The organism is Joostella sp., assembly GCF_048266025.1.
GTDB classification, from domain to species: domain Bacteria; phylum Bacteroidota; class Bacteroidia; order Flavobacteriales; family Flavobacteriaceae; genus Galbibacter; species Galbibacter atrarenae.
Genome location: NZ_JBLXAF010000009.1, coordinates 57,672 through 163,656 on the forward strand (window position 1 = coordinate 57,672; position 105,985 = coordinate 163,656).

The following is a 105,985-nucleotide window of genomic DNA, read 5'->3' on the forward strand; positions in this document are numbered from 1 at the left end:
ATTTTTTTATTAGTAATTAGCATTTCTGACTTAACATAACCACGCTCATGAAATAAATGCAATGCTTTTGTACTATATCTTAGCTGAATGGGTTTAACACCTAAATTCATTAACCTTTCTCCAAACTCTCTATCCTCCCCTCCATATTGCATTCGTTCATCGAAACCATTTATAGCTAATATATCATCTTTCCATGCCGAAGCATTATTTCCATCCCATGTGGCCTTTGTTGGGGACAGCTTATTTAACAATGTCTCTTTTATACCTTTAGCAGTTATTTTATATAATTTATCTGTTTTAGAAACTCCATTAGTCAATAACCAATCTTTTGTAAAACACTCTTGCTGGATAATATTTGCTTTAGTTAACTCGTTCGAAGTTTGCAAAGGGATTTTAAAACTTCCCCCCGAAAGAAAAAAACCTTTTTTTCGAGTATTTAAATGTAAAGCTAACATATCATTTCTCACAACACAATCACCATCTGTCATAAATATATAATCAGAATCACATTGTAAAATAGCCTTATTTAAAATTTTAGTTTTCTGAAATCCATCATCCTCATGCCATATATGTTTAATCTTAAGATGACTATTTTTTTTAAAGGAATTAATTAAATTGAGTGTTTCTTCTTCTGATCCATCATCTGCGATGATAATCTCAAAATTTTGCATCGTTTGAACCTCATAACTCCAAAGTACCTTTTCTAGCCATCTTGGCTGATTATAAGTACTAATTATCACAGAAACATTAGTCTCCATCCTATAAAAACTTTTCTCGGTACCATTCCACTTGCGCTTCTAATCCAGCTTCAAAACTAGTTTCTGGCTCATAAGCCAATAACTTTCTAGCCTTATCTATCAATGCAGTAGTACGTAATTGATCTCCTGGACGCGGTGGAGTAACTTCTATTCTTGCCTTAAGACCTATTATTTTTTCAATAAGTTCAATTCCTTGCTGGGTAGTATATTCAATATCAGATCCTATATTAATAATCTCTCCGTTTATTTTTTTCTCCTTCCCTATCACAGCAGCCATTCCCTTTACAATATCTCCAACATATGTAAAACTCCGAGAATGCTTTTCGCTTCCTTTAAAAAGAGGAAATTCTGTCTGATCGTAAATAGATTTGATCAACTTTGTATATAACTTCTCTGGACGTTCTCTCGGTCCATAAACTGAATATAACCTTAAAGAACAAGCATTTAATTTACCCGCACGCTGTTCTCCTAAAGCCAGTTGCTCTGCAGCCAATTTTGTAGTTCCATAATAGGAAACCGGCATCGGAACAGCTGTTTCCGGTAAAGTTGCTTCTTTCCCATAAATAGAAGACGTTGCAATGTTAACAAACAATTTAAGATTAGGAGATGTTTCTTTTACCCAATTTAATAAATTCTGAGTAGCAAAAATATTATTCTGAACATACTCATTTAAACTTGTAGTTGCAGAAATACCAGGCTGTGCAGCAAAATGAAATATATAATCGAAATCTGTTGGAAGCTTTTCTTTTAAGCCATCATTTAAATCTACCTCTATAAAAGTAACACCGGCTTTTTCAATATCTATTGAATTAAGTTTCTTTAAGGCAGGATCATAATACGAAGAAAAATTATCGACCCCATACACTTGGTGACCTTCATTTGCAAAATATTCTGCGGTATGAGAACCTATAAAACCAACTGCACCTGTTACTAATATTTTCATTATCTATCCGAAAAATTATTTACTTGATTTATATAAAATGGGGTTCAAATTTTCATCATTATACATCTTCATTTGCTTGTAAACTTTCATATACTTATCCCCATTTTCTATATCGGTAAGTAGTTGATCTATTGAACCTGATAAATCTTGTTTTTGCTCTAATAAAACAGTTAGTTTATCTCTGCATTCCTGTGTATGTTTAGGACTTACACCCAACCTATCCACTTCTTCTCGCATATGATAAATTTTAAGAGCCAAAATGGAAAACCTGTCTATTGCCCAAGCTGGACTTTCTGAGTTTATTTGAGCATTCTCTTTTGCTTTAACATTTTTATATTTATCTAAAAAATAGCTATCAATAAACTCAACCACATCTGTTCGCTTTTGATTAGAAGCATCTATTTTTCTTTTCAATGTTAACGCATCAACAGGGTCTATATTAGGATCTCTAATAATGTCCTCATAATGCCACTGCACAGTGTCAATCCAATTCTTTAAATACAAAAGATACTCTATAGAACCTTTAGAAAATGGATTTTCACAATGTTGATTTACATCATCTTTAATATGGTAATTAGAAATACTTTTTTCAAATATTTCATAAGCAAGGTCACTAAACATAATTTTCAAATTTGGTAACAAAGATAAAATTATTATAATTCATATAAGACATGAAAAATAAACATCTTTATACTTTTTGATTGTTGGTATAGTATTTTGTCGTTTTTTTGTATTAAATATGAAACTGATTTGAAGGTATTAATAATTCAACAAAAGATGATTGGAGATGTACTCACAAGTTCTATTCTTTGTGAGAACATAAAAAGAGAAAACCCTAATTCTACTATTCACTATATGGTACATTCTCATACAATTCCTGTTATTTTAAACAACAACAAAATTGATGCTATCATCAATTTCAAACCTATTTATAGAGAAAATAAAAAAGAACTCTTTAAGTTAATAAAAAAACTAAATAATGAACACTATGACGTTATAATTGATGTCTATGGAAAAATAGAAACTAACATAATTTCTTTTCTTTTGAATGCCGATAAAAAAATTGCATATTATAAATGGTATACTAAAAACATATACACACATCCTATAAAGCGAAATACAGAATTTAATAAAGAAATAAGCAATACCATTATTAATAGATTACAACTACTTGCACCAATTTATCCAGAAAATAATATTGAAGATTACATAACAACACCAAAAATATATTTAACAGATAGTGAGAAAGAAGAAGGTAAACTCTTCCTTCTCAAAAATAACATTAATTTAAAGGTACCTATCTACATGATTTCTATATTAGGTAGCAGTCCTAACAAAAGTTATCCTTTAGACTACATGGCAGAAGTTATTGACCAAATTGCTTCACAAAATAGGAATGCAGTTATTTTATTTAATTATATTCCTAAACAACTATCTGAAGTAAATAAAATATATGAACTGTGTAACAAAAGCACTCAACAGCAAATAAAAAAAGAAGTTTATGCTCCTTCATTAAGAAACTTTTTAAGCATCTTAAATTATTGCACTGCAATTATAGGGAATGAAGGCGGCGCGATTAATATGGCTAAAGCTTTAGATATCCCTTCATTTGCTATTTTTTCGCCCTGGATTGATAAAAAAGAATGGGCTACAGAAAACTCTCAAATACACCAAAGTGTGCATTTAGCAGACTACCTCCCTAAACTATTCTTAAATGATGATTTAAAAAAAGTAAAAAATGATCATTCATATTTTTATAAAGAGTTTAAGCCTACCTTTTTTTTAAATGAGTTAAAAAAATTTATAACTAATTAAAATGAGAATACTACATATAACTACTATTGTAGAATGGAGAGGTGGTGATGCTCAAATGCTAACCACTTACAACCTAATGAAAAATTATTCTGACGTAGAACAGTTTATTCTTTGTCCTGTAGGCTCTGTTTTATCAGATAAACTAAAAAAAGATGAAGTTAAATATTATACTGCTAGTCGAAAATCAAAACAATCATTCAAATTTGCACGTGAGATTTGGCGAATAGTAAAACAAGAAAAAATAGATATCATTCATGTCCATGATTCTAACGCATTTTCATTAACACTGCTAATCATTAGATTTTTACCAAACACTAAACTTGTATATTCAAGAAAAAGAAATAATCCCATAAGTAATAATTATTTTAAAAAAATCAAGTATAATCATAAAAGAATAAATCAAATTGTATGCGTTTCCAATGCAGTAAAAGATGTTTTTCGTCCTATACTAAAAAAGATGGATCATGTAGTTACCATATACGATGGAATAGATGTGAAAAAATTTGAATTAAATAAAAAAGAGGATGTTTTAATAAAGGAATACGGATTAGCTGAAGAAACCACTATCATTGCAAATATTGCAAGCTTAACAGAACAAAAAGATATTACAACTTTTATTGATGCAGTAGAGATTATAGTTAATTCTACTCAAAGAAAAATTCAATTTTTTGTAATTGGAGATGGGGAGTTAAATGAAGAATTGACAAAGTATAAACAAAAAAAAGGACTTAATGAGAAAATTATTTTCACAGGCTTTAGAAACGATATCCCAAAAATATTACCGGAAATAGACATTCTTATGATGTCCTCAATTGTTGAAGGATTACCTCTTAGTATTTTCGAAGCTTTTGCTGCAAAAGTTCCTGTAGTCTCTACAAGTGCAGGAGGTATAAAAGAAGCCATTAAGCAAAAAGAAACAGGAATGATCTCACCCATCAAAGATTCAAATGCTTTAGCTCAAAATGTATTGTGTCTATTGGAAGACCCTAAATTAATTGACTATATAGTTGAGTCGAGTAATATATTGGTTAATCAAAATTTCACTTTAGAAGTAATGAAGAAGAACTATTATAAAATGTATAAAAATGTGTATAATAAATAATGACGATAGCACTCATCATAGCAACTTATAATTGGTCTCAAGCGTTAACTCTTGTGCTTGAAAGTGTTGCTAAGCAGACCTTTGTACCTGATGAAATTTACATTGCAGACGATGGATCGAAACCATTAACAAAGGAAGTAATATTAAATTTTATAAAAAAAAACAAACATCTAAATATACATCACATATGGCATGAAGACTTAGGTCACCGAAAATGTATTTCATTAAACATGTGTCTCAAAAAAATTAAATCTGATTATGTAGTTCAAACTGATGGTGATTGCATATTGCATAAAAACTTCATAGAAGACCATTCTTATTTTGCGAAAAAAAGGCAATTTATTTGTGGAAATAGAGTTATGCTGTCAAAAGTCATCACTAATCAACTTATTCAGAAAAAAATTCCTCCTTCACTATTGGCTTTAAATTTTGGTGGTAAATTTAATTTTAAATATCAATATCGAAACTACAAACTAGCTAAGAAAAAATCAATTACTTCAAAAAAAAATAGAGAGAGTGTGCCTTTTGGATGCAATATGTCATACTGGAAAAGTGATGCAATAAAGATTAATGGCTACAATGAATTATTCTCTGGGTGGGGGCCTGAAGACTCCGAGTTCACTCAAAGGCTTTCAAACGCTAATATAAATATGTTACAAATTAAACATGCAGCTATTATATATCATTTATACCATGAAATTTTATCAAAAAATATGTTAGAGTATAATATTAGCATACTTGAAGATACAATATCAAAAAAGACAACAAAGTGTAACAAAGGAATTATTCATTTTTAGCTTAAAATATTAAAAATGCAAGAAGAAATAAAAAAAACTCTTGAAGTCCTTAATAATGGTGGACTAATACTCTACCCTACAGATACTGTTTGGGGAATAGGCTGCGATGCTACCAATGAAGAGGCTATTAAAAAGGTTTATAAACTCAAACAAAGAGACGATAGCAAAGCGCTTATCTGTTTAGTTTCCGACACTAGAATGCTACAAAAATACGTCTACGAAATCCCTGATGCGGCTTATGATATTGTAGAACTTGCTGATAGACCTACCACTATTATATATGACCAACCAATCAATGTAGCAAAAAATCTTGTTGCTGAAGATAATACTTTAGCTATTCGTGTTGCTTCTGATGAATTTTGCCAAAAATTAATCAGACAATTTAAGCGCCCTCTTATTTCTACATCTGCCAATATTAGTGGGAAACCAACACCAAAAAGCTTTTCAGAAATATCAAAGGAAATTTTAAAAGGTGTAGACTATGTGGTAAATTTGCATCGCGAAAAGTCAAATGGAGCTCCTTCTTCAATTATTAAAGTTGGAAATGATGCTATTGTTAAGATTATTCGTAAATAATCCGCCTGAATAAACGATAAAATTAGGTTTATTAATAACGGATAAAATAAGGAGAGGCTCTAGAAATCCAGTGTTCATTGCAACAGGAACATCCAGAAAAAAGAAACTATCCTAAACATTTTTACAGCAAGTTAACAGATTGTGATACTGAATACTCTTAAACCCAAGTATGGCTGTCTTTTACTTTTGAATGTAATTATATTAATAAAACGAACATTATATAAAATTAATTAGTGACAGTGAAGAAACAGGGAGATTATTAAATTATATACTTCTGAATCTTAACAAATTTAGAATTAAAAACTACTGAACACTAAACACTGAACATTAAGTGAAAAATAGTAATTACACCAAAGCGATACAAAATCCAATTTTCAAAATTATTGAAAAGGCTACTGCTTCCTTGCAAACAGAAAGCTATGTAATTGGTGGTTTTGTTCGTGATTTTTTATTAAAAAGAGGCACTCCCAAAGACATCGATATTGTTGCCTTAGGTAGTGGAATCGATTTAGCTAAAGAAGTAGCTTCTAATATTGAAAAGAAACCTAAAGTATCTATTTTTAAAAATTTCGGTACAGCTATGCTGCGATTCGATGATTTAGAAATAGAATTTGTAGGAGCTAGAAAAGAAAGTTATCATTTTGATAGTAGAAAACCTGTAGTTGAAAATGGAACCTTAGAAGATGACCAAAATCGTCGTGATTTTACAATTAATGCACTTGCTATTTCTTTAAATGAAAAGAATTATGGCGAACTTCTAGACCCCTTTGATGGTATTTCAGATCTTAATAATAAGATAATCAGAACTCCGTTAGATCCAGACATTACATATTCAGATGATCCGCTGAGAATGATGAGAGCCATACGTTTTGCTTCACAACTTAACTTCATTATAGAAGAAAAGTCTCTTGAGGCCATTAAAAAGAACAGAGAACGTTTAAAAATAATATCCAACGAGCGGATTGTAGACGAACTCAATAAAATATTACTCAGCAAAAAACCTTCAATAGGATTCACTTTACTTTATAAAACGGGACTACTTCCTATTATCATGCCTGAACTTACAAATCTTCAGGGGATAGAAGAAAAGGAAGGGCAACGCCATAAAGATAATTTTTGGCATACGTTAGAAGTTGTAGATAACATCTCTAAAAATACGGATGACCTCTGGCTACGCTGGGCTGCCTTATTACACGACATAGGAAAAGCTCCTACCAAACGCTTTGACGAAAAGATTGGATGGACTTTCCATGGCCATGAATTTGTGGGCTCCAAAATGGTTTATAAGCTCTTTAAGCGCTTGCATATGCCATTAAATGATAAAATGAAAATGGTACAGAAGCTTGTTTTAATGAGTTCCCGACCTATTGTTTTAGCACAAGATATTGTCACCGATTCTGCCGTAAGACGTCTTATTTTCGACGCAGGAGAACACATCGAAGACCTAATGACATTATGTGAAGCAGATATAACCACCAAAAACCCTAAACGCTTTAAAAAGTATAATAATAACTTTAAAGTAGTACGAGAAAAAATTGCTGAAGTTGAAGAGCGTGACCATGTTCGTAATTTTCAACCTCCTGTTGATGGTGCAGAAATTATGGAAACTTTCAATATAAAACCTTCAAGAGAAATCGGAATTATAAAGGAGGCTATTAAAGAAGCTATTTTAGAAGGTGAAATTCCTAATGAACATGATGCTGCCTTTGAATTTATGCTGAAGAAAGGAAAAAAATTGGGATTAACAGCTGGCGGAAAAGAATAAATACTAATAAAAATCTGAATAAGAAATGCTTCGATAAGATCAATATGACTAGAAAAAAGTCAAAATATAAAAGAAGTATATTTATATAGGAACATTTTTAATTCTGAACCTTTTAAAAAGTGAAAAAAAACTTTAGAAAAATAGCAAAAGTAACACTTGTTTTAGTGTATTTAGTAATCATTGCTGGTGCTGTGGTTAGGATGACAGGAAGCGGAATGGGATGTCCAGATTGGCCAAAATGTTTTGGGTACTATATCCCACCAACAGAAATTTCACAATTAGAATGGCAACCTGAAAGAGACTTTAAAAAAGGACAAGTAATTATTGTTGATGAGTCTTTAAAGATAGCCAAAGAAGATTTCACCACAGGAGATAAATATTCAGAATCTCATTGGGAAACATATACAAAACACGATTATGCTATTTTTAATCCATCACATACTTGGGTAGAATATATAAATAGATTATTTGGAGCTTTAGCAGGTTTCGGAACACTTATTTTGGCATTCGCTTCAATTAGCTACTGGAAAAAAAATAAATGGATCCCTATTTTAGCATGGCTCACTATTTTTGGAATGGGATTCCAAGCATGGCTGGGAGCTACCGTAGTTTACTCTTTACTCGCTCCCGTTAGAATAACGCTTCATATGGTAATGGCGCTCGTAATTGTTGCTTTTATTTTAATTATAATCTACCAAACAAAAGAAAGAAAAGAACGTCTTAAGTTCAATAAGTCATTCTCAGCAATGCTCTTAGCTGCACTTATTCTTACACTTGTTCAAATTGTGTTAGGAACACAAGTCCGCCAATTTATAGATGAACAATCTGATGTTTTTGGAGATATGTCAAAAAATTTATGGCTTTCAAATCCGGAAATCGACTTTTATATCCATAGAACTTTATCAATCCTTGTTTTACTGGTAAATCTATATTTATACATCAGAAACAAAAAATTAAATCTTGGTTACACAAAAGTAAACTGGGTTCTTATCTTTATTATTTTAGAAATTATTACAGGGATAGCCATGTATTATTTAGACTTCCCATTTGGTAGTCAGGCTTTACATTTGGTCATCGCTTCTATACTATTTGGAATACAATTTTATTTACTAATTGAAGCACGTGCAAACAAAAACCAACTTACTCAAGACAAGGTTGTAAGATAAATACATAAGAAATCGCAGTAAATTACGTTAGAAAATCAACTACGGAATTAACCGCTTCTTAGTGGAATTCAATTGAAATCTTTGTACCTTGCAGCACGCTGAAAAATTAGAATTAATGATCTATAAATTTAGAATTATACTCGATTTAGAAGAAGATGTATTTCGAGATATTGAAGTAGAAGGAAATAACACACTTGAAGATTTTCATAATGCCGTTTCTCAAGCTTTTGGCTTCGACGGAACTGAAATGGCTTCATTTTATGTAAGTGATGAAGAGTGGAATCAAGGGGAAGAAATAGCCCTTTTTGATATGAGTGAAAGCGGAAGCGAAGTAAAGCTGATGGCTGAAACTCATATTGAGGATCTATTGGATGAAAACAATAGAAACTTAATTTATGTATATGACTTTTTTAGCATGTGGACCTTCTTCGTTGAACTTGCTGATATCGCAGAAAAAGAAGACGGAAATACATATCCTAATTTACTTTATGTGCACGGACAGTTACCAGACGCTCCTCCTGTGAAAAAGTTTGAAGCAGAAGATCTATCTGATGGTGAAGATGATGATATGGACGATCTTGATATCGATGATTTCGATAATTATGATTTTGATCAGAACTGGAATTAATTCTGATAGTATTTAACCCCTATTTTGAAGTTTACCGTAAACTTCATATTTCTAATTTTAAATTTCAACTTAAAAAATGATCAATTTATATCCAACACAAATTGAAAGTCTTTCTATTCATAGAATTGGTAATAAAAGTAAGGAAGAAGGTACTTTTTTCTCTGAAGAACCATACCGTTTAAATGATGAAATTACGGGACTTTTAAAAGAATATTTTTTCAAACCTTTCCGTGAGAAAGAAGAAAATTATTACCGTTTTGATCATGAAGTAGACTTAGAATATAACGAATTGTATAGCATGGCTTCTGAGATATTTGAAGATCCAGCTAGCATTCATAAAATATCTAAAAGCATAGCTACACATTTATACGATCAATCAAATCATCCGCACATTAAAAGTGGAGAAATTTATACTGCTTATCTATCCGAAGTTGTTTTAGACAATGAAAAGGTAGATGCTATTGGAATCTTCAAGTCTGAATTAAAGCACGATTTCTTAGAGTTTGAAGAAAAAGGCATGAATTTAGAAATTTTAATCCGTCAAGGAATTAATATCAATAAACTAGATAAAGGTTGCCTTATTATCAACTCAAATAAAGAAGAAGGTTTTAAAATTCTTTCTATTGACAGCAACCGTTACGATACTAAGTATTGGTTAGAAAACTTTTTAAGTGTTGATGCTTTAACAGATGAAACTTTTTTCACTAAAAAGTATTTAAAATTCTGTCAAGATTTTGCTAAAGACGTAGTATTACCTGCTGAAGACAAAAAAGAAGAGGTTATGTTTATGAATCGTGCAGTAAATCATTTTGCTAAAAATGACGATTTTGAAGAGACAAGCTTTTTAAATGAAGTGATGGATAACCCTAATTTGATTCCTGAATTTAAAAATTACAAAACAGAAAAAGGTCCTAAATATAGCATCGAAGATGTTTCTTCTTTTCCTATTGCAAACAAAGCCGTTTCTGATGCTCGTAAGAAAATTAAAAACGTCATCAATCTAGATACTAATATTCAGATAAAAATGGATTTTATAAACCCTGAATCAGCAGAGAAATTTGTTGAAAAAGGTTGGGATGAAGAGAAACAAATGTACTACTACTTAGTATATTTCAACAAAGAACAAAAGAGCTAAAAGAAGAAGCTTTTCAAAATAAAAAAGGTTCCTAGATTTAAAATTTAGGAACCTTTTTTTATGACTTAAAAGTAAGAAATTAACTATTAGCAAACTCCTTTAAGCAAGCTACAACATAGTCCAACTCTTCTTTCGTATTATATTTTGAGAATGAAAACCTAACAGAAGGTCTTTTAGCATCGTCATCATTTAAAATCTCATTAAGAACATGAGATCCTGAAGCACTTCCACTTTGGCAAGCACTCCCTTTAGAACAAGCAATTCCCTTGATATCTAATTGAAACAACAACAATGCTCCCTTTTCTTCACTTAGTGGCAAGCAAGCATTTACTAAAGTATATGTACTCTTTTCTTTAAAAGCACAGTTTCCATTAAATTTAACTCCTGGCAATGCTTTTTCAAGCGACTCCATAAAGTATTCTTTAAGTCCTGTTACATACTTTTGCTCTTCTTCTAAATTATCATATGCCTGGATAAAAGCCTCTTCTAAACCTACAATATTATGAAAAGGTTCTGTCCCAGCTCTAAAACCACGCTCCTGCTCTCCTCCATGTATGAGCTGTTTTATAGGAATATTCTTTCTGATAAACGCGAATCCAATTCCTTTAGGCCCATGGAACTTATGTGCAGCTGCTGTTATAAAGTCTACATTGGTCTCTTTAAGATCCCAATCCCAATGTCCAACCGATTGCACAGTATCTGAATGAAAAAAGGCATCATACTCCTTGCATAAATCAGCAAAAGCATTAATATCGATCATGTTTCCAATTTCGTTATTAACATGCATAAGACTTACTAAAGTTTTTGAATCATCTTCTTTTAGTAAGGTCTCTAAACTTTCAATACTTGGTGTCCCGCACTCATTTAAAGCTACATAAGAAACTTTTATTCCGTACTCTTCTTCCAATTGCTCTACAGTATGTAATACAGCATGATGTTCAATCTTAGAAGTTATAATATGTTTAATCTCTAAATCCCTTACTGCACAACGCAAAATCATATTATCAGCCTCTGTACCTCCAGAAGTAAAAATAATTTCAGAAGGACTCGCATTTAGTCGCTTTGCAATTGTCTTACGAGCTTTCTCTATTTGTGTTTTTGCCGATCTTCCAAAACTGTGTGTTGAAGATGGGTTTCCATAATACATTGCCAAAGCTTCTTGCATCTTTGCAATAACTTGCTCTCTTACCTGCGTAGTCGCAGCACTATCTAAATACACTTTTTGCATGGTCGCAAAAGTACTTTTATTTAAAATTATGCGCAATAAATTTCGTTATAACTTAGTATGTTTTACATTTGTTTAAGTTTTAAAAATATAGAGATGAGAAGAATATTCTTTTTTATTTTATTGGTTGCAATGGTTTCATGTGATGATGGAGATTTTGTTATTGAAAGTCTTGAATTTGATGATACAGATGTTGAAGCTTCTTGTGATGACACCACTCTATATAAAATTTCTGATAATGCTACAGAAGCCCTTATCATGGAAATCACTTCAAGTAGCATCGATTTATTTTCATTAGATACTTTAACTTACACTATAAATAACTCTACGAATAAAGTCCTTTATAGAATTTTTGATGATGAAGTTACAGATTCCTATTTCTGTCAGAACGTACCTCCTACTTCTCCTCTAGTAACTGAAGAATGGTATGCTCCTAGCGGAACTATTATAATTGTTACTACTTTAGAAGATGATGATTTAGATGGAGTTCCTACTGCAAATGAAGGAGTTGTTTATAATGAAGATGGTACCGTAAACGATGCTGAATCTAGAGATACTGATGGTGATGGATTTCCTGATTATATAGATAGAGATGACGATGGTGATAATGTTTTTACCGAAGATGAAATTGAAATAGACTCTAGTACTAATGTGGTAACCTACACCGATACAGATGGTGACGGGGTTGTTAATTACCTAGATAATGATGATGATGACGATATGGTGTTAACTATTGATGAAGATCTTAATGGTGATGGAAACCCAGCAAATGATGAAACTACAATTGATGGAGTATCAGTTAAGAATTATTTAACTCCAGCGGCTTCAACTGCCACTACAGATGTATTTGGTAGAAAGAAGAATGAATACCAATCTATTTACACTAGTGAAATAAAAATTATAGATGGTTTTCAACTACAAAATGGAGATGAAGAAATAAAGTTTGATATCGACGAGTATCTTTTTGGAACTGTAGAAAATACCATAAAAAATACAGAAAAATAGAATCTTAACCGTTTTGGAAGATATAGATTTCTGTAGCTCCTAATCCATAGGTTCTATAATCGGCATCATAATATTTAATGTTATCATAACGGCCAAATAGATATTCTAATTCGGTTCTGAGCACTCCTTGCCCTACTCCGTGAATAAAAACTACTTTTTGAATTCTATTTTTAATAGCAAACTCTAACTTATGCTTTGCAGTATCTACCTGTAGATTTAGCATATCAAAATTTGTCATCCCTTTTGTGGATTCTGTAAGCTTATGGATATGTAAATCCACTTCCATAGGTGGTACTACTTTTTCCATTTTTACAGATTTTTTCTTACGCTTCTCACCTTTTTGCTTTTCAGAAACGGCATGAAAAACATCCATGTTAGTCACTTTCAACTCGTTCTCATTGCTTATCCTAACCAACTCCCTTTCCTCAAATTCCATAGGAAATCCATCTGTTGTTCGTATAAAAACAGACTTCCCTTCCAATTTAACAACTTCTCCCTTTATAGCATCATCAAGAACCTCAACAGCATCTCCTATTTTAAACTTTACTTTATTCATCTTTTAAATGATCTTCTAGACTTTTCGTATCATTCTTCTTTACATCATCTTTATCCTCTTTAGGATTGTCTTTAACCCATAATTGTGTAGAACGATAAAGACCAAACATCATTAATACAAAACCTAATATTTTAAAGTATTTATCGTAATCCGACTGATCATTAAACATAAAAACCAGCACCGCTCCAATGATAATACACAAAAAAGAAATTAACTTCATTATAAATATTTTATCTATTAAGATGACAAAAATAATACATTGAAACAAGTTAGGTTTAAGAACTTTTTAATAAGTTTACATTTGTTTCATAGCTACTAAAAAATTTATGCCGTTTTTATTACTTACAAACATTGAAGATTATATGCTCCCATGCCTTAATAAAAAATTATTAGGGATAGAATGTTTAGGCTGTGGCATGCAACGTTCTGTCCTATTAATCTTTAAAGGTGAATTTTTAGCAGCTTTTAAAATGTATCCAGCCATTTATCCATTAATTGCTTTTATTACTTTCCTTGCACTTTCAGCTTTTATAAACATAAAGTATATCGGAAAGATAAAAGCAGGCTTGGCTATACTCACTATTTCTACAATAATAATTAACTATCTTATAAAAATTATCAATTAACTTTAATTAAACATTATGGAAAGACAAAAACTGAATCCAACTATCACTTATGTATTATCTATACTAGGTTTCTTATGTTGCTGTTTTGTTGGAATTGGATTTATTCCTGCTGGAATTGCCTATTTTATAGCGAACAAAAAAATCAAAGAAGCTGAACTAAATCCTGAAGAATATGATAATGTAGCTGGAATGCGTACTGCTAAGACAGTAGCATTGGTCGTTTTAATAATAAACTTATTATACCTTGCTTATTCTATTTATCAAATTTCTACTGTTGGTTGGGAAGAAATACAACTACAGCAGCAAGAAATAATAGAACAATGGGGAATAGAGCAATAGACCTCTAATCACTATAAATTAAAAAGGCTACTCGCAAAAATGATAATTTTGTGAGTAGCCTTTTCTTTTGAAAAAGAATTTTTCTGTTACTTTTCGAAGTTCTTAAGCGTTTTAATTATGATAGAAATACAATCGTTTAATTGATCTTCTGTCATTACTAACGGTGGTGCAAAACGGATAATATTACCATGTGTTGGTTTTGCTAACAAACCATTTTCTTTTAAAGCCATACATATATCCCAAGCCGTAGAACTATCTTCTGTATCATTGATAACTATTGCATTAAGCAATCCTTTACCTCGAATTAATTTAACAATATTACTTGTATCAATATATTTCTGAAGTTCGCTACGAAATAACTGCCCGAGTTTATCGGCATTTTTTGCTAACTTTTCATCCTTAACAACCTCCAATGCTTCCATTGCCACAACAGCTGCTACAGGATTTCCTCCAAAAGTACTTCCGTGTTGTCCAGGCTTTATAACCTCCATTATTTCATCGTTTGCTAAAACGGCACTAACGGGATATACACCTCCACTGATAGCCTTTCCTAAGATTAGCATATCTGGCTTTACATTTTCATGATCTACGGCTAGTAACCTTCCAGTTCTTGCTATTCCTGTTTGTATTTCATCAGCAATAAATAAAACACCATATTCTTTACATAACTCTCTTGCTTTTGTAAGATACCCTTCTGAAGGAACATAAACTCCTGCTTCTCCTTGAATTGGTTCTACTAAAAACCCAGCTACGTTACTATTCTCTTTCAATGTTTTTTCAAGAGCTTCTGTATTATCGTAAGGTATTTTTAAGAATCCTGGTGTATAAGGTCCAAAATTATTTCTTGCTCCTTCATCATTAGAAAAAGAAATAATTGTTGTGGTACGACCATGAAAATTATTCTCACAAACAATAATCTGGGCTGCTTCTTCTGCTATACCTTTCTTTTCGTATGCCCATTTTCTACATATTTTGATTGCTGTCTCTACAGCTTCTGCTCCCGTATTCATTGGAAGGAGTTTATCAAAACCAAAATATGATGTTGCATATTTTTCAAATACACCCAACACATCATTATAAAAAGCACGTGATGTTAGCGTAAGCGTTTTTGCTTGCTCCATCATAGCATTTATAATTCTCGGGTGACAATGTCCTTGATTTACAGCTGAATATGCTGATAAAAAATCGTAGTATTTTTTTCCTTCGGCGTCCCACATATATATACCTTCTCCCTTGCTTAATACCACAGGAAGTGGATGATAATTGTGCGCACCATGCTTGTTTTCTAAAGCAATTGCTTCTTCTGAAGTTAATTTTTCCAAAACTGCCATTCTGAAATCGAAATTTAAAAATTGAAACTTTACAATTCCTTCTTACGGAGAGAAATCATCCATGCAGTGCTTGCAAATTACGAAATATTTTGACGATACTCAAAAAGAGAATTTCTATTTAGTTTCAACGAAAAAAATATTTGGAAATTAACTTCTATAGAAATCCTTAAAATCTATTGTCTCCATCTAGCATATCTCCTAAGCCACCAAGAATACTACCTTCTCCTCTATCTTTCCCTCCTTGTCTTGGAGCAGCAGCAAAAACGCGACTTGCTAATCTGCTAAATGGTAAAGATTGGATATACACTACCCCTGGACCGCGAAGACTGGCAAAAAAGAGACCTTCACCACCAAAAACGGTATTTTTTATCCCTCCAATAAATTCTATATCGTAATCTATATCTTTAGTGAAGCCAACAATACAGCCTGTATCCACTTTTAGAACCTCCCCAGCAGCCAACTCTCTTCTTGCTAATGTTCCTCCAGCATGAACGAAAGCCATTCCATCTCCTTCTAATTTTTGCATTATAAATCCTTCTCCCCCAAAGAATCCACGTCCTAGCTTTTTAGAAAACTCTACTCCTACAGAAACTCCTTTAGCAGCGCATAAGAAAGCATCTTTCTGACAAATAAATTTACCTTGATATTTAGTTAAATCTATTGGAATAATTTTCCCAGGATAAGGAGATGCAAAACTCACTTTCTTTTTTTGTGAATCAATATTTAGAAAAGCCGTCATAAATAAACTCTCCCCTGTAAGCAATCTTTTCCCTGCTGAAAAAAGCTTTCCTAAAACTCCTCGATCTTGATTAGAACCATCTCCAAAAATGGTATCCATTTTTAGTCCAGTATCCATCATCATAAAGCTTCCTGCTTCTGCAACTACTGCTTCTTGTGGATCTAACTCTATCTCCACATATTGCATTTCCTCTCCGTATATCTGATAATCAATTTCGTGTGCTGTCATAGTTTTTAGTTTTTTGGTTTATTTATATGTAGCTAAAAATATAAAATTGTTACATGTACAAAGTTTCTTAATCATTTTAATAACCAATTCTATAAACCCACCAAAATGCTTTCAAACATTACTTTTTTGGACTCTTCACTCTTACAGTCCATTCAAAATCAAAAGTAGATACTACATCTCCAGCTTCATCTTTCCCTACAGATTGCATCCAAAAAGTCTGTCCTTTTCCAGTGGCTATTGTATTCTTAATTGCTTCATCTATTAAATGACCATCATTACACTCAAAAGTAATTCTTCCTGTTGCTTTCTTCGAAAAATTAGCTTTATTATTTGCTACTAACATAGATATTTTAGCTTTCTCTTCTTTTATCTTACCGATAACAATTGCCCCTGTAGATAATTCTGCAGCCATACCCTGTATCGCCCAAAACATAGAATTAAATGGATTTTGATTAATCCAACGATGTTTTACTGTGGTTGTGCAACTTGTATCACTTATAGATAACACTCTTACCCCACATAACCATGCAGATGGTAACTTTAACATTGAAAACTTATTTAATTGTGACGCCGTCAACTTCATTTTAATCGAATTTAGAGGTGTAATTTATTCATTAATAATCAAATTACATACTATTTAACATTCTTAATTTTTTGTTAAATATTAGTACTATGTTTTGCATAATACCTTTTTTTAAACATATATTTGCATTAACAATTAGTAGGTTATATATTTTCTTACTAAAAACAATCATCAATCAAATCAAAAAAACGAACATGGACGCATCCATTAACAAACATCAAAAGAACGTATCTGCAGTAATACATCTGTCTACTTTCTCAAAGTATTTTATCCCATTCGGGAATTTTATCATTCCCCTACTCATCTGGACATCTAATAAAGACAAATGGGAATTTATAGATGAAAATGGAAAACAGGTAATTAATTTCCAGATTAGCATTTTACTTTACAGTATTATATTGGGTATTATAATGATTCCGATAGTGCTATTTACCGCATGGGAGTTTGTAGGATTTACAAACATCTTAGAACACAACAGTCATAATATTGATTTTAACTTTGACCATATTTCAGGGTTCGGAATAAACGCAGGGCTAATTGGAATAATAGCACTGTTAGGAATCGGACTATTAATCATGGATATTTTTTGCACTATTATCGCAACAATAAGAGCCAACGATGGCTTGCTGTATAAATATCCCTTAACTATTAAATTTATTAAATAAGTATCCAAACAAGGAGAAACACAAAACATCAAGCATAAAATCTCACTTAGTGAGTCATCAATCAAATCAATTAATTCCACTTTGGTGGACAATCAAAAAACGAACCGTTTAACAAAAAGTATCATGAAACCATGAATATAGAGAACACAAAAGCACAAATGCGAAAAGGGGTTTTAGAATACTGTATTTTATCCATCATTGAGAATGAAGATAAATATGCATCAGAAATTCTTGAAACTCTAAAAGACGCAAAAATGCTTGTAGTAGAAGGAACAATATATCCACTATTAACAAGGCTTAAAAACGCAGGGTTATTAAGTTACCGTTGGGAGGAGTCCACTTCTGGGCCTCCGCGTAAATATTACACCCTAACCGAGAATGGCAAACTATTTTTAAAAGAGCTTAACACCACTTGGGATGAGCTAAGAAACGCAGTTAACCTGGTAACAAAATAAAAACACTAACAATGAATAAGACAATCAACATAAATCTGGCAAATACCTTCTTTTATATAGATGAGGATGCCTATCTAAAATTACAGCGCTATTTAGATGCTATTAAACGCTCGTTCACTGATTCTCAAGGAAAATCTGAAATTATTGCTGATATAGAAGCTCGAATTTCGGAACTATTCACGGAAAGATTACAACACGAAAGACAAGTTATAACTACAAAAGAAGTAGATGAGATTATAACTATTATGGGGCAACCTGAAGACTATCTAGTAGATGAAGAAATCTTTGAAGATGAACCTAAGTCAAGTAAATCGTACACAAGAAAACCTCATAAGCAATTATTTAGAGACGTTGATAATAAATATATTGGCGGTGTATGTGCTGGTATGAGCTACTATTTAGGAATCGATGCCCTTTGGGTAAGATTGCTATTTATTCTAACTACAATATTATCTGGTTTTGGAATTTTAGTTTATATCCTATTTTGGATTCTAGTTCCGGAAGCTACAACAACAGCGCAGAAAATAGCAATGACTGGAGAACCTGTTAATATTAGTAACATCGAAAAAAAAATTAAAGAAGGCTTCGATGAAGTTACTGAAAAAGTAAAGAGTGTAGATTATGACAAAATGGGAGCGTCAGTAAAAAAAAATTCCAAAAATATTTTTGATTCGATTCTAAGTGTCATTATGTTCCTTTTTAGAGTAGTCGCTAAACTCATTGGAATTATTGTTCTTGTATTTGCAGCTACAGTATTAATAAGTTTACTAATTGGTCTTTTTACCGCTGGAACAATAGATTTATGGGGAGCGCAACCTTGGAGAGAATTTGTAGATATTACCATTGATGCGCCAGTTTGGCTCATTTCATTACTTTCTTTCTTTGCAGTTGGAATTCCTTTCTTTTTTCTATTCTATTTAGGATTAAAAATATTATTGAATAACTTAAACTCAATAGGAAACTTTGCAAAATTTACATTGCTTGGAGTTTGGTTATTATCAATTATTGGTCTTACTATTTTAGGAATAAGAACTGCATCTTCTTATAGCTTTGATGCAACAGCAACATATACCGAAGTATTAAATATTACAGAAAGTGATACACTTGAAATTAGAATTTTAGAAGCTGAAAATTTAAAGAATAGATATTATCGAGACTCTAATTTCGATATCATTATTGATGGAAATGAAAAAATGATCTATCGTGAAGATATGGCATTTTATATAAAGCAATCTCTAAATAATGAATCTCGAATTGAAATTGAAAAGAAATCACAGGGAAGCAATTATAAAGATGCTTTCAATAGAGCGGAAGCTATTGATTATTCTTTTAAAATAGAAAACAACACTCTGTTTTTAAACGATTACCTAACAACAGATTATGAAAATAAATTTAGAGATCAAGAAGTAGAAATCGTAATATATATTCCAGAAAACACAACGGTAAAATTCCATAACTCCACACGATATCATATCGATGGAAAGATTAAAAACAATCAAAACTACTATAGTAATGACCTTGCAAATCATAGCTGGAAAATGGATACCCTTGGTGTTTTAAACTGTCTAGATTGTCCTATTGAGGAAGAGGAAACTACAATTCCAACTGAAACAATTGATAGTATTATAAGTGAACAAGAGGATGTTATTATAAAAGATATAGTTAACGATAGCATTTAAAATCAATCATAACTAAACAACAATCAATCAAAAAACAACAATTATGAGCACATTAATCAAAGTATTTATAACATTACTTATTGCTATTTTCTTTACGTCATGTAACTTTAATTTTCAAAATGGAGTCACAGGAAATGGAAATGTAATAAACCAGCAAAGAGAAATAAATCAATCTTTTGATGCAATTAAAGCTACTGAAGGAATCAATGTATTTGTAGCACAAGGAGCAGAAATATCAATAAAAGTTGAAGCTGATGAAAATATAATCGATCTAATCCGTACAGAGGTTAATAATGGAGCGTTAGTTATAGATACTAAAGAGCAAATCGGAAGAGTTTCTGCTAAAAAAGTTTATGTTACACTACCAGAAATAAGTGAATTAAAAAGCACTAGCGGAGGGAGTATAACTAGTATTGGAACTATCAATTCAGCTACTATTTCTTTGGATGCAAGCAGCGGTAGCGATATATATGTAGAATTACAATCTAAAGAAGTTACTGTGAATACAAGTAGCGGTGCAGAGATTGAGCTTTATGGGGTAACTAATATTTTGAAGGCCCATGCTAGTAGCGGTAGCGATATTAAAACCGAAAAGTTAAAAGCACATTTAGTAGAAGCACATGCTAGTAGTGGCGCAGATATTGATGTAAATGCTTCTGATGAAATTGCAATTCATAAGAGTTCTGGTGGCGATGTAGATTACATAGGGAGTCCAAAACGTGTGGAAAAAGTGAGTATTGATTAAATAACTACAGCTATATATTACTAAAAGTCAGTTAATACACTTGTATTGACTGGCTTTTTTATTAATAATATGCCTTTTAAAAGACGTAGATTTCCAACGTTAACACATCATTTTTAACTTCATTTTTAGTTCAAAAAATGTAAGAATACTAAAGCGTTTTATATCTTAGTCGAAAATTAATATTATGGAAGTTTCGTTAAAAAAATATGTCTTAGAATTAGAGCATACATTCAGTATTTCTCGTGAATCTCACGATTTTCAAGACAGTTTAGTTGTAGGATTATCTCTTGATGGAAAAACTGGTTATGGGGAAGCAACAGCCAATCCATATTATAAGATTACGGTAGCTTCTATGATGGAGGAAATTAAAGCAATCGAATCTGATATTAACGACTATAAATTAGAGAAACCTGAAGAATTTCATGCGTTTTTAAAAGAGAAAGGTCTTAGCAACTTTGCTATTTGCGCCTTAGATCTTGCCTGCCACGATTTATATGGTAAAATTTTAGGAAAACCATTACACGAAATCTGGGGAACATCTACAGATAGTTATCCGATTACCAATTATACTATCGGGATTGATTCCGTAGAAAAAATGGTTGAAAAGATGTTGGAGAAGCCATGGCCTCTATACAAAGTGAAGCTAGGTACCAATAATGATATCGAAATCGTAAAGCAACTTAGAGAAAATACAGATGCTATTTTTAGAATTGATGCTAATAATGCATGGACACCAGAGCAAACATTAGAATTTGCTCCACAATTAAAAGAACTTGGAGTAGAGTTTTTAGAACAACCTCTTCCTGCTGATAATTTAGAAGGCTACAAACAAATCATTGATAAATGTGTGCTTCCTATTATTGCTGATGAAAGCTGTATTGTAGAAGAAGATGTAGATAAATGTGCTGGCCACTTTACTGGCATAAATATTAAGCTTACAAAATGTGGTGGACTTACTCCTGCGTTACGTATGATAAAAAGAGGGAAAGAACTTGGACTAAAAGTTATGGTTGGTTGTATGACAGAATCTAGTGTTGGTATTTCTGCTATTGCTCAACTTACTCCACAATTGGATTATGTTGATATGGATGGTGCAATGCTTCTAAAACACGATATCGCTAAGGGAGTAGAAATCCTAGAAAGTGGTAAACTGATTTTTCCAACAACTGGAGGAACGGGTGTAACTCTATTATAAAATGATACACTTTGTAGAGGAATTTCCTGGAAGAATTATAAATACTGAAGAAGGCTCGTTTCACTATTTTGGTGGAACAGCCTATTTAGGTCTACAAACACATCCAGAGTTCCAGCAACTTTTTATTAAGAATATCACTAAATATGGCACCAATTACGGAGCTTCGAGAAAATCGAACATTAGGTTTTCTGTTTATAGTGAAGTAGAAACTTATCTAGCTAATTTAATAGGAAGTGAAAGCTGTGTAACCCTATCTTCTGGATATATGGCTTCGCAATTGGTAAGTCGTTTTTTTACTACTGAAGATTATACCTGTTACCACGCCCCTCTTACGCACGCATCTTTATTACAAATTGGACAAGAACCATTTGAAAGCTATAAACTTTTACAAGAAAAATTTAAGCAGAATTCAAAAGACACTACTCCTGTAATATTTCTTGATGCTATTGATTTTTTGGGGAATAATTATCCAGACTTTAGCTTCTTAACTGAAATAGACCTATCGAATACCATATTGGTTATAGACGACTCCCATGGCTTGGGAGTTCTCGGTGAAAAAGGAGAAGGTGTATATAAAATAGCCTCAAAACTGAATTCAAAAGAACTGATTGTTTGCGGTTCTTTAGGGAAAGGTTTTGGAGTTCAGGCAGGAGCAATTTTTGGGACTAAAAACAGCATTGAATCCCTTATAAATACTTCATTTTTTGGGGGCGCCTCTCCTGCTAGCCCAGCACCTGTTTCTACTATTTTAGAAGCTGAGAAGATTTATACTTCACAAAGAAAAAAATTAATAGAAAACGATGAATATTTAAGTAACAAGCTTGAAGATTCAACTTTTTTTACAAAAGTAGCTAAACATCCTACTTATACTTTTTTTGACGAGAAGCTTACAAAGCATCTTTTAGTTAATAATATTATAGTAACTAGCTTTAATTATCCAGAAGAAAACTCTCCATTAATGAGTAGAATTGTTGTTAGTGCTTATCATACTAAAGAGGACTTAGATTTTTTAGCTAAGGTTATAAAACTGTATAAATAAAAGAGGCTGTCTAAAAACTAATTAGACAGCCTCCCTTTTTTAAAATCAATATAAATTAAGTTTTTATTCTGATGTATTCCACCAAACAGGAGTAGTTAATCTCAATGCTGGATTATTATTCGGCATGTTTTCATAATTTCTATCCTCCTCATTGTATTCATACATCATCGCTTGTATCCAATCATTTTCATTAGGAAAAATATCAATATTTACATTTTCTGGTCTTTGGAGTCCTGGATACACTGAATCACTATAATCCATTCTCCTCATATCTACCCATGTCTCTGGGTTCAACATATTGGCAATATATTTTTGAACCATTATATGCGACAGACTAATGTTAGTAGTTCCTACTTCGGTGTCCAATGCTGTTAAATATGAATTCATATCAAGTGCATTTACATTAAGCTTTTTTAAATCTGCTTCGACTCCAAGCTTTAAAGCAGTATAGGCTCCCGCTCTATCTCCTGCTCTAAATTTAGCTTCAGCTTCTATAAACTTAACTTCACTAAATGTAAACATATATGTTGGAGAATCAGGACTAGTATAAAAACCTCCATTACCAATAGAATAATTATCATATGAATCACTATCAGTATCTACTCCAGCTCCAGTTCTCACACCATAATAACCACCATTAACGGCTTCCGGTACAATTATCTTCAAACGAGGGTCTTCCATAGGTGTAGAAAGTTGAAGTGGATTTTTTAATAAGTCTACAAAAAATTCTGAAAAGAAATCAATTCTAGAAGATCCATAACCATCTGCACTAAATGGTTGATTGGTATTCTCTGCTTCTCCTCCTGTAAATTGAACCAAAGCATTCTCTGCATTTGAAGCGAATGCTTTTTGACATAGATCTACTATTTCCTGCGAATTGTATGCTAAATCACCAGATGATTTTTTACTTAAGTGATTCATATATCTTGCTTTCAAAGCATATGCAAATTTGATCCATAAATCGTTATCACCTTCATACAAAACATCTCCTCCTTCTTTATTTAGATCAATTTCGCTTGTTTGATTTAACTCGTCAATTGCTTCATCCAACAAAGTGAATATTGTTTGATATGCCTCCTTCTGTGTCACAAACTTTGGAGTAAGATTCATTGAAGATTCACCGTCATATGTTTTATCAGTTACAATATCTCCATATTGATCTGTTGTCATTCCAAATATATATGCTCTTAATATTTTACCTACTGCGCTGTAGTTTGGAGAGTTATATTCTCTACCTAAAACTATTAAATCAGCTGTATTTGGTAGCGCATAAACGTAAGAATTCTGCCATAAAAAATAACTTCCTGTTGTTAAAAATGAACTCCATGTTTCTGAGTAATAATTAGCGACATTTTGAGAACCGTATTGCACTATTCCAAGTACTTCTCGCATTCCTCTATATTGTGCAGTTCCTGTAGTGTTCTCTATTGCTCCTTGTATTCTATATTGTGGTTCTAAAGAAGTTGTAGTAGGAGCTGTTTCAGAACTGTTCACGTCAAAATAATCATCTGAACACGACACCGTAGCTAACAACAAACCTGTATATATATAATTTAATATTTTCATTTTTATTTGTATTTAAAATGTGAATTTTAACCCTAAATCAAAACCTTTAGTGTTTGGAGTACCCAAATTATCTATGTATGTAGAACCTGCACCAGATATTCCTGCACCAAAAGTATTTACCTCTGGATCTACACCACTATAATCAGTAATTGTCAATAAATTTCTTCCTGTTCCATATAGTTCCAATGCTGATAATGAAAGCTTATCAGTCAAAGATTTTGGAAATTTATATGAAAGGGTAACATATCTTAAACGTGCAAATGATCCATCTTCAATAAAGTTATTAGAATTTAAAGAATAGTAATTTGTATAATAATTTTGATCTTTTGTAGAGGTAACCTCCCTTGGATTACCATCAACATCCACTCCAGTAAATGTTACTTGCTGACCTCTATCAAGTGTTTGCGGACTCTGACCATAATAAATCATAGCTGATTCTGTAGCGTTATAAATCTCTTGCCCCTGAACTATATCAAATAAAAATGACAACGAAACCCCTTTATAGCTAAAAGTATTTGTAATTCCTAATGTCCAATCTGGCATTCTACTAACATTAGTATAAGTTTGATCTGTCAAAACAGGCAGTCCACTTGAATCTATAATTATATTTCCATTATCATCTGTTAAGGGCTGCTTACCTCTAAGTCCAAATAAAGATCCATCTAAGATTGCTGCTCCGGCAGCTGAATTTCTAAATGTCCAGGAATCTGATAAATAAACTTCATTTAAAAAACCTGGTAAATCTTCAACTGTGCTTTCATTCATTCCAAAATTAAAATCTGCATTCCATGCTAAACCTCCTGCATTAGGTTTTAAAATCTGGGCAGAAAGAAGCGCTTCTATCCCCTGATTCTTGATAGACCCTCCATTTAAAGTAGCATAAAAAGTACCTGCTGTAGGCGGAACCCTTATATCTTTTAAAATTTGATTATCTGATAAACTATAATAGTAAGAAAACTCTAATGACAATCTGTTATTAAGAAACCTCATGTCTGCTCCTACTTCGTAACTATCTGTAAACTCTGGCTCTAAATTAGGGTTACCAACATTAACTCCATTCCATGCATATGCAGAACTAGCCGCTCCATTTAAATTTTTCCCTAAAGAACTTTCTAACGCTCCAATTGGTGCGTCTTTTCCTACTTTAGCCCAAGTTCCTCTTAACTTTAAATAATTAAGACCTCCATCAGATGAAATATTAAATAAATCACTTAAAACTGCTGATGCTCCAACAGATGGATAAAAGAAAGAACGTTTATCTGCTGGAAGTGTAGAAGACCAGTCGTTTCTCCCTGTTGCGGTTAAAAACAAAGCGTCTTTCCATCCTAATTTAAGCTCTCCAAATAAACCTACTATTCTCTTTCTTTGAATTACCTCATTAACGAGTTGATCTTCTTGAGCTACATTAGCAATACTATATATTCCAGGCGCTTGAAAGCCGTTTCCATAAGAATAAGTTGTTCGAATATCTAATTCTTCTACAGAATTACCCGCCATTGCATCTAATGTAAAGTCTTCTGATATTTCTTTGTTATACCTCAACAAAAGTGTAGAAGTAAGTCTAGAATGGTCTTTTTCAAATTGAGATATATAACCTTCCTCTCTATTCTCTACTAAAGAACCATCTCCAGTAATTTTTTTATTATACTCATTATAATCATCTGTCCCTACTCTATAGGTAAGGTTAAAATCATTTAAGAAATTATAATTCAAATTAATTACCCCTATCAAACGTCTTACATCATCTGTATTTGGACTATTATTTATACTCCAATAAGGATTGTCAAATTGTTGATCTTGAAAAAAAGTTTTCTGAGAACCATTTGGATTTAAATAATCACGAGCATTAACAGTAACGGGATAGGCTAATAAACTATTAAAACTTCCACCACTAGCATTTCCTTGTCTCGTACTTGATATTTTTGTGTTTATATAATTTCCAGATACTCCAATACTAAAATTTTTATTGAATTTTGAATTCGCATTAATTTTAAAAGAAGTCTTATCATAACTAGTGCTAGGAATAATTCCATCTTGAGAAATATCTCCAATTGAAAAATAAATATTACTTTTCTCACTACCTGTTGAATAACTAACATTATGATTTTGTGTAATTGCAGTTTTATAAAAATCATCAATATTTTTATAAATAGGAGTACCTGCTGCTATCTGTTCTCCCCATGAAAAAGAAGACTCTGGATTAATATCTCCATCAGCCTCTTCCTCTCCTTGTCCATACATTGTTTGAACATCTGGTGTTCCTAATATTTCATCTACAGAAAGTGAACCCGAATAACTAATTTTACTAACACCAGCTTTTCCTTTCTTAGTCGTAATAATCACAGCTCCATTGGACGCTTGAATACCATATAAAGCAGCTGCTGCTGGTCCTTTTAAAATTGAAATATTCTCTATATCCTCGGGATTAATATCCGAAGCTCTGTTTACACTCGCCACTTCTAAACTAGAGTTAGTTGAATTATCAATAGGAATACCATCTACAACAAATAACGGTTGATTATTACCTGTTATTGAGTTCCCTCCTCTAATTAAGATCACAGAAGAAGACCCTGGGGCACCACCAGAGTTAGAAATAGTAACTCCAGAAACTTTTCCTTGCAATCCATTCACCATATTATTTTGATTCCCTTCTAATAATTGCTCAGAAGATACTGCTTGAACAGAGTTACTTAAAGATTTTTTCTTAGCTGTTTCTCCAAGGGCTACAGATACAACTACTTCATCTAAACTAGTAGCATCTTCTTTCATAGAAACATTTATAGTAGAATTAGTACCTACTTGCTCCTTTACAGACACCATACCTACGTATGTAAACACTAAGACATCATCTGGTGTCGCATTAATTGTATAATTTCCGTCAAAATCAGTTGATGTACCATTCCTTGTTCCATCAACTATTATTGACACCCCTGGTAAGGGCGTTCCTCCAGCATCAGTTACTGTTCCACTAATATTTTGCGAATAAGCAAAACTAGTAAGTAACAATGAAATTGTTAATAAAAGTTGTTTCATAATATTTTTTAAGTTTTAGTAAAGAGTTAAAGTATCGAATAAAACTTAAAAATTTAACTTTTTTAACACCTTTTGTTAATTATTGTTAATCAGTGATTTACAGCTATCGATTAATAAATACTTAATTTAGACCTGTCTATTATGCGAAAAAAAAACCTCTAAATGATCACATTTAGAGGTTTTTTAAATTATTATTAGATATTTTTTTACTTCTCAGCTTCAGTTTTTACAACTAATCTAAATCCTTCACCATGAATATTCAATATTTCTACTTCGTCATCTTTCTTAAGATATTTACGAAGTTTTGCTATGTAAACATCCATACTTCGAGAAGTGAAATAATTATCATCTCTCCATATTTTCGTTAAAGCCAATTCTCTTGGCATTAAATCATTTTCATGAAGCGCTAGTAAACGTAATAATTCGTTTTCTTTTGGAGATAATTTTATAGGCTCTTCTTCTTTGTAAGTTAGGAAACGTAATTTAGAGTTTAAATGGAAGTTCCCTATAACAAATTCAAATTGCTTACTATCTGCTAAAGACTCTGTAGATTTACGCTGGATAATAGCTTTTATTTTGAATAATAAAACTTCAGAATCAAATGGTTTGTTTAAATAATCATCTGCTCCGACCTTATATCCTTTCAATACATCTTCTTTCATTGTTTTGGCTGTCAAGAAGATAATTGGAATATTCTCATCCTTTTCTCTAATCTCTTTTGCCAAAGTAAATCCATCTTTATAAGGCATCATTACATCTAAAATACATAAATCGTAATGATCTTTTCTGAATTTCTCATAACCTTCCATCCCATTTTTAGCTAGTGTTACATCAAAATCATTCATTGATAAATAATCTTTCAGTACGATTCCAAAATTGGGATCATCTTCTACTAATAAAATCTTTTTATTTACTGTTTCCATGCTTTTTTATATTAAAGGTAACTTTACGAAAAAGGTACTTCCTTTATCTTTTTCACTTTCGGCATAAACTTCGCCTTGATGATCCTCTACAATACTTTTTACATAAGCCAATCCTAATCCATGACCTTTTATATTATGTATGTTTCCTGTAGATTCTCTATAAAATTTTTCAAATATTCTTTTTAATACTGCTTTACTCATTCCCGCACCATTGTCGGTGATCTTAATAATAATACTATTCTTTACTATTTCAGTGTAGACATTTATTTCTGGGGTTTCTGGAGAATACTTATTAGCATTATCCATAATATTCACTAATATATTAGTTAGGTGAAAGTCATTTCCTAATATCTCACTTCTACTGGCGTCTAAATGTGTTTTTATATATCCGCCTCTGTTTTCTACCATAAGCTCTACATGCGCTATAGCTTCTTCTATTATGTCGTGAATATCTACCTTATCCTTACTAATATCCAACTGATTCTTTTCTAACTTAGAGATTCTTAGTACATTCTCTACTTGAGCATGCATTCTCTTATTTTCATCACGAATCATTTGTAGATATCGTTTTACTAAGTCTGAATCCTGAAAAGCTTTGGGGTTCTTCAAAGAATCTAATGCTAAATTTATAGTGGCAATTGGAGTTTTAAACTCATGCGTCATATTATTAATAAAGTCAGTTTTTATCTCCGAAATTTGCTTTTGCTTTATTAATTGATACAATGCACTAGAATATGCTACTAAAATTATGAGCGTAAAAACCACAGATAAAATAGCCATTTCTATGATAGAAGATATTAAAAATTTCTTCTTTTCAGGAAAACTAACTAATAAATCGTAATTACTATTACCATCATTATCAGTAAAAAGCGGTGTTTTATAGCGTGATATATCTAACTCTTTAAAGTTACTAGAACGTACTCTTGTAGCTAACCCTTTACTATAGATACCATATTCAAAATTAAGGTTTATCCCTCTGTCATTTAATTCTTGTTGGATTAAAAGCTCTATTTCTTGAGAAGTAACTCTTTTATGAATTGGAACTCTTTGCGCTGCTTCTTTAAAAACATCTTCAAACTGAGCTTTCTCTAAAGCAGAAAAACCACCAATCTTCTCAATCCTTTCCACTGGAGAATATACCTTCCCATCAATACCATACTCTTCTTTAAAAATCTGAGTAGTTCTCTTACTCGTGTAATTTTTAATCGTTGTAGTGTCTGTATTATTATTATCAAAGAACGTAGAAGATATGCCATAATCTTCTTCTAAAATTCCGTGGGAATAGATAAATGTTTCATTGCTATTCCTATCTTTTTCAACAAAAAAGAACTCTCTTAAATTAGACTCTTTCAATTCTCCTACGCTATCTCGTAACATAAGAAACCTATTAAAATAGTCTCTAATTTCTCTTCCCTCCAATTTATCCGAAACGGAGTTTAATACTTGAGAAATACTAGTAGAAAACTGTTCTTCCTTATCTTCTACTGCTGTCTTTATCCAATAACCTTGGACGAATATAATCCCCATTAAGGATAAACTCATCAAAATTACTAGAAGTATAAATAAGCGTCTACTCATTTAGTCAAAATTAAGGCTTTGTAATAAGGTATGTTAAGCATTTAACCTAACGTTAACAAAAATGTTAAAATTTTTGGTTCAAATACTTTTTTTAAGTATCATTTCGTGTATCTTCTCAACAATTTGTGAGGTCTCTTCTAAATCAATATTTTCTATAACAAAGTCAGATTTCTTAACTTTATCTTCTTCCTTCCATTGATTATTCATTCTTGCTTCTACCTCTTCTCTAGTTGTGTTATCACGCTTTAAAACTCGCTGTAAACGCACTTCCTTTGGAGCGGTCACCGTAATAACAAGGTCACATTGCTTATCTCCTCCTGTTTCAAATAATATGGCAACCTCTTTTATTACATAAGCTGCTTCCTGATTTTCATACCAGTCTTTAAAATGGGCACCAACTGCAGGATGGATTATAGCATTAAGTTTTTTTAATTTTTCAGGATCTGCAAAAACAATATCTGCGATATATTTTCTATTAGGTAAGTTATTATCGTAGGCTTTTTCACCAAACAAATCGATAATACGCTTACGTACATTGTCATTAGTTTCCATTAGGCTTTTCGCCTCTACATCAGCAATAAAAACAGGAACATCAAGTTTTTTAAATAGAGAAGCTACTGTAGACTTACCACTTCCTATACCTCCTGTTAATCCTACTATCATAGTTATTGCTTTTTCACTAAATATTCCACTTTTTTGTCCAAAATCTTAACGGAAGACACAAATTTTGGCTCTTCCACTAATTTAGGAATCAGAAAAGTCGATTCCGAAGAAATTTCATTGTAATCGCAAATAACTTTAAAAGCCCCCTCATTTACCCGTTTCAATTCTGATATTGGAGCTTTACAAAGCAATTTTACTTTCTCGGGATAGACCTTTAAGCTCATATCATCAGGAAGATTAGCTATTTGTACAGGCACTAAAATTATTTTTTCTGAATAACGCTCAACAACTCCCGAAATAGATACTTCTTTGGTTTCAAACTCCAACTCTTCTAAAGAGTCTGGAATATTTAAAGGTGATTTATAATCAAAATTATTCCTTACATTCTTATAGTTTTGAACCTCTGTTTCTATATTGATAATTTTACCAACAATATCCTCTGGTCCACGCACCCAAATACTATCTGGTTCCACTTTTATAGAATCCCTAAGCTGATAATCATTTTCAAATTCCAAACGTGTTTTAGGAATTACCTTTATATATTTCTTCTGATTAACTCCAAGCTTTAAAACAACAGAATCGGTATTTATCCTCCTTACATTTAAAGATTTATATTGAGTTCTTATAGCATCCTCTAAATCATTAGGAAGCATATAATAGGCGTCGTTATTTTCATGAAAATCAACTAAATCAACAATTAGATCTCTTTTAAAAAGTCTATATCCCAATATTTTAAATCCAGATGTTTCCACATTTGTTTCAAAACTGGTTTTTGGGTTCCCTAACACTAACTTGTCCTCAGGAATACCATTGTATTTTAAATTAAAGCTTATATGAGAGGTATAAATATCGGAAAGCGATATTAGAAACCATATAAAGAAGGAAACAACAAGAAACATTAGAAATATTGTTGCCTTTGGCTTCTTCAGCGTACTTTTTATATATTCTAGAAACCTTCCTGCCATCAGTTAAAAAATAGTTTTGGAAAAATTTGTTCTGGTTTTTTATTAGAAAAGGTAATCAAAAAAGTCGATTTTACAAAGGCCAATCCATAACCAAAAAATTGTATCACTACTGCATAAACAGCTAGAAACGCAATTTTTAAACTTTTATTTTTCAATAATGCATCAAAAAATATAGCTAAAAAATATAAACCATATATTTTAAAAAATATAGAAATTCCTGCGAACCACATTAATAATGAAAATGCTAGCCCCAAAACAAATAATGTAGGAAACCAATATGTTATCTTCTTAGTTTCTGGATGCCATTTATTTAATATAGGCCGTGTAAGTCCAAACTTTTGAACTTGCTGATAAAACTTTTCCCAAGAAATTCTACGCTTATGGTACACAAAAGCCTGTGGAATTAAAACAGTTTCAAAACCTGCTTTCCATAACCGGATCGTTAAATCTGGGTCTTCTCCTGGATGAATTTTCCCGAAACCGCCAGTTGCTTCAAAAGCCTTTTTTGAGAGTCCCATATTAAAACTTCTGGGTTGAAACTTATTCACAGCTTTCTTCCCTCCTCGTATCCCTCCTGTGGTTAGCAGAGAAGTCATACTATAATTAATTGCTTTCTGAATATCTGAGAAAGACTCATGAGCGGCATCTGGACCACCGTAGCAATCAACATACTTGCTCTGTAAAGATTTATTAGCTTCTTCTAAATATTGTGGTGGCAAAATACAGTCGGAATCTAAAATAATAAAATAGTTTCCTTTAGCTTTTCGCATTCCATAATTACGAGAATCTCCAGGTCCAGAATTTGACTTGAAGTAATAAGAAATATTAAGATGATCTTTAAAATCTTCTACGACACTTTCCGAAGAAATAGAAGAACCATCTTCTACAATAACTACTTCAAAAGGAATATTACCTGTAAGCAAATTCATACTTTCAAGTAATTCTTTTACTTCTTCTGGCCTATTATAAACAGGAATGATAAATGAAAAGCTCAATGCCATTTATGATAATACTATTAGATACAAAAAAACTGTTTAAAAAGTGACATTTATTTTATAGCAATCACTCCTCAAACAGCATTTTATATTTTAGAAACTAATTAATCTTCTTTCATGAACTTTTCCATCACTTCGTTGCTTACTCCAGTGTTAGAGAAACCTCCGTCGTGGAAAAGGTTTTGCATAGTTACCTTTTTAGTAAGGTCAGAGAACAAACTAATTGTATAATCCGCACACTCTTGAGCAGTAGCATTTCCTAATGGAGACATCTTATCTGCATATGCAATAAATCCATCAAACCCTTTTACTCCTTGCCCTGCTGTTGTTGGTGTTGGAGACTGAGAAATAGTGTTTACACGTACATTTCTGTGTTTTCCGTAGAAATACCCAAAACTTCTTGCAATCGACTCTAAATAAGCTTTATTGTCGGCCATATCATTATAGTCTGGAAATACTCTCTGTGCAGCCATATATGTTAAAGCAACGATACTTCCCCACTCATTCATAGCGTCTTTTTGATATAAAGTCTGACAAACTTTATGAAAAGATAATGCCGAAACATCCCAACCTTTTTCAGTAAAGTCATACTTCTGATCTGTATAGTGCTTTCCTTTTCTTACATTAATAGACATTCCAATTGAATGTAAAACAAAATCTATTTTACCTCCCAGAATTTCCATTGACTTTTCAACAAGGTTTTCCAATTCTTCAACATTGGTAGCATCAGCTGGAATAATTTCAGAACCTGTTTTTCCTGCCAATTCTTTAATTTGTCCCATTCGCATTGCGATAGGTGCATTGGTTAAAACAAATGTAGCTCCTTCTTCGTGCGCTTTTATAGCAGTTTTCCATGCTATTGAATTCTCATCTAATGCTCCGAAGATTATCCCTCTCTTACCTTTTAATAAATTATATGACATATGATTTTGGTTAATTCTGTATTTAACTATTTACAGCGTCAAAAATATTCAAATTATTTGTAACAAGACCAATCATGCATCAAATAAATGCACCTTATGTTTACTTATTATTATATTATGACATAATTAAAGTGTTCTTACTACACTAGAAACACAAATTAAAACTCTCGCTTTCCAAATTCACTTTCTATAAACTTAGATTTATTTTTATTATTATTGAAAGTGTACGATAAATTTAATAGTACAACATCTACCTCATAAACATAATTTGTAGTGGTATAAAACGATCCCGGACTAGCGGTAGTAATACGTTGTTCGTTGGTATCTAATAATCCCATATCCATATTTAACCATTGTAGAGATGCTTTAAGCCTATTATCAAAAAAGGTTTTTTGAAATGTTAGATTTGGTGAATAAAATCTAGAATCTTCTCCTTGTGCTGTTTTTCTTTCTGATAAATAATTAAATGTAAATTGTAAAGAAGCTGTGTCAGAAAAATCAAATGAAGAATTCACATTTATAGAATACTGCCAACCATTTTCATCTACAGTTTCCCCATTAAAACTACCATCAATTCCGTAGTTATAAACATTAAAACCTATAAAATTCGACCAATTTTCAGTAGGATCTATTTGTGATCCTAACTCCAAACCTAAAGACCTTCCTTTACCTACATTGGTATATATTCGGTTTAAAATAGTATCGTTATATACTGTATTCACACGGTTTACCAAGTTATTTACATTCCTGTAATAAGCGGTAACATATAAAGAATTATTACCTTCAAAAGATTTTACCATTCCAAGCTCTACTAAATCTATAAACTCTGGCTTTAATGTAGGATCTCCCTGCTCCAATGTTTCTGAATGCTCTCGCTCAGGAAAGGGATTCATTTTAAAAGATGTTGTACGTTCAACACGTTTGCTATATGCAGCCTTAAATTTTAAATCCTCATTGACTGAATATTGAATAGCTGCGGAAGGAAAAAGCTTTAAATAATCATATTTATAAGTTGTATCTACCGTTTGTGCTTTATCCCTAAGATCTAAATTTCTATCCATTCCCTCCAGACGAAGTCCAGCACTATACTCCCATTGGTCTAAAGATTTTGAAAGCTGTACATATCCAGAATTTATCTGACGTGTAAGATCTACTTCACTAGAAAATTCAGGTACCAACTCAAATTCTCCAGTCATATTATTCTTTCGCTCATAAACAAAATCTCCTTTATGATCTAAGTTTCTAAATTGATACCCCATTTCTAACTGACCAATAGAAATAGGTTTAAACTGATAATCTACTTGAAAACGAATTCCATTTAACGGATTATCATTCGTGTTGTATTCTTCCTGTAAAACTACACTCGTATCTGGATATCCCAAATTATCGTTTGTTGTAGGCCCTCCAAGCAATGTATATTCATATAAAAAAGAAGTAGAAATATTCGAATTGTTCTTAAAAATGTGATTGTAGTCAAAACTTCCTAGCACAAAATCTCCCTTACGGATTCTAAGATTTTCGTTATAATATTGGAACGTATAAATACGATCTCCCCCTTCTGCTGGAGTAATTGCATGATTGTCGTAATAAATAATATCTGCAGTTCTATCTTTAGAACGTTTACCTCCATAAAAACCAATAGAATATGTGTTTAAAGTATCTGGAGTGAAATCTACCGAGAATCGACCAGAAAAATTCTTTTCTACAAAACTACGCTCACCATCTGAAGGAAACTGTGTTAATGTATCGTTTATAATAGTATATGCATCTCCTTCTCTTCTCCCAGAAATATCATTTCTTTGGTAACTTGCTCCCATAGAAATATTCCATTTATCTTTTCGAATATTGTATGTAATATCCGCTCCATAACGCTGTGCTGGCTCTTTGTTGTCATAATCCTCAATACTAGGAAAACCTCCTTTAATATTTATCTGAGTAAAAGTTCCATTTGTAGCTCCTTTTTTGGTGATTATATTTAGAATTCCCGCTTTCCCCTCTGGATCATATTTTGCTGAAGGTGCTGTAATCAATTCCAAACGCTCAATAGCATTTGCAGGCAACTGGTTTAAAATCAAAGAAGCATTTGTTTGTACTGGTTTCCCGTTTAATAGAATAACAAAACTATTACTTCCTCTCACAGAAATCTCTCCCAATCCATCTACAGATACAGAAGGCAAGTTTCTAATTACATCGGTCCCATTCCCACCTATACTACTTTGAAATTGATCTGCCTCATAAACCTGTCTATCTACTTTATTAATTACAGTAGATTTTTTTCCTGAAAGCACTACTTCATCCAAAAATAGCTGACTTGGATTAATTTCAACCTTTCCTAAATCTAAATTCTGATTGCTTTTAGATACTTCGAACGGAGTACCCTTTTTTGTTTCATAACCTATAAAAGAAATTTCTAAATAGTAATTTCCTTTTTTAATATTTTCCAACACAAAGCTTCCATCTTGATTGGTAACAACTCCCGTAATAAGTTCATTATCATCAGCATTAAAAATAGCTACGGTTGCATATTCTAAGGGATCACTATTAGTTGCATCTACAACTTTACCCTTAACTTGAGCATTACTTATTTGCACAAAACTTAACGTACATAAGAAAAATAAAAAAAATCGCATTTGGTTGGTTACTTTTAAATTGAAAAACAAAAATAAAAGTAATAGTTACCTTAAAATGATCTATTCGAATAAAACTATGGTCTATTCTCTTCTTTTCTGAAGTTTAATGGAGTTACAGCGTTGTGCTTTTTAAAATATTTTACGAAATGAGAAGCATTCTTAAAGTTTAAATGAAAAGCGATTTCCGAAATAGTTATCTTACTATATTTAAGTAAACGCTTGGCCTCTGTATTAATATGTGAAGCAATAACTTCTGAAGTTGTTTTACCGTATTCCTTTTTACACAATTGATTGAGTTGCTGGTTACTTAATTGCAATTTATCTGCATAAAAACTTACGTTGTTTACAGGATTATCTGCAAGCATTTTTAAAAATTCATCAGCCTTCCCTAAATCTTGAATTTCTAAATTCGTATTTAAGTGAGCAAGTAAAGCCTTTAACAATCCTTCAAAGACTAACTTATTATGCCCAATTTCTCGATTTGACTCAAAGCATAATAATTTAAATAACTCTTCTACAAACTCAGGTTCTGTACACTTTTTTTCATGATGATTATTAAGCTTCATTAAAAGTGTATTCAATGTATCATCTAAAGTATTTTGCAAAAAACTTTCCTTAAATATTACAACATACCCCTCCGGAATTGTAGTTATATCCCAATGGTGTACTGCCTCTTTTCTAATAAAAAAGAAAGTTGGGCCTTCAATTTTATATGCAATATTGTCTATATAATGATATCCTTCCGCCTTGCTTAGATATACAATTTCAAAATATTTGTTATGACGATGAGGCTTTGTAAATCGCTTATTAGGATCAAAAGGAGCTATTTTTATATCTGTATAATAACTAATTTTATTCTTTATAGGAATCACCTCTTCCATCCAAAAAAACTAAGCTTTATTCATTAACAGTTCTTTAGCATGCGCCATTGCAGAGCTAGAAATATCTTTCCCTCCTAGCATTTCTGCTATTTCTTTAATTCGTTCTTCTCCAGTAATTTGTTTCATTTGTGAAGAAGTTACACCACCTTTATCCTCTTTAAATACTTTAAATTGAACATCTCCTTTTGCTGCTACTTGTGGTAAATGGGTAATCGTAAAAACTTGCATCGTTTTACTCATCTGATGCATTATATCTCCCATTTTATTGGAAACCTCTCCAGAAACACCCGTATCGATTTCATCAAACATTATAGTTGGCAAATGCATATATTGCGCTAAAAGAGATTTTATAGCTAACATTATTCTAGAAAGCTCTCCTCCAGAAGCTACCTTCTTCAACTCATTAAAACTACCGCCTTTATTTGCTGCGAATAAAAAGTGAAGTTCATCTTTTCCTTTTGCAAAATACTTATTGGTTGGTACTAAATCTATTTTAAATTTAGCATTTGGCATTCCTAATTCAGCAAGTACCCCTTCCAAATGAGATTTTAAAGAAGGAATAGACTTCGCTCTATTCTTATGTATTTTATTTGCAATTACGTCTAAAGCTTCTTCTTGCTTCAACACATCTAATTGTAATCTCTTTATATCAGCCTCAAGGTTTTCTGTCTTAGAAACTTTTTCTGCAAGCTCCTCTTGAGCAGCCAACAATTCTGAAATTTCTATAACATTGTGTTTTTTCTGAAGGTTATATATCAGCTGTAGCTTAGCATTTACCTCTTCCAATTGTTGAGGATCAGCTTCAAGATTTTCTTCTATTTGCTGAATTTCCACAAAAATATCATCTAATTCAATAAGACTAGACTGAACCCTAGAAGCTAATTCTTTATAAGAATCTCCAAAATGAAGCAGCTTATTAAAAACCGCTTTAAGCTCATTCATTCCACTAATAACCCCAACTTGCTCTTCACCTAAAATCTGAGTAGCATGCGAAACATTTTCAGCTATTTCTTCTACATTATTCAACGCTTCATAAGAAGCCTCCAACTCTGCCAACATCCCTGGCTTGAGGTTCGCAGAAACTAATTCCTTCAATAAAAAAGAATTATAATCATATTCCTTATCTGCTTCTTGCTGAAAATCGATAAGTTTCTTTAATTCCTTTTTAACCTGATGATATTGCGAAAGTTTTTCAGAATATTCACTTAAAACAAGATCATTACTAGCCACAGCATCAACTACCTGAAATTGAAAATTATTATCAGTAAGTTTTAATGTCTGATGCTGCGAATGAATATCTATAAGTTGCTCTCCTAAACGAGATAAAACATCTAAAGTAACAGGTGTATCATTTATAAAAGCACGAGATTTCCCACTAGGAAGAATTTCCCTTCTTATTATTGTCTGCTTTTCAAAATCGAGATCATTAGCCTTAAAAAAAGGTTCTAGATTGTAATTACTAATAGCAAAGGTAGCTTCTATAACACATTTATCTTCGCTGTTTTTAATACTGCTTAAATCTGCACGCTTTCCTAATACCAATGATAATCCGCCTAAAAGAATAGACTTCCCAGCTCCAGTTTCTCCAGTGATAGCTGTAAGTCCGTTAGTAAAAGTAACCTGTAGGTTATCTATTAACGCGTAATTTTTAATAATGAGAGTTACTAACAAAGTTATCTAGTTTTATACTCCAAAGATAAATGTTATTTTTAGCGGAATAAAATATTGTTAGTATTTTATACGAGACCAGGTTTCTGAGTATAATGGAGCGATATCGTTTAAAGTTCCCTTTAATTTTACAACATCAATTTTTGGTCCATCAGAAAAAACATTTGCAATCTCTTCAGACTTGGCGTCAAAAAAAGCTTGTAAAACAAAAGAATTTGGACGTACATTATTTAGCTTATCAAAAAGCTGCATTGAACTTGCAATAGTTTGCTTTGCCAATGCTGGGTTTTCTACCAGATTATCTAGTCCTAAACGGTGGTAGTTATAAAGCGCCAAACGATATTCCTTAAAAGTATTAGATAGCAAGTTATCTACCAATTCCCAACGGGTTCTATTTCCATCAGTTTGCTGCCAACCACTATAACCACTTCCTTGAGATAAATTTACAATGCTTTGTGCCTTTTTGTAATAAGCAGTCCCCCCTTCTTTAGAAAAAGTATCTGCATCGATTCCCAACATAATGTAAACGTAATAAGTAATTACCGAAGTTAAGTTAGACTCAAATACATTTGGGTTATAAAATATAGGTGCAAACTCTAAATAATTAAATGTAAAACGCTTGTCTTGATAATTAAATACAGGCGATTGATAGGTTGAATTATAAACCGGACGATTAGATTGTACCTGTATGGTTCCACTAAAAGTACTATTCTCATAGCTATTAATGGTGATCATCATACTGGATTCAATTCGTTCCTTCTGAGAAAAAGTTTTATTGGTCCACTTCGTTTTATTTACATAATCGTTAAGCGACTTCTCTAATGTTCTAAATATCTGCTTATTTGTTTGATCTACTTGATCAGAATTAACTATAACAGTACAGCTCAATTCTTGAGCAAATGCAAACTGAACAGCACATAAAATTACGAGAGATAAAAGCTTTTTAATCATTCAGACGATTCAATATTTCGTTAAAGATATCGGTTGCAACTTCCGTTTTTGGTTTTAATGGAAACGGAATATTGTTTAAATTCTTATCTATAAAAGTAACTTTATTTGTGGTGTTTCCAAAACCTGCACCTTTATCTTTTAACGAATTTAAGACAATCGCATCTAAATTCTTTGAAGCAAGCTTCTTTTTTGCATTATCGATTTCATTATTGGTTTCTAAAGCAAAACCGACCAAAAACTGATTCTTCTTATTCTTCCCTAAAGAAGCTAAAATATCTTGTGTAGGCACCAAGTCTATATGCATGGTTGCTGTCTTCTTCTTAATTTTCTGGTCTGCTACTTCGGCAGGCTTATAATCTGCAACAGCTGCAGAGAGAATAGCAATATCCACTTGATTAAACACTTGGTGGGTGGCATTATACATTTCTTCCGCAGTGGTAACTCTTACTAATTTAATAAGAGAATGTGATATATCTAAATGCGTAGGTCCTGAAATCAAGAAAACCTCAGCACCTAAATTTGCTGCCTTTTCTGCTAAAGCGTATCCCATTCTTCCACTGGAATGATTTCCAATAAAACGCACAGGGTCTATAGCTTCATAAGTTGGGCCGGCAGTAATTAAAACTCGCTTCCCTTTTAATGGAAGCTTCGAAAGGATATCTTTTTCTACAAATGACACTATTTCTTCTGGTTCTGCCATTCTTCCTTGCCCTACTAATCCACTTGCCAATTCACCAAATCCAGCAGAAATCATAATGTTTCCAAAGGACTTTAATGTATCGAAAGTATTCTTTGTAGAAGGATGAACATACATATCTAAATCCATTGCTGGCGCAAAATAAATAGGACATTTTGCTGAAAGATAAGTTGCCAATAAAAAATTATCCGCAGTTCCAGTCGTCATTTTTGAAAGTGTATTTGCCGTAGCCGGAGCCACAATCATAAGGTCTGCCCATAGACCTAAATCTACGTGATTGTTCCACACCTCTCCTTCTTGCTCTTCATCAGTAAAAGAAGAATACACTTTATTTTTAGACAACGTAGAAAGCGTTAAAGGGGTAACGAAATCTTTTGCAGATTCTGTCAATACCACTTTAACGCTTGCTCCTGCCTTAATTAGTAATCTTACTAAAAAAGCTGACTTATATGCGGCAATACCTCCTGTAATACCTAGTAATACTTTTTTGCCGCTAAGTATGGACATATGCCTTACTCTTTATCTGTGTTTCTGTAATAGATCTTATCGTTAAGCCACTCTTCTACTGCAATAGCATGCGGCTTAGGAAGTTTTTCATAAAACTTAGAAACTTCAATCTGCTCTTTATTTTCGAAAATCTCTTCAAGACTGTCTGTGTAAGTAGCAAACTCTTCCAACTTTTCAATCAACTCCTTCTTAATATCTCCATTAATTTGGTTGGCACGCTTAGAAATAACAGATATAGCCTCGTAAACATTGTTTGTAGGCGCATCTATTTCATTTCTATCGTAAGTTACTGTAGAAACTGGTGCTTCAGAATTTCTTAATTCGCTCATAACTTCTTTTATTTACTGTATTTGTCTAATAACTGTTTGAATTCTTGCAATTCCTGATCTAAATCATCACTCATTTTATCAGCTCTGTTTTTATACTCAGTTTCGCTAAACTCACTAATCAATTTTTGGTAAGCCACTTTTGCTTCCCCTATACGCTCTTCTCTTTTGGAGTAGATACTATTTACTGCCAAGTTATATTTGGCAAGGTAATCATAAAACAAGGCATCTTCTTTATATACTGATCCTGGAAATTCTTTAAAGAATAACTCAAAAGATTTTATAGATGCATGGTAATCTGATATTCTATTATATTGCTTCGCTACTTCAAAAGCTTTCTTCTCTTTCTTAGCTCTTAAATCTGCCGCCATTTCATTCGCTTCATCCATATATTCTGATTCTGGATGTGTATTTATAAATACTTGAAGCTTACTAATAGCTTTATCTGTTTCTGTTTGGTCTAAACTATATCTTGGTGAAGTTAAATACTGACTTTTAGCTCCTAAAAAGGCAGCTTCTTCAGCTTTATCACTTCGTGGATATGATTTTGAAAATCTTTCAAATTGATATGCAGCTAAATAATAATCGCCTGTTTGATAATAAGAATCTGCATAAAAATATATAAGTCGCTCTCCTTGTGGCTTCCCAACATATTGAGGTACTATTTGTTCGAAAAGTCTAATAGCGCGCTTATAATCACCTTCGTTATAAAGCTTTTCTGCCATTTCATACTTGTTCTTAATATCACTATCTTTTAATACTTTTTGATACTCACTACAACTACTAGTAAAAATCAAAACAAAAAGAATTGCTATATATGTATACTTCATATTAATGTAATCCTATCACTAGGTTTAAGTTTTTCGATGGTTTATCGAATTAAATTCATACTGCATTAACTTACCTACATCTTCTTTTCTAATGCAGTCAATTCATCCTGCAAAATTAGTTAAATATATGTAAATTAAAAAACTATTTTAAAGTGTGAAGAAAAGCACTTCATAATTAACAAGCAACCCTGTTTAGTTTTTTTATTAAAAGTTTAACTTGTTGAGATGTCAACTCATAGTTTTTCAACATCATCTAACATAGAATGATCTAAAACTATAGCCCCCTCTTCTCCATATCCGTATGACTTAGTAAACTTTTTATCTATTATAAGATCGCTATATAAATATGACTTAACATCGTAAATCTCATTATTAAAAGCATCATCATAATAGGAAAATAAAACTACTATTTCTGCTTTTGCCTCTGCAATATTATTTTCTGTCAACTTAAAAAACGGACTTTCTTCATCTATTTCATGAACTATTGTCCATGTAGTTGGAAGAAAAGTAATCGACCTGCGTTCTAATTTTAGATTATAATATTCAGGCTCAAAATACCCATTCACTTCTTTATGAAGAATTAAAATAACATCTGCTTTAGGTTTTATAAGAACATTTCTACTTGTATTCATCACCTTAATCATTAAGGCTCTCTTATTTTTAAAAGGACGCACAACGAAGTTCTTACTAAAAGAGATTAAAGTTTTAGGCTTAGAAAACCTTCCATAAAGTAACCCTGTAGTAAAAGAAAAGCTCAATAAACCAATTAAAGCTTCTAATGCAGCTAAAATTCCAGCAAGTGTTCCTGAAGGGGACATAACTCCATAACCTACTGTGGTAATTGTTTGTGCTGAAAATAAAAAAGCATTCAGGAAATTGGCAAAAACATTGGGACTCTTATAAATTGAGATATCATCTACTCCAATAGCGACATACCCGATAGCAAATATGGAATTAATTACAATGTATGCTAAAAGCACATAGAAAAAAAAAGAAATCCACGAAATCCTAATTAAATAGGAGTACGTGGATTCGAACATTGATTTTTTATTAACATGGTTTATATTAAACCTACCGTCTTCTGTAATAAATCTCTTTACATTTTTGGTAGCGTTTAATCCAAACCCTATATCCTTTAATGTTTTAACCATTAATTTTGTTTGTGGCTAAAATAGGAAAATTATTTATTTTTTGTCGCAAGCTATCAGTAGCTTTCACTAATGGTAATCTCACAGCACTTGTACTAAGTCCTAAATTTTCAAACACTACTTTTATTCCTGCAGGGTTTCCTTCTTCAAAAATATAATCGATAATATCCATTAATTGAAAATGAATATTGTTTGCATCGTCTAAATTACCTCTTAAAGCATAACGAACCATCGAAGAGAATTCTTTTGGGAAACCTTGCCCTATTACAGATATAACACCTGCTCCTCCAGCAAGAACCATAGGTAAAGTAATCATATCATCTCCAGAAATCACTAGGAAATCTTTAGGCTTGTCTTTTATAAGTCTCATTGCCTGAACTATATCCCCAGCTGCCTCTTTTACTCCAATGATATTTTTAAAACTATTTGCTAAACGAATAACAGTCTCTGGCAATACATTAGACCCTGTTCTTCCAGGAACGTTATATAAAATTATCGGTAGTGGAGACGCTTCAGCTATAGCTTTGAAATGCTGAAATATCCCTTCTTGCGTAGGTTTATTGTAATATGGAGAAACAGATAAAATAGCATCAAAAGCAGTTAGATCACTATTTTTAAGCTCGTTTACTACTTCTGCAGTATTATTACCTCCAACACCTACTACTAACGGAACACGCCCATTATTTGCCTTTATTATTGTTTGTTTTACAAGTTCTTTTTCCTCCTTAGAAAGCGTAGCAGATTCTGCAGTAGTTCCTAAAACTACTAAATACTCTACTCCTCCTTTTATTGTATGATCTACAATATTAATAAGCGCAGCAACATCTACACTTAAATCTTCTCTAAAAGGCGTTACCAAAGCAACCCCTGTGCCTAAAAACTTTGACATACTCAAATCTTTTTTAAAATGCTAAGGTATTTAACCAGCTCTTTACTAAACTGAGAGAAATCCTTTTCATCTGTCTTCAATACTAAATTGTTAATCGCTTCTCCTTCACTTATGATTCCAACCTTTAAAGGACTTTTACTTAATGCTGAAACCAATTCTAAATAAACATTCGGCTCTGTATAATAATTAATCACAATATCGTAAGAGCGCTTTAAAAATTCTGCCACCTCATCTGTCTTCACTTTTCCCTTCATTCCAAAAGAAGTATCAGTAAAAACTGGAATTAGATAACTTCCATTTTTATAAATTTTATCAACATATCCTATCACATAAACGTCCTCAGCACTAACATTAATTGCTTTTGCTACGTCTAAAAGAGGCTTGTAGTCTACTAACTTCTCATAATTAATTACAATAGCTAAAGAACGTACTACACCATCTCTCTCATTTACAGAGGGGTTTGCTGATAAAAGCGATTTCCTAATTGCTTTTTTAATTGATTTTTCTTTAAGGCCCTTAAAAATCATTTACATTCCGTTATTTTTGCAAATGTAAAACTTTCGATAGTTCCTGTTATTAAAATTAAGAATCTTATGCGTAATAAAACGACACATTTTGTTATATTTATAACAATCTTCTGTTTCCTCTCTTGCAACAAGGCTTCCACAAAGCTAAAAAGCATCTCAGGAAAGGAAATAAATATTACTGATTCTATAAAAAGCGTAGATAGTATCAATGATTTTGTTACTCCATACAGAGAACATATTGAAGAAGTACTTGATGAACAGCTCGCTTATAATCCTAAAAATCTTTCTAAGAAAGACGGGAATTTGAATTCTTCTATCGGAAATTTAATGGCAGATATAACATACGAGCAAAGTAATCCTATTTTTTATAAACGCACAGGCAACAACATCGACTTTGTACTTCTTAACCACGGAGGTATTCGTGCTAGTATGAGCAAAGGAAAAGTAAGTCGCCGAACTGCTTATGAAATTATGCCTTTTGAAAACAAAACTTTAGTATTAGAACTCACTGCTGATAAAGTTAAAGAACTAGGACTTTATCTTGCAAAAAATAATACTGCTCACCCCATTAGTAAACAGTTACAACTTACATTACGAAACGACAACTCTATAAAGAGCATGACTATTAATGGGAAACCTATTGAAGCAGATAAAACTTACTTTGTAGGAACTTCAGACTTTTTAGCTACTGGAGGGGATCATATGGATTTCTTTAAAAATCCTATTAATACTACGGACATCAATTATTTATTACGAAATGAACTAATTGATTACTTCCAAAAAATAGATACTATTAAAGCGAATGTTGACACTAGATTTATAAAAAAATGAAAAGAAGACACTTTATAAATAATACGATAGCCAGCACCGCTTTTATAGGAGCTGGAGGACTTTCCTTAACTTCTTGTTCTACTGAAAAGAAAAAGCATCTTACTATTTTACATACAAACGATGTACACAGTCATATAGATCCATTTCCCGCCTCCCATGCCCGAAATCCTAATCAAGGTGGAGTGGCGAGAAGAGCTAGCCTGATTGAAGGAATTAGAAATGAAAATCCAAACACATTATTACTTGATGCAGGTGATATTTTTCAAGGAACTCCATACTTCAATTTCTACGGAGGTGAAATAGAGTTCAAGTTGATGAGTATGCTTAAATATGACGCTGCAACTCTCGGAAATCATGATTTTGATAATGGTGTTGAAGGATTACTAGCACAATTACCAAATGCTAAGTTTGAAATCATTAATGGAAATTATGATTTTTCGAATACTGTTCTGGATGGTAGAATAAATCCTTATAAAATATTTATTAAGGACGGAATTAAAATAGGTGTTTTTGGACTTGGAGTAGAGCTAGACGGACTCGTTACAAAAGGTCTTTACAAGGAAACTAAATATTTAGATCCAATTGAAAAGGCTCAAGATATTACTAGAGAACTTAAAGAGGATAAGAATTGTGATCTCGTTATATGCCTATCTCATTTAGGATACAAATACAATAATGATAAAGTATCAGATATTGTTTTAGCACAAAATACCGAGAATATAGATTTAATTATTGGCGGACACACACATACTTTTATGGACAAACCTGTAGTGGAGGTTAACAGAAAAGGGAAAAATGTTTTAATTAATCAAGTAGGGTGTTACGGTATATATCTTGGAAGAATCGACTTCTATTTCGACACAAATAAATCAACTTCTGAAGGTGTTAGTATAAACGTTTAAAATTATAACTAGTAATAAACTTCAGTAAGAAATAATAAGAAATAACCTTTACTACAACAATCGTAATATCAAAGAAGAAGAGTTTTACGATGTAATTATCTATTGCCATCATAATATCACCTATTAGGAAACATACAGATATAATGACTGGATAAAGATTAATCTTAGATTCGTCATTAAAAAAATTCACTAATGATATGATTGTAAAAGCACTTAAAACAATGGAGTAAATTATAATAAATGGATACAAATCTCCCATTTGTTCACCAAAGATATCTTTGATAGAATAATTAAAATAAATAAACCATAATATTATAACTGGAACGGCAGAAAATATAAGTTTCTTGACATCTAAATCATGAATAGATCGAAAGCAAATTAATGAAAATATTAAGTGATTTATACCGAAGAATATTAGGAACAACCGTACTGTAACCGGATTAAAATTCAGCATAAAAACATCTCCTAAAAAACAACAGGCCAATATTAAAGTCGGTATTAACGCTAACTTCCCCTTTTCAAAATAGTAATTGAAAAAAATTATCGGAATTAATGATACTTTAGCAATACTTGCCACTAGGTGAAAATCAAACAGTAATGCTAATAAATAAATAGCACTAAAGACAAAATACAGTTTTAGAAGTTCATTAGTTTTCATAGCATCTTTAGAAACTCATCTTCGGTAATAATGGCTATTCCAAGCTTATCAGCTTTATCTTTTTTACTAGGTCCCATATTATCTCCTGCAACCACATAACTAGTTTTTGAAGATATAGACGAAGCAACTTTACCACTATTGTCTTCTATGAGTTTTTTAAGCTCGTTTCTTGAAACTTTTTCGAAGACTCCTGATACTACAAATGTAATCCCTTTGAACTTCTCCGAAATATTTTCAAGTTTATCAGCAGATATTTCTAGTTGAACTCCATATTCTTTTAATCGATTTAAAATTAAAATGTTCTTTTCGTTCTGAAAGAATTCAACTACACTCTCTGCAATCTTAATCCCTATTTCATCTACCTGAACAAGTTCTTCAACACTTGCTGCCATAATAGCATCGATAGACTTATATTCCTTGGCTAATTTTTTGGCAACTGTTTCTCCAACGAAACGAATTCCCAATGCAAAAAGAACGCGCTCAAAGGGAATCTCTTTTGATTTCTCAACCCCCTGAATTAAATTCTCAGCAGATTTTTCTGCCATTCGTTCTAAAGGAACAATATCTTCCTTTTTTAATGTATATAAATCAGCGTAATTATCTATAAGCCCTTCTTTAAAAAGCAGCTCTACCGTTTCTCCGCCTAAGCCCTCAATATCCATTGCTTTTCTAGAAATATAATGTTGAATACGACCTGTTATCTGCGGTGGGCAGCCATAGGTATTTGGACAATAATGCTGCGCCTCTCCATCTTTCCTAACAAGTTCTGTATCACATTCGGGACAATTTTCAATATAATGAACAGGTGCAGCATCGAGCGTTCTTTTTGTAAAATCTACACCAATAATCTTCGGTATAATTTCTCCTCCTTTTTCTACAAATACAATATCACCAACGCGAACATCTGACTTTTCTATTTGGTCTGCATTATGTAAAGAAGCACGTTTTACAGTTGTTCCAGCCAATAATATAGGCTTTAAATTTGCCACTGGAGTTATAGCTCCCGTACGCCCAACTTGGTATGTTATACTTTCTAAAGTCGTAGAAACCTGTTCTGCCTTATATTTATACGCCATTGCCCAACGTGGAGCTTTCGAAGTATATCCTAATTCCTCTTGGTGCTGAAAACTATTAACTTTCACCACCACTCCATCAGTTTCATATGGTAACTCATGACGATGAATATCCCAATAATTTACAAACTCTAAAACCTCAGCTGTTGATTTACATAGTTTTGCAACCTCAGGAACTTTAAAACCCCATTCATGAGCCTTTTTTAAACTTTCAAACTGACTGGAAATTCCTAAATTCTCTCCTGTAATATTATATAACAAACACTCCAACGGACGCTTTGCCACTTCTGCACTATCTTGCAATTTAAGACTCCCACTAGCAGTATTACGAGGATTCATATAAGGCTCTTCTCCTGCCTCAATTCTATCTTGATTCATTTTAGCAAAACCTTCAAAAGGCAACACTATTTCTCCTCTAATATCAAATTTCTTGGGATATTCCCCCTTTAGCTCTAAAGGAACGGAACGGATAGTTTTTATATTATTTGTTACATCATCTCCTTGAAATCCATCTCCCCTAGTTACAGCTTTTAATAAAACTCCATCTTCATAGGTTAAACTTATAGAAGCTCCATCATATTTCAATTCACATGTAAAAGCGACCTCAACATCTCCAAGAATACGCTGAATACGTTTTTCCCAATCTTCTAAATCTTCTTTAGAATATGAATTATCCAAAGAATACATACGATTTTCATGTACAATAGTATCAAAACTTTTAGTAACCATTCCTCCTACACGAACGGTAGGGGAATTAGCATCATAAAATTCAGGATATTTAGCCTCTAAAGCCTGTAATTCTTTTAGTTTGATATCAAAATCATAATCAGAAATCTGAGGCGTATCTAATACATAATAATTGTAATTATGTTGGGAAAGTTCCTGACGTAACGATTTTATCTTTGCTGCTATATCCATGAAAATAATGTAAGAGTATTGTGTATTCTTATTTTCACAAATATAGTTTAATGATGGGTATTTTTATAATACAATATAAGTAGATGTCTTATAAATTTAAACTAAAGCTTTTTAAATTTATAGTCCAGAAATTATTCTTTCTTCTTTCTTTTCTGTTCTTTAAAGTGATTAAATATTAGAATCATAGCTAGGAAAGCCCAAACAATTCTATAATACCATATATCCACTTCAAAAGTTAAAATAGTAGCTGTTGATGTATCTCTAAAAAAACTATAGATTACATTCGCTATTGCTAAAATTCCAAGAATTAAATTTAAGGGTACATTTTTCATAACAATCAATTAAGCCCCCAACTTACTAATTATAACCATAAGAAACCATAATAAAACTATTCTCTTTAGGAAGATTAAGTTTTACGACTCCATTATCTAGTAATTCTAGTTTTACGTTTTTTGCATCTTTACTACTCAATATAGTCTTGAATTTAACGTTTTTATCATTTAATAAATGTGTTTGAACAAACTGTAGATCATTTGGATTTAGTTCTCTATAAATTAATAAATATCCTTTATTCTCTTTAATAGACTGAAATCCTGTTACAGATGCCCCTGAAGGCTCTTCTCCTATGGGTAAAATAACACCCTCATGAAAATCCTTTTTTACTTCTTTGTATTTTCCTATAAGCTCTTTAGTTTTTAGAAAATCTTTTGGAAGCCCCGTTGCTTCAAACCAAGCTAATGGCTGCGCAGCCATTGTTGTGGCAAATACATAATCGAAATCATAATTCTGTGGAGCTAACAAATCGTTTTCTCCATATTTGTTGGCATTTCTAGAGTTATTCAAAAACTCAATTTGTAATAATTCAGGAGGAAAATATTTAGAAAGCATCCATAAATTTCTAAGTGTTTGATAAGGATAATATCTCCCCCAATCTGTATAACGATTCTCTAAAAATAAATTTCCATGGTTCCTATATTTAAAATACCCTCCTCGAACTCCAGCAGTTAAATCCAAATTGAAAAATACAGCTCCATCAGTTTGCTCTTTTACAGTTTCAAAAAACTTCTGCAAATTAATTTCAGACCTCTTGTCATTAATTTTTATCCCATCTATTTTTATGTATTTTATTCCTGTAGTATTATATAAATTGGTAATTATCTCCGCATCTTGCTTCCAATTAGCATAACTATTACCATTACTAGGATGAAACCATAAACCCAACTTTATATTATACTTTTTAGCCTCTTCTAAAACAGGCTTTAATCCGTTAGGAAATCGAGTTTTATGCACTTGCCAATCTTCAAGTTTCCACTCATCCCATAACTCCCCAGAACTATCCGCAGAATTAGAAGACAAACCCTGCTCCCAACCATCATCTATTTGGTAATGTGTGATCCCTAAATTAGCAGCAGTTTTTAATTCATTAACAATAAAACTTTCATTTATACGACCATCTCTCCCACGATCACCCCAGGTATTCATCATTACCATTTCGTGAGAGTCTTCACTATACATTGATGTTTCCTTTAAATAAAGACGGAGATTGTGCAACAAAGAATTTTCATCCTCTCCGATACTAATTGTAGTCGTATAACCTTCTATCCATTCCTTAGAAAAACCCTGAAAAGGATATCCTGAAAAAGGAATACTTAAGCCTTTATTAGAAGTAACAAAATCAAAACCTGGATAATTTAGCTGACTGCTTTCATTTGGAGCTTCTTTTAAAATAAAGAATCCCACTTTATCAAGGGAATGTGTTCCTAGAAGTAAGTTTCCATTGGAAGTAATATCATAATTATAAGGGATAAAAGATGAATTAAAAACAAGGTTATTATTCTTATCAGTTACATCCTTAAAGGAAACCGTTTCTATACTCCAGTGCGGTGAATTAAACCCATATCGCTCTAAATGATTATTCCCAGCTTCATATTCTTTATAAAAACTCTCTTTCCCAGTAAGCTCTTCCTCTTTATCTTTTTTAAATAAACTTAATTCAGAATATTTAATATAAGTAACCGTAGAAATTGTAGCTGTATTGGTGTATAATTTAAAAACACGCTTTACTTGCAATTCATCATGCTGATTAATAAGAACACACTCTATATGTGCAGGCTCAAAATAATTCTTTTGAATTTCTTTAACCGATAATAAAACATGCTTTACAAACGGATGATTTGCCAATACAAAGGAAGGCTTGTTTCCTTTCCATTTTATACTTTTTGATGTATCAAGATTATCTATACTCAAAGGAATAATATTACCATCATTCCAAAGCCATTTCCCAGAAACATGTTCATTCTTCAATGTTAATGTATCGTTTTTAAGAACTTCAGAAACCGCTAAACCATTTTGAGAAAATGAAGGTTTAAAAAATAACAAGCAACAAACTAGAATAAAAAATGAAAAGAAATTTGAAAACATTGTTTTTACTTAAAAGGGTTAATGATTGATAAAATTTAAATATTAATCATGCAACAAGGATTAACTCTTCATTACAGAAAATATAGCTTAATTTTCTTATATAATGACACATCATTAGTTTAACGTTAAAGATAATAGTAAAAATCACTTTTTTACATACTGACAACTATTTTTTTCTACTCATACTCACGCTCCAACTTATGTTTTTATATAATGTAAATTCTCTTTTTGCGAATGAACTTATTACCTTTACAAAACTCTAAAAAAGAAACAGATGAAAACATTGAATGATCAAGAAATAAAGAAACGCATTGAAAATCTAGAATACTGGGACTTTGAAGATGGTTTATTGGTTACTTCTCTAGATTTTAAAGATTTTGCAGATGCTTTTGCAATGATGACGCGTATTGCTTTTGAAGCTGAAGCACAGCAACATCACCCTGAATGGAGCAATGTATATAATAATCTAACAATTAGATTACATACACATGATGCGGGCGGAATTACAGAAAAAGATTTTACTCTAGCACAAAAAATTGAAGATATTATAAAAGGATAATTAAGTTTATCTATTTTCTTTTTTTAATTATTTTTGTTATCAAATTATAATAATAAAACTTTATGGGAAGAGCTTTCGAATTTAGAAAAGCAAGAAAGATGAAGCGTTGGTCTGCTATGGCAAAAGCGTTTACTCGTACTGGAAAAGATATCGTAATGGCTGTTAAAGAAGGTGGTCCTGATCCGGACACTAACTCTCGTCTGCGTGCAATTATCCAGAATGCGAAGTCTATAAACATGCCTAAAGACAACATCGAAAGGGCCATAAAACGAGCTACGGATAAAAACACAGAAGATTATAAAGAGGTATTATTTGAAGGATATGCACCACATGGTATTGCTATATTAGTAGAAACTGCTACAGATAATAATAACCGTACAGTTGCTAATATTCGTAGTTACTTTAACAAATGTAATGGAAGCTTAGGAACTAGTGGTTCTGTAGAGTTTATGTTTGATCATACTTGTAATTTTAGAATTCCTGCTGAAGGAATAGATCCTGAGGAATTAGAATTGGAGATGATCGACTTTGGTGCGGAAGAAGTTTTTGCTGATGAAGATGGAATACTTATATATGCACCTTTTGAAAGCTTTGGAGCGATTCAAAAAGAACTAGAAGAGCGAAATCTAGAAATATTATCTTCAGGTTTTGAGCGTATCCCTCAAGTCACAAAAAAGCTTACTCCAGATGAAGCTGCTGATGTTGAAAAATTACTTGAAAAAATAGAGGAAGATGATGACGTTCAGAACGTTTATCATACCATGGAAGAATCTGATTCAGAATCGGAAAATTAAATTATTCTATAATTTATTCTGATTCTTTAGAAGCTGATTTTTCATATATAAATGAATATACTGGAATTTTTCCAATCACTCCAGAAAAATGGCGATACATAAAATCAAAGTCAGATTTTATATCATCAGAAGGATAAAAAGGAGGTTCTATACGAACCTCTTTATTTTTATAATCAAACGCTATCATTACAATAGGGACGCCTGCTCCCTTAGCAATATGATAGAAGCCCGTTTTCCACTCCTTTACACGCTTCCGAGTTCCTTCTGGAGCTATTTGCAACCTAAACTCGTCTTTTTCTTCAAACAAAGAAACTACAGCGTCTACAGTATTACTATTCTTACTCCGATCTATAGGAGCTCCTCCCATCCATTTAAAATACCAACCCATTGGAGAATCAAATAGCTCTTTTTTTCCTACAAAGTTCATAGAATCTTTTGCCATACTACGAACCAATACTCCAACATAGAAATCGTGCCAACTGGTATGTGGCACAACAATAATTATATATTTTTTTAAGGGTGGAAAAGCACCTATCTGCTTCCACCCTAATACGGTATTAAATAACCAATGAGATAGTCTAGCCATTACATTTTTTCGTAAAGGCTCCTTAATTTCTCACGGGTAATTATATCTTTCCAATTTTCTCCACATGCATTTTCCCATAGAGGCGCCATCCCCATAGAAACATCGATCATCGTATCAAACTCTTCATCTGTAAGATTAGCACAAATTCCTTTTGGTAATTCAATACCAAACTTCGCTTTCATCTTTTTAAACATAGCTACTCCTTCAGGGTAAAACTCCTCTAAATAATCAAAAACAATACAGTTTCCTATACCATGTTTTGTTCCTAAAAGATATGATAGACCATAGCTCATAGCATGAGCTACACCCACTTGAGAATAAGCTATACTCATTCCTCCATGCCAAGAAGCCATCATTAATTTATCTTGTGACTCTTCCTCTGAAAGATCTCCTGTATAAAAAACTTCATGGCATAATTCTTCTGCTTTCTCACCATAACTCTGACTAAAAGCATTTAAATATGTACCATTAAGCGACTCAACACAATGAATATAACAATCCATCCCTGTGTAAAACCATTGATCTTTAGGAACTCCACGTGTTAACTCTGGATCCAGAACTACTTGATCGAAAGGTGTAAAGTCTGAGTTTATACCTAATTTCTTGTCTGGACCTGTAAGAACAGTTGTTCTAGAAACTTCAGCTCCAGTACCGCTTATTGTTGGGATTCCAACATGATATATCGCCTCATTCTTTACAAGATCCCAACCTTGGTAATCTTCTGTTTTCCCAGTGCTTGTTAGCATTATTGCTACTGCTTTAGCTAAATCCATAACACTACCACCACCTATTCCGATAATACCTGAAGGTATTTCAGAACTTTCAGCTCTTACTTTTTCAACTAAAACATCAACTTGATCCGTTTTAGGTTCCTCTTCTGTAGGTATGAAAATAATTTGATCATTGAACATAACTGGAATTCTCGAAAGTATCCAATCATTACTTTCAAAAACATCATCAACCAAGAAAATAAAAGGAGCATCAGCGTTTCTACGCTTCGGCATTAATATCTCATTGAGTTGACTAAAGCTTCCTCGCCCAAAAACCACTCTAGGAACCATTGGAAAATTTTTATACTTCATCTATGCTTTTTGAATTTATATCCTTTACTCTTGTTCTAATTCTTCTAATTAATCTTTACGATCAATTAACTTTAATATATCTTTTAAACTCCCTACCGTTTTAAAACTATCATCTTCCTTCTCTACATTTACCATCTCGTGAGCCCACGTAGTATGAAATGGAACATGAATAGCTTTAGCGCCAATATTAACTAATGGCAAAACGTCCGATTTCAATGAGTTTCCAATCATCAGAAACTCATTAACATCTATTTCTAGGTGATCTAAAAGATTTTTATAATTCTCTTCTTTCTTATCACTTAAAACTTCAATATGGTGAAAATATTTTGAAAGACCTGATTTTTCTAATTTCCTTTCTTGGTCTAATAAATCACCCTTTGTCAATAATATTATTCTGTAATCAGCTACTAAAGACTGTAAAACCTCTTCTACCCCATCTAAAACTTCAACTGGTTTCAAAAGCATCTCTTTCCCTAGATGCAAAATTTTCGAAATAGTTGCATTATCTATCTTATTATTTGACAATTCCATGGCACTTTCAATCATAGAAAGCACAAAACCTTTTATTCCATAGCCATAAATATCTAGATTTTTGATTTCCATTTTAAAGAGCTCTTGATCAATCTTATTTTCTGTTTCATAACCAGCTAATAATTTTGCGAATTCATGCTCTGCTTCTCTAAAATAGGTTTCATTTACCCAAAGTGTGTCATCAGCATCAAAACCAATAACTTTTATATTGCTATAACTTACTTCCATATTTTTTTTGCGCGCTCAAGATCCTCAGGAGTGTCTATTTCAATCCCCTCGCTATCTGTTTCTACCATTTTTATCTTCTTCCCATACTCCAAATACCGTATTGCCTCAATTTTTTCTGTAGCTTCTAAGCTAAGCATAGGCATCTTTTGAAAATCTACAATTGCTTGTTTTCTAAAAGCGTAGACTCCTTTATGCTTATAGTAATTAACTGCTACGGTTTTATCTCTTGGAAAGGGAATTGGAGAACGAGAAAAATAAAGCGCAAAATCTCTATTATCGGTAATTACCTTTACGGTATTAGAATTATTAATTTCTTCCCAGTCTTCAATTTTTGTCATTAAAGATGCTAAATCTATCTCTTTATCTACATCTTCTCTAAAAACATCAATTACTTTCTCTAAGCTTTCTTTATCGGTAAAAGGTTCATCTCCTTGTACATTTACAACAATATCAACATCCATGTTCTCTACAGCTTCAGCGATACGATCACTTCCACAGTCATGTTCTTTTTTACTCATAATGGCTTTACCACCATTTTTTTCTATCTCATTAAAGATGATATCACTATCTGTAACAACATAAACATCGTCAAAAAGACCTGTATTTACAGCAGCTTTATAAGTGCGAAGTATTACAGTTTCGCCTCCTAGATCTTGCATTAATTTACCAGGAAAACGGGAAGCGGCATATCTAGCCGGGATCATTGATATAATTTTCATAAGCGTTCTTAAACCTTTCTTATTTCACAAAAATAAGAGATATTATTGAGAATTTAGTTGCTAGTTCCTCTGAGTTTTTTATAAAACCAATATATTACTAATAAAATAATGATTACTAGCACTATAGCTAATATAGGGAAAAATACAGACACAAAAGAAAGAAACATAGCGCTCCCAGTCTCTACAGTGGAAACTATAGGATTTCCTAGTCCAGCAGTAGTTGTAGAGGAAGTTAATCTTGTTCCTGCAGAAGCTCCTTTTACTAAGCTTGCAGTACCACCCCCAGCAATTATAGCCATAGACCAAGTTACAATTGGAGAAAGATCTGCAACAGTTGAGAGCATTACCGCTGTTCCTGCAATAGCTGCTAACGGAACTGCAATGGTATCAAGTATATTATCTACAAATGGAATATAGTAAGCAAAGATCTCTAATAACATTGCAACCCCAAGAGTTAGGAGCGCAGTTAGAGAACCAACCCACTGCCAACTTTCACTTAAATCTAATACATTAAAGTAAGCCGCTAAACTCAACACGAAAAGTGGTAAGAATACTCGAAATCCTGCGGAGGCCGCTAATCCTATTCCTAAAAATATACTGATTATTGTTTCTGAAGTCATTCTGATAGTTAATTTATATAAAAGTAAGTAATTTTAGCATGATACAAATCAACTTATATACTCCCTTTTTGAGGTATCCTTATCTTTAAGGATTAATTCTCAGAAAGAAATTCTACAACCAACACTATTACATATCAACAAAAAAGTCATCTTTAAAACCTATTAAATACAACTTATTTTTAGCTCTTGTAACAGCTGTATATAACCAACGCAAATATTCGGTATCTACTCCATTTGGCAAATATGGCTGTTCTACAAAAACAGTATCCCATTGCCCACCCTGACTCTTATGACATGTTATAGCATATGAAAACTTTACTTGCAAGGCATTAAAATATTTATTGTTTTTTACCTTAAGGAACTTTTTATAATTAGAGGTTTCTTCCTCATAATCCTTCATCACCTCTTGGTATAATCTATTAGACTCTTCATAAGGCAAAGAAGGAGAGTTAATATCCAATGTGTCTAATAGAAGTACTGTCTCAAAAGGACTCATTTTTGGATAATCCACCATTTGCACTTTAACTTCTGCAAATTTAAAACCATAGAGCTCTTTAATGGCGAAAATCTCCAAGACCTCTATAATATCCCCATTTGCTATAAACCCAGCTTCAGAAGACGTCTTTAGCCAAAAATAATTATTCTTCACCACCATTAAATAATCTCCAGTAGCAAGTTCGTTATCCAAAAATAGAATTCTACTTCTAATCTGCTGATTATACATGTTAGCTCTTTTATTAGACCTCACTATAATCGCTGTTTCCTCTTTTCCGTTCTGACTATAAGAACCATCTATAGCATCTTGGATCTCATAACCATCTACTAACCTTATTATATCGGTAAAATTATTAACCTGAAATTTAAAATCATCAGCATAGTCATCTTGTAATTGTTCACGCAAATTCGTTGCATTTAATAAAATCCCAGAATTCAACTGTTGTCTTACAACTTCATCCAACTCCATTTTACGTACCTCCTTATTATAATTAAGAGAAAGAGTGCCTTCACTTAATGCAGGACTTAAAGAAAGATTCACTGGAGGCAACTGTGCAGTATCTCCAATAAGCAACAATTTACATTTATGACCAGAATATACATATGAAATAAGATCATCTAACAAAGAACCATTTTCAAAAATCTTAGAATCGGCTGGAGAATCTGGAATCATAGAAGCTTCATCTACTATAAAAATTGTGTTCTTATGTTTATTTGGAGAAAGTACAAACTTAACGCCTCCCCCTTTTTGTTTTCTAGGGAAATAAATATGTCTATGAATTGTATGTGCAGTAGTTTCAGAATAGTTTGTTATCACTTTTGCTGCTCTTCCTGTAGGCGCCAATAAGACAGATTTTCTTAATGTTTGCCATAAATTTGTAACAAGAGCTCCAATTATTGTAGTTTTTCCTGTCCCCGCAAACCCCTTCAAGAGGAATAATTCATTCTTCTCTTCTGAATAAATAAAATCAGAAAGTTGCTGAAGCACAATATCTTGCTTTAATGTAGGATTGTGAGGAAATTGATCTTTTAATAATTTATAAAATGATGATGCGTCCATAAAATCTAATTCTGACCCAAAATTAGTGATGTTTTTTTTGGGTATCCCTTTCATAAATGAAAAAAAATTGTAGATTTGCTTAAACCTCTTTAATTCAAAAAATATAAAATGAAGACAGTAATACAAATTGCTCTTTGGCTTGTAAGTATCTTTTTTGGTTACCAAATTTATGTTTCCGTAATGGAGCCTATTAAATTCGACAAAGTAAAGAAAGAAAGATATACAGCCGTTATTAATAAATTAAAAGATATTAGAGACGCACAAGAAGCTCACAGAACTGTAACTGGGAAATTCGCAAAAGACTTCCCTAGCCTTATCAAGTTTATCGATACTGCTCAGTTTACGCTGACGCAACAAAGAGACTCTTCTTACATGGAATACGATAAAACATATCGTATCGACATGGAAAGAGAGGTTAAAATTATTGATACTTTAGGTTTTGTAGCGGTAAAAGATTCTCTATTCAAAGGAACAGACGCTTACAAAAACATTGCATCAGTACCTTACGCTCAAAATAATGAGAAATTTACTATGGATGCAAAAACTATAAATACTAATGGCTTTGTAGCTCCAGTATTTGAAGTTAAAGTAGACAAGTCAGTTTTATTATACGACCAACCTGAAGATCTTGTAGCAAAAGAAAAATCTGCAATTTCTGTAGAAGAAGTTAACGGTCCTATAATTAAAGTTGGTAGCCTTGATGAAGTAAGCACAAGTGCAAACTGGCCTCCATATTATGACACAAAAGACAACAAGTAATATACTTAATAATACTTTTAAAGAACTGTCCATTCAAGTTAGCTTGGGTGGACTTTCTTTTTGTATTCTAGATGGCACCGATAGCAAAATAGAACAATTAAGCACTATCAGCTTTGAAAAAAGAGCCACTCCAGAAAAACTAATCGAACATCTTGAAGATTGGTTTAAAAAGGACATCGTATCACAAACCACTTTCAATAAAGTAACTGTAATTCACGAAAATGAATTAGCAGCTCTGGTTCCAAAATCATTATTTAACGAGCGAAATCTTTCTAATTATCTAAAATATAATGTAAAGATTCTCGAAAATGATTTTATAACTTATGATGAACTAAAAGAGCATGATATTTATAATGTATATGTCCCTTTTGCTAACGTAAACAACTATATTTTTGATAAGTTTGGAGATTTCGAATACAAACATTTCTCCACTGTTTTAGTAGAGACATTAATAAACTCATCCAAAAAGAGCGACACACAAAATGTACATGTTTTTATTTCAAAAACTCATTTTGAAATTGTTGTTCTCGATCAAAAGAAATTGCTTTTTTATAACTCTTTTCAATACCAACAGAAAGAAGACTTTATTTATTACCTTCTTTTCACGATTGAACAGTTAAACTTGACCCCCGAAGAAACACCTGTTTTTTTAACTGGAATCATCACTGAAGATAATGAGCTTTATAAAATTGCATATACCTACATAAAACATCTAGAAATTAAAAACGATTACGCTCCTTCTCACATAAAGGAAATCAAAGAACTCAGCACTCAAAATCCAAATACATTTATCCTTCTAAATAGTCTATAATGCGAATAATATCAGGAAAATATAAAGGAAAAAGATTAATGGCTCCGCAAAAGCTCCCTGTACGTCCTACAACAGATTTTGCTAAGGAAGCGCTATTTAATATCCTAAACAACGTATATTATTTTGATGAAATTTCTGTTTTAGACCTATTTTCTGGAACCGGAAATATAAGTTTCGAATTTGCTAGCAGAGGGGTTCCTAACATTACTTCTGTAGATGCGCACGCTGGTTGTGTTCAATATATTGGTAAGATTAAAGACGAATTAGAGTTTCCTATAAAAACTATAAAAAGTGATGTTTTTACTTTCCTTGAAAAATCTATCATCACTGCAGATATTATTTTTGCAGATCCACCTTACGACCTTTCAAAAGAGCAATTTGGAAGAATAGCTACAATCGTAAAAGAGAGAAACTTACTAAATGAGGACGGGACTCTTATCATCGAGCACTCAAAAGACACCGAGTTAAGTGGATACGAAGGTTTTACTGATGCTCGAAAATATGGAGGAAGTGTATTTAGCTTTTTTGAATTCGATTCGTAATTACAAGCACCAACAACTGTAATATTAAAATATTCCGTTTATAAATCTGCCATAAAAAGTAAGAGAAACAACCATAGAAATATGGAAACTAATAAAAAAGCAGGTCATAAGCCGGATTCTGTATCTATAAAAGATCCTTATCATTTATCTCGCCGTTACATTACTGCAACGTTCTAGCCGCCTACCCTCCAACATCGGGCGCGCAACCCTCAAGCATTGGTTTACATGACGTTGCACCGCATAGAGTTTACCTGATTTCACTACAGCATTACCTGTACATCCTTTCTTTTGCACTTGTCCTAATCTTACGACCGACGGCTGTTAGCCGCTATGCTGCGCTGTGGTGTCCGGACTTTCCTCTCTGTATAAAACAAAGCGATAAGGTGACCTGCGGCGCAAAATTAATCTTTTAAACCAAAATCACCCTATATAATTCATTTAAAATACGATCACTCCATTTCTAAGTAATTTCTGTGCGGGTTTTCTCCATTACATTCCAAAACCAGGCTTTACGCTTTTAGTTTTAGCAAGCCATAAACAAAAGCTTGCCAAAAGCTAATCACTGCAATCCTTACCCGAAAAGCTACAACATATAATAATACCAATTCATTATTAATACAATTATACAGACATCCCATAAATTTCTGTCATCACACTTTTCGACTATACTTTTAAACTCACTTTATACATTTCATTGTTAATAATTAAATACAAAATCATATCTAAAAGCGAGAATATAAACTTTCAATCTTTATATTTGTAGCAATGGAACACTTTGTAGTATCTGCTCGCAAATATAGACCTAAGACATTTAAAGACGTGGTAGGCCAACAGGCTATTACCAATACGTTGCTCAATGCTATTGATAACAATCATTTAGCACAAGCATTGCTTTTTTGTGGACCTCGTGGTGTTGGTAAAACAACCTGCGCCAGAATCTTAGCGAAAAAAATTAATGACGACGGCACTCATAGTGAAGATGAAGACTTCGCCTTTAATATTTTCGAATTAGATGCAGCTTCCAATAACTCCGTAGACGATATTAGAAGTTTAATAGACCAAGTTAGAATCCCACCACAAGTAGGACAATATAAAGTCTATATTATTGATGAGGTGCACATGCTTTCACAAGCAGCTTTTAATGCTTTCCTTAAAACATTAGAGGAACCACCAAAGCATGCCATTTTTATTCTTGCAACTACAGAGAAACACAAGATAATCCCAACAATATTATCTCGTTGTCAGATTTTCGATTTCAAAAGGATCACCGTTAGAGATGCTAAAGAATATCTTAAATATATCGCCGAAAGTCAAGGGATAGAAGCTGAAGATGATGCGCTTCATATCATTGCTCAAAAAGCAGATGGCGCCATGAGAGATGCTCTTTCTATTTTCGATAGAGTTGTAAGTTTTACAGGTAAAAACTTAACGCGACAAGCAGTTACAGAAAACCTAAACGTATTAGACTACGAAACTTATTTCGAAGCTACAGATTTAATTTTAGAGGGTGAAATTCCAAAACTATTAGTAGATTTTAATAGAATCTTATCATTAGGTTTTGATGGTCACCATTTTATAGCAGGATTAGCATCTCACTTTAGAGATCTTTTAGTTTGCCAAAATGAAGCAACCATTCCTCTTTTAGAAGTAGGAGACGACACCAAACAAAAGTACCTTTCTCAAAGCAAGAAAGCATCGAGAGCCTTTTTATTGCAAGGAATAGAAACCGCCAACAACTGCGACCTTAATTACCGAAGCAGTCGGAATCAGCGACTTCTAGTCGAACTTTGCCTAATGAAACTTGCCTCCATCAATCACGATGGAGAAAAAAAAAAAAGGTAGCAACTACATAATCCCTCCTTCTTTTTTTAAGATAGGCACAGAAGTAACAAAACCTCAACCTGAGAAAACAACAACTTCTACTCCGTCTGCAGTTAATACACAAGAAGCTACTACTCCACCTCCAAAAGAGAAAAAAGTAGAAACTCCAGTGATTAATACAAGTGCAGCGGTTAAAAATAGAGTTTCAGGTCTTTCACTTTCCAGTATAAAAAGAAAAAGAGAGCATGAACTTCAGGCAAAAAAGAATCATGCTGTAGATGAAAAGAATCTACCCAAAGATCCTTTTGATGAGCAAACAATGCAAAAACATTGGGAAGATTATGTTGATCAGATTGAAAAAGATGGAAAGAAGATTCTTGCTTCTGCATTAGGATCAGATACACCTCGACTAAAAGGACCTGATAAAATATGGATTGAGCTCGCAAACGACACATTAAAAAAGGAAGTTGAGCGTGATCAATACCCATTGATGGAGTATCTAAAGAAAAACCTTAATAACTTCCATATTGAGCTTTATATAACCATCAACGAAAATGCAGAAAAGCAATATGCTTTTACACCTCAAGATAAATATGAAAAGCTACGTGAAAAAAATCCACTCATAGATAAGCTTCGTATAGAGTTTGATCTCGATGTGTAATATCTAAATCTTTATGATGATTTTTAAAAATATTTTTACGCTGTGTATTATTTTAATAGCCACTAATTCTTTCTCACAAACAACAGAATGCAATCTCCAGAAGGAAAATAAAGCGTGGTTAGCAGAATTTAGAAAAACTGATAACATCCCTGATCAGCTCTCTTTGATTATACAAAAGATAAAATCTGACACTGTCTACACTAGACTAAAATCTGTAATCAACAAACCACATAGCTCTCGAATCCATAACTATGTTGACAAAAACAACAATTTATGCGGCACTAAGATTCTTTTTACAATCGATTCCCACAAAATTGACTTAAACGAGCGTCCAAGTTATATTAAAGCAATTAACGAATTATCTACTAACCAAATAGAAAGTATCACTTTTATAGAACCAAAAATGGCTAGCGCCCTATTTGGTTCACATGGAAATAAAGGCGCTGTTATGATAAATAGTAAAAATGAAATATTAAATACACTTATAAATAAAGCACATAGCGAATAGAATGAGATTCAGGATATTGTATTAAAGTTGGTATATTTGTAATTCACTTAAATGAAATTAGATTATGCTCGGCTTGAAACTTCCCACAGACCCGCGATGGGTTAATATCGTTGAAAAGAATTTAGAAGAAATACTTACAGATCATGCTTTTTGCGAACAAAAGGCTACAAGTACCGCTATTTCATTTATAGTTTTATTTCCTGAATATACAGACATAGTACAAGAAATGACTGCTTTGGTAAAAGAAGAGATTAGTCATTTTAAAATGGTTCATGATAAAATAATCGAACGAGGTTGGACACTTGGTCGTGATCGAAAAGACGAATATGTAAACAAACTAATGACATTTTTTCCTAAAGGAGGAAGTAGAACCACATTTATGGTGCATAAATTACTTTATGCTGCTTTAATTGAAGCTAGAAGTTGTGAGCGTTTCCGACTATTATCTGAAAACCTAGAAGATGAAGAATTACGTGTTTTTTATAAGAATTTAATGGTAAGTGAAGCTAATCATTATACAATGTTCTTACAGTTTGCTCGTAAATATGGCGACACAGAAGAAGTAAATAAAAAATGGCAAGCACTTTTAGATTTTGAGGCTGAAATAATGAAAGACCTTGGAAAAAAAGAAACCGTACACGGTTAATAATACAATATCTTCACAAAATAGCCTCGTAGAGATATTCTATGAGGCTATTTTATATATGAATTACAATGCAAAAAGTATCGTTTGAAATATCAAATGATATTAAACAAAAAGCATACTTTTTTCCTTCTCTGTATTATACAAAAGCTTAATAATACCATCCGAAAGTCCTATTTTAGGAACGTGTATTTTTTTTGCTCCACTCCATTTAGAGGCATTTAAGTAAATTCTAGAGGCTGGTATAATTACGTCTGCTCGATCTGGATTTAAGCCTAATTCGGAGATTCTTTCATCATAACTAAGCTCTTGAAGAAACTGATATTGTGCATTTAAATAAATGTACGATAAAGGTTCTCCTGCCTTTCTACCTGACATCTTAAACAGCTTATTAATATTTCCTCCTGAACCTATTATTTCGATTCCCTTATATTTTTTTGAATTATGCTTTATCCACTTTTCGATATCTTTCCAGGTTTCGGCAGATATCATTTCATTTAAAAGACGTACAGTTCCTATTTTATAGGATTTTGAAGCCACAATTTTACCATCACTAAAAATAGTAAACTCAGTACTCCCTCCTCCTACATCAATATATAAATAGGTCTTATCTTTATCTATTAAACTATGTAAATCTGTAGATGCGATAATAGCGGCTTCCTTTTTACCATCTATTATTTCTATGTCGATACCAGCCTTTTTTGATATAATCTCAACAAGTTCATTTCCGTTATTTGCTTCCCTCATTGCAGATGTTGCACAAGCCATATACTTTTCGACACCATTAACTTTCATTATAAGCTTAAAAGCCTTCATGGTATCAATCATTCGTTCGGAGTTTTGCTTAGAAATTTCTCCTACGGTAAATGAATCTTGACCCAAACGAACAGGAACCCTTACTAAAGAACTCTTTTTAAATTGAGTTTCCTTATCCTCATATTCAATAACATTATTAATCAGTAACCTAACTGCATTTGAACCAATATCAATAGCTGCAAACTTCCTAATCTTCAACATCTAACTGTTTTATCCTTTTATACTTTGTTTTCTTAGGTAATACTCATATGTCTCAAATTGAGATCTATGTTTTACTCCTTTTTCTTTTCTATATGCATTGTCATGTCTTTCAGAAAAAATTCTGGCTTTCACATTATCCTTCCAGCAAATCTCGAAAGTGTCCAGCAATTCTTGTTTTATCTCTTCATCGTAAATCGGACAACCAACTTCTACTCTAAAATCTAAATTTCTTGTCATCCAATCAGCAGAAGAAATATAGAACAATGGATCTCCTGCATTTCCAAATACAAATAACCTAGTATGCTCCAAAAATCTATCTACCACACTAATAGCTTCAATATTCTCACTCATTCCAGGAACTCCTGGTATTAAACAACAGGTTCCTCGAACGATAAGTTGTATTTTAACACCACTCCTACTTGCTTCATATAGTTTATCTACCATTTTATAACTGGTAAAACTATTCATCTTGATTTTTATAAAAGCTTCTTTTCCCTCTTTAGCATTTTTTATCTCATTATCTATAAGCTTAAAGAATGTTCTTTTTGTATAATGAGGAGAAACTATTAAATGCTTGTATTTATTAATCTTATAATTAGTTTCAAAGAAGTCAAACACCTTATCCAACTCTTTTAATATTCTCTGATCAGCAGTAAAAAGTGTATAATCAGTATATATTTTTGCAGTCGATTCATTGAAGTTTCCAGTGCTTATAAAACCATATCGAACTGTTTTATCATCTTCTACACGTTCTATTAAGCATATTTTACTATGAACTTTTAAACCTTGTACTCCAAAAATAAGCTTTACCCCTTCAGATTGTAATTGCTCAGCATATTCGATATTAGCCTCTTCATCGAACCTTGCCTGCAGCTCTATTTGCACCGTTACATCTTTTCCGTTCTTAACTGCATTAATTAAAGAACTTGCAACCTGAGAATTTCTTGCTAACCTATAGACAGTAACTTTTATAGTTTTTACTTTAGGATCGATAGCAGCTTCTCTTAAAAATTTAACCACATTAGAGAATGTGTGGTATGGAGCATATTGCAAATAATCTTTCTTTGCAATAGCTTCAAATAAACTCCCATCATGAGTTAATCCTTTTACAGGTAATGGTGGAAACTTTTTATATAAAAGATCTGCTCTTCCCAAACTAGGGAATCCCATATAATCTCTCCTATTATGATATCTACCACCAGGAATTACACTATCGGTATCATCTATTCCCATCTTATCCTTTAAGAATTTCAGGGTATCTTTCTCTATTTCCTTATCGTAAACAAATCTAACAGGCTCACTGATCCTTCTTCCTCGAACACTAGAAGATATTTTTTCAATAAAACTTTTACTCAGGTCACTATCAATATCTAATTCTGCATCCCTAGTAATTTTTATCATATGTGCAGAAAGGGAATCGTAATTGAAAATATTAAAAATACTTCCCATACAGTAACGAATAAGGTCATCCAAAATGATGATGTATTGTTTATCCCCCTTACTAGGAAGCACTACGAAACGTTCAATAGTTTTAGGAATTTCAACTAAAGCATAACGCACTTCTTTAGATTTAGCTTTAAAAAGTCCTTTTACTCCATCTTGTTTCCCATCAAGCTTCATGGTCATTTTTACAGCCAAATACCCTGCACTATCTTTCAGGTTAGGAATCTCGTCCAAATCGTTTAACATGATAGTCACCAAAGCCGGACTCACCTTATCATAAAAATAATTTCTCACGAAGTCATTCTGCTCAGGAGTTACCTCATCTTCTTTGATCATAAAGATATTCTCCTCCTCTAGCTCTCGCTCAATATGACTTAAAATACGAAGACTTTCAGTTTGCTGATTAATTACAATCTGAGTAATATCATCCATCAAGTCTTTAGCTTTCGCTCCTCCTAAAACACTCTTTCCTGTTTTTCCCGATAATGCAATACGCTTTACTGTAGCATATCTAACTTTAAAAAATTCATCTAAATTATTAGAAAAAATCCCCAAGAAACGTAGCCTTTCAATAAGCGGCACAGAAACATCTTCTGCTTCTTGTAAAACTCTGGCATTAAATTGTAGCCAACTAATCTCTCTATTTATGTATTGGTTCTTTACTTCGTTCATTTATTTAAATTTCTTCGGAAAAATAATCAGTTCTGTTACTCCTTTTTTGATGTCACTCCAATGGGCTACATCAAATTTTATTTTAACTACTCCAGCTGTTGGAAGATTTTCTATAAATTTATCCCCAAAGATATTAGAAATTGATGTGAATGCATGATTATGACCAAAAATCATAACATTATTATAACGATCGTCCAACTGTTTTATGAAATTAGTGACTGATGAGCCTCCAAAATCGTACAACTGATCTGTAATTATAACTTTAGACATACTAATCTCCAACTGCCTCATAAATATCACACACGTATGAAGCGCTCTATTTGCGGGACTAGAAAAAACAATATCGGGAGGAGTCAATTCTTTATTAAAATGATTAGAAACTAATATAGCATCATTAATTCCTCGCTCCTTCAACGGACGATCTTTATCATCTACATCAAAATCCCACGAGGATTTGCCATGTCTTATTATAGTAATCTCTTTCATTGAAGTCCACTTTAAAAAATAATACGGTAAACTTTTGAAAAATAAATCACTTTTCTAAATAACCGAGTCTTAATCTGAAAAATAGTGAATCTTTTATAAATTTCAGTATTTTAAGTCTGCTTTTTACATTAAAAAACTCTTAAAATTGATCATAAAAAAATAGCTTAGTTTTTATCTCCTCTGATGGAATATAAGAACTAAACTATTTTTAAATTCTCTGACCCTCAAAAATCAGATTCTTAAAACACTCAATTGAACATCTTTATAATTTTACTAAAATATTTGTGAAGTAATAATCTCCTTCGGCATTCTTTTTAGCAGAAATACCCATATGATTAAAATCTCCCTCTATATTCTTCCTGTGAGCTTCGCTAGCAATCCATCCATCTACAATTTCTTGTGCAGTTTCATGACCAAAGCCTACATTCTCCCCAACGATAATAGCCTTGTTTTTTAGCTTTATTTCTTCCTGCCTTTCATTAAAAAAATGATGACAAATTTCCTTTTCAGAAATCATATGATCATTATGGGATTGTGCTAATTGAGAAACATTATCAAGTATTTCTAATGGCGGAAGAGCCTTATTGCTCCGATACGCATTAATTCTAGAGAGAATCTCTTGTTCGATACTTACATATTCAACTAAAGCTCTTGGGGTAATTTCATCTTCATCGATACTCTCTGAAGAACAGGAGTACAGCGATGAAAAAAGACATAACAGCAGGGCAGCTGCTATAGTTTTTTCTACAGCATTCATAGGTATAATATTAAGATTTGGACTAACAATATAGTTATTTTAAACTAAACAACTATATCATCTTAATAAAATATTCTATAAAATAATGTATTTAACTTATGGATTAAGGCGTTCTATCTTCCAATTATAATCTTTTTGTAAAGTGTAGCGTATTCTATCATGAAGCCTATTTGGTCTTCCTTGCCAGAATTCAATCGAGATAGGTTTTATAATATATCCTCCCCAATAATCTGGACGTACTATCTCCTTATTTTCATATTCAGCCTCCAATGCTTTTAATGCTGACTCTAATTCCTCGCGGGAACTTACAACTGCACTTTGGTCAGAAGCAATTGCCCCTAACTGACTTCCTCTTGGGCGCGATTCAAAATAACCATCAGAAAGATTTTTTGATATTTTCTCTGCCTTTCCCTTAACAATCACTTGTCGCTCTATATTCGGCCAAAAAAATGAAATACAAACATTCGGATTTGCTGTTATAGCCTTCCCTTTCTCACTATTATAATTAGTATAGAATATAAAACCTTCTTCTGTATATTTCTTTAAAAGCACTACACGATTTTTCGGAAAACCATCAAGTCCAATCGTAGTAATAGTCATGGCATTAGCTTCATCCACTCCTCCACTTTTCTCTACCTCATAAAACCATGTTTGAAATAACTGAATAGGATTATCTGGAACATTCGTCTCTAAAAGCTCACTCTTTTCATAAACTTTTCTATAATCGCTAAGGTCTTTTTCACTTTTCATCACCAATACATTTAACTATTAAACTGTGAGTTTTTTTACTTAATATTTTCAGAATAAAAACTCTTTTCCATCTTCTGCTAGCTCAACATTGTCAAAAACAAGTTTAGCTTCCTGTTTAAATTCATTTATATTACCATACCTGGTAGAATAATGCCCTAATATCAATCGTTCTACATTAGCATCCAAAGCGATAGTAGCAGCTTGTTTTGCCGTAGAATGTCCTGTTTGAGTTGCTAAATTAGCATGTTCCTCTAAAAATGTAGACTCATGATAAAGCAATGTTGTATTTTCTATAATTGGCACAATAGATTCGTTATAAGAAGTATCGCTACAAAAGGCATAACTTTTAGGCTTTACAGGATCGCTTGTAAGCTTTTCATTTGGAATTACCTCTCCATTATCTAAAGTAATGTCTTTCCCTTTTTTTATATTCTGATAATAACAAGTATCTATATTATAGTTTAAAACAGCATTTATATCTAATTTTCGGTCTCCTAGCTTTTCTTTGAATAAGAATCCATTTGTATATACACGATGAAATAAAGGAATTGTATGAACTTCTACCTTTTCATCTTCAAAAATCAATTCTGAATTTGATGAAGATAGCTCATGAAAAAGTAAAGGATAATTTGTCCATGCACTCCCTACTTTAAGCATCATTGTTACTGCTTCTTTTATCCCTTTTGGACCATAAACATGCAAAGGCGTATCTCTGCCTAGTAAACGAAATGTAGAAAGTAAGCCCGGTAAACCAAAAAAATGATCTCCATGGAGATGAGATATAAAAATATGCTTTATACGTGAAAATTTAATCTTCTGTTTACGTAATTGCACCTGTGTTCCCTCTCCACAATCAATCAGAAATATATGATTCTTAATTTCTAGAGCTTGCGCGGTAGGGTTAGTAAAAGCTCTTGGAGTCGCGCTATAACAACCTAATATATGAAGTTTTAATTCACTCATAATAAACAAAGATATTCTATAGCGAAACGCATATTAAAAATCTAAATCTCGCTCGATATCTTCCATTTCAATAACATCATATGCCTCCTCTAAAGTAGGAGCTACAATAAGGTGCTCATCTACTTCATTTAGGTTAACCGAATTAGTTACAATAACGAAAGATTTTTTTGCAGCACGATGATCACGAGAAATCTCTAAAAATTCCATCATATCTTCAGGCTTAAGATTACTCAAGGATAAAAGATTTAATATAACATGTGTATGTTGTACTTCTTTATATGAATCTTTAAGACGCTGAACAAATTTATCTAAAGAAACACTTTCCTGAGTAATTACGGTAATATTATCTCGTTTATCTATAATCATAATCTTATTGTTTTATTTTAGAAGCTAATAAATAAATTGCAGCCATTCTAATTGCTACACCATTTTCTACTTGATTAAGAATAATAGCTTGCTTAGAATCTGCCACATCGCTGGTAATTTCTACTCCACGATTAATAGGTCCTGGGTGCATAATAACTATTTCTTTGTCTAAGGAATCTAGCAAAGCTTTATTCACCCCAAATTGCTGTGTATATTCTCTAGTTGATGGGAAGTAACTAATATCCATTCGCTCATTTTGAACACGAAGCATATTTGCAACATCACACCAGGCTAAAGCCTTTCTTAAATCTGTTTCCACCTCTACTCCTAAAGAAGTGATATATTTTGGAATTAACGTCTTCGGACCACAAACTTTTACATTTGCTCCTTGTAATTTTAAAGCAAAAATATTAGACAACGCTACTCTAGAATGCAAAATATCTCCAACAATAACTACATTTTTTCCAGCTACATCTCCTAGCTTTTCTCTAATAGAGTAAGAATCTAATAAAGCTTGCGTAGGATGCTCATGAGCACCGTCTCCTGCATTTACAATACTTGCGTTTACATGTCTGGACAAAAACACCCCTGCTCCAGGGTTTGGATGCCTCATAACTACCATATCTACTTTCATCGAAAGTATATTATTAACAGTATCTATAAGTGTTTCTCCTTTTTTAACAGAAGATTGTCCAGCAGAAAAATTAATTACATCTGCAGATAGTCTCTTTTCAGCTAATTCAAATGATAGTTTTGTTCGTGTACTATTTTCAAAGAATAAATTAGCTATGGTTATATCTCTTAAAGAAGGTACTTTTTTTATCGGACGATTGATAACCTCCTTAAAATGATCTGCAGTTTCAAAAATTAATTGAATATCTGCCTCCTTTAGATATTTAATTCCCAGTAAGTGGTTTACACTTAATTCGCTCATGTGTGCAGCTATTTATTGATCATGTATACTTTATCTTCTCCTTCTTGTTCTTTCCACATTACCTTCACCTTTTCTTGGTTAATTGCATCTACCTGTCTTCCTCTGTAATCTGGTTGTATCGGGAGGTGTCTACTAAATCGTCTATCGATTAACGTTAGTAATTCTATTTCATTAGGACGGCCAAAAGATTGAATAGCTGTTAATGCTGCTCTAATACTTCTTCCAGTATATAAAACATCATCAATAAAAACTATATTTTTATTTTCAACTAGAAAATCGATTTTGGTTTTATTGGCTTCCAAGGGTTTATCACTCCTTCTAAAATCATCTCTATAAAAAGTAATGTCTAAATACCCTAGTTTAATGTCTGGGATACTATACTCTTCTTCTAGAATTTTTTTTAAACGTTCAGCAAGAAAAACACCTCTTGGCTGAATTCCGATTAATACGGTATCTTTAAAATCTATATGATTTTCAATGAGTTGACAAGCCAATCGATGGAGTATGATATTGATTTCTTTCGCGGAAAGCAAGACTTTTTGACTCATATTAATAATGGAAATATATGTGATGTAAAATTACATATTTTTAAGGAGAAAACGACCTCTTATTTTAAAGATTCGTTATATAATTAAAAATTTACATCTATTTTTTCAATAAAAAAGGCTGCCCAAAATGGACAGCCTAAAAGCTAATATAAATAAAATCAATTATTTCCTACCTGTCCACCACACTGGTGTTGAGTTGTCATTTTGACCAGCAACTTGACTAAAATTATCTGGATTATCTCTTTCTTCTGTTGGCGGATAATATAATCGTTCTAACCATTCTACTTTATCTTCTACAGGCTTTAATAGCATTCCATGATTTTTCATTAATCTTCTTGCTTCACTCCAAACCTCATAAGTATTAAATATATTTAAATGCGCAACTTTCTGATAGAATATCTCTTCAATTTGATCATCTTGACCTAAACTAGAAAAATAAGTTGTTCTTTGTTGCGTAAAAGAATTTGCTTGCGCTTGATCTAATGTTACATAATAATCTGGATTTACTTCTTCTAAAGGCGGAATAGTACCTGAGTTCGATTTATTTGTATTATTTAAACTATAGTAATATTCTATTGATAAATCTATCGCTTTATTATATGCATCTACAGCACTAACATCTACAGAACCAGGAAATCTAACAGCCGCTTCTGCTAATAACAAATAAGTTTCACTTGCTGTAAACACTGGGAATTTAGCATCAAAATTTAAATATGTTACTCGATTGTATTTCGATAGTAGCTGCTCATCTGCAGCCCATGTATTGTTAGTCGGTTCATGATTCCCGTTAATGATGTCTTCAGCATCCTGAGAATCTAAATATTGATTTAAATAATTTAATGAAGCAGATCTTTCCATCTCTGGAAGTGGTATATAACGCCCGTCACTAGCTGGTTGAAAAATTACAAATGTTCTCGGGTCTACTGTCTCATCAACTACCTGCTTATAATTAAAAATATCTTCCATTATAAATCTTGGTGCCCAGAAATCCGTTCCATTTTCTTGAAATGCTCTAGGAAAAAATATTCCACTTCCACCAGCTGTCAGTCTAGTTTTAACTAATTCTTCCATACCTATCACATCTTCATTATTAACAACATATTCAGCATTATTATTTGTTAAATCTTGTATGACTTCTCTACTATAAGTTGGATCGACTACAGATAATCTAATAGCCATTCTAAGACGTAATGAGTTTGCAAACTTGATCCACTTTGAAACGTCCCCCCCATTTAAAATATCTGCTGAAGACAATCTAGCTTGCTGACTAGCATCTAAGCTTACATTTTTAAGTGCTCCAACTGCAATACCTAGCTTTTCTATAATATCTTTATATATGACTTCTTGCGAATCATACCTAGGATAGAAAATTTCTTGAAAAGCTCCACTAGCTTCTTCATATGGAATATCATCATACGCATCTGTAGATCTTTGATAAACAAAAGCCTTTACTATATCTGCCATATAAAAATACACTTCGGAAGCTGCTTTTTCCTCCTCAGGAAGACCATTAAACACCAATTGCATGGCATTTAGATTCTTAACCCAATTAACAGAAGCTTTATTAAAAATATCATAATAAAAAGAGGGACCTGACCAATCGTCTAAAACAATCCATTCTCTACTGGAAGACCAATGGTAAGGGTATAAACCAATCCCCGTAACCTTATTTAATTGTCTAAATTGATGATAATAAGAACCATAATTTGTTCTAAACAAGTGCCTCTCTTGTAAAGCTCCTGTAAAAAACAATTCAATGTCTGGATCCGTTTGTTTATCTGGATTACCAAACTTTTCTTCAAGATCCTTTTCACAAGAACTTAAAAAAATCACTGCTGATAAGACTAAATATTTTATAATTTTACTCATTTTATACTTTTTAAATTATTTAGAAACTTAGATTAACTCCCATTCCTATACTTCTCGATAATGGCAAACCATTATTTTCAATAAAAGCGTTGGTACCATCTAATGATTCAGGGGATATATTTGGAATCGCTTTATATAAATACGCTATATTATTTCCGTATACATATACTCTTAATGAATTAAAGCCTATTCTACTAGTTACATCTTTAGGCGCATTCCAACCTACAGCTAACCTTCTTAAAGAGATATAATCTTTTTTATATATTCTATCTTCAAAGATTTTTTGGTCACCATTCCAGTATTGTTGATAAAATTCAGATGCTGGGATTATAGCCTGATTTGCTTGACCTGTAGCTTCGTTGGTTCCGTCTATAATAACACCATCATGAAAAATATTATCATAATAAGAATCAGATGGTAAAGCATTATCATGAGAGTCTAAAGCTACTATCTCTTTGTCATTATTTATATAATATGGCAATCCTCCGTTTTCTTCATCTCTATATTTTAATGTCTCTTTTCCAGATCCATTTCCTAATAAATACATATTTGTTTGAGATGGTAATATTGCTCCATATTGAAAATCAAAACCTACGTTCAAATCAAAATCTTTATACTTGAAACCAGTATTGAATCCTCCAATAACATCTGGAGTAACTTTTCCAACTTTTTTCCAGTTTTGCGAGTCAATTTTATAAGTACCAGACTCCGTAAGTAACAAATTACCCTCTTCATCTCTTACAAACGGCCTCACATAAACTTCTCCATATTCTTCTCCTGTTTCTGCTAAAATTTGAATTCCAGTACCACCCCATAAATTATGTTGCTCTACTCCTTTGGCTAATTCTATTATTTTTGTCTTGTTTCCAGATAACGTTAGAGACATATCCCAAGAAAAGTCTTGAGTTTTAATCACCGTTCCTCTTATTAACGTCTCCCATCCTTTATTTTCAATATCTCCAGCATTCACTCTAATATTTGTTACTCCTGAAGATCTCGGTACAGCAATTCCCATGATTTGATTATAGGTATTACTTTTGTAATAAGAAAACTCTATTCCAAGTCTACTCCCTTCAAAGAAGCTAGATTCAAATCCAATTTCGAACTCTCTTTTTCTTTCAGGTTTCAAACTAGGTTCAGGAAATCCACTTCCATTTTCAGCAAAATCAGCAGGAGGAAGAAAATCTGGCACCGTGTAATAAGGAACTCCTCCGTATGTACTAACATCAAAGTTCAAGTTCCCAAAATATCTAGGCCCTGGCCTACCAACATCTGCCCATGAACTTCTAAGCTTTAAAAGTTTTATTGCGCTTGGCATATTAAATGTTTCTGACGCAACCCATGATCCACTAATACCAGGGTAGAAAAAACTATTATTCTCTGGAGGTAAGATTGAAGACCAATCGTTTCTTCCTTGTACCTCTAAATATAACTGTTCTTTATATGCAAATTGAGCAGAAGCTAAAACGCTGTACAAATCATCTGAACCTCTAATTCCATCTGTAGTATCAAATGATGGACCTTCTGGATTTGTTGTATTTAATAATGAAAACCAGTTTTCAACAAAAAATGTTTTATTCACTTGAGCTCCAGATCTATTGGCAGAATTTTTACGTAACGCTCCTCCTATAAGTCCGTTTATTCTAATATCATCGGAAACTTTGAAGTCATAATTCAAAAAAGACTGTCCATAAAAGTTCACAATTTTTTCTTGTGTATAAGAATAAAATCCTTGACTAGAATTTTCAAATAGAGGTTGAGTTACTTTTGTTTTAACCTCATTATCTCTTAAAGTTAAATCTATACCTGCAAGTGTAGTCCAGTTCAACCATTTGTTTATATCTAAACTTACGTTTAAAGACTGGATAATGTGGTGTCTAATTTCTTCATTAGTATTTTCTGTTTGATTCCAATAATATCCAGGAATCGCTTTCAAAAAACCAATTCTTCTTGTATACTCTGGATTTGTTGATAACGTGTAATATCCATTATCATCCTTTAAGAAATCACTATTCAACAACAACTCTGGCTTTGAATCTCTTCTAATTCCATAAGTAAAGAAATCTCTAATATTATATGCTGCATTATTGTTCTCTGTATAATAATAATTACCTACATACTTTATTTTTAACTTATCCGAAGCATTAAGCGTTCCATTAAAACTAAAGTTATGATTCTGTTGTTCTGAATTTAAAAAAACTCCATTAAAATCCTTAAAGGTATAAGACGCTCTAAAGCTCCCTATATCTCCTGCATTAGAAAATGCTATTGTATTACTACTTTGACTACCTGTTGAAAATATTTCTTTAAAATTATTAGGCTGACTTGTATAATCTCTTAATTCATCATCCCACCATAATAACTGCCTTCCATCCATTTCTGGTCCAAAATTAAAATCTGCACCATTCCAATAAGCTTCTTTTCCATCTCTTAAAAAAAAGCCCTCTTCACTTACCTGATCATTACTGAAACCAGCAACATAAGGATTTTCACCAGTACCATATTTATTCTGATATTCAGGAAAAAAAGCCGCTCTATCTACAGAATAATTTGTACTTATCTCAACCCCTAATCCTTTCTTCTTTTTACCTGATTTTGTTGTAATTAAAACAACTCCATTGGCCCCTAAAGATCCATACAAAACAGCAGCTTTGGCTCCCTTTAAAATTTCGATTGACTCTACATCGGAAGCATTAATATCATTAATTCCAGTACCAGTATCCCTATTTGTATTGCTATTGAAGCCAACCCCAGAGTTTTCATCATAAATAGGAACTCCATCTACTACAAATAAAGGTCTTGTTGAAGACTGCTCAGTAAGTGCTACAGCATTTCTTATTTTTATAATCATTCCTCCTGTAGGACCTGACGATGTAGATTGAATCTGAACCCCAGAAGCATTACCATAAAGAGACTCTAAAGGATTGACAGGGTTTCCAGTCTCCACCAATTTTTCTGACTTAATGGAAGAAACCGAGTATCCAAGAGATTTCTTATCTCTTTTAATTCCTAAAGCAGTAACAACTACTTCGTCCAATTGCTCTGAACTTTCTTTTAAAGTAACGTTTACAGAAGCTTTACTTCCTACGGTTACTTCCATTGTATCAAACCCTAAACTTGAAAACACTAGCACAGGATTATCTGTTTCCAAGGTTATTTGATAATTCCCATCGAAATCTGTTGAGACACCATTCTTTGTTCCTTTTTCTAATACCGTTACTCCTGGCAAAGGATCGTTAAACCCGGAGTCTGTCACCGTACCTGAAACGGTTTGTGCTGATGTTAATGTTACAATTAACAACATCATAAAAGTTAATAAAAATTTCATATTTAAGTGTTTAGTTGATTATTTAACATTATTTATGTTAAATTAACGTTATAAACTTAGCTCATACTAAAACGTTAAACTAATACTGAAGCTTCAAAATATGATACTTTTTATACACCCTCATATGCTAATACAACATGTAATACAATAGTATTTTACGAAAACAATAAAATATTGCACTATTAACTTATAATAATACATTTTAAAGTCGCATCACACAAACAGATAATTTAAGCACAATAAAAAAGCCGTTAAGATTAATTTTAATCTTAACGGCTTCATGTCTTTATTAAAAAAGGGTTACTAATCGAGTCTTACAATTTTTGCTCCTATTGCTTTTAATCGTTCGTCTATATTTTCGTAACCTCTATCTATTTGTTCTATATTATGTATTGTAGATGTCCCTTTCGCAGAAAGTGCTGCTATTAATAATGAGATTCCTGCTCTAATATCAGGAGAAGTCATTGTGGTTGCTTTTAATGTCGATTTGAAATCATGCCCAATAACAGTAGCTCTATGCGGGTCACAAAGAATAATCTTAGCTCCCATGTCTATAAGTTTATCAACAAAGAAAAGTCTACTTTCAAACATTTTTTGATGTACTAAAACACTACCTCTAGCTTGTGTTGCTACAGTTAGAATAATACTTAAAAGATCTGGAGTGAATCCAGGCCATGGTGCATCTGATATAGTTAGAATAGAACCATCTATAAAATTCTGCACTTCATATCCTTCTGTATGCGCAGGTATATATATATCATCTCCTTTACGCTCTAAAGTAATCCCTAACTTTCTGAATACTGTTGGAATTTGTCCTAAATAATCCCATTGTACATTCTTAATCGTTAGCTCACTTTTTGTCATAGCAGCCATTCCTATCCAACTACCAATCTCAATCATATCTGGCAAGATAGTATGCACTGTACCTCCTAACTTATCTACTCCTTCAATAGTTAGTAAATTAGAACCAACGCCAGATATCTTAGCGCCCATTCTATTTAGCATATTACATAACTGTTGTAAATATGGTTCGCAAGCAGCATTATAAATCGTTGTTTTACCTTCGGCAAGCACTGCTGCCATAACGATGTTTGCAGTTCCTGTAACAGAAGCTTCATCTAAAAGCATATAAGATCCTTTTAGTTTTTTTGCCTCTACTCCATAAAAATACTCTTCACGGTTATATCTAAATTTTGCTCCTAATTTTATAAACCCTTCAAAGTGAGTGTCTAACCTTCTACGTCCAATTTTATCTCCTCCTGGCTTTGGAATATATCCTTTTCCGAAACGAGCCAATAACGGACCAACAATCATAATAGAACCTCGTAAACCGCGTCCATCCTTTTTAAATTGCTCTGATTGTAAATACTCTAAATGAAGATCGTCTGAAACGAATGTATAAGATGAAGTTCCTATTTTTTGAATCTTCACCCCTAAATTCTCTAGAAGCTCAATAAGTTTATTGACATCTATTATATTCGGAATATTATGTATTGTAACTTTTTCGTCGGTAAGTAAAACGGCACAAAGAATTTGCAAAGCTTCGTTTTTTGCACCTTGTGGAGTTATCTCTCCTTTTAAAGGAGCTCCCCCCTCTATTTTAAATGTTCCCATAAAGAATCTAGTAAACTTTAGTAACGTTTCTTGCTTCTCCCTTTACTAGGGTAATGTTTTCTTGTATTTGTAGTTCTTGCTTTAGAATTTGAAGGTCTGCTACGAACCAAATTCTTACTATCCGCTAGATCTTCATCCCATTTAGCAAGATTTATCTTTCCATCACTTAACTCAAATAAATGATTAAAAATAGCCTGATCGTCTACCATATCTTTATTCCAGTTAAGGTAGCTTTTTTTCATATGATTGGCAATAGTAAACTTCAAAGCGTCTTTTAAGTCTCCTTCTTCCCAGCTAACACAAACATCAATCATCCTCTTAATATTATTTCCGTAGAATCTATATTTTGGATGGTTTTGAGGATATTTCAAAGGCTCTGGCCTTTCTTCTAATAATTCTCTTGTTGGTTTTGGATATGGAGAATCTACATCCAATTCAAAATCAGAAATTATAAATAACTGATCCCAAAGTTTATGCTGAAAATCTGAAACATCTCTTAAATGAGGGTTTAGATTTCCCATAACTCCAATAATAGCTTGCGCTACTTTGTTTCTTTCTTGTTTATCTTCTATAGAAACGGCATAATCTACCATTTTCTGTATATGACGTCCGTACTCAGGAATTATTAGCTTTGGACGCTCGCTATTGTATTCTATATTTTCAACCAAAATTAAATGATATTATTTAAAATGAAGTGATAAGATGTATCGCTACACCTTTAATCTTTGCAAAATAACAAATTTTACGGTGTATCAAAGAGATTTATAAAGAAATTACTCCTTCTACAACGCTAACCTCTTTATATTTATCGATTATTGCATCAGAACTTTCCATATTTACTTCAATAGAAAGGCTTGTGTATTTACCGTTCGAGGATTCTTTTGTTTTAATTACTGCTCCAGTATTATCAAAAATAGTTGCTATTTCATTTATTTTGCTTTCACTCGTCGGAACAATAAATTTATAGAGATATAAAGAAGGCCATGCAGCTGTTGTTCTATCTAATTCTCCCTTCAATCTAACATAAAATTCTTCTATTTCCTTTTTATCTTTCATAATGAATCTTCATATTTTGTACAAAGATAGGATTTATACTATTTATGTTTTAATATAAACTAAATTAAAATATGCTTCTTTATGGTTTATATTTCATTTAAAGGAATGATTTACAGTCTAAAAACTAATTTTAAGTTTAATAATTATTTAATTTATCCTCATTAAAATGAGTTTACTTTTCGTTATTATGCTAGATTGAAACGTATTTTTAATTAGCGAATCATTTAGCTATTTTTGCACTTTAGATGAATAGCATGAATTTGAATAAAAAAATAGTGATTACTGGAGGTCCTGGTACTGGAAAAACTTCTATTATAGACTTTCTTAAAGACAATAATCATCAATGTCTACTAGAAATATCACGACAAGTAACCCTGGAGGCTCGCGAGGCAGGTATAGAACAATTGTTCTTAACAGATCCATTATTATTCAGTAAAAAGCTTTTAGAAGGACGTATTAATCAGCATAAAGAATCTGAAAAACTTTCTGGGACTGTTTTTTTTGATCGAGGAATTCCAGATGTGATTGCGTACATGGATTACAGTGGAGACAACTACCCTTCAGTTTTCAAGGAATCATGTCTAAAATATAAATACGACCAGGTATTTTTACTTCCGCCTTGGGAAGAAATTTATATTTCTGACAGTGAGCGTTATGAGAATTTCGAACAAGCTAAAGAGATTCATAAGCACTTAAAAGAAGCATATAAAAAATGTGGTTATCAACTTATTGAGGTTCCTACAGGAAATATTGACGAAAGGGCTAACTTTATACTAAATAAGCTAAGTTTGTAATTGAAGTTAATACGTTTCACTTTCAACCATAAAAACATAATTAAGCTTCGCAATACGTAGCATTTAGTTGATATGTAAATAAACTGAAGTATTAAAATATTTATCAGAACTAATATAATCCTTAACAATTTATAAATGGCGTCTACAAAAAGTCCTCACGAAATATTAAAAGAATATTGGGGATATTCTTCATTTAGACATCCACAAGAAGAAATTATTAAACACGCTATTGCAAAAAAAGATACTTTAGTTTTACTCCCAACTGGAGGCGGTAAATCCATTTGCTTTCAAGTTCCTGCGCTTGTAAACGACGGAATCTGCATCGTTATTTCACCGCTAATTGCTCTTATAAAAGACCAAGTAAATACTCTAAAAAGCAAAGGAATTAAAGCTATTGCTCTAACAAGTGGACTTAAGTTTTCTGAAGTTGATGCGCTTTTAGACAATTGCATTTATGGAAATTATAAATTTCTCTACCTCTCTCCTGAACGCTTACAGCAAGACTTAGTACAAGAGCGAATAAAAGGGATGAATGTTAACCTGATTGCTATTGATGAAGCACATTGTATTTCTCAATGGGGAAACGATTTTAGACCTGCATACAGAAATACAGCCGTTATAAAAGAACTCCTACCAGAAGTCCCAATGATGGCTCTTACTGCCTCTGCAACTAAATTGGTAGCTCAAGATATTATTGAAAACCTTCACCTGCAAAGCCCTATTACGATAAAAAAATCTTTCAAAAGAGATAATATATCGTATAGAGTATACCACTCTGAAGATAAAATATACAAACTAGAACAGCTTCTTAAAGAGAATAAAGGCCCTGCAATTGTATACGCAGGGACAAGAAGAGCGACTGTAGATACCAGTGAAATATTAAACAAAGTAGGAATAAGTGCTGCTTTTTTTCATGGCGGAATTCCTAATGCTGAAAAAAATAAAAAACTAGACGCTTGGTTAAATGATGAAGTCCGAGTAATGGTTGCTACAAATGCTTTTGGAATGGGAATCGATAAAGCTAATGTAGAAACAATTGCACATTTAAACTTCCCCGATTCTCTAGAAAGTTATTACCAAGAAGCAGGCCGTGCAGGAAGAAATGGAGACAAAGCCTATGCTGTAATCATAAAAAACAAGAGTGACGAAAGTTGGCTTAAAAATTTATACATAAAGACGCTTCCTAGTGTTGATTTTGTAAAACTACTCTATAAAAAGCTAAGTAATTACTTTCAGATTCCTTACGGAGAAGGATTTAACCTTACCTTTTCAATAAATTTCAACTTATTTTGCCACACCTATAATCTAAATCCAAGGCTTGCCTATAACGGACTCAAGATGTTGGATAGGCATTCTGTTATCACATTGGTAGAAACACATTTAAAGAAAACATCGATCCAGTTTATAATTACCAATCAGCAGTTGTTTTCCTATTTAGATCAAAACCCTTCAGCAGAAAATATTGTTCAACATATTATTAGAAGCTACGGTGGCGTTTTTGATCTTCCTACCAATATTAATACTGTTACTATTGCAAAAAAAGCTGGAACCTTTGAGCAAAAAGTAATTCATGTTTTAGAGCAATTAGAAAAAGACAATATGATTACGCTGGATGCTATGGATACAGACGCGACCATAACATTTCTTGTTCCTCGAGAAGATGACCAGACTATTAATGTAATTAGTAAACTTATAGTCCAACAAAATGAACTTAAAACGAAGCAAATTACAGATGTTCTCAATTATATAGATAATGATAAGGTTTGTAAAAGCATACAAATTCTATCTTATTTTGATGAAAAAACTAAAGAACCATGTGGAATCTGTTCTGTTTGTTTGAAAAAGAAAAGTAAAATATCTTCTGATGTTCTCTCTATAGCTAAAGATGAAGTATTAAAATGTCTTCGTAAATCTCCACTAAGCTCAAAAGAACTCCTTGAAAACATCACTTTTAAAGAGGTATATATTTTAGAAGCTCTAAAAGAATTAGTTGAAGAAGAAGAAATCAAAATAAATGATGTCAATAAATATGAAATTCAATAGCTAAAACATTTTGAATTCATTTTTTAAACCTCCCAAAGTGAGTAATACCATTCTCTAAGCAACTATTCTTAATAAACTGATTATCTTTGACTATAATTTATTGATACAGTTATTATGAGCGAGAAGTTAAGAATTATATTTATGGGAACTCCAGATTTTGCTGTAGCTACCCTAAAAAATATCATAGAAAACGATTACGAAGTTGTAGGTGTAATTACAGCTCCAGATAAACCAGCAGGAAGAGGTAGAAAACTACAGGAGTCTGCAGTAAAAAAATACGCTATTGCAAACAATCTAAATGTTCTTCAGCCAACAAATCTTAAGGATCCATCTTTTTTAGAGGAATTAAAAGCACTCAACGCTAACCTGAATGTAGTTGTTGCTTTTAGAATGCTTCCTAAAGCGGTTTGGAGTATGCCAAAACACGGCACATTTAATTTACATGCTTCACTACTTCCCGATTATCGTGGGGCAGCACCAATAAATTGGGCTATTATTAATGGAGAAACTAAAACTGGAGCGACTACTTTTTTTATTGATGAAAAAATTGACACAGGAGCAGTAATCTTACAAGAAGAAACTACAATTGCTCCAGATGATACTGCTGGAGTTCTACATGATAAATTAATGAATACTGGCGCTCATCTTGTAGTCGAAACATTAAAAAAGATAGCAGATGGTACAACTACAACAAAAATACAACCAGATTCTACTGACCTAAAAACCGCTTATAAACTAGATAAAGAAAACACAAAAATAAATTGGAACGCAAAAACAGAAGACATTTATAACCTAATTAGAGGCCTAAGTCCTTATCCTTCTGCTTGGAGTTTCTTAGAAAATAGAGAAGAAAATCCTATAAATATAAAAATATATGGCGCAGAGATGGAAATTATACTCCACAACGAGCAACCTGGTGCTATTACAGCTGATAAAAAAGAGGTGAAAGTAGCCACAAAAGATGGTTATATATTACTGAAAGAGATACAGTTACCCGGAAAACGAAAAATGGCTATAAAAGACATTCTTAATGGGTATGAATTCACTCCAGATGCTAAAATGCTGTAAAACCGCACTATGATTGACATTGGAGATTTGTAGTAAAAAAGCACCAACTTTATTAACAATATGCGCAAGTTATTAACAAAAACTCGGATTTCCTTTGATATTACTTGCGTGGGAAGTAAATCCGTATAATTTTGTGAAGCAAATTAAATAAATGTTTAACCTTATATTCATTTAAATCTTTAAAATTATGAACAAAACAGAATTAATTGATGCAATGGCTGCTGATGCAGGTATTACTAAAGCGGCAGCAAAAAAAGCATTAGAATCTTTTTTAGGTAGCGTAGAAGGAACACTTAAAAAAGGTGGTAGAGTTTCTCTAGTAGGATTCGGATCTTGGTCAGTTTCTAAAAGAGCTGCAAGAGAAGGAAGAAATCCTCAAACTGGAAAAACTATAAAAATTGCTGCTAAAAATGTAGTTAAGTTTAAAGCGGGTGCTGAATTAGCAGGTGCAGTGAACTAATTGACATAGCTCAAAATAATGATCTAAAAGCGTCGTTTCGACGCTTTTTTTTTGTCCTATAAGCAAAAAAACATAAGTTTTATTTGATGATTAACGTTTTTTTTATAGATTTAAAATAAAAACAAAGAGCTTATGGTTGCTTTAACTCCAAAGAAAGGCCATTTGTTAATTGCCGAGCCCTCAATAATTGGCGATGTAGCTTTTAATAGGTCAGTAGTCCTGCTCGCTGAGCATAATGATGAAGGTTCCATTGGTTTTATCCTTAATAAGCCACTAGAATTTAGACTCAACGAACTTGTTCCTGAAATAACAGAATCTCTAAAAGTATACAACGGAGGTCCTGTTGAGCAAGATAATTTATATTTTATTCATAAGATTCCACATCTTATTTCCAATAGCATCGAAATATCGAATGGAATATATTGGGGTGGCGATTTTGAAACTATTATAGACCTTATCAATCAAGGTGATATAAAAGATTCTGATATAAAATTCTTCTTAGGATATTCTGGATGGGATATCATGCAATTAGATAAAGAACTAACCAGTAACTCTTGGGTAGTTTCAGAAAACAAACACAAAAGTAATATCATAAAAAAAGCACCGAGATACTTCTGGAAAGAAAAGATGCTGGAACTAGGCGGTGATTATCTTATTTGGTCAAACGCACCAGAGAACCCAGTATTAAACTAAGCTATTAATCTAGCCTTAGCATTTAATCTCCCTAATAGCTTTTTAGCGATCTCATTGCTATATGTTTTCTTACGATATTTTGATACAGAAGTTATTCCAGAAATTACATTCGTTATAAACATCTCATCAGCTTTCTGAATTTCAAAAGGTGAAATCTCTGCTTCTTGAAGTTCTAAATCATCAGTTTTACCTATAATTTCAATCAGTTGCTTTCTTAACACTCCATTTAAGCAACCTTCAGTAATTGGCGGTGTTTTAATTACATTTCCTTTAACCAAAAAGATATTACCATTTGTTGCCTCGATAACATTTTTCTTTTCGTTAATCAGTAAACAATTATCATAATCATTCTCTTTAGCGTATATCCCCGCTAAAACATGCAACACTTTGTTATTAGATTTTAAGGTCGATAAAAGTCCAGAATTCACATAATGATCTTTAAAAAGCTCTACCTCATAAAAAGAATCGTTTAGAATATAGAAAGGGTTTTCTAAAGTCTTTGCTTCTATTGCAAAAGAAACCTCCTTATTTGTAGGAGTATATAAGCCTCCTGCTTCTCTAAATACTGTTATACGAATCCTAGCCGGAGAATTCTGAAGTTCGTTGCTTAAAACCGTCTTTTCGATTTCTTCCTGCAAGAATTCCATTGTAAAATCCATAGGAATTTCCATACGTAAAATACGCATAGAAGCCATTAAGCGTAGGTAATGAGATTCCCAGAAAAATATTTTATTGTTAACTACACGAATAGTTTCAAATAAAGCGTCTCCATAACGAAGTCCTCTATTCTCTTCATTTAAAAAATTCGTGTTTTCCTCTAATAAAGTTCCATTAAAATTTACCATAAAAAAAGTGCCTTGAGAATTTCAAGGCACAAATATACTTTTAAAGATTAAAGATTCCTAAGCAGAACCTATTACTTGTTTTAAACTAGATATTTGGTTTTCCCAAAGCATCTTACCTTCATCTACTTCATCATCATCTGCAAAGTCAGTAATCATAAGAGATACATCCTTTGTTATTTCATCAACAACAATTTTTATTTCGAAAAAAGTATTTTCGTCTGACTCCAACCATTTAAACTTAACTAGCTCTCCACTTTTCTTTCTAATCAACTTAGCTTGCTCTTCTGCACCATCCCAAATAAAAGTAAATAACTCTCCTCGAGAATTTACATTGTCTGCAAACCACTCCCCCAATCCTGAAGGTGTTGCTATGTATTGATACAATAACTGAGGCGATGACTGTATAGGGAACTCCAATTCATATTTTACTTTCTCTTCCATACGTAATTCATAATTTATAAAGCGACAATATAATTATTTAAAATTAACTTGCTTCATTTTTTTTTAATAAAATATTTTTTGTGTTTGGTTTGATTACTATCAATTTGTTCATATATTTGCACCCGCTAACACGAAAAGTGAGGCACACAAAACAATGGCGAGGTAGCTCAGTCGGTTAGAGCGTCGGATTCATAACCCGGAGGTCTCGGGTTCAATTCCCGATCTCGCTACAACAAAAACCAGAACATATGTTCTGGTTTTTTTATTTTTTGCAATCATCTTCTCATTAATTTTTCACGCAACATTATCATAAAAATAAACTTCTATTTTTTAAAAAGACTTTTGTAAATTTGAAGCTATTCAACTTAAAAAATATAGAATGAAGTTATTTCGTTTCCTCTCCATTATTTCTATTGGAATTCTTTTAATACAATGCAAAGAAAATAAAAACACCTCCTCTGAAGCTGATAAAGATAACGCAGCTAATACTAAAACTTCAGAAAAACCCTCAGACATAAAAGCCCCAAAAGGAATGGTTTGGATTCCAGGAGGAAGTTACACTCAAGGAGCAAGAGCGAATGATAAATTTGCACTGAAACATGAAAACCCTGCACACCCTGTTTCTGTAAATGGTTTTTTTATGGACGAAACAGAAGTAACTAACAAAGAGTTCGCTAAGTTTATTAAAGAAACAGGATATGTTACTGTTGCTGAAAGACCTATAGAATGGGAAGAAATAAAAAAGCAAGTCCCTCCAGGAACACCTAGACCGCATGATTCTGTATTACGCCCTGGGTCTCTACTTTTTAAGAAAACTAAGAACAGCGTTCCTAATTTATATGACTTTTCTCAATGGTGGGAATGGAAAATTGGAGCCGATTGGAAACATCCAAAAGGACCAGACAGCTCTATTGAAGGTAAAGATGATTACCCAGTAGTACATATTGCATATGAAGACGCAGTGGCTTACTGTGAATGGGCAGGAAGAAGACTTCCTACAGAAGCAGAATGGGAGTTTGCAGCAAATGGAGGCCTCCATGATAAAATGTACACTTGGGGAGACGACGATAGCAAACTAACAAAAAATGCAAATACTTGGACAGGAGAATTTCCTACTGAAAACACAGAAGTAGATGGATTTGAAAATAAAGCTCCTGTAAAATCTTTCCCTCCTAACTCTTATGGTTTATATGAAATAAGTGGAAATGTATGGGAATGGACACAAGATTGGTATAATGTTAATTATTACAGTCAGGTTTTAGATAAAGGCGAAGTAAACAATCCTAAAGGTGCGACCGAGCCTTACAATCCAAACAACCCTTATGCAAGAGAAAAAGTTATAAAAGGGGGTTCTTTTTTATGTAGCGACACCTACTGTGCGAGTTACAGAATATCAGCAAGAATGGCTACTGCAATAGATTCTGGTCAAGAACACTTAGGTTTTAGAACCGTAGCAACTCCAGAGATGCTATCTAAATAAATTATTCTCCTAAAACCGTTATTACAGGTTTATGGAGAATCGAAAAATTACAGGAATTAGCTATAAAACAGTATTCATTAGCTTTATGATGCAGTTTTATAGCTTTTTCTTTCATAGAAAGATCAGCTACCACTACTTTAGGGTTTAATGTAACTAGTGTAAACTTCCCCTTCCCGCCTACTTCCTCCTCCATTATTCCAGTAGCTTCATCTACATAATCTAACACCACAACTCCAGCGGTTGCGCAAAAATGTAAATACCATAACATATGGCAACTTGCTAAAGACGATAAAAATAAATCTTCAGGATTATGTTTTTCCTTATCTCCTCGAAATGCAGGATCTGATGAAGCCATAATTGTTGCTTTATTTTTTACTGAAATGGAATGGCTTCGCTCGTAAGATTTATAATCAGTAGTCCCGTTTCCTTTATTTCCGGTCCATTTAATTACAGCTGTATAATTATGCTTTTTCGACATCTAAAATTATATATGATAACCAAAAATACAATTATATTAAATAAGCACCATCAAGTAAAATTGATGTAATCATTCTAATAAACCCTTAATATTTGTGTGCATATTACTATTTAATTAAACTATCGTTATATAAGTAAATAAAATTGCCTTAATCATTCAGAAATACTTAATTTTATATTTTCATAGCAGAAAAATAAAACTTAGGTGAAAATAGGTATCGCAGCAGATCATGCAGGATTTGAAGTAAAAGAAGAATTAAAAAAACTTCTTACTAAATATAATTACGAATTTGAAGATTACGGAGCGCATACTTATAATGCTACAGATGATTATTCAGATATAATCATTCCATTAGCCTTAGCTATTTCAGAAGGAAGAATAAAAAAAGGGATTGCTATCTGCGGAAGCGGAGTTGGCGTTTCTATAGCTGCCAACAAGTTTGCGGGTGTTCGCGCAACATTAATTACAGAAAACTATTCTGCCCATCAAGGTGTAGAACATGATGATATGAATTTAATGTGTTTAGGTGGTAGAGTTATTGGTGTATCTCTAATCTGGGAACTTACCGAAACTTTTATCAAAGCCGAATTCCAAGATGAAGAGCGTTTTAAAAGAAGGCTAAATAAAGTTTTAGCTATTGAAAAAGAAAATTTTAAAAAGAATAAACAATAGAAATTGAATATGAAAAATTTTGACTTTGGTATCGTTGGTCTAGGAGTAATGGGAAGGAATTTGCTGTTAAATATGGCAGATCATAGCTTCTCTGTAGCTGGTTTGGATTTAGACCCAGAAAAGGCTGCTTCTTTAGAAAATGAAGCTGATGAGAAACATATCGTGAAAGGAACAACAGATGCGAAAGAATTTGTTCAGCTTATTGAAAAACCTAGAGCTATCATGCTTCTAGTTCCTGCAGGTAAGCCTGTAGATAGTGTAATAGATAGTCTTTTACCACATTTGGAAGATGGAGATATTGTTGTAGATGGTGGTAATTCTTATTTTGAAGATACCAATAGAAGAGTAAAAGAGCTTGCAGATAAAGGAATTCATTTCTTCGGAATGGGAATTTCAGGTGGAGAAAAGGGAGCTCGTTTTGGTCCTAGTATGATGCCTGGAGGAAATGAAAGTGCTTACGAAAGACTACGTCCAATTTTTGAAGCTGTTGCTGCAAAAGTAGACGGAGAGCCATGTGTTACATACCTTGGTCGTGGTTCTGCTGGAAACTATGTGAAAATGGTTCATAACGGAATTGAATATGCAATTATGCAATTGCTAGCAGAAACGTACGACCTTTTAAAACGTGGATATAACTTTACAGATGATGAAGTACAGAAAGTTTTTGAAGCTTGGAATAAAACTGAATTACAATCTTATTTAGTAGAAATTACAGCTGCTATTCTTAAAAAGGAAGATGATATTACTGGAGAGCGATTGGTAAGTCTTATTTCTGATACTGCAAAAGCAAAAGGAACAGGGAAATGGACATCTCAAAGTGCAATGGATATACAGGCTCCTGTACCATCTATAGACCTTGCAGTAACAATGAGAGATATTTCTAAATATAAAGAAGAACGTATAAAAGCTTCAGAAATTTATTCTTGGAATGGAAACCCTGAAGACATTAGCAAAGAAAATTTAGTAGCTCAGTTTAAAGATGCTTTCTACTTTGCAATGGTTACGATATATGCTCAAGGTATGGCACAGTTAACTATTGCTTCAAATGAGTTTGATTACGGATTAAACTTAGATGAAGTAGCTAAGATATGGCGCGGTGGTTGTATTATTAGAGCTGCTGTTCTTGAAGATTTCAGAAAAGCGTATAAAGCAGATGCATCCTTACCTAATTTATTATTAGATAAAGGAATTTCTGATAAAGTGAATCCGCATCAAAAAGCAATGAGAGAAACAGTAAAAAGAGGAATAGATAAAGGAATTCCTATGTCTGTATTCAGTGCTACCTTATCTTATTTTGATGCCTATAAAAGTGAGGTGCTACCAACCAACCTTATACAAGCACAAAGAGATTATTTTGGAGCTCACAAATACGAAAGAATAGATAAAGAAGGTATTTTCCACACAGAATGGGATGAAAAATAACATTCTGTAAATTAAAAAAAATATGAAAACGAATAAAAAGGTAACCCCTACAGTAATTGTTATATTTGGAGGTACTGGAGATCTTGCCAAAAGAAAACTGATTCCTGCATTTTACAATTTATTTATTGAAAATTGGATGCCTGAAAATTTCGCCATTTACGGGTTAGGAAGAACTGAACTAAGTGACGATGAGTATCGAGAAAACCTACATGAAGGATTAGTTGATTTCTCTAGAAGTGGTGCTCCAGATGATGGGCAGTGGAATAAATTCAAACAATCTCTTCATTATTTTACATCAAATATAAATGACGAAAAATCATATACGGAGCTTCTAAAAAAAGTAGAAGCATGTGATGACGATTGGGGTGTAAGAGCAAATAGATTGTTCTATTTATCTGTATCTCCTAGATTTATTGAGAGTTCTACACAGAATATTAGTGGATCTGGCTTGGCATGTGATAAAACTAAAGATAGAATTATTATTGAAAAGCCTTTTGGATATGATAAAGCTTCCGCTGTGGAACTCAATCAAATGCTTACTAAAACATTTGATGAAGAACAGATTTTTAGAATTGATCATTATTTAGGAAAAGAAACCGTACAAAATATCCTCGCTTTCCGTTTTGCTAACACTTTATTCGAACCACTTTGGAATAGAAACTATATCGATTCTGTACAAATAACGGTAGCCGAAGAAGTTGGTGTTGAAGATCGTGGCGGGTATTATGAAGGAGCTGGTGCATTGAGAGATATGATTCAAAACCACTTACTTCAGATTCTTTGTATGGTTGCAATGGAGCCACCTGCATCTTTTGATGCTGAAGAGATTCGTAGTAGAAAATACGACGCTCTAAAAGCCATCCGAAGAATAAAACCTGAAGAAGTACATCATTATGCTGTTCGTGGGCAATATGGAGAAGGCTGGATAAAAGGTGAAAAAGTTCCTGGATATAGAGATGAAAATGGAGTTGATAAAAAATCGAATACTGAAACGTATGCAGCTATAAAATTCTATTTAGATAATTGGAGATGGCAAAACGTTCCTTTCTACTTAAGAACAGGTAAGCGTATGCAAGAAAAAACGTCTTCTATTACTATTCAATTTAAACCTGTTCCACATGCATCTTTTCCTGCTACACAAGTAGATAGCATCAAACCAAATAGACTAACTATTAATATCCAACCACAAATGGATATTAGACTTAGATTCATGACAAAACGTACAGGGTTAGAAATGAATCTCAATCCTTCAGAAATGATTTTTGATTATGATACAGGGTCTAAACAAACTCCAGAAGCATACGAAACTTTATTATTGGATGCTATGGTTGGAGACACTACGCTCTTTATGAGATCTGATCAGATTGAAGAAGCTTGGGATGTAATCTCAACCATTCAAGAGGCATGGGAAAATAGAGATTCTTTAGACTTCCCAGATTATCCTGCAGGTAGCTGGGGACCAGAAACAGCCGAAGCATTAATTGCTCGAAACGGACATGTTTGGGCTGTAAATAAACATACAAAAGATAAAAAATAACAATGGTTAAAGTATTTGAAAATACAGATAATTTAAATCAGAAATTAGCGACACTTTTTGTTGAAAAAGCTCAAGAAGCAATTGAGGCTAACGGTAAATTTACAGTTGCGTTAACTGGAGGTTCCTCTCCAGCGGGACTGCATCGTTTATTAGCTTCAGATACCTATAAAAATAAAGTAGATTGGAATAAAACATATATTTTCTGGGGAGACGAACGCTGGGTTCCTTTAGATGATGAAAAGAGTAATGCTGGAGCTGCTTTTAAAGACTTCTTAAATAATATTCCTATTCCTGAAGGAAATGTGTTTCCTATGTGGAAAAAAGGTTTTGAGCCTGAAGCATACGCTAAAGAATATGAAACGATTTTGGACAACCATTTAGAAGATGGTGATAAATTTGACCTTATTATTTTAGGAATGGGAGATGATGGCCATACAGCCTCATTGTTCCCAAATCAAGAAGTTATTCTTAAGGAAAAAGAAAAGAAAGTAGCTGCCTATTTTCTAGCACCTCAAGATATGTATAGAATTACACTTACAGCTCCGCTAATTAATAAAGCAAAGCAAATTGTATTTATAGTTTTTGGAGAGAAAAAGTCAAATGCACTTTATGAAGTAATAGAAGGAAAAAGTAATAGCAATTTATATCCTTCTCAACTTATAAATGAAGGTAGTAAAAATGTAACATGGATGGTAGATAAAGCTGCCGCCAGTAAGCTTAGTTTATAAAATTATATCTTTTTTATATAAAAAACAGCCAATGCAAAAGTATTGGCTGTTTTCGTTCTAATCAATAAAAATCTACTAATCTAATTCTTTTACCATTTAAAATGAGTTCGAAATAATTTGTTCGAATAATTCTTGCTTTCCACTTATTTGTTTAGGCTCCCCATTAGCCTTCGCTATCTCACTAAGCTGCTCTAATGAAAGCTCTTTATTTTCAAATTTCGCCCCGTTTCCAGTATCATAACTTTGGTAACGTTCTTTGCGTAATTTTTTATAGTCTGTATTTTCTAAAACGTGATCAGCACAAATGAGTCCACGAGCAAAAGCATCCATTCCAGAGATATGAGCGATGAATTTATCTTCTAAATCGGTTGAATTTCTTCTAACTTTTGCATCGAAATTTATTCCTCCTCCTTGGATTCCTCCTCCTTGGAGAATTACCAACATCGCTTCTGTTATTTCGTAAAGGTTTAATGGAAACTGATCTGTATCCCATCCATTTTGATAATCTCCCCTATTCGCGTCTATACTTCCTAAGAGTCCATTATCTACCGCTACCTGAAGTTCATGCTCAAAAGTATGCCCGGCAAGCGTGGCATGATTCACCTCAATATTTAATTTAAAATCGTCTTGAAGTCCATATTTATTTATGAATCCGATAGAAGTTGCAGCATCAAAATCATATTGGTGCTTAGTAGGCTCCATTGGTTTAGGCTCAATTAGAAAAGTTCCCTTAAAGTCTTGTTTTCTAGCATAATCTTTACAAATTGTCAAGAAATTCGCTAAGTGATCTTGCTCTCTACGCATATCTGTATTAAGCAAACTCATGTATCCTTCTCTTCCTCCCCAAAAAACATAATTTTCACCACCAAGAGCTACAGTAGCATCAATAGCTATTTTTGCTTGTGCTCCAGCATATGCCAATACATCAAAATTTGGGTTTGTCGCTGCCCCATTCATATATCGAGGATTACTAAATAAATTAGAAGTCCCCCACAGTAGTTTTATACCAGTATCTTCTTGCTTTTGTTTTGCATAAGCTACCATTTCTTGAATTCGATCTTCAAATTCAGCTAATGTCGGAGCTTCATCTACTACATCTACATCATGAAAACAATAGTAAGGTGTTCCAAGTTTAGCCATAAACTCAAAAGCAGCATCCATTTTATCTTTTGCTCTTCCAATGGCATCTTCTTTTTTATCCCATGCAAAAGTTTCGGTTGGAGCTCCAAATGGATCTCCTCCTTTGTTATTGAACGTATGCCAATAAGCGGTAGCAAACCTTAAATGTTCTTTTAGTGTTTTTCCTCCTACAACACGATTTTCATCGTACCACTTAAACGCTAAAGGATTATCACTTTCTCTTCCTTCAAACTTAATTTTCTCGATATTCTTAAAAAATGTTGACTTCATTTTTGCTTATTATTAATGTTGTTATTCTATTTTATGTGATTTTTCCAATCTTGATAGACTTCTTGATGTTGAGCTACCAAATCTGGTTTTGGTTCGATTCGCTCTAAACATTTCAGCCCTTTAAAAGCAGCTTCTAGAGTAGAAAAATATCCATAACCATAGGCTGCTCCTCTTGCAGCACCTTCCGCTCCAGAAGTATTGTATAATTCTAAAGTAGTATTTGTTGTATTTGCAAAGATTTCTCTAAATACTGGGTTCAAAAATAAATTTGCTTTTCCTGCCTTAACTACCTTTCCTTCTACTCCAACATTCCTCATTATTTCGAATCCATAATTCAATGCAAAAACAATTCCTTCACAGGCAGCTCTAACTAAATCTGGTGTTTTGTGGATATTAAAATTTAATCCTTCTATCCCAGACATAGCAGGTTTATTATTAAAAATTCTCTCTACTCCATTTCCAAATGGATAAAACCTGAGTCCTTTACTGCCAATTTCACTTTTGGATGCCAATTCGTTTAACCTATCGTAATCAATTAGATTTTTCGAATCTTCAGACAGTGTTTTTCGTAACCATTGGTAAAGAATTCCTGAACCATTAATACAAACCATTACTCCATTTCTTTTTTCTTCTGAAGTATTATTTACATGTAAAAATGTATTAATTCTATTATTTTCATCGTAATCATCAGTATCACTAACTCCATATACTACTGCGGAAGTACCTGCCGTTGCAGCAATTTCTCCAGGATTTAAAACGTTTAAAGACAAAGCATTATTTGGCTGATCTCCCGCTCTATAATTTATTTGTACATCGTGAGACAACCCCAATTCTGAAGCAACGTCTTTATCTATCACCGATTGCTTACCAAAATTTGAAACGATCTCTGGAATAATTTCTTCTGAAATCTCCATGGCATCCAATACCTCAGTTGCCAATCTATTCTCCTTAAAATTCCATAAAGCTGCTTCTGATAATCCTGAGGTACTAATTTGTGCCACCTTTGATAGTTTAGCCGCTATATAGTCTCCAGGAAGCATCATAAACTTGGCTTTTGCATATACCTCTGGCTGATTATCTTTTACCCATTTCAATTTTGAAGCCGTAAAATTACCTGGACTTCCAAGAATTTTCTCTTGGCAAGCTTCCTCCCCTATTTTATTGTATATAGCATCTCCAATAGGTGCTGCCCTACTATCACACCAAATAATTGAAGATCGTACTGGTTTTAAATTTTCATCCGTTAAAACCAATCCATGCATTTGATAAGCAATTCCTATTCCCTTAATATTAGATATAGCTATCTTATGTTCCGTTTTTAACTTCGAGATTCCCTCTTTTACATATTGCCACCACATCTCTGGATCTTGTTCTGCCCAACCATGCTTTGGCGCATTCATTTCTAACTCAAAATCGGGCACAGAAATCGATGCAATACACTTTTCTGTTTCCGTATCTAATACAGATAACTTTATCGATGAACTTCCTAAATCTATTCCTAAAAAAAACATAGCTATACTTTAATTAATTTTTGACTCTATAGGGCCATCTGCTTCCCAAATACTTTCCATTTCTTCTAATGTCTTTCCCTTTGTCTCAGGAACAAATTTCCATATAAATAAGGCCGATAAAACTGCCATAATTCCATAAATCCAATACGCGAAACCATGATTAAATAGCTCATTTAAATGTGAATTGTTATTCATCATTGGGAATGTCCAAGAAACTACAAGGTTTGCTAACCATTGTACAGCAACAGCTACTGCCATTACACCTTTAATTTTATTTGGAAAAATCTCAGAAAGTAAAACCCATGTAACAGGACCCCAAGAAATTGCAAATGCTGCTATATAAAGTAACATAAGTAACAGTGCTGCAATACCACTGTTATCAGCGTATAGAACAGTTCCTAACCCTAGCATACTTATTGCCATAAAAATACTTCCGATAATCATTAACTTTTTCCTTCCGAAATTATCAACCGTAAACATGGCTACCACAGTAAACAAAAGGTTTATAGCTCCAACAATAATTGTTTGCATCATTGAAGCATCTGTTTCCATTCCCATCCCTTTAAAAATTTCAGGAGCATAATAAAGGACCACATTTATCCCTACGAATTGCTGAAAAATTGAAAGTAAAAGTCCTATAATTATTATACCCCATCCATAGCTGAGCCATGGTGCTTTTTTTGTGTTGAATGATTTTTTTATGTCTTCTAAAATCTCTGAAGCTCTTGAAGAACCGTTATATTTTGTCAATACAGAAATAGCGGATTCCTCATTCCCTTTTAAAACTTGAAAGCGAGGTGTTTTTGGAACGATCATTAACAAGAAGAAAAATAACGTTGCAGGAATACATTCAGATAAAAACATATATCTCCAACCTATTGTGTTTACCCATACATCCTCTTTTCCTTTGATGATAAAATAGTTTACAAAATAAACCACCAACATTCCACTAACAATTGCTAGTTGATTACATGAAACTAATTTTCCCCTCATATTTGCTGGGGCCATTTCTGCAATATATAATGGGGCTAACATACTAGCTAGACCAACTCCAACTCCACCAATAATTCTATAAATTATAAAAGTTGTAAGGTTTCCTGCCATTAAAAAGGGTAACTTTTCTGGATATGCAGAACCAAGTGCAGATATAATAAATAAAAGTGCGGCTACAATTAAACCATTTCTTCGACCTATAGAATTTGCAATTCTATCTCCAACTGCAGCCCCTATAATACATCCTACCAATGCACTACTTACCATAAACCCTAGAATTGAATTTCCTAAATTCTCAGATAATTCATTTGGCATTGATAAAAAATTAGAATACAGTAAACTTCCAATTAATATAAAAGAAACTATCAAAATAGTTAATGCTGTTGTTTTCTTAAAGAATTTGAAAATAAAGGAACTAAACAGTGCGAAAATTACCAGCGTACAAATAGTTATAACACTTTTAAATTCTATTATGGCTTCTGTTGCTAAATTGGCGTTGTCTGATAATGGTGCTACAAAATAGTTTCGTAACCCTCCTACTGCGCCAGAGATTACTGCCGTATCATACCCGAAAAGTAATCCTCCGAGACTAGCAACTGCAGTAATTAAGTAAACATTACTAGTTTTTTGGTTAGTTTGATTGCTCATTAATGGTCGTTTAAACTATATCTTATAGTTAATTTGACTACAATACTAATTAAATATTTTTATTATATCAAAATTTTACTCATAAAAATAAATAATTAGCAATAATTTTTGACGTAAGATGACATATAGAAATAATTTTGTATTTATGCATTAAGAACTAATCACCTTTTAATAAATGATTAAGAAATTTATAGACAGCGAATCCGGTAAAATAGTAGAAGAAAAAGTAATGAATGCTATTACAATTGATTGTGCTATTTTTAGTTTTGAGGAAGGAAAATTAGAAGTATTACTAATTCAGCACGCAGAAGGGATTAGCAAAGGTAAATGGGGTTTACCTGGAGGTTGGATTAAAGAAGATGAAGGTATTGATAACGCTGCTCATAGATTACTTAAAGAATTAACTGGAATATCGGATCTTTATTTAGAGCAACTAAAAGCATTTGGTGACCCAAAACGTTTCCCCCTTGGAAGAGTTATAACAATTGGTTACTATGCGTTGATAAAAAAAGAGGACTACGATGTAAAAGCTGGTTCTACTGCTTCTGACGCTAAGTGGTATAAAATGGAAGAGATTCCTGAATTAATATATGACCATAACGAAATTTTAGAATTTAGCCTTGAGCATCTTAGAAATAGAGTTAGAAATGCCCCAATTGGATTCAATCTACTACCAGAAAAGTTTACTCTTCTTCAATTAATGCAACTATACCAAGAAATTCTAAATGTAGAACTTGACAAACCGAATTTCAGAAGGAAAATACTTAAGATGAAATTATTGGTTGATCTTAAAGAAAAACAACAAGATGTTTCTCATAGAGCTGCTAAACTCTATAAATTTGATCCTGAAATTTATAATAAACTCACAAAAAAAGGGTTTAATTTTGAAATGTAGACTTCAAAAAATAACCTCCATTAAATATTAATAATATCCTTAGGAGGCAATTTTATATATAAAGTGCTATTTTTATTTATTAATCTTTCTTTTCTGGAAGCGGAGATATCGTGCCGTCGTAAGTAATAAAATCTCTCTGAGAGCTGTTAACAGAAAGTGATGTTTTATTATTAGGATACACCAACAAGTTTATATCAAAAGATTCGGTACCATTATTTGCTGAAAATGTTACTAGATAACGTTTTTTAGCTTCCACATATTCTGTTTTCATATCGGTAACCACTTGTTCAAACTGTATTCCTTCTCCTTCTGAGTTATAACCACCTCCCATTTGTCTTTCGCCAAAAAAAGGCAGGTATGCTTTTACAGAATCCCCTTTAACTTCAAGGTAATTAGTATTTCCTATAAGATTTATTCGTTGCACATTAGAACCCGGGCCTGCAAGACCACTATTTGCTAATCTCATCATACTAGAACTCACAGTAGGCATTGCCCATTGATTTTCAATTCGATATTCTTTACTATCAAGCAACTCTTTAATAGCAGTAATTTGCTCTGGAGTTGAAGCGTTATTCTTTGCTCCGCCACATGATGATAATATCACCAGTAAAAGCATGGAAAAAAAATATGAAACTTTCATTTTAATAAAATTTATATTGAACAAAATTAAATATAACTAATTAACTATCATACAACTAACACCCTCTTTAGTTATAAAAATGACAACCTTCAAAATTACAATAAAAAAGGATTTAACATTCCTTACAATACGTTAAAACAAACTGCTCAAAATTCTTGTTCTTTCAAATCCAACAAAAATCAAATACAACTGTAAATCATTAAGTTCTTTGTATTTAAAATCTTACATTTGCTGTTATGAAGTTTTGGAAGATCATATCACTAATCATTATTGGAGGAATTATTCAATTAAGTCCTCTCAAAAATGATACCAAAAAAGCTGAGATTGATCAGCTTCCACTCCAACAGAGTCCTTCTGAAAATATTGTAATTAACGTCAAATACCAAGGGGTAGCAATACTTAACACTATTAACCACATAGTTACCCACGCAGAATTTGATGTTAAACTGAACAAACTTGATTTTAAACTTTTAAATCATATAACTCTAGGAATTAGTGTTATAAAATTAAACTTATCCTATCAAGGAATTGATAGGATTCTTACAAATTTTCCAGTCCGGACAATCATTTATCCATTCCATTCTTTCTTGTAACATTTATGAAAAATTCTAATTCTAATTAACCCCTTGTGTTTACTAAGGGGAATCAATCATTTTCATAAATTTAAATACATAAAGATGGATACATCTTCAATTCTACTAGGAGCAATTATTTTTATTGCTTGCTTAGTACCTTTAGTGCTTTTAGGTATTCAAATAAAAAAAGCATCACGTAAATTATTAATTCCTATTCTAGAGGAAGCTAAGAAAAATAATAGTAACATTTCGGTTCATGAAATGACTTCTGATGTTTGCTTTGCAATGGATGAGGAACAAAAAATTTTATATTATTACCGTAAATCAAATACACAAGAGGAACTAAAAACAATCCCCTTAGGTGAAATTGATAATAGTAAAACATTTATCAAACGAAAAAATGAAAATAGAACAACTAGTACAGCCTATACAAATGTAAATATAGAGTTATATAACAACGCTAACGTTGTTAATACTTTGGTTGTTTTTGATATCGAGGAATCTAAGCAACTTATTCCAGAAGTAATGGTTGCAGAAAAATGGAACCGCCTTATTAATTCAAAATTGTAATACACAAAAAGAGTCGTCTTGAAAACATTTTCAAGACGACTCTTTGCTTTACTTAAATATGGAGATAAAAAGCTCCCTATTCAAAAATTAATTTATTCAACTGGATCAAGTTTACTTATTGCAGTAATCACTCCACCATTAACCTCTAATCCTTGAGTTGCACTAGCACCCGCAACATCTACATTATAGATAAAACTTCCTGTTTCTGTAGTTACTCCAACGTGAACTGTACTTTTATCTTCAGAAACTAAAACATCCATACCTTCTGTAACATTTAATACCGTTTCTGCAGCTGGCATTCCAGTTACCCAATCCAGGGTTTTATTATACAAATCGATTACAGCTAATCTGTTACCTGTCTGATAAGCAGAAGTTTTTTCATCTCTTAAAATCCCAACAGCCTTTCCATTACCTACATACACATGGTCTGTAATATAAGCACCTCCGGCAGCTGCTTCTATATCGAAGTAATAATCGTCAAATTCTGTAGTTCCACTTTTAATTCTTGTTATTGCAGATGGTTTTGTAGAAGACAACTCTCCATTAGTTGTAGCTACTGAAGCAGAAAAAGCATATGCATCTCCATTTTCATCAACAGAAAGTCCGTTATCAAAATATCTTCCAATATAACTTGTACGATCATCATGAATAACTGTTTCTAATTCCATTTCTGGGTAAGAATAAACGGCAATATTAGCTTCATCTGGGTATTCAGTTCCAAAAGTATCACTACAACATCCTTTAATTGTAAAATATGGAAGGTAAACCTTATCTCCAACTTGAGTTATCCATGTAAAAAAAGCCAACTCTCCATTCTCTGTATCTGCTAATTCCTGAGTATTTATTTGCCCTTCAGCAGTAAATTGAGAAGTTTCTGTGTCTAATTGATACCAATATGCAATTGGAGACTCAGCGCTTCTAGAAATTTTAATCATTAATACATCATCATTTACTGCTCCGAAAGCCTGAACTGTTTCTGATTGAAAATCTGATATTTTGCTTAACTCGCTTTCAGAATTTAATTGATATGTAGTAACAGCTCCAGGATTTCCTTGCCCGTATAATAAACTAAAAAATTTATTGTTTGTGGTTAGATAATAACGGTAAGTTCCATCTTGCTCAATTCCATTTCCTTCAGTAGTAATACTACCTTGAGATAAATCGTCTGTTGTTAAAATATAATCCGCTACTCCTTCTGAAGCTATTGGTGTAGCTGTTACAATATACTTCGATGTTGCTTCTGGGTTTTCTGTTCCTCCATCAGGATCTGAAGAATCGTCATCACTACACCCAATTAATAATGAGGCTCCAGCGAATAATAGACTGAAAAAATAAGTTGATTTTTTGATCATTTTAAATAATTTTTAAACTAAAATTTATACTTAACTCTATTTTTAATTGTTATAATGCACATGACTAAAATGTGCTAATGCGGTTATAACTCCACTTTTTTTATAAAAAAGTATACTTTATTTTCCCTGTAATACTTCTCCCTGGTTTTTGTAAACTGAAATTATCATACAATTCAGCATCAAGAATATTTCTACATTCCAACGTAAATTGAAGCTTTTGGTTATAGGTATACGTTGCGTTTATATCATGAGAAATTTGCTCTGGAATATCAAGCTTATCAGAACCCAAACTAGGCCAATACAAGTAAAAAGCATGTACATACAACATATTGTAACCTAAACTTAATAAGTTACCATCGCCCCATACATTCTCAAAAGTGTAACTAGCATCTGCATTTCCATAGAAGTATGGCATGTTTGGAATCCTGTCACGGTAAACAATACTCTCCGTTGTTTGTCCTTCTTCGTACTTCGTATTATTTCTTAAATCTTGATATGTTACATTTACACCTGCACTAAAACGTCTTGCACTTTGGTATCTAATTTCTGCCTCAACACCCAAATTGGTTACACTTCCTAGATTATCCATAACTTGCATCGTTTGGTTATTATTAAGTCGAGGACGAATAAAATTACTAGCATCTCTGTAAAAACCATTTAAGTTGAAGTTTAATTGATGCTCATTATGCAATGCCAACCAATAACTAGCTCCTAAATTATAATTATAGCTATGCTCAGGTTTTAGATCTACATTTCCTTGAAGATTGATAACATCACCATATAATTCTTCTGAATCTGGAAGACGATAACTCTTTTCAAAAGAAGCTTTCATTTGGAAATTTTCATTAAAAAAATGAGAGACTGCAAAACCATATCCCAAGAAGTTATATATATTAATTTGATCTCTATAGGCTACATCTCCATAATCTCCCGTTGGGTTATAAGATTGTGTAAATTTATTTTGCTGAAAATACTGCTTCGTAAATGCAGATGCATTCCAATTTTCTGTTTCATATCCATAGCTCAGTCCTAAAATATTTTTCAGGGTTTTTCTAGGCTGTTGGTATGTATCATTATTTGGATTTAGTTCATCTTCTCCCTCTCTGTTGAAAGTGTTTAATGTACTCCCCAATGAAATCCTATGCTTTTTTGCAATCGTATAATCAAAAGCAGCAGCTCCTACTCCATTATTATTTCTATATTTATATAACGAATATGATCTTTCACCTCCTGGGTTATCATATTCTTTATACTCTCCAAACCAATTATACCTTCTATGAAGAGTATCAATATTCTTCTCTTGCCCTAGATTGTAGTTAGCATTAATTCTAACATTTAGTCCTTCAACTAAAAAATTATTCTTTTTATATTTTACACTAGGCATAATTACATTTCCACGTCTGTGCCAACCTCCAAAAACACTAACAATACGAGCTCCTGTTTGAATTTCTCTGTAATTGTTTCCAAGTGTTATTCCGAATAATAATTGATCTGCATAAGACTTATTTACAACTCCGAAGTTTGCAATAACAGTTTCGTTGTGATATTGATCATGGAAACGCTTTACCGTCTGGTCTGGGTAATACTCCCCTGTATTAATATCCGCTACATCAACATTTACTTTGTAGGAGTTGTCAGAAAAATTTTGATAGGCATTCAATTGTGCTGTGAATCCGTTTTTAGCGACATAAATAGCATTCACCATTGATCTATGCGTATTAAACGAACCATAAGAATAAGATGCATCTAAATGACTTTTATTATAGCCATTTGTTATAATGTTTACAGCTCCTCCTAAAGCATCTGAACCCAAACCTACAGGCACAACCCCTTTATATACTTCTATTCTTTCTGCTAGATTTATTGGAATATTATTTAGCTGAAAAGAACTTCCAAAATTATCCATGGGAACTCCGTCAATAAAAAAACGTACTTGTTTCCCTCTGAAACCGTTTATAGAAAAATTCATCTGAGAGCCAACTCCTCCACTTTCTCGAACTCTAATTCCAGATACTCTATCTAAAGCATGACCTAGATCTAAAGTCGTATTATGAAGTTCCTTTGCATCTACAACACTTACATTAAAGGCCTTTTCCCTAACTTGATCTACAATACTTTGCCCAGAAACTACAACTTCCTCTAAATCATAAGAAGATTCTTCTAACTGAAAATCAAGTTTTAAAGTTTCTCCATCATTTAAATCAACTTTAAGTTCCTTTTCTTTAAATCCTAAATAAGACACTTTAAGGGTATAATTGCCGCTTCTTGCATTAGTATTTAGATCATAGATACCATGAATATCTGTTGTTACACCTTTAGACAATGCTTCAACCATTACAGTAGCTCCTGCAATTGGAGCTCCTTCTGTATCTGTTACGGTTCCAGTAATACGTACATTACCACTTTGTGAAAATGCCATTACGGAGCATACAAGAAAACTCAAAAGCATTATTTTATTCATGCAAACAATTCGCATATTTATTTTTATTTAGACTTATTAAATATATTATTTCGGCAAAAGTATCTATTTCAAATAGTGAAACTCATACGTAAAACGGATTAATACCTACGCAAAAGGGAATATTTAGCTTTGAAAAGGAAGAACTATTTTCTTTTTATTTTAAAAACAACAATTATAGATAGGATTGCTACCACCAACCAAAAAAGGTCTATAACTAAAATTTGTGAATATCCATTAGTATAAGAAACCCAAGGCCAGTTACCTGATTTTATTCCATTGGTAATAGGAATTAATAAACTGAATATTGCTCCAGCAATCAAACACACTTTATTAGTAAAATAGTTGCTCTTTTTAAGAAGTAAAAGCGCACTAAAAATAAGCCATGACCAAAAGAAAGTTCTATTTATAAAAACATTTCTATCTCCAGTATAATCGTCAGCAAAAAGTTTTACAATAACAAAAGTGAGCGCTGTAACTGGAAACAAACTCAAGCACCCAACTAGATACACTTTAACCAACCATGTATTAAAACGTCTTTTATGATCTGCGACATTCTTTTTATCTCTAGCTACAAGCCAAATAAGAACACCAGAAATAATGACAAAGCATGTAATAAAACCAAGAACTAAATAGATTAATTTCATTCCATAACCCCCAAAATCTCCAAAGTGTAATCTTTTAATAACATCATTTGCTCCTTCAACATAGGAAACATCATTATAAGGATCTTTTTCACTTACTAGTTTACCATCACTTGCTTTAAAAGTTTGATATCCTGTACCTATAAAACCATCAGTAAAATTAGGAGCACCTATAACTTGAATATGCATATTTTCATTTCCGTAGTTAAAGACTTTAAAACCATTAATAACTAAATCTGGCCATTGGTCTTTAGTACGTTTTACAAAATCATTTATAGAAACATTCTTCTCAAGAGGACTGCCATAGAATGCGTATTCTTCTACTTTCTGACTCTCCAGTGCTTTCTGCATTTCTCGAGGATTATCATCAAAAAGCACTTTTTGAACAGGAGGTAACATTACGGTATACCCTATAATTAAAAAAGCACCTGTTACAGCAAAAATAAATTGGAATGGCAAACCTATAATTCCTAAAGCGACATGAGCATCTGTCCATATTGTTTTCAATTTACCTTTAGGACGAAATACATAGAAACTTGAAACTATTTTTTTCCAGTGAACTAGCAAACCTGTTACTACTGCAAATAGAAAGAAGAAAGCTACCAAACCAGCTAAAAAATAACCTGATCTCCCAAAGAAATTTAATTGTGCAAAAAAATGTAGCCTATAAAAAAACTCTCCTAAAGAATATCCTGAAGCATAATCCGTTTTGGAATAATTATCCATGTCTAGATAAAAGAAGCCTCTACGTCTTCCTCCACCCTTTTTGGTAACAATAGTTGTATCTTTTGGTGGTGTCATAAAAACACCTATTCTACGTTCAAAAAAGCGCTGTGAAAAAGTTATATCTCTACTGTAAAGCGTATCATGTTGCTTTAACTTACTTAAAGCAGTGTCAAAATCTATATTTTCGAAATAACCTTCTTGTATCGGCTCATTCCGCTCCCATGCACTAATTTCATCCCTTAAAAAAGAGATGGACCCCGTAAAAAAAATAATATATAATAAGGCACTAATAAAAATACCACTGATGGTATGTGTATGAAATAGAATATTATAAATTCTGTTTGACATGAAAAAAACTATAATGAATTAATATTAGAACCGAAGTATAGAATTGTAGCGAGAATGAGTATTATTAAAAGATAAATCCCCCATATTTTCCATCCATTTTTAGCTAGAAAAGCAACAATCATTAATCCAGCCCAAAGTATAAAACCAGCATAACGGATCGTAAACATAACTGCTCCAAAATCAAACCAGAGCGTTAAAACCATATGCAACAATTCAGTTATCATAAAACCACCTACAAAGCCAGCAGTTATTTTTAAGACTCTTTGAAAAGGAGACTGAGTTAAATATTTTTTATTTGCAGGCATCTTTAAGAGATATTTAATTCTAACAAAAGGGATAGAAATCCAATAATTAAGAGGCTAGGAACAGAAAAAAAACGAAGAGGACTTAATAAGACTACCAAACTTGCTAACGTCATTAATAAAACGAAGAAAGAGAAGACTCCACTTCCTAGTCCCAGAAGCCAAATATCCAACACAAGACTTAATACGATTAATAATATTCCTAAATACTTTGATTGAGAGGTATTAGTGTGTCCCCAATTATAAATAAATAATTCACTCTTATAGTCAGCTCTCTTAGAAGTGACATATAAAAAGTAAAATCCTATAAACATTAATAAAATAGATGCTGTGAGCATGAATGGCTGGTTAATTTATACTTTTAATAACTTCTTTTTTAGCTTCTTTTTTTGTTCCATCAAAACCTTGAACTCCTCCAACCGTTGTATATTT

The 105,985-nt window shown here is 32.5% G+C and carries 102 protein-coding genes, 1 tRNA gene, 1 other RNA gene and 1 pseudogene (1 of these 105 running past the window's edge); 41 read left to right on the plus strand and 64 right to left on the minus strand.

Annotated elements, in window-relative coordinates; translation table 11 throughout:
• The 3 genes in view from ACN0TY_RS14115 to ACN0TY_RS14125 are tightly spaced (at most 15 nt apart) and all read right to left on the minus strand, a layout consistent with a single transcriptional unit that may run on beyond the window.
• On the minus strand, positions 1–758 hold the 5' portion of the coding sequence (locus tag ACN0TY_RS14115) for a glycosyltransferase family 2 protein (RefSeq protein WP_417445004.1). 67 nt of this gene lie to the left of the window's left edge; only the first 758 of its 825 coding nucleotides appear in the window; it begins with the start codon at positions 756–758; its stop codon lies off the left edge, out of view.
• A 1-nt stretch (position 759) separates the two neighbouring features.
• On the minus strand, positions 760–1,701 hold the full coding sequence (locus ACN0TY_RS14120; protein WP_417445005.1) for an NAD-dependent epimerase/dehydratase family protein: 942 nt from the start codon (positions 1,699–1,701) through the stop codon (positions 760–762).
• 15 nt (positions 1,702–1,716) lie between these two features.
• Complete coding sequence (locus tag ACN0TY_RS14125; RefSeq protein ID WP_417445006.1) at positions 1,717–2,322, minus strand: DUF4254 domain-containing protein; 606 nt, start codon at positions 2,320–2,322, stop codon at positions 1,717–1,719.
• A 129-nt stretch (positions 2,323–2,451) separates the two neighbouring features.
• Here ACN0TY_RS14125 and ACN0TY_RS14130 point away from each other — a divergent pair, with 129 nt between their 5' ends.
• The 8 genes from ACN0TY_RS14130 to ACN0TY_RS14165 all read left to right on the plus strand — a co-directional run bounded on the left by ACN0TY_RS14130 (position 2,452) and on the right by ACN0TY_RS14165 (position 10,685).
• On the plus strand, positions 2,452–3,516 hold the full coding sequence (locus ACN0TY_RS14130) for a glycosyltransferase family 9 protein (RefSeq protein WP_417445007.1): 1,065 nt from the start codon (positions 2,452–2,454) through the stop codon (positions 3,514–3,516).
• 1 nt (position 3,517) lies between these two features.
• Positions 3,518–4,618, plus strand: coding sequence for a glycosyltransferase family 4 protein (locus tag ACN0TY_RS14135; protein WP_417445008.1), 1,101 nt, complete (start codon positions 3,518–3,520; stop codon positions 4,616–4,618).
• Positions 4,618–5,415 carry a glycosyltransferase family 2 protein gene (locus ACN0TY_RS14140; RefSeq protein ID WP_417445009.1) on the plus strand — a complete coding sequence of 266 codons (798 nt, stop codon included), beginning with the start codon at positions 4,618–4,620 and terminating at the stop codon, positions 5,413–5,415. The genes ACN0TY_RS14135 and ACN0TY_RS14140 overlap by 1 nt, the downstream gene beginning before the upstream one ends.
• Before the next feature lie 15 nt (positions 5,416–5,430).
• Complete coding sequence (locus ACN0TY_RS14145; RefSeq protein WP_417445010.1) at positions 5,431–5,991, plus strand: L-threonylcarbamoyladenylate synthase; 561 nt, start codon at positions 5,431–5,433, stop codon at positions 5,989–5,991.
• 331 nt (positions 5,992–6,322) lie between these two features.
• On the plus strand, positions 6,323–7,756 hold the full coding sequence (locus ACN0TY_RS14150) for a CCA tRNA nucleotidyltransferase (protein WP_417445011.1): 1,434 nt from the start codon (positions 6,323–6,325) through the stop codon (positions 7,754–7,756).
• A gap of 119 nt (positions 7,757–7,875) precedes the next feature.
• Positions 7,876–8,922 (plus strand): COX15/CtaA family protein, encoded by a 1,047-nt coding sequence (locus tag ACN0TY_RS14155; protein WP_417445012.1) that lies wholly within the window; start codon positions 7,876–7,878, stop codon positions 8,920–8,922.
• A 115-nt stretch (positions 8,923–9,037) separates the two neighbouring features.
• Positions 9,038–9,550 carry an IS1096 element passenger TnpR family protein gene (locus ACN0TY_RS14160; protein WP_417445013.1) on the plus strand — a complete coding sequence of 171 codons (513 nt, stop codon included), beginning with the start codon at positions 9,038–9,040 and terminating at the stop codon, positions 9,548–9,550.
• A gap of 76 nt (positions 9,551–9,626) precedes the next feature.
• The gene (locus ACN0TY_RS14165; RefSeq protein ID WP_417445014.1) at positions 9,627–10,685 is read left to right on the plus strand and encodes a nucleoid-associated protein; all 1,059 of its coding nucleotides are present in this window, start codon (positions 9,627–9,629) and stop codon (positions 10,683–10,685) included.
• Positions 10,686–10,764: 79 nt separating this feature from the next.
• On the opposite strand, the gene ACN0TY_RS14170 is transcribed toward ACN0TY_RS14165, so the two are convergent.
• Positions 10,765–11,913, minus strand: coding sequence for a cysteine desulfurase family protein (locus ACN0TY_RS14170; protein ID WP_417445015.1), 1,149 nt, complete (start codon positions 11,911–11,913; stop codon positions 10,765–10,767).
• Between the two features lie 93 nt (positions 11,914–12,006).
• Between ACN0TY_RS14170 and ACN0TY_RS14175 the strand changes: the two genes are divergently transcribed.
• Complete coding sequence (locus ACN0TY_RS14175; RefSeq protein WP_417445016.1) at positions 12,007–12,915, plus strand: hypothetical protein; 909 nt, start codon at positions 12,007–12,009, stop codon at positions 12,913–12,915.
• Positions 12,916–12,919: 4 nt separating this feature from the next.
• Here ACN0TY_RS14175 and ACN0TY_RS14180 read toward each other — a convergent pair whose 3' ends face one another.
• On the minus strand, positions 12,920–13,471 hold the full coding sequence (locus ACN0TY_RS14180) for a Smr/MutS family protein (RefSeq protein WP_417445017.1): 552 nt from the start codon (positions 13,469–13,471) through the stop codon (positions 12,920–12,922).
• Positions 13,464–13,691, minus strand: a complete 228-nt coding sequence (locus ACN0TY_RS14185) for a hypothetical protein (protein WP_417445018.1) — start codon at positions 13,689–13,691, stop codon at positions 13,464–13,466. Before ACN0TY_RS14185 ends, ACN0TY_RS14180 begins: the two co-directional genes overlap by 8 nt.
• A 106-nt stretch (positions 13,692–13,797) precedes the next feature.
• On the opposite strand from ACN0TY_RS14185, the gene ACN0TY_RS14190 reads away from it, so the two are divergent.
• A complete protein-coding gene (locus ACN0TY_RS14190) occupies positions 13,798–14,097 on the plus strand; it encodes a DUF2752 domain-containing protein (protein ID WP_236958554.1) in 300 nt (99 codons plus the stop codon).
• A gap of 15 nt (positions 14,098–14,112) precedes the next feature.
• Positions 14,113–14,436 (plus strand): CCC motif membrane protein, encoded by a 324-nt coding sequence (locus ACN0TY_RS14195; RefSeq protein ID WP_236958555.1) that lies wholly within the window; start codon positions 14,113–14,115, stop codon positions 14,434–14,436.
• Positions 14,437–14,522: 86 nt separating this feature from the next.
• Here ACN0TY_RS14195 and rocD read toward each other — a convergent pair whose 3' ends face one another.
• The 3 genes from rocD to ACN0TY_RS14210 all read right to left on the minus strand — a co-directional run bounded on the left by rocD (position 14,523) and on the right by ACN0TY_RS14210 (position 17,317).
• Positions 14,523–15,767 (minus strand): ornithine--oxo-acid transaminase, encoded by a 1,245-nt coding sequence (rocD, locus tag ACN0TY_RS14200; protein ID WP_417445019.1) that lies wholly within the window; start codon positions 15,765–15,767, stop codon positions 14,523–14,525.
• A 166-nt stretch (positions 15,768–15,933) separates the two neighbouring features.
• On the minus strand, positions 15,934–16,734 hold the full coding sequence (locus ACN0TY_RS14205; RefSeq protein WP_236958557.1) for a TIGR00266 family protein: 801 nt from the start codon (positions 16,732–16,734) through the stop codon (positions 15,934–15,936).
• A 118-nt stretch (positions 16,735–16,852) separates the two neighbouring features.
• Positions 16,853–17,317: a DUF4442 domain-containing protein gene (locus ACN0TY_RS14210; protein WP_417445020.1), complete on the minus strand. Its 465-nt coding sequence runs from the start codon at positions 17,315–17,317 to the stop codon at positions 16,853–16,855.
• A 194-nt stretch (positions 17,318–17,511) separates the two neighbouring features.
• Between ACN0TY_RS14210 and ACN0TY_RS14215 the strand changes: the two genes are divergently transcribed.
• The 6 genes from ACN0TY_RS14215 (at position 17,512) to ACN0TY_RS14240 (ending at position 23,095) form a co-directional block, all read left to right on the plus strand.
• Positions 17,512–17,982 (plus strand): DUF4870 domain-containing protein, encoded by a 471-nt coding sequence (locus ACN0TY_RS14215; RefSeq protein WP_417445021.1) that lies wholly within the window; start codon positions 17,512–17,514, stop codon positions 17,980–17,982.
• A gap of 131 nt (positions 17,983–18,113) precedes the next feature.
• Positions 18,114–18,437: a PadR family transcriptional regulator gene (locus tag ACN0TY_RS14220; protein WP_008614155.1), complete on the plus strand. Its 324-nt coding sequence runs from the start codon at positions 18,114–18,116 to the stop codon at positions 18,435–18,437.
• Between the two features lie 11 nt (positions 18,438–18,448).
• Entirely contained in the window at positions 18,449–20,116 is a 1,668-nt protein-coding gene (locus ACN0TY_RS14225) for a PspC domain-containing protein (RefSeq protein ID WP_417445022.1), read from the plus strand.
• 43 nt (positions 20,117–20,159) lie between these two features.
• A complete protein-coding gene (locus ACN0TY_RS14230) occupies positions 20,160–20,861 on the plus strand; it encodes a head GIN domain-containing protein (protein ID WP_417445023.1) in 702 nt (233 codons plus the stop codon).
• A 184-nt stretch (positions 20,862–21,045) separates the two neighbouring features.
• Complete coding sequence (locus tag ACN0TY_RS14235) at positions 21,046–22,056, plus strand: dipeptide epimerase (RefSeq protein WP_417445024.1); 1,011 nt, start codon at positions 21,046–21,048, stop codon at positions 22,054–22,056.
• A 1-nt stretch (position 22,057) separates the two neighbouring features.
• Positions 22,058–23,095 (plus strand): aminotransferase class I/II-fold pyridoxal phosphate-dependent enzyme, encoded by a 1,038-nt coding sequence (locus ACN0TY_RS14240; RefSeq protein WP_417445025.1) that lies wholly within the window; start codon positions 22,058–22,060, stop codon positions 23,093–23,095.
• A gap of 63 nt (positions 23,096–23,158) precedes the next feature.
• Here ACN0TY_RS14240 and ACN0TY_RS14245 read toward each other — a convergent pair whose 3' ends face one another.
• The 18 genes from ACN0TY_RS14245 to ACN0TY_RS14330 form a co-directional block, all read right to left on the minus strand.
• Positions 23,159–24,661 carry a SusD/RagB family nutrient-binding outer membrane lipoprotein gene (locus ACN0TY_RS14245; protein ID WP_417445026.1) on the minus strand — a complete coding sequence of 501 codons (1,503 nt, stop codon included), beginning with the start codon at positions 24,659–24,661 and terminating at the stop codon, positions 23,159–23,161.
• 12 nt (positions 24,662–24,673) lie between these two features.
• Positions 24,674–27,694, minus strand: a complete 3,021-nt coding sequence (locus ACN0TY_RS14250; RefSeq protein ID WP_417445027.1) for a SusC/RagA family TonB-linked outer membrane protein — start codon at positions 27,692–27,694, stop codon at positions 24,674–24,676.
• A gap of 206 nt (positions 27,695–27,900) precedes the next feature.
• A complete protein-coding gene (locus tag ACN0TY_RS14255) occupies positions 27,901–28,617 on the minus strand; it encodes a response regulator transcription factor (protein WP_236958568.1) in 717 nt (238 codons plus the stop codon).
• A 6-nt stretch (positions 28,618–28,623) separates the two neighbouring features.
• Complete coding sequence (locus ACN0TY_RS14260; protein ID WP_417445028.1) at positions 28,624–30,195, minus strand: sensor histidine kinase; 1,572 nt, start codon at positions 30,193–30,195, stop codon at positions 28,624–28,626.
• Between the two features lie 78 nt (positions 30,196–30,273).
• A complete protein-coding gene (gene coaE / locus ACN0TY_RS14265; protein ID WP_417445029.1) occupies positions 30,274–30,858 on the minus strand; it encodes a dephospho-CoA kinase in 585 nt (194 codons plus the stop codon).
• A gap of 2 nt (positions 30,859–30,860) precedes the next feature.
• The gene (locus ACN0TY_RS14270; protein ID WP_417445030.1) at positions 30,861–31,823 is read right to left on the minus strand and encodes a YbbR-like domain-containing protein; all 963 of its coding nucleotides are present in this window, start codon (positions 31,821–31,823) and stop codon (positions 30,861–30,863) included.
• On the minus strand, positions 31,823–32,824 hold the full coding sequence (locus tag ACN0TY_RS14275; RefSeq protein WP_417445031.1) for a glycosyltransferase: 1,002 nt from the start codon (positions 32,822–32,824) through the stop codon (positions 31,823–31,825). The genes ACN0TY_RS14270 and ACN0TY_RS14275 overlap by 1 nt, the downstream gene beginning before the upstream one ends.
• A 98-nt stretch (positions 32,825–32,922) precedes the next feature.
• The gene (locus ACN0TY_RS14280) at positions 32,923–33,741 is read right to left on the minus strand and encodes an enoyl-ACP reductase FabI (protein WP_417445032.1); all 819 of its coding nucleotides are present in this window, start codon (positions 33,739–33,741) and stop codon (positions 32,923–32,925) included.
• A 158-nt stretch (positions 33,742–33,899) separates the two neighbouring features.
• Positions 33,900–36,371: a TonB-dependent receptor domain-containing protein gene (locus ACN0TY_RS14285; protein ID WP_417445033.1), complete on the minus strand. Its 2,472-nt coding sequence runs from the start codon at positions 36,369–36,371 to the stop codon at positions 33,900–33,902.
• A 74-nt stretch (positions 36,372–36,445) separates the two neighbouring features.
• On the minus strand, positions 36,446–37,252 hold the full coding sequence (locus ACN0TY_RS14290) for a helix-turn-helix domain-containing protein (RefSeq protein WP_417445034.1): 807 nt from the start codon (positions 37,250–37,252) through the stop codon (positions 36,446–36,448).
• Between the two features lie 9 nt (positions 37,253–37,261).
• Positions 37,262–38,923, minus strand: a complete 1,662-nt coding sequence (recN, locus tag ACN0TY_RS14295) for a DNA repair protein RecN (protein WP_417445035.1) — start codon at positions 38,921–38,923, stop codon at positions 37,262–37,264.
• Positions 38,924–38,980: 57 nt separating this feature from the next.
• Complete coding sequence (locus ACN0TY_RS14300; protein WP_236958577.1) at positions 38,981–39,871, minus strand: DUF4835 family protein; 891 nt, start codon at positions 39,869–39,871, stop codon at positions 38,981–38,983.
• Complete coding sequence (gene coaBC / locus ACN0TY_RS14305; RefSeq protein ID WP_417445036.1) at positions 39,864–41,075, minus strand: bifunctional phosphopantothenoylcysteine decarboxylase/phosphopantothenate--cysteine ligase CoaBC; 1,212 nt, start codon at positions 41,073–41,075, stop codon at positions 39,864–39,866. Before coaBC ends, ACN0TY_RS14300 begins: the two co-directional genes overlap by 8 nt.
• Positions 41,076–41,080: 5 nt before the next feature.
• Positions 41,081–41,404 carry a DNA-directed RNA polymerase subunit omega gene (locus tag ACN0TY_RS14310; protein ID WP_236958579.1) on the minus strand — a complete coding sequence of 108 codons (324 nt, stop codon included), beginning with the start codon at positions 41,402–41,404 and terminating at the stop codon, positions 41,081–41,083.
• 8 nt (positions 41,405–41,412) lie between these two features.
• A complete protein-coding gene (locus tag ACN0TY_RS14315; RefSeq protein WP_236958580.1) occupies positions 41,413–42,231 on the minus strand; it encodes an outer membrane protein assembly factor BamD in 819 nt (272 codons plus the stop codon).
• Between the two features lie 233 nt (positions 42,232–42,464).
• Positions 42,465–43,382 (minus strand): ion channel, encoded by a 918-nt coding sequence (locus ACN0TY_RS14320; RefSeq protein ID WP_417445037.1) that lies wholly within the window; start codon positions 43,380–43,382, stop codon positions 42,465–42,467.
• Positions 43,375–44,268 (minus strand): 4-hydroxy-tetrahydrodipicolinate synthase, encoded by an 894-nt coding sequence (dapA, locus tag ACN0TY_RS14325; RefSeq protein ID WP_417445038.1) that lies wholly within the window; start codon positions 44,266–44,268, stop codon positions 43,375–43,377. The genes ACN0TY_RS14320 and dapA overlap by 8 nt, the downstream gene beginning before the upstream one ends.
• Positions 44,269–44,270: 2 nt before the next feature.
• Positions 44,271–44,795, minus strand: a complete 525-nt coding sequence (locus ACN0TY_RS14330; RefSeq protein WP_417445039.1) for a DUF6913 domain-containing protein — start codon at positions 44,793–44,795, stop codon at positions 44,271–44,273.
• A 66-nt stretch (positions 44,796–44,861) separates the two neighbouring features.
• Between ACN0TY_RS14330 and ACN0TY_RS14335 the strand changes: the two genes are divergently transcribed.
• Together ACN0TY_RS14335 and ACN0TY_RS14340 are read left to right on the plus strand one after the other, a co-directional pair.
• Positions 44,862–45,626 (plus strand): 5'-nucleotidase C-terminal domain-containing protein, encoded by a 765-nt coding sequence (locus ACN0TY_RS14335; RefSeq protein WP_417445040.1) that lies wholly within the window; start codon positions 44,862–44,864, stop codon positions 45,624–45,626.
• On the plus strand, positions 45,623–46,528 hold the full coding sequence (locus ACN0TY_RS14340) for a bifunctional metallophosphatase/5'-nucleotidase (RefSeq protein ID WP_417445041.1): 906 nt from the start codon (positions 45,623–45,625) through the stop codon (positions 46,526–46,528). The genes ACN0TY_RS14335 and ACN0TY_RS14340 overlap by 4 nt, the downstream gene beginning before the upstream one ends.
• Here the strand turns inward: ACN0TY_RS14340 and ACN0TY_RS14345 are convergent.
• The 4 genes from ACN0TY_RS14345 to ACN0TY_RS14360 all read right to left on the minus strand — a co-directional run bounded on the left by ACN0TY_RS14345 (position 46,512) and on the right by ACN0TY_RS14360 (position 51,598).
• Positions 46,512–47,186, minus strand: a complete 675-nt coding sequence (locus ACN0TY_RS14345) for a lysoplasmalogenase family protein (RefSeq protein ID WP_417445042.1) — start codon at positions 47,184–47,186, stop codon at positions 46,512–46,514. The two genes, ACN0TY_RS14340 and ACN0TY_RS14345, sit on opposite strands and share 17 nt — an antisense overlap.
• Complete coding sequence (ligA, locus tag ACN0TY_RS14350; protein WP_417445043.1) at positions 47,183–49,177, minus strand: NAD-dependent DNA ligase LigA; 1,995 nt, start codon at positions 49,175–49,177, stop codon at positions 47,183–47,185. Before ligA ends, ACN0TY_RS14345 begins: the two co-directional genes overlap by 4 nt.
• A gap of 131 nt (positions 49,178–49,308) precedes the next feature.
• Positions 49,309–49,509: a hypothetical protein gene (locus ACN0TY_RS14355; RefSeq protein WP_417445044.1), complete on the minus strand. Its 201-nt coding sequence runs from the start codon at positions 49,507–49,509 to the stop codon at positions 49,309–49,311.
• A gap of 25 nt (positions 49,510–49,534) precedes the next feature.
• Complete coding sequence (locus ACN0TY_RS14360) at positions 49,535–51,598, minus strand: alpha-galactosidase (RefSeq protein ID WP_417445045.1); 2,064 nt, start codon at positions 51,596–51,598, stop codon at positions 49,535–49,537.
• A gap of 274 nt (positions 51,599–51,872) precedes the next feature.
• Between ACN0TY_RS14360 and ACN0TY_RS14365 the strand changes: the two genes are divergently transcribed.
• Both ACN0TY_RS14365 and ACN0TY_RS14370 read left to right on the plus strand, forming a co-directional pair.
• The gene (locus ACN0TY_RS14365) at positions 51,873–52,157 is read left to right on the plus strand and encodes a 4a-hydroxytetrahydrobiopterin dehydratase (protein WP_236958590.1); all 285 of its coding nucleotides are present in this window, start codon (positions 51,873–51,875) and stop codon (positions 52,155–52,157) included.
• Between the two features lie 62 nt (positions 52,158–52,219).
• A complete protein-coding gene (locus tag ACN0TY_RS14370) occupies positions 52,220–52,951 on the plus strand; it encodes a YebC/PmpR family DNA-binding transcriptional regulator (protein ID WP_417445046.1) in 732 nt (243 codons plus the stop codon).
• Positions 52,952–52,964: 13 nt separating this feature from the next.
• Here ACN0TY_RS14370 and ACN0TY_RS14375 read toward each other — a convergent pair whose 3' ends face one another.
• From ACN0TY_RS14375 to ACN0TY_RS14400, 6 genes are all read right to left on the minus strand, one after another.
• Positions 52,965–53,537, minus strand: a complete 573-nt coding sequence (locus ACN0TY_RS14375) for a 1-acyl-sn-glycerol-3-phosphate acyltransferase (RefSeq protein WP_417445047.1) — start codon at positions 53,535–53,537, stop codon at positions 52,965–52,967.
• Positions 53,537–54,619, minus strand: coding sequence for an iron-containing alcohol dehydrogenase family protein (locus ACN0TY_RS14380; RefSeq protein WP_236958593.1), 1,083 nt, complete (start codon positions 54,617–54,619; stop codon positions 53,537–53,539). The genes ACN0TY_RS14375 and ACN0TY_RS14380 overlap by 1 nt, the downstream gene beginning before the upstream one ends.
• Positions 54,620–54,667: 48 nt before the next feature.
• The gene (locus ACN0TY_RS14385) at positions 54,668–55,378 is read right to left on the minus strand and encodes an HAD family hydrolase (RefSeq protein ID WP_417445048.1); all 711 of its coding nucleotides are present in this window, start codon (positions 55,376–55,378) and stop codon (positions 54,668–54,670) included.
• Positions 55,369–56,097: a 3-deoxy-manno-octulosonate cytidylyltransferase gene (gene kdsB, locus ACN0TY_RS14390; protein ID WP_236958595.1), complete on the minus strand. Its 729-nt coding sequence runs from the start codon at positions 56,095–56,097 to the stop codon at positions 55,369–55,371. Before kdsB ends, ACN0TY_RS14385 begins: the two co-directional genes overlap by 10 nt.
• Positions 56,098–56,150: 53 nt before the next feature.
• Positions 56,151–56,717, minus strand: coding sequence for a DUF4126 domain-containing protein (locus ACN0TY_RS14395; protein WP_417445049.1), 567 nt, complete (start codon positions 56,715–56,717; stop codon positions 56,151–56,153).
• 127 nt (positions 56,718–56,844) lie between these two features.
• Positions 56,845–58,272, minus strand: a complete 1,428-nt coding sequence (locus ACN0TY_RS14400) for an ATP-dependent DNA helicase (protein ID WP_417445081.1) — start codon at positions 58,270–58,272, stop codon at positions 56,845–56,847.
• Between the two features lie 108 nt (positions 58,273–58,380).
• On the opposite strand from ACN0TY_RS14400, the gene ACN0TY_RS14405 reads away from it, so the two are divergent.
• The 3 genes from ACN0TY_RS14405 to ACN0TY_RS14415 are packed head-to-tail and all read left to right on the plus strand — an operon-like array spanning position 58,381 to position 60,384.
• Positions 58,381–59,031 carry a hypothetical protein gene (locus ACN0TY_RS14405; protein ID WP_417445050.1) on the plus strand — a complete coding sequence of 217 codons (651 nt, stop codon included), beginning with the start codon at positions 58,381–58,383 and terminating at the stop codon, positions 59,029–59,031.
• On the plus strand, positions 59,009–59,842 hold the full coding sequence (locus ACN0TY_RS14410; RefSeq protein ID WP_417445051.1) for a DUF3822 family protein: 834 nt from the start codon (positions 59,009–59,011) through the stop codon (positions 59,840–59,842). The genes ACN0TY_RS14405 and ACN0TY_RS14410 overlap by 23 nt, the downstream gene beginning before the upstream one ends.
• Complete coding sequence (locus ACN0TY_RS14415; protein ID WP_417445052.1) at positions 59,842–60,384, plus strand: RsmD family RNA methyltransferase; 543 nt, start codon at positions 59,842–59,844, stop codon at positions 60,382–60,384. The genes ACN0TY_RS14410 and ACN0TY_RS14415 overlap by 1 nt, the downstream gene beginning before the upstream one ends.
• A 95-nt stretch (positions 60,385–60,479) precedes the next feature.
• On the opposite strand, the gene rnpB is transcribed toward ACN0TY_RS14415, so the two are convergent.
• Positions 60,480–60,776, minus strand: an RNA gene (gene rnpB / locus ACN0TY_RS14420) — RNase P RNA component class A.
• A 373-nt stretch (positions 60,777–61,149) separates the two neighbouring features.
• Here rnpB and ACN0TY_RS14425 point away from each other — a divergent pair.
• From ACN0TY_RS14425 to ACN0TY_RS14435, 3 genes and pseudogenes are all read left to right on the plus strand, one after another.
• Positions 61,150–62,866, plus strand: a pseudogene (locus ACN0TY_RS14425) (DNA polymerase III subunit gamma/tau).
• Positions 62,867–62,879: 13 nt separating this feature from the next.
• Positions 62,880–63,374 carry a hypothetical protein gene (locus ACN0TY_RS14430; RefSeq protein ID WP_417445053.1) on the plus strand — a complete coding sequence of 165 codons (495 nt, stop codon included), beginning with the start codon at positions 62,880–62,882 and terminating at the stop codon, positions 63,372–63,374.
• Positions 63,375–63,438: 64 nt separating this feature from the next.
• On the plus strand, positions 63,439–64,020 hold the full coding sequence (locus ACN0TY_RS14435; protein ID WP_417445054.1) for a tRNA-(ms[2]io[6]A)-hydroxylase: 582 nt from the start codon (positions 63,439–63,441) through the stop codon (positions 64,018–64,020).
• Between the two features lie 102 nt (positions 64,021–64,122).
• Here ACN0TY_RS14435 and ACN0TY_RS14440 read toward each other — a convergent pair whose 3' ends face one another.
• From ACN0TY_RS14440 to ACN0TY_RS14505, 14 genes are all read right to left on the minus strand, one after another.
• The gene (locus ACN0TY_RS14440; protein ID WP_236958603.1) at positions 64,123–65,034 is read right to left on the minus strand and encodes a Ppx/GppA phosphatase family protein; all 912 of its coding nucleotides are present in this window, start codon (positions 65,032–65,034) and stop codon (positions 64,123–64,125) included.
• A gap of 9 nt (positions 65,035–65,043) precedes the next feature.
• Positions 65,044–67,149: a polyphosphate kinase 1 gene (gene ppk1 / locus ACN0TY_RS14445; RefSeq protein ID WP_417445055.1), complete on the minus strand. Its 2,106-nt coding sequence runs from the start codon at positions 67,147–67,149 to the stop codon at positions 65,044–65,046.
• A complete protein-coding gene (locus ACN0TY_RS14450; RefSeq protein WP_417445056.1) occupies positions 67,150–67,635 on the minus strand; it encodes a SixA phosphatase family protein in 486 nt (161 codons plus the stop codon).
• A 262-nt stretch (positions 67,636–67,897) separates the two neighbouring features.
• Entirely contained in the window at positions 67,898–68,392 is a 495-nt protein-coding gene (locus ACN0TY_RS14455; protein WP_417445057.1) for a CAP domain-containing protein, read from the minus strand.
• Between the two features lie 96 nt (positions 68,393–68,488).
• Positions 68,489–69,142: a pyridoxamine 5'-phosphate oxidase gene (gene pdxH, locus ACN0TY_RS14460; RefSeq protein ID WP_417445058.1), complete on the minus strand. Its 654-nt coding sequence runs from the start codon at positions 69,140–69,142 to the stop codon at positions 68,489–68,491.
• 48 nt (positions 69,143–69,190) lie between these two features.
• Entirely contained in the window at positions 69,191–70,105 is a 915-nt protein-coding gene (locus ACN0TY_RS14465; RefSeq protein WP_417445059.1) for a ribonuclease Z, read from the minus strand.
• Positions 70,106–70,138: 33 nt separating this feature from the next.
• Entirely contained in the window at positions 70,139–70,471 is a 333-nt protein-coding gene (locus ACN0TY_RS14470) for a ribonuclease Z (RefSeq protein ID WP_236958609.1), read from the minus strand.
• Between the two features lie 4 nt (positions 70,472–70,475).
• Positions 70,476–71,405: an aspartate carbamoyltransferase catalytic subunit gene (locus ACN0TY_RS14475; RefSeq protein WP_417445060.1), complete on the minus strand. Its 930-nt coding sequence runs from the start codon at positions 71,403–71,405 to the stop codon at positions 70,476–70,478.
• An 8-nt stretch (positions 71,406–71,413) separates the two neighbouring features.
• Positions 71,414–71,953 carry a bifunctional pyr operon transcriptional regulator/uracil phosphoribosyltransferase PyrR gene (pyrR, locus tag ACN0TY_RS14480; protein WP_236958611.1) on the minus strand — a complete coding sequence of 180 codons (540 nt, stop codon included), beginning with the start codon at positions 71,951–71,953 and terminating at the stop codon, positions 71,414–71,416.
• Between the two features lie 162 nt (positions 71,954–72,115).
• Positions 72,116–73,822 (minus strand): SusD/RagB family nutrient-binding outer membrane lipoprotein, encoded by a 1,707-nt coding sequence (locus ACN0TY_RS14485; RefSeq protein WP_417445061.1) that lies wholly within the window; start codon positions 73,820–73,822, stop codon positions 72,116–72,118.
• Between the two features lie 19 nt (positions 73,823–73,841).
• Positions 73,842–77,150, minus strand: a complete 3,309-nt coding sequence (locus ACN0TY_RS14490) for a SusC/RagA family TonB-linked outer membrane protein (protein WP_417445062.1) — start codon at positions 77,148–77,150, stop codon at positions 73,842–73,844.
• Positions 77,151–77,453: 303 nt separating this feature from the next.
• Entirely contained in the window at positions 77,454–78,764 is a 1,311-nt protein-coding gene (gene murA, locus ACN0TY_RS14495) for a UDP-N-acetylglucosamine 1-carboxyvinyltransferase (RefSeq protein WP_236958614.1), read from the minus strand.
• A 17-nt stretch (positions 78,765–78,781) separates the two neighbouring features.
• The gene (locus tag ACN0TY_RS14500) at positions 78,782–79,432 is read right to left on the minus strand and encodes a DUF4290 domain-containing protein (protein WP_236958615.1); all 651 of its coding nucleotides are present in this window, start codon (positions 79,430–79,432) and stop codon (positions 78,782–78,784) included.
• Between the two features lie 94 nt (positions 79,433–79,526).
• Positions 79,527–79,820 (minus strand): DUF493 family protein, encoded by a 294-nt coding sequence (locus tag ACN0TY_RS14505; protein WP_236958616.1) that lies wholly within the window; start codon positions 79,818–79,820, stop codon positions 79,527–79,529.
• Between the two features lie 254 nt (positions 79,821–80,074).
• Between ACN0TY_RS14505 and ACN0TY_RS14510 the strand changes: the two genes are divergently transcribed.
• The 5 genes from ACN0TY_RS14510 (at position 80,075) to ACN0TY_RS14530 (ending at position 84,878) form a co-directional block, all read left to right on the plus strand.
• Complete coding sequence (locus ACN0TY_RS14510) at positions 80,075–80,614, plus strand: AAA family ATPase (RefSeq protein WP_236958617.1); 540 nt, start codon at positions 80,075–80,077, stop codon at positions 80,612–80,614.
• 135 nt (positions 80,615–80,749) lie between these two features.
• Positions 80,750–82,657: a RecQ family ATP-dependent DNA helicase gene (locus ACN0TY_RS14515; protein WP_236958618.1), complete on the plus strand. Its 1,908-nt coding sequence runs from the start codon at positions 80,750–80,752 to the stop codon at positions 82,655–82,657.
• Between the two features lie 114 nt (positions 82,658–82,771).
• Positions 82,772–83,725, plus strand: a complete 954-nt coding sequence (gene fmt / locus ACN0TY_RS14520; protein ID WP_236958619.1) for a methionyl-tRNA formyltransferase — start codon at positions 82,772–82,774, stop codon at positions 83,723–83,725.
• A gap of 187 nt (positions 83,726–83,912) precedes the next feature.
• Positions 83,913–84,185: an HU family DNA-binding protein gene (locus ACN0TY_RS14525; protein ID WP_236958620.1), complete on the plus strand. Its 273-nt coding sequence runs from the start codon at positions 83,913–83,915 to the stop codon at positions 84,183–84,185.
• Positions 84,186–84,317: 132 nt separating this feature from the next.
• On the plus strand, positions 84,318–84,878 hold the full coding sequence (locus tag ACN0TY_RS14530) for a YqgE/AlgH family protein (RefSeq protein ID WP_236958621.1): 561 nt from the start codon (positions 84,318–84,320) through the stop codon (positions 84,876–84,878).
• Here ACN0TY_RS14530 and ACN0TY_RS14535 read toward each other — a convergent pair.
• Together ACN0TY_RS14535 and ACN0TY_RS14540 are read right to left on the minus strand one after the other, a co-directional pair.
• Positions 84,875–85,723 (minus strand): aminotransferase class IV, encoded by an 849-nt coding sequence (locus tag ACN0TY_RS14535; RefSeq protein WP_417445063.1) that lies wholly within the window; start codon positions 85,721–85,723, stop codon positions 84,875–84,877. The two genes, ACN0TY_RS14530 and ACN0TY_RS14535, sit on opposite strands and share 4 nt — an antisense overlap.
• Positions 85,724–85,780: 57 nt before the next feature.
• A complete protein-coding gene (locus ACN0TY_RS14540; protein ID WP_236958623.1) occupies positions 85,781–86,164 on the minus strand; it encodes an START-like domain-containing protein in 384 nt (127 codons plus the stop codon).
• A 156-nt stretch (positions 86,165–86,320) separates the two neighbouring features.
• On the opposite strand from ACN0TY_RS14540, the gene ACN0TY_RS14545 reads away from it, so the two are divergent.
• A tRNA-Met gene (locus ACN0TY_RS14545) sits at positions 86,321–86,394 on the plus strand.
• 149 nt (positions 86,395–86,543) lie between these two features.
• Positions 86,544–87,644, plus strand: a complete 1,101-nt coding sequence (locus ACN0TY_RS14550) for a formylglycine-generating enzyme family protein (RefSeq protein WP_236958688.1) — start codon at positions 86,544–86,546, stop codon at positions 87,642–87,644.
• Position 87,645: 1 nt separating this feature from the next.
• On the opposite strand, the gene ACN0TY_RS14555 is transcribed toward ACN0TY_RS14550, so the two are convergent.
• A complete protein-coding gene (locus ACN0TY_RS14555; RefSeq protein WP_417445064.1) occupies positions 87,646–88,122 on the minus strand; it encodes an OsmC family protein in 477 nt (158 codons plus the stop codon).
• 204 nt (positions 88,123–88,326) lie between these two features.
• On the opposite strand from ACN0TY_RS14555, the gene ACN0TY_RS14560 reads away from it, so the two are divergent.
• Genes ACN0TY_RS14560 through pgl form a run of 4 tightly spaced genes read left to right on the plus strand, consistent with a single transcriptional unit; the run spans position 88,327 to position 92,481 of the window.
• Positions 88,327–88,794, plus strand: a complete 468-nt coding sequence (locus tag ACN0TY_RS14560; RefSeq protein WP_417445065.1) for an RpiB/LacA/LacB family sugar-phosphate isomerase — start codon at positions 88,327–88,329, stop codon at positions 88,792–88,794.
• Between the two features lie 9 nt (positions 88,795–88,803).
• Entirely contained in the window at positions 88,804–90,216 is a 1,413-nt protein-coding gene (gndA, locus tag ACN0TY_RS14565; RefSeq protein WP_417445066.1) for an NADP-dependent phosphogluconate dehydrogenase, read from the plus strand.
• A gap of 22 nt (positions 90,217–90,238) precedes the next feature.
• Entirely contained in the window at positions 90,239–91,753 is a 1,515-nt protein-coding gene (gene zwf / locus ACN0TY_RS14570; protein ID WP_417445067.1) for a glucose-6-phosphate dehydrogenase, read from the plus strand.
• A 2-nt stretch (positions 91,754–91,755) separates the two neighbouring features.
• Complete coding sequence (gene pgl, locus ACN0TY_RS14575; protein ID WP_417445068.1) at positions 91,756–92,481, plus strand: 6-phosphogluconolactonase; 726 nt, start codon at positions 91,756–91,758, stop codon at positions 92,479–92,481.
• A gap of 96 nt (positions 92,482–92,577) precedes the next feature.
• Here pgl and xylA read toward each other — a convergent pair whose 3' ends face one another.
• From xylA to xylE, 3 genes are read right to left on the minus strand one after another with little or no spacing between them, the layout of a single operon-like run.
• A complete protein-coding gene (xylA, locus tag ACN0TY_RS14580) occupies positions 92,578–93,891 on the minus strand; it encodes a xylose isomerase (RefSeq protein ID WP_417445069.1) in 1,314 nt (437 codons plus the stop codon).
• Between the two features lie 26 nt (positions 93,892–93,917).
• A complete protein-coding gene (locus ACN0TY_RS14585) occupies positions 93,918–95,402 on the minus strand; it encodes a xylulokinase (protein WP_417445070.1) in 1,485 nt (494 codons plus the stop codon).
• A 9-nt stretch (positions 95,403–95,411) separates the two neighbouring features.
• Positions 95,412–97,043: a D-xylose transporter XylE gene (gene xylE / locus ACN0TY_RS14590; RefSeq protein WP_417445071.1), complete on the minus strand. Its 1,632-nt coding sequence runs from the start codon at positions 97,041–97,043 to the stop codon at positions 95,412–95,414.
• Positions 97,044–97,218: 175 nt separating this feature from the next.
• On the opposite strand from xylE, the gene ACN0TY_RS14595 reads away from it, so the two are divergent.
• On the plus strand, positions 97,219–97,938 hold the full coding sequence (locus ACN0TY_RS14595; protein WP_236958697.1) for an NUDIX hydrolase: 720 nt from the start codon (positions 97,219–97,221) through the stop codon (positions 97,936–97,938).
• A 79-nt stretch (positions 97,939–98,017) separates the two neighbouring features.
• Here the strand turns inward: ACN0TY_RS14595 and ACN0TY_RS14600 are convergent, their stop codons facing one another.
• Complete coding sequence (locus ACN0TY_RS14600) at positions 98,018–98,578, minus strand: DUF4251 domain-containing protein (RefSeq protein ID WP_417445072.1); 561 nt, start codon at positions 98,576–98,578, stop codon at positions 98,018–98,020.
• A 236-nt stretch (positions 98,579–98,814) separates the two neighbouring features.
• Here ACN0TY_RS14600 and ACN0TY_RS14605 point away from each other — a divergent pair, with 236 nt between their 5' ends.
• Entirely contained in the window at positions 98,815–99,171 is a 357-nt protein-coding gene (locus ACN0TY_RS14605; protein WP_236958699.1) for a hypothetical protein, read from the plus strand.
• Positions 99,172–99,255: 84 nt separating this feature from the next.
• A complete protein-coding gene (locus ACN0TY_RS14610) occupies positions 99,256–99,723 on the plus strand; it encodes a hypothetical protein (protein ID WP_417445073.1) in 468 nt (155 codons plus the stop codon).
• A gap of 92 nt (positions 99,724–99,815) precedes the next feature.
• On the opposite strand, the gene ACN0TY_RS14615 is transcribed toward ACN0TY_RS14610, so the two are convergent.
• From ACN0TY_RS14615 to ACN0TY_RS14635, 5 genes are all read right to left on the minus strand, one after another.
• Positions 99,816–101,075, minus strand: coding sequence for a DUF4374 domain-containing protein (locus tag ACN0TY_RS14615; protein WP_417445074.1), 1,260 nt, complete (start codon positions 101,073–101,075; stop codon positions 99,816–99,818).
• Between the two features lie 100 nt (positions 101,076–101,175).
• Entirely contained in the window at positions 101,176–103,494 is a 2,319-nt protein-coding gene (locus ACN0TY_RS14620) for a TonB-dependent receptor (protein ID WP_417445075.1), read from the minus strand.
• A 185-nt stretch (positions 103,495–103,679) separates the two neighbouring features.
• On the minus strand, positions 103,680–105,251 hold the full coding sequence (locus ACN0TY_RS14625; RefSeq protein WP_417445076.1) for a PepSY-associated TM helix domain-containing protein: 1,572 nt from the start codon (positions 105,249–105,251) through the stop codon (positions 103,680–103,682).
• Between the two features lie 8 nt (positions 105,252–105,259).
• On the minus strand, positions 105,260–105,556 hold the full coding sequence (locus tag ACN0TY_RS14630) for a hypothetical protein (RefSeq protein ID WP_417445077.1): 297 nt from the start codon (positions 105,554–105,556) through the stop codon (positions 105,260–105,262).
• A gap of 2 nt (positions 105,557–105,558) precedes the next feature.
• The gene (locus ACN0TY_RS14635) at positions 105,559–105,891 is read right to left on the minus strand and encodes a hypothetical protein (protein WP_417445078.1); all 333 of its coding nucleotides are present in this window, start codon (positions 105,889–105,891) and stop codon (positions 105,559–105,561) included.
• Between the last annotated feature and the right edge of the window lie 94 nt (positions 105,892–105,985).

Bases quoted from the DNA above. Each gene is read 5' to 3' on its own strand.
- ACN0TY_RS14530 (WP_236958621.1), top strand. From the start codon at position 84,318: ATGGTTGCTTTAACTCCAAAGAAAGGCCATTTGTTAATTGCCGAGCCC.
- ACN0TY_RS14395 (WP_417445049.1), bottom strand. From the start codon at position 56,717: ATGACTTCAGAAACAATAATCAGTATATTTTTAGGAATAGGATTAGCG.
- ACN0TY_RS14330 (WP_417445039.1), bottom strand. From the start codon at position 44,795: ATGATTTTTAAGGGCCTTAAAGAAAAATCAATTAAAAAAGCAATTAGG.
- ACN0TY_RS14145 (WP_417445010.1), top strand. From the start codon at position 5,431: ATGCAAGAAGAAATAAAAAAAACTCTTGAAGTCCTTAATAATGGTGGA.
- pdxH (WP_417445058.1), bottom strand. From the start codon at position 69,142: ATGAAAAGTGAAAAAGACCTTAGCGATTATAGAAAAGTTTATGAAAAG.
- coaBC (WP_417445036.1), bottom strand. From the start codon at position 41,075: ATGTCCATACTTAGCGGCAAAAAAGTATTACTAGGTATTACAGGAGGT.
- kdsB (WP_236958595.1), bottom strand. From the start codon at position 56,097: ATGAAAATTATATCAATGATCCCGGCTAGATATGCCGCTTCCCGTTTT.
- ACN0TY_RS14435 (WP_417445054.1), top strand. From the start codon at position 63,439: ATGCTCGGCTTGAAACTTCCCACAGACCCGCGATGGGTTAATATCGTT.
- ACN0TY_RS14250 (WP_417445027.1), bottom strand. From the start codon at position 27,694: ATGAAACAACTTTTATTAACAATTTCATTGTTACTTACTAGTTTTGCT.
- ACN0TY_RS14405 (WP_417445050.1), top strand. From the start codon at position 58,381: ATGAAGACAGTAATACAAATTGCTCTTTGGCTTGTAAGTATCTTTTTT.
- ACN0TY_RS14625 (WP_417445076.1), bottom strand. From the start codon at position 105,251: ATGTCAAACAGAATTTATAATATTCTATTTCATACACATACCATCAGT.
- fmt (WP_236958619.1), top strand. From the start codon at position 82,772: ATGAGCGAGAAGTTAAGAATTATATTTATGGGAACTCCAGATTTTGCT.
- ACN0TY_RS14180 (WP_417445017.1), bottom strand. From the start codon at position 13,471: ATGAATAAAGTAAAGTTTAAAATAGGAGATGCTGTTGAGGTTCTTGAT.
- ACN0TY_RS14465 (WP_417445059.1), bottom strand. From the start codon at position 70,105: ATGAGTGAATTAAAACTTCATATATTAGGTTGTTATAGCGCGACTCCA.
- ACN0TY_RS14595 (WP_236958697.1), top strand. From the start codon at position 97,219: ATGATTAAGAAATTTATAGACAGCGAATCCGGTAAAATAGTAGAAGAA.
- ACN0TY_RS14535 (WP_417445063.1), bottom strand. From the start codon at position 85,723: ATGGTAAATTTTAATGGAACTTTATTAGAGGAAAACACGAATTTTTTA.
- ACN0TY_RS14470 (WP_236958609.1), bottom strand. From the start codon at position 70,471: ATGATTATAGATAAACGAGATAATATTACCGTAATTACTCAGGAAAGT.
- ACN0TY_RS14605 (WP_236958699.1), top strand. From the start codon at position 98,815: ATGAAGTTTTGGAAGATCATATCACTAATCATTATTGGAGGAATTATT.
- murA (WP_236958614.1), bottom strand. From the start codon at position 78,764: ATGGGAACATTTAAAATAGAGGGGGGAGCTCCTTTAAAAGGAGAGATA.
- ACN0TY_RS14170 (WP_417445015.1), bottom strand. From the start codon at position 11,913: ATGCAAAAAGTGTATTTAGATAGTGCTGCGACTACGCAGGTAAGAGAG.
- ACN0TY_RS14440 (WP_236958603.1), bottom strand. From the start codon at position 65,034: ATGTTGAAGATTAGGAAGTTTGCAGCTATTGATATTGGTTCAAATGCA.
- ACN0TY_RS14540 (WP_236958623.1), bottom strand. From the start codon at position 86,164: ATGGAAGAGAAAGTAAAATATGAATTGGAGTTCCCTATACAGTCATCG.
- ACN0TY_RS14505 (WP_236958616.1), bottom strand. From the start codon at position 79,820: ATGAAAGATAAAAAGGAAATAGAAGAATTTTATGTTAGATTGAAGGGA.
- ACN0TY_RS14375 (WP_417445047.1), bottom strand. From the start codon at position 53,537: ATGGCTAGACTATCTCATTGGTTATTTAATACCGTATTAGGGTGGAAG.
- ACN0TY_RS14635 (WP_417445078.1), bottom strand. From the start codon at position 105,891: ATGCTCACAGCATCTATTTTATTAATGTTTATAGGATTTTACTTTTTA.
- ACN0TY_RS14525 (WP_236958620.1), top strand. From the start codon at position 83,913: ATGAACAAAACAGAATTAATTGATGCAATGGCTGCTGATGCAGGTATT.
- ACN0TY_RS14220 (WP_008614155.1), top strand. From the start codon at position 18,114: ATGAATATAGAGAACACAAAAGCACAAATGCGAAAAGGGGTTTTAGAA.
- ACN0TY_RS14245 (WP_417445026.1), bottom strand. From the start codon at position 24,661: ATGAAAATATTAAATTATATATATACAGGTTTGTTGTTAGCTACGGTG.
- ACN0TY_RS14510 (WP_236958617.1), top strand. From the start codon at position 80,075: ATGAATTTGAATAAAAAAATAGTGATTACTGGAGGTCCTGGTACTGGA.
- ACN0TY_RS14610 (WP_417445073.1), top strand. From the start codon at position 99,256: ATGGATACATCTTCAATTCTACTAGGAGCAATTATTTTTATTGCTTGC.
- ACN0TY_RS14340 (WP_417445041.1), top strand. From the start codon at position 45,623: ATGAAAAGAAGACACTTTATAAATAATACGATAGCCAGCACCGCTTTT.
- ACN0TY_RS14555 (WP_417445064.1), bottom strand. From the start codon at position 88,122: ATGTCGAAAAAGCATAATTATACAGCTGTAATTAAATGGACCGGAAAT.
- ACN0TY_RS14415 (WP_417445052.1), top strand. From the start codon at position 59,842: ATGCGAATAATATCAGGAAAATATAAAGGAAAAAGATTAATGGCTCCG.
- ACN0TY_RS14195 (WP_236958555.1), top strand. From the start codon at position 14,113: ATGGAAAGACAAAAACTGAATCCAACTATCACTTATGTATTATCTATA.
- ACN0TY_RS14550 (WP_236958688.1), top strand. From the start codon at position 86,544: ATGAAGTTATTTCGTTTCCTCTCCATTATTTCTATTGGAATTCTTTTA.
- ACN0TY_RS14120 (WP_417445005.1), bottom strand. From the start codon at position 1,701: ATGAAAATATTAGTAACAGGTGCAGTTGGTTTTATAGGTTCTCATACC.
- coaE (WP_417445029.1), bottom strand. From the start codon at position 30,858: ATGATAGTAGGATTAACAGGAGGTATAGGAAGTGGTAAGTCTACAGTA.
- ACN0TY_RS14190 (WP_236958554.1), top strand. From the start codon at position 13,798: ATGCCGTTTTTATTACTTACAAACATTGAAGATTATATGCTCCCATGC.
- ACN0TY_RS14365 (WP_236958590.1), top strand. From the start codon at position 51,873: ATGAAAACATTGAATGATCAAGAAATAAAGAAACGCATTGAAAATCTA.
- ACN0TY_RS14345 (WP_417445042.1), bottom strand. From the start codon at position 47,186: ATGAAAACTAATGAACTTCTAAAACTGTATTTTGTCTTTAGTGCTATT.
- ACN0TY_RS14280 (WP_417445032.1), bottom strand. From the start codon at position 33,741: ATGTCATATAATTTATTAAAAGGTAAGAGAGGGATAATCTTCGGAGCA.
- ACN0TY_RS14355 (WP_417445044.1), bottom strand. From the start codon at position 49,509: ATGAAAAATGTACCCTTAAATTTAATTCTTGGAATTTTAGCAATAGCG.
- pgl (WP_417445068.1), top strand. From the start codon at position 91,756: ATGGTTAAAGTATTTGAAAATACAGATAATTTAAATCAGAAATTAGCG.
- xylA (WP_417445069.1), bottom strand. From the start codon at position 93,891: ATGAAGTCAACATTTTTTAAGAATATCGAGAAAATTAAGTTTGAAGGA.
- ACN0TY_RS14490 (WP_417445062.1), bottom strand. From the start codon at position 77,150: ATGAAATTTTTATTAACTTTTATGATGTTGTTAATTGTAACATTAACA.
- ACN0TY_RS14165 (WP_417445014.1), top strand. From the start codon at position 9,627: ATGATCAATTTATATCCAACACAAATTGAAAGTCTTTCTATTCATAGA.
- ACN0TY_RS14400 (WP_417445081.1), bottom strand. From the start codon at position 58,272: ATGGACGCATCATCATTTTATAAATTATTAAAAGATCAATTTCCTCAC.
- ACN0TY_RS14475 (WP_417445060.1), bottom strand. From the start codon at position 71,405: ATGAGCGAATTAAGTGTAAACCACTTACTGGGAATTAAATATCTAAAG.
- gndA (WP_417445066.1), top strand. From the start codon at position 88,804: ATGAAAAATTTTGACTTTGGTATCGTTGGTCTAGGAGTAATGGGAAGG.
- ACN0TY_RS14215 (WP_417445021.1), top strand. From the start codon at position 17,512: ATGGACGCATCCATTAACAAACATCAAAAGAACGTATCTGCAGTAATA.
- ACN0TY_RS14630 (WP_417445077.1), bottom strand. From the start codon at position 105,556: ATGCCTGCAAATAAAAAATATTTAACTCAGTCTCCTTTTCAAAGAGTC.
- ACN0TY_RS14285 (WP_417445033.1), bottom strand. From the start codon at position 36,371: ATGCGATTTTTTTTATTTTTCTTATGTACGTTAAGTTTTGTGCAAATA.
- rocD (WP_417445019.1), bottom strand. From the start codon at position 15,767: ATGGCAGTTTTGGAAAAATTAACTTCAGAAGAAGCAATTGCTTTAGAA.
- ACN0TY_RS14125 (WP_417445006.1), bottom strand. From the start codon at position 2,322: ATGTTTAGTGACCTTGCTTATGAAATATTTGAAAAAAGTATTTCTAAT.
- ACN0TY_RS14210 (WP_417445020.1), bottom strand. From the start codon at position 17,317: ATGAAGTTGACGGCGTCACAATTAAATAAGTTTTCAATGTTAAAGTTA.
- ACN0TY_RS14225 (WP_417445022.1), top strand. From the start codon at position 18,449: ATGAATAAGACAATCAACATAAATCTGGCAAATACCTTCTTTTATATA.
- ACN0TY_RS14385 (WP_417445048.1), bottom strand. From the start codon at position 55,378: ATGGAAGTAAGTTATAGCAATATAAAAGTTATTGGTTTTGATGCTGAT.
- ligA (WP_417445043.1), bottom strand. From the start codon at position 49,177: ATGGATATAGCAGCAAAGATAAAATCGTTACGTCAGGAACTTTCCCAA.
- pyrR (WP_236958611.1), bottom strand. From the start codon at position 71,953: ATGAGTCAAAAAGTCTTGCTTTCCGCGAAAGAAATCAATATCATACTC.
- ACN0TY_RS14615 (WP_417445074.1), bottom strand. From the start codon at position 101,075: ATGATCAAAAAATCAACTTATTTTTTCAGTCTATTATTCGCTGGAGCC.
- ppk1 (WP_417445055.1), bottom strand. From the start codon at position 67,149: ATGAACGAAGTAAAGAACCAATACATAAATAGAGAGATTAGTTGGCTA.
- ACN0TY_RS14315 (WP_236958580.1), bottom strand. From the start codon at position 42,231: ATGAAGTATACATATATAGCAATTCTTTTTGTTTTGATTTTTACTAGT.
- ACN0TY_RS14430 (WP_417445053.1), top strand. From the start codon at position 62,880: ATGATGATTTTTAAAAATATTTTTACGCTGTGTATTATTTTAATAGCC.
- ACN0TY_RS14275 (WP_417445031.1), bottom strand. From the start codon at position 32,824: ATGGCATTGAGCTTTTCATTTATCATTCCTGTTTATAATAGGCCAGAA.
- ACN0TY_RS14450 (WP_417445056.1), bottom strand. From the start codon at position 67,635: ATGAAAGAGATTACTATAATAAGACATGGCAAATCCTCGTGGGATTTT.
- ACN0TY_RS14160 (WP_417445013.1), top strand. From the start codon at position 9,038: ATGATCTATAAATTTAGAATTATACTCGATTTAGAAGAAGATGTATTT.
- ACN0TY_RS14240 (WP_417445025.1), top strand. From the start codon at position 22,058: ATGATACACTTTGTAGAGGAATTTCCTGGAAGAATTATAAATACTGAA.
- ACN0TY_RS14370 (WP_417445046.1), top strand. From the start codon at position 52,220: ATGGGAAGAGCTTTCGAATTTAGAAAAGCAAGAAAGATGAAGCGTTGG.
- ACN0TY_RS14380 (WP_236958593.1), bottom strand. From the start codon at position 54,619: ATGAAGTATAAAAATTTTCCAATGGTTCCTAGAGTGGTTTTTGGGCGA.
- ACN0TY_RS14320 (WP_417445037.1), bottom strand. From the start codon at position 43,382: ATGGTTAAAACATTAAAGGATATAGGGTTTGGATTAAACGCTACCAAA.
- xylE (WP_417445071.1), bottom strand. From the start codon at position 97,043: ATGAGCAATCAAACTAACCAAAAAACTAGTAATGTTTACTTAATTACT.
- ACN0TY_RS14585 (WP_417445070.1), bottom strand. From the start codon at position 95,402: ATGTTTTTTTTAGGAATAGATTTAGGAAGTTCATCGATAAAGTTATCT.
- ACN0TY_RS14255 (WP_236958568.1), bottom strand. From the start codon at position 28,617: ATGGAAACAGTAAATAAAAAGATTTTATTAGTAGAAGATGATCCCAAT.
- ACN0TY_RS14360 (WP_417445045.1), bottom strand. From the start codon at position 51,598: ATGTTTTCAAATTTCTTTTCATTTTTTATTCTAGTTTGTTGCTTGTTA.
- ACN0TY_RS14230 (WP_417445023.1), top strand. From the start codon at position 20,160: ATGAGCACATTAATCAAAGTATTTATAACATTACTTATTGCTATTTTC.
- ACN0TY_RS14310 (WP_236958579.1), bottom strand. From the start codon at position 41,404: ATGAGCGAATTAAGAAATTCTGAAGCACCAGTTTCTACAGTAACTTAC.
- ACN0TY_RS14410 (WP_417445051.1), top strand. From the start codon at position 59,009: ATGACACAAAAGACAACAAGTAATATACTTAATAATACTTTTAAAGAA.
- ACN0TY_RS14620 (WP_417445075.1), bottom strand. From the start codon at position 103,494: ATGGCATTTTCACAAAGTGGTAATGTACGTATTACTGGAACCGTAACA.
- ACN0TY_RS14600 (WP_417445072.1), bottom strand. From the start codon at position 98,578: ATGAAAGTTTCATATTTTTTTTCCATGCTTTTACTGGTGATATTATCA.
- ACN0TY_RS14290 (WP_417445034.1), bottom strand. From the start codon at position 37,252: ATGGAAGAGGTGATTCCTATAAAGAATAAAATTAGTTATTATACAGAT.
- dapA (WP_417445038.1), bottom strand. From the start codon at position 44,268: ATGTCAAAGTTTTTAGGCACAGGGGTTGCTTTGGTAACGCCTTTTAGA.
- ACN0TY_RS14235 (WP_417445024.1), top strand. From the start codon at position 21,046: ATGGAAGTTTCGTTAAAAAAATATGTCTTAGAATTAGAGCATACATTC.
- zwf (WP_417445067.1), top strand. From the start codon at position 90,239: ATGAAAACGAATAAAAAGGTAACCCCTACAGTAATTGTTATATTTGGA.
- ACN0TY_RS14270 (WP_417445030.1), bottom strand. From the start codon at position 31,823: ATGGCAGGAAGGTTTCTAGAATATATAAAAAGTACGCTGAAGAAGCCA.
- ACN0TY_RS14140 (WP_417445009.1), top strand. From the start codon at position 4,618: ATGACGATAGCACTCATCATAGCAACTTATAATTGGTCTCAAGCGTTA.
- ACN0TY_RS14260 (WP_417445028.1), bottom strand. From the start codon at position 30,195: ATGAGTAGACGCTTATTTATACTTCTAGTAATTTTGATGAGTTTATCC.
- ACN0TY_RS14300 (WP_236958577.1), bottom strand. From the start codon at position 39,871: ATGATTAAAAAGCTTTTATCTCTCGTAATTTTATGTGCTGTTCAGTTT.
- ACN0TY_RS14135 (WP_417445008.1), top strand. From the start codon at position 3,518: ATGAGAATACTACATATAACTACTATTGTAGAATGGAGAGGTGGTGAT.
- ACN0TY_RS14335 (WP_417445040.1), top strand. From the start codon at position 44,862: ATGCGTAATAAAACGACACATTTTGTTATATTTATAACAATCTTCTGT.
- ACN0TY_RS14185 (WP_417445018.1), bottom strand. From the start codon at position 13,691: ATGAAGTTAATTTCTTTTTTGTGTATTATCATTGGAGCGGTGCTGGTT.
- ACN0TY_RS14515 (WP_236958618.1), top strand. From the start codon at position 80,750: ATGGCGTCTACAAAAAGTCCTCACGAAATATTAAAAGAATATTGGGGA.
- ACN0TY_RS14175 (WP_417445016.1), top strand. From the start codon at position 12,007: ATGAGAAGAATATTCTTTTTTATTTTATTGGTTGCAATGGTTTCATGT.
- ACN0TY_RS14485 (WP_417445061.1), bottom strand. From the start codon at position 73,822: ATGAGTAAAATTATAAAATATTTAGTCTTATCAGCAGTGATTTTTTTA.
- ACN0TY_RS14455 (WP_417445057.1), bottom strand. From the start codon at position 68,392: ATGAATGCTGTAGAAAAAACTATAGCAGCTGCCCTGCTGTTATGTCTT.
- ACN0TY_RS14205 (WP_236958557.1), bottom strand. From the start codon at position 16,734: ATGACAGCACACGAAATTGATTATCAGATATACGGAGAGGAAATGCAA.